Annotated in this window: 80 protein-coding genes and 1 pseudogene (1 of these 81 running past the window's edge); 42 read left to right on the plus strand and 39 right to left on the minus strand. The window is 48.4% G+C overall.

Annotated features, from left to right (window positions below; genetic code table 11):
- Together LJ740_RS14880 and LJ740_RS14885 are read right to left on the minus strand one after the other, a co-directional pair.
- Positions 1-2,061 carry the 5' portion of a methyl-accepting chemotaxis protein gene (locus LJ740_RS14880; protein WP_229529901.1) on the minus strand. It extends 66 nt beyond the left edge of the window, so the window shows 2,061 of its 2,127 coding nt (coding positions 1-2,061); the start codon lies at positions 2,059-2,061; its stop codon lies beyond the left edge, outside the window.
- A gap of 320 nt (positions 2,062-2,381) precedes the next feature.
- The gene (locus LJ740_RS14885) at positions 2,382-2,786 is read right to left on the minus strand and encodes a MerR family DNA-binding transcriptional regulator (protein ID WP_229529902.1); all 405 of its coding nucleotides are present in this window, start codon (positions 2,784-2,786) and stop codon (positions 2,382-2,384) included.
- A 93-nt stretch (positions 2,787-2,879) separates the two neighbouring features.
- Between LJ740_RS14885 and LJ740_RS14890 the strand changes: the two genes are divergently transcribed.
- The 3 genes from LJ740_RS14890 (at position 2,880) to LJ740_RS14900 (ending at position 6,044) form a co-directional block, all read left to right on the plus strand.
- The gene (locus tag LJ740_RS14890) at positions 2,880-4,127 is read left to right on the plus strand and encodes an NADH:flavin oxidoreductase/NADH oxidase family protein (RefSeq protein WP_229529903.1); all 1,248 of its coding nucleotides are present in this window, start codon (positions 2,880-2,882) and stop codon (positions 4,125-4,127) included.
- 74 nt (positions 4,128-4,201) lie between these two features.
- Positions 4,202-5,470 (plus strand): sensor histidine kinase, encoded by a 1,269-nt coding sequence (locus LJ740_RS14895; RefSeq protein WP_229529904.1) that lies wholly within the window; start codon positions 4,202-4,204, stop codon positions 5,468-5,470.
- Between the two features lie 31 nt (positions 5,471-5,501).
- Positions 5,502-6,044: a response regulator transcription factor gene (locus LJ740_RS14900; protein WP_229529905.1), complete on the plus strand. Its 543-nt coding sequence runs from the start codon at positions 5,502-5,504 to the stop codon at positions 6,042-6,044.
- Here the strand turns inward: LJ740_RS14900 and LJ740_RS14905 are convergent.
- Positions 6,041-7,111, minus strand: a complete 1,071-nt coding sequence (locus LJ740_RS14905) for a transporter (RefSeq protein ID WP_229529906.1) — start codon at positions 7,109-7,111, stop codon at positions 6,041-6,043. The two genes, LJ740_RS14900 and LJ740_RS14905, sit on opposite strands and share 4 nt — an antisense overlap.
- A 133-nt stretch (positions 7,112-7,244) precedes the next feature.
- On the opposite strand from LJ740_RS14905, the gene LJ740_RS14910 reads away from it, so the two are divergent.
- Positions 7,245-7,823 (plus strand): HAD family hydrolase, encoded by a 579-nt coding sequence (locus tag LJ740_RS14910; RefSeq protein WP_324255615.1) that lies wholly within the window; start codon positions 7,245-7,247, stop codon positions 7,821-7,823.
- Here the strand turns inward: LJ740_RS14910 and LJ740_RS14915 are convergent.
- Positions 7,815-10,166, minus strand: a complete 2,352-nt coding sequence (locus LJ740_RS14915) for a DNA polymerase II (RefSeq protein ID WP_229529908.1) — start codon at positions 10,164-10,166, stop codon at positions 7,815-7,817. The two genes, LJ740_RS14910 and LJ740_RS14915, sit on opposite strands and share 9 nt — an antisense overlap.
- A gap of 276 nt (positions 10,167-10,442) precedes the next feature.
- Between LJ740_RS14915 and LJ740_RS14920 the strand changes: the two genes are divergently transcribed.
- Positions 10,443-11,366 carry a hypothetical protein gene (locus LJ740_RS14920; protein ID WP_229529909.1) on the plus strand — a complete coding sequence of 308 codons (924 nt, stop codon included), beginning with the start codon at positions 10,443-10,445 and terminating at the stop codon, positions 11,364-11,366.
- Here the strand turns inward: LJ740_RS14920 and LJ740_RS14925 are convergent.
- On the minus strand, positions 11,335-13,140 hold the full coding sequence (locus LJ740_RS14925) for a S8 family serine peptidase (protein ID WP_229529910.1): 1,806 nt from the start codon (positions 13,138-13,140) through the stop codon (positions 11,335-11,337). The genes LJ740_RS14920 and LJ740_RS14925 overlap by 32 nt on opposite strands.
- A 169-nt stretch (positions 13,141-13,309) precedes the next feature.
- Here LJ740_RS14925 and LJ740_RS14930 point away from each other — a divergent pair, with 169 nt between their 5' ends.
- From LJ740_RS14930 to LJ740_RS14945, 4 genes are all read left to right on the plus strand, one after another.
- Positions 13,310-13,807 carry an RNA polymerase sigma factor gene (locus tag LJ740_RS14930; protein WP_229529911.1) on the plus strand — a complete coding sequence of 166 codons (498 nt, stop codon included), beginning with the start codon at positions 13,310-13,312 and terminating at the stop codon, positions 13,805-13,807.
- An 8-nt stretch (positions 13,808-13,815) separates the two neighbouring features.
- Entirely contained in the window at positions 13,816-14,490 is a 675-nt protein-coding gene (locus LJ740_RS14935) for an anti-sigma factor family protein (RefSeq protein ID WP_229529912.1), read from the plus strand.
- Positions 14,491-14,752: 262 nt separating this feature from the next.
- Entirely contained in the window at positions 14,753-16,375 is a 1,623-nt protein-coding gene (locus tag LJ740_RS14940; protein ID WP_229529913.1) for a response regulator, read from the plus strand.
- A gap of 32 nt (positions 16,376-16,407) precedes the next feature.
- On the plus strand, positions 16,408-16,872 hold the full coding sequence (locus tag LJ740_RS14945) for a hypothetical protein (RefSeq protein WP_229529914.1): 465 nt from the start codon (positions 16,408-16,410) through the stop codon (positions 16,870-16,872).
- Positions 16,873-16,927: 55 nt separating this feature from the next.
- Here LJ740_RS14945 and LJ740_RS14950 read toward each other — a convergent pair whose 3' ends face one another.
- A complete protein-coding gene (locus LJ740_RS14950; protein ID WP_229529915.1) occupies positions 16,928-17,347 on the minus strand; it encodes an SRPBCC family protein in 420 nt (139 codons plus the stop codon).
- 66 nt (positions 17,348-17,413) lie between these two features.
- On the opposite strand from LJ740_RS14950, the gene LJ740_RS14955 reads away from it, so the two are divergent.
- From LJ740_RS14955 to LJ740_RS14965, 3 genes are all read left to right on the plus strand, one after another.
- Complete coding sequence (locus tag LJ740_RS14955; RefSeq protein WP_229529916.1) at positions 17,414-18,355, plus strand: 2-hydroxyacid dehydrogenase; 942 nt, start codon at positions 17,414-17,416, stop codon at positions 18,353-18,355.
- 50 nt (positions 18,356-18,405) lie between these two features.
- Positions 18,406-19,164, plus strand: a complete 759-nt coding sequence (locus LJ740_RS14960; protein ID WP_229529917.1) for a type 1 glutamine amidotransferase — start codon at positions 18,406-18,408, stop codon at positions 19,162-19,164.
- A 133-nt stretch (positions 19,165-19,297) separates the two neighbouring features.
- A complete protein-coding gene (locus LJ740_RS14965) occupies positions 19,298-21,271 on the plus strand; it encodes a TonB-dependent receptor plug domain-containing protein (RefSeq protein WP_229529918.1) in 1,974 nt (657 codons plus the stop codon).
- 62 nt (positions 21,272-21,333) lie between these two features.
- Here LJ740_RS14965 and LJ740_RS14970 read toward each other — a convergent pair whose 3' ends face one another.
- Entirely contained in the window at positions 21,334-22,098 is a 765-nt protein-coding gene (locus LJ740_RS14970) for a class I SAM-dependent methyltransferase (protein WP_229529919.1), read from the minus strand.
- 242 nt (positions 22,099-22,340) lie between these two features.
- Between LJ740_RS14970 and sbcD the strand changes: the two genes are divergently transcribed.
- From sbcD to LJ740_RS23480, 3 genes and pseudogenes are all read left to right on the plus strand, one after another.
- A complete protein-coding gene (gene sbcD, locus LJ740_RS14975; RefSeq protein WP_229529920.1) occupies positions 22,341-23,585 on the plus strand; it encodes an exonuclease subunit SbcD in 1,245 nt (414 codons plus the stop codon).
- A pseudogene (locus LJ740_RS23475) lies at positions 23,582-24,160 on the plus strand (AAA family ATPase); the annotation flags it as partial. The gene sbcD and the pseudogene LJ740_RS23475, both read left to right, overlap by 4 nt.
- Before the next feature lie 2,301 nt (positions 24,161-26,461).
- Positions 26,462-27,292 (plus strand): SbcC/MukB-like Walker B domain-containing protein, encoded by an 831-nt coding sequence (locus LJ740_RS23480; RefSeq protein WP_377307085.1) that lies wholly within the window; start codon positions 26,462-26,464, stop codon positions 27,290-27,292.
- On the opposite strand, the gene LJ740_RS14985 is transcribed toward LJ740_RS23480, so the two are convergent.
- From LJ740_RS14985 to modA, 7 genes are all read right to left on the minus strand, one after another.
- Complete coding sequence (locus LJ740_RS14985) at positions 27,289-29,331, minus strand: TonB-dependent receptor (RefSeq protein WP_229529922.1); 2,043 nt, start codon at positions 29,329-29,331, stop codon at positions 27,289-27,291. The two genes, LJ740_RS23480 and LJ740_RS14985, sit on opposite strands and share 4 nt — an antisense overlap.
- A gap of 318 nt (positions 29,332-29,649) precedes the next feature.
- Positions 29,650-31,056, minus strand: coding sequence for an MATE family efflux transporter (locus tag LJ740_RS14990; RefSeq protein WP_229529923.1), 1,407 nt, complete (start codon positions 31,054-31,056; stop codon positions 29,650-29,652).
- A 386-nt stretch (positions 31,057-31,442) separates the two neighbouring features.
- The gene (locus LJ740_RS14995) at positions 31,443-35,084 is read right to left on the minus strand and encodes a M36 family metallopeptidase (RefSeq protein ID WP_229529924.1); all 3,642 of its coding nucleotides are present in this window, start codon (positions 35,082-35,084) and stop codon (positions 31,443-31,445) included.
- A 238-nt stretch (positions 35,085-35,322) separates the two neighbouring features.
- Complete coding sequence (locus LJ740_RS15000; protein ID WP_229529925.1) at positions 35,323-36,042, minus strand: 4'-phosphopantetheinyl transferase family protein; 720 nt, start codon at positions 36,040-36,042, stop codon at positions 35,323-35,325.
- Entirely contained in the window at positions 36,039-37,139 is a 1,101-nt protein-coding gene (modC, locus tag LJ740_RS15005) for a molybdenum ABC transporter ATP-binding protein (protein WP_229529926.1), read from the minus strand. The genes LJ740_RS15000 and modC overlap by 4 nt, the downstream gene beginning before the upstream one ends.
- Positions 37,129-37,821 carry a molybdate ABC transporter permease subunit gene (gene modB / locus LJ740_RS15010; protein WP_229529927.1) on the minus strand — a complete coding sequence of 231 codons (693 nt, stop codon included), beginning with the start codon at positions 37,819-37,821 and terminating at the stop codon, positions 37,129-37,131. The genes modC and modB overlap by 11 nt, the downstream gene beginning before the upstream one ends.
- 2 nt (positions 37,822-37,823) lie before the next feature.
- Complete coding sequence (gene modA, locus LJ740_RS15015; protein WP_229529928.1) at positions 37,824-38,528, minus strand: molybdate ABC transporter substrate-binding protein; 705 nt, start codon at positions 38,526-38,528, stop codon at positions 37,824-37,826.
- Positions 38,529-38,715: 187 nt separating this feature from the next.
- Between modA and LJ740_RS15020 the strand changes: the two genes are divergently transcribed.
- The gene (locus LJ740_RS15020) at positions 38,716-39,603 is read left to right on the plus strand and encodes an aspartoacylase (protein WP_229529929.1); all 888 of its coding nucleotides are present in this window, start codon (positions 38,716-38,718) and stop codon (positions 39,601-39,603) included.
- 37 nt (positions 39,604-39,640) lie between these two features.
- Here the strand turns inward: LJ740_RS15020 and LJ740_RS15025 are convergent, their stop codons facing one another.
- On the minus strand, positions 39,641-41,374 hold the full coding sequence (locus LJ740_RS15025; protein WP_229529930.1) for a cyanophycinase: 1,734 nt from the start codon (positions 41,372-41,374) through the stop codon (positions 39,641-39,643).
- A gap of 324 nt (positions 41,375-41,698) precedes the next feature.
- Here LJ740_RS15025 and LJ740_RS15030 point away from each other — a divergent pair, with 324 nt between their 5' ends.
- From LJ740_RS15030 to LJ740_RS15050, 5 genes are all read left to right on the plus strand, one after another.
- Positions 41,699-43,930, plus strand: coding sequence for a M3 family metallopeptidase (locus LJ740_RS15030; protein ID WP_229529931.1), 2,232 nt, complete (start codon positions 41,699-41,701; stop codon positions 43,928-43,930).
- Positions 43,931-44,001: 71 nt separating this feature from the next.
- Entirely contained in the window at positions 44,002-44,760 is a 759-nt protein-coding gene (locus LJ740_RS15035; RefSeq protein ID WP_229529932.1) for a HupE/UreJ family protein, read from the plus strand.
- Positions 44,761-44,855: 95 nt separating this feature from the next.
- Positions 44,856-45,383: an Mpo1 family 2-hydroxy fatty acid dioxygenase gene (locus tag LJ740_RS15040; protein WP_229530175.1), complete on the plus strand. Its 528-nt coding sequence runs from the start codon at positions 44,856-44,858 to the stop codon at positions 45,381-45,383.
- A gap of 101 nt (positions 45,384-45,484) precedes the next feature.
- Positions 45,485-45,838 (plus strand): carboxymuconolactone decarboxylase family protein, encoded by a 354-nt coding sequence (locus LJ740_RS15045; protein ID WP_229529933.1) that lies wholly within the window; start codon positions 45,485-45,487, stop codon positions 45,836-45,838.
- Between the two features lie 33 nt (positions 45,839-45,871).
- Positions 45,872-46,891: an AraC family transcriptional regulator gene (locus LJ740_RS15050; RefSeq protein ID WP_229529934.1), complete on the plus strand. Its 1,020-nt coding sequence runs from the start codon at positions 45,872-45,874 to the stop codon at positions 46,889-46,891.
- Here the strand turns inward: LJ740_RS15050 and LJ740_RS15055 are convergent.
- Both LJ740_RS15055 and LJ740_RS23330 read right to left on the minus strand, forming a co-directional pair.
- Positions 46,815-48,092 (minus strand): sterol desaturase family protein, encoded by a 1,278-nt coding sequence (locus LJ740_RS15055; protein WP_229529935.1) that lies wholly within the window; start codon positions 48,090-48,092, stop codon positions 46,815-46,817. The genes LJ740_RS15050 and LJ740_RS15055 overlap by 77 nt on opposite strands.
- 133 nt (positions 48,093-48,225) lie before the next feature.
- On the minus strand, positions 48,226-49,992 hold the full coding sequence (locus LJ740_RS23330) for a methyl-accepting chemotaxis protein (RefSeq protein WP_324255618.1): 1,767 nt from the start codon (positions 49,990-49,992) through the stop codon (positions 48,226-48,228).
- Positions 49,993-50,227: 235 nt separating this feature from the next.
- Between LJ740_RS23330 and LJ740_RS15070 the strand changes: the two genes are divergently transcribed.
- The gene (locus LJ740_RS15070) at positions 50,228-53,551 is read left to right on the plus strand and encodes a PAS domain S-box protein (protein ID WP_229529936.1); all 3,324 of its coding nucleotides are present in this window, start codon (positions 50,228-50,230) and stop codon (positions 53,549-53,551) included.
- Entirely contained in the window at positions 53,548-54,543 is a 996-nt protein-coding gene (locus LJ740_RS15075; RefSeq protein ID WP_229529937.1) for a response regulator, read from the plus strand. The genes LJ740_RS15070 and LJ740_RS15075 overlap by 4 nt, the downstream gene beginning before the upstream one ends.
- 2 nt (positions 54,544-54,545) lie before the next feature.
- On the opposite strand, the gene LJ740_RS15080 is transcribed toward LJ740_RS15075, so the two are convergent.
- The 7 genes from LJ740_RS15080 to LJ740_RS15110 form a co-directional block, all read right to left on the minus strand.
- Positions 54,546-57,494, minus strand: a complete 2,949-nt coding sequence (locus LJ740_RS15080) for a bifunctional diguanylate cyclase/phosphodiesterase (protein WP_229529938.1) — start codon at positions 57,492-57,494, stop codon at positions 54,546-54,548.
- 222 nt (positions 57,495-57,716) lie between these two features.
- Positions 57,717-57,980 carry an amphi-Trp domain-containing protein gene (locus LJ740_RS15085; protein ID WP_229529939.1) on the minus strand — a complete coding sequence of 88 codons (264 nt, stop codon included), beginning with the start codon at positions 57,978-57,980 and terminating at the stop codon, positions 57,717-57,719.
- A gap of 9 nt (positions 57,981-57,989) precedes the next feature.
- Positions 57,990-59,300 carry a metallophosphoesterase gene (locus LJ740_RS15090; RefSeq protein ID WP_229529940.1) on the minus strand — a complete coding sequence of 437 codons (1,311 nt, stop codon included), beginning with the start codon at positions 59,298-59,300 and terminating at the stop codon, positions 57,990-57,992.
- Positions 59,301-59,335: 35 nt separating this feature from the next.
- Positions 59,336-60,025, minus strand: a complete 690-nt coding sequence (locus tag LJ740_RS15095) for a histidine phosphatase family protein (RefSeq protein WP_229529941.1) — start codon at positions 60,023-60,025, stop codon at positions 59,336-59,338.
- 11 nt (positions 60,026-60,036) lie between these two features.
- A complete protein-coding gene (locus LJ740_RS15100; RefSeq protein WP_229529942.1) occupies positions 60,037-61,128 on the minus strand; it encodes an HprK-related kinase B in 1,092 nt (363 codons plus the stop codon).
- A 1-nt stretch (position 61,129) separates the two neighbouring features.
- Positions 61,130-62,014 carry a GAK system ATP-grasp enzyme gene (locus LJ740_RS15105; protein ID WP_229529943.1) on the minus strand — a complete coding sequence of 295 codons (885 nt, stop codon included), beginning with the start codon at positions 62,012-62,014 and terminating at the stop codon, positions 61,130-61,132.
- Positions 62,007-63,644, minus strand: coding sequence for a phosphotransferase (locus LJ740_RS15110; protein WP_229529944.1), 1,638 nt, complete (start codon positions 63,642-63,644; stop codon positions 62,007-62,009). The genes LJ740_RS15105 and LJ740_RS15110 overlap by 8 nt, the downstream gene beginning before the upstream one ends.
- A 155-nt stretch (positions 63,645-63,799) precedes the next feature.
- Here LJ740_RS15110 and LJ740_RS15115 point away from each other — a divergent pair, with 155 nt between their 5' ends.
- The 7 genes from LJ740_RS15115 (at position 63,800) to LJ740_RS15140 (ending at position 69,880) form a co-directional block, all read left to right on the plus strand.
- Complete coding sequence (locus LJ740_RS15115; protein ID WP_229529945.1) at positions 63,800-64,993, plus strand: GAK system CofD-like protein; 1,194 nt, start codon at positions 63,800-63,802, stop codon at positions 64,991-64,993.
- Positions 64,994-65,138: 145 nt separating this feature from the next.
- The gene (locus LJ740_RS15120; protein WP_229529946.1) at positions 65,139-65,681 is read left to right on the plus strand and encodes a sigma-70 family RNA polymerase sigma factor; all 543 of its coding nucleotides are present in this window, start codon (positions 65,139-65,141) and stop codon (positions 65,679-65,681) included.
- The gene (locus LJ740_RS23165; protein ID WP_267498303.1) at positions 65,678-65,812 is read left to right on the plus strand and encodes a hypothetical protein; all 135 of its coding nucleotides are present in this window, start codon (positions 65,678-65,680) and stop codon (positions 65,810-65,812) included. The genes LJ740_RS15120 and LJ740_RS23165 overlap by 4 nt, the downstream gene beginning before the upstream one ends.
- 18 nt (positions 65,813-65,830) lie before the next feature.
- Positions 65,831-66,364, plus strand: a complete 534-nt coding sequence (locus tag LJ740_RS15125) for an anti-sigma factor (RefSeq protein ID WP_229530176.1) — start codon at positions 65,831-65,833, stop codon at positions 66,362-66,364.
- A 387-nt stretch (positions 66,365-66,751) separates the two neighbouring features.
- Positions 66,752-68,332 (plus strand): DUF4331 domain-containing protein, encoded by a 1,581-nt coding sequence (locus LJ740_RS15130; protein WP_229529947.1) that lies wholly within the window; start codon positions 66,752-66,754, stop codon positions 68,330-68,332.
- Between the two features lie 9 nt (positions 68,333-68,341).
- Positions 68,342-68,839 (plus strand): Ig-like domain-containing protein, encoded by a 498-nt coding sequence (locus tag LJ740_RS15135; RefSeq protein ID WP_229529948.1) that lies wholly within the window; start codon positions 68,342-68,344, stop codon positions 68,837-68,839.
- A gap of 42 nt (positions 68,840-68,881) precedes the next feature.
- On the plus strand, positions 68,882-69,880 hold the full coding sequence (locus tag LJ740_RS15140; protein WP_229529949.1) for a tetratricopeptide repeat protein: 999 nt from the start codon (positions 68,882-68,884) through the stop codon (positions 69,878-69,880).
- A 71-nt stretch (positions 69,881-69,951) separates the two neighbouring features.
- Here LJ740_RS15140 and LJ740_RS15145 read toward each other — a convergent pair whose 3' ends face one another.
- The 9 genes from LJ740_RS15145 to LJ740_RS15185 all read right to left on the minus strand — a co-directional run bounded on the left by LJ740_RS15145 (position 69,952) and on the right by LJ740_RS15185 (position 84,822).
- A complete protein-coding gene (locus LJ740_RS15145) occupies positions 69,952-70,830 on the minus strand; it encodes a class I SAM-dependent methyltransferase (RefSeq protein WP_229529950.1) in 879 nt (292 codons plus the stop codon).
- A gap of 111 nt (positions 70,831-70,941) precedes the next feature.
- Positions 70,942-72,414 (minus strand): tryptophan halogenase family protein, encoded by a 1,473-nt coding sequence (locus tag LJ740_RS15150; RefSeq protein WP_324255619.1) that lies wholly within the window; start codon positions 72,412-72,414, stop codon positions 70,942-70,944.
- Positions 72,411-73,973, minus strand: a complete 1,563-nt coding sequence (locus tag LJ740_RS15155; protein ID WP_229529951.1) for a tryptophan halogenase family protein — start codon at positions 73,971-73,973, stop codon at positions 72,411-72,413. Before LJ740_RS15155 ends, LJ740_RS15150 begins: the two co-directional genes overlap by 4 nt.
- 105 nt (positions 73,974-74,078) lie before the next feature.
- Positions 74,079-77,015, minus strand: a complete 2,937-nt coding sequence (locus LJ740_RS15160; protein ID WP_377307086.1) for a TonB-dependent receptor — start codon at positions 77,013-77,015, stop codon at positions 74,079-74,081.
- 274 nt (positions 77,016-77,289) lie between these two features.
- Positions 77,290-78,060, minus strand: coding sequence for a CBM9 family sugar-binding protein (locus tag LJ740_RS15165; protein ID WP_229529953.1), 771 nt, complete (start codon positions 78,058-78,060; stop codon positions 77,290-77,292).
- Positions 78,050-78,556, minus strand: coding sequence for a gluconokinase (locus tag LJ740_RS15170; protein ID WP_229529954.1), 507 nt, complete (start codon positions 78,554-78,556; stop codon positions 78,050-78,052). The genes LJ740_RS15165 and LJ740_RS15170 overlap by 11 nt, the downstream gene beginning before the upstream one ends.
- Positions 78,553-80,940: a GH36-type glycosyl hydrolase domain-containing protein gene (locus LJ740_RS15175; protein WP_229529955.1), complete on the minus strand. Its 2,388-nt coding sequence runs from the start codon at positions 80,938-80,940 to the stop codon at positions 78,553-78,555. The genes LJ740_RS15170 and LJ740_RS15175 overlap by 4 nt, the downstream gene beginning before the upstream one ends.
- Positions 80,937-82,289: an MFS transporter gene (locus LJ740_RS15180; protein ID WP_229529956.1), complete on the minus strand. Its 1,353-nt coding sequence runs from the start codon at positions 82,287-82,289 to the stop codon at positions 80,937-80,939. The genes LJ740_RS15175 and LJ740_RS15180 overlap by 4 nt, the downstream gene beginning before the upstream one ends.
- Before the next feature lie 16 nt (positions 82,290-82,305).
- Positions 82,306-84,822, minus strand: coding sequence for a glycoside hydrolase family 3 protein (locus LJ740_RS15185; RefSeq protein ID WP_229529957.1), 2,517 nt, complete (start codon positions 84,820-84,822; stop codon positions 82,306-82,308).
- Positions 84,823-85,057: 235 nt separating this feature from the next.
- Between LJ740_RS15185 and LJ740_RS15190 the strand changes: the two genes are divergently transcribed.
- The 6 genes from LJ740_RS15190 (at position 85,058) to LJ740_RS15215 (ending at position 93,075) form a co-directional block, all read left to right on the plus strand.
- Complete coding sequence (locus tag LJ740_RS15190) at positions 85,058-86,407, plus strand: GH1 family beta-glucosidase (protein ID WP_229529958.1); 1,350 nt, start codon at positions 85,058-85,060, stop codon at positions 86,405-86,407.
- A 34-nt stretch (positions 86,408-86,441) separates the two neighbouring features.
- On the plus strand, positions 86,442-87,974 hold the full coding sequence (locus LJ740_RS15195; RefSeq protein ID WP_229529959.1) for an MFS transporter: 1,533 nt from the start codon (positions 86,442-86,444) through the stop codon (positions 87,972-87,974).
- Between the two features lie 22 nt (positions 87,975-87,996).
- Positions 87,997-88,998 carry a LacI family DNA-binding transcriptional regulator gene (locus tag LJ740_RS15200; RefSeq protein WP_229529960.1) on the plus strand — a complete coding sequence of 334 codons (1,002 nt, stop codon included), beginning with the start codon at positions 87,997-87,999 and terminating at the stop codon, positions 88,996-88,998.
- A gap of 163 nt (positions 88,999-89,161) precedes the next feature.
- On the plus strand, positions 89,162-90,832 hold the full coding sequence (locus LJ740_RS15205; RefSeq protein WP_229529961.1) for an alpha-amylase family glycosyl hydrolase: 1,671 nt from the start codon (positions 89,162-89,164) through the stop codon (positions 90,830-90,832).
- A gap of 4 nt (positions 90,833-90,836) precedes the next feature.
- Positions 90,837-91,619: a hypothetical protein gene (locus LJ740_RS15210; protein ID WP_229529962.1), complete on the plus strand. Its 783-nt coding sequence runs from the start codon at positions 90,837-90,839 to the stop codon at positions 91,617-91,619.
- A 46-nt stretch (positions 91,620-91,665) separates the two neighbouring features.
- Positions 91,666-93,075, plus strand: coding sequence for a winged helix-turn-helix domain-containing protein (locus tag LJ740_RS15215; RefSeq protein WP_229529963.1), 1,410 nt, complete (start codon positions 91,666-91,668; stop codon positions 93,073-93,075).
- A gap of 16 nt (positions 93,076-93,091) precedes the next feature.
- Here LJ740_RS15215 and LJ740_RS15220 read toward each other — a convergent pair whose 3' ends face one another.
- Positions 93,092-95,491 carry a YbcC family protein gene (locus LJ740_RS15220; RefSeq protein WP_229529964.1) on the minus strand — a complete coding sequence of 800 codons (2,400 nt, stop codon included), beginning with the start codon at positions 95,489-95,491 and terminating at the stop codon, positions 93,092-93,094.
- Positions 95,488-96,999, minus strand: coding sequence for an NADH-quinone oxidoreductase subunit L (locus tag LJ740_RS15225; protein ID WP_229529965.1), 1,512 nt, complete (start codon positions 96,997-96,999; stop codon positions 95,488-95,490). Before LJ740_RS15225 ends, LJ740_RS15220 begins: the two co-directional genes overlap by 4 nt.
- Before the next feature lie 114 nt (positions 97,000-97,113).
- On the opposite strand from LJ740_RS15225, the gene LJ740_RS15230 reads away from it, so the two are divergent.
- The gene (locus LJ740_RS15230) at positions 97,114-98,004 is read left to right on the plus strand and encodes a LysR family transcriptional regulator (protein ID WP_229529966.1); all 891 of its coding nucleotides are present in this window, start codon (positions 97,114-97,116) and stop codon (positions 98,002-98,004) included.
- Positions 98,005-98,064: 60 nt separating this feature from the next.
- Here the strand turns inward: LJ740_RS15230 and LJ740_RS15235 are convergent, their stop codons facing one another.
- The 3 genes from LJ740_RS15235 to LJ740_RS15245 are packed head-to-tail and all read right to left on the minus strand — an operon-like array spanning position 98,065 to position 103,548.
- A complete protein-coding gene (locus LJ740_RS15235) occupies positions 98,065-101,175 on the minus strand; it encodes an efflux RND transporter permease subunit (RefSeq protein ID WP_229529967.1) in 3,111 nt (1,036 codons plus the stop codon).
- 3 nt (positions 101,176-101,178) lie between these two features.
- Positions 101,179-102,303 (minus strand): efflux RND transporter periplasmic adaptor subunit, encoded by a 1,125-nt coding sequence (locus LJ740_RS15240; RefSeq protein WP_229529968.1) that lies wholly within the window; start codon positions 102,301-102,303, stop codon positions 101,179-101,181.
- A 54-nt stretch (positions 102,304-102,357) separates the two neighbouring features.
- Positions 102,358-103,548, minus strand: a complete 1,191-nt coding sequence (locus LJ740_RS15245; protein WP_229529969.1) for an alpha/beta hydrolase — start codon at positions 103,546-103,548, stop codon at positions 102,358-102,360.
- 138 nt (positions 103,549-103,686) lie between these two features.
- On the opposite strand from LJ740_RS15245, the gene LJ740_RS15250 reads away from it, so the two are divergent.
- The 5 genes from LJ740_RS15250 to LJ740_RS15270 all read left to right on the plus strand — a co-directional run bounded on the left by LJ740_RS15250 (position 103,687) and on the right by LJ740_RS15270 (position 114,868).
- Positions 103,687-104,304, plus strand: coding sequence for a TetR/AcrR family transcriptional regulator (locus LJ740_RS15250; RefSeq protein ID WP_229529970.1), 618 nt, complete (start codon positions 103,687-103,689; stop codon positions 104,302-104,304).
- A gap of 177 nt (positions 104,305-104,481) precedes the next feature.
- Positions 104,482-104,919: a hemerythrin domain-containing protein gene (locus tag LJ740_RS15255; RefSeq protein WP_229529971.1), complete on the plus strand. Its 438-nt coding sequence runs from the start codon at positions 104,482-104,484 to the stop codon at positions 104,917-104,919.
- Positions 104,920-104,991: 72 nt separating this feature from the next.
- Positions 104,992-105,498 (plus strand): RNA methyltransferase, encoded by a 507-nt coding sequence (locus LJ740_RS15260; protein WP_229529972.1) that lies wholly within the window; start codon positions 104,992-104,994, stop codon positions 105,496-105,498.
- Positions 105,499-105,673: 175 nt separating this feature from the next.
- Positions 105,674-114,148, plus strand: a complete 8,475-nt coding sequence (locus tag LJ740_RS15265; RefSeq protein ID WP_229529973.1) for an FG-GAP-like repeat-containing protein — start codon at positions 105,674-105,676, stop codon at positions 114,146-114,148.
- A gap of 222 nt (positions 114,149-114,370) precedes the next feature.
- Entirely contained in the window at positions 114,371-114,868 is a 498-nt protein-coding gene (locus tag LJ740_RS15270; RefSeq protein WP_229529974.1) for a hypothetical protein, read from the plus strand.
- Here the strand turns inward: LJ740_RS15270 and LJ740_RS15275 are convergent.
- The gene (locus tag LJ740_RS15275) at positions 114,865-115,293 is read right to left on the minus strand and encodes a nuclear transport factor 2 family protein (RefSeq protein WP_229529975.1); all 429 of its coding nucleotides are present in this window, start codon (positions 115,291-115,293) and stop codon (positions 114,865-114,867) included. The genes LJ740_RS15270 and LJ740_RS15275 overlap by 4 nt on opposite strands.
- Positions 115,294-115,343: the final 50 nt, after the last annotated feature.

The raw sequence follows: 115,343 nt of genomic DNA on the forward strand, positions 1-115,343 counted from the left end.
GTCTGCCAGATCGATGGCGCGTTGTGCCACACCGCTGACATCGCTGCCCACCTTGTTGATATCGTTCGACATATTATGCGCCAGCTGATTCTGTTCTTCAGCCGCGGCAGCAATTACCGAGGTCATACCGGTGATTTGCTCCATGGATTGGCGAATACCGTTTAAATGATTACCGGTTTCTTCCACCAGGGAGGTGGCTGCGGTGGTGATCTGATTGCCGTGCGCCATGGCATCCACCGCCTGGGTTGAGCCGGTTTGAATACTCTGAATGATATTTTGTGTTTCTTCTACTGCGCTTTGGGTACTGCTGGCCAGAGTGCGGACTTCATCTGCTACCACCGCAAAACCGCGACCTTGTTCACCGGCACGGGCGGCTTCAATAGCGGCATTCAGCGCCAATAAATTGGTTTGATTGGCGATGTTCTGAATGGTGGTCAAAATGTGGGTGATTTGTTCGATATCGTCGTTTAGCTGACCAATGACATTGGTGGCTTTATTCACTTCGTTATTGACCTGACCCATGGTGCTCACCAGATCATCCATGGCGGCACTGCTTTCTAGTACCTGCTGGTTAGTACCATCGGTGACTTCTGCTACGTGCTGAATGTTTTTAGTGACTTCCAGTGAGGCCAGTGACATTTGCTCCGCTTCAGATACGATGCGGTCCACCGAATCGCGGCTCTTTGCCAGCTCCTGGCCACATAAACTGGCAACCTGCTGACTTTCTTCACAGCCGGCGTTTACCGAACTGGCGTTGCTGTCGATGGTGCGTACTATGTTGGCCAGGTTATCGATAAATTTATTGATCCAGGTGGCCAGCTCGCCGGTTTCATCATTGACATACACCCGGATGTGGCGGGTCAGATCACCTTCACCTTCAGCGATATCTTTCATCAGGTCGCGGATTTTCTCGATGGGTTTAACTATCTGGTTGGATATCAAGGTGATGCCAAAGAAACCCACTGCCGCCAGGATAACCGCGGCGATAATCAATTGTGAAAGGGCCGCATCACTGCGGGCAGAGATTTCATCCCGCAGGCGATTTGAGGTGTCCAGCATGACATCCTCAGGCACACTCACCAGCAGATACCACTGTTTGTCTACCCCGCCAATTTCGGTGCGCGTAACCACGTTAATGCGCCCCTGATGATTACTGGAATAGACATTGCCGCTGGCCGAAACCGCAGCGTCCAGTTCCCGTTCAAAACTTCCCCCCAGTTCAGACACCGATTTACCGGAGGCACCGGCGTCTTCGCTGTAGCCGATAATATTGCCGGTTTCGCTCAGCAACATCACTTCGCCTTTGCCGTCAAACAGGGCAGCATCACTTTTGGTCATCAGGGCTTTTACGAAATTGGCATCAAAGTCGACACCAACAACACCGATAAATTCACCCCGCGAGAGGATGGGCACAGAAATAGTGGTCAGCAAATAGCTGACGCCACTTAAATCAAACACATCGGGATCAATCAGGCAGCGACTGCGACGGCTTCTGGGGCAGCTAAAATAGTTATTTTTGGTTTCGTCTTCGACAGAGCTTACCCAGTCAAGGCTGATGGCTCCGGCTTCTCGGTACCAATAGGGCGATACCCGGCCGTTGTCTAACATACCCAGCGCTTTATTCTGCTCGTTACTATTCTGAAAATCACTGTCGATACCAAACACATTCGGGTTAAGCGGTGACATAATCCCCATGTAACCGGTGTGCGCCTCCAGCAGATTGCGCAGTTTACTTAATACCATGGCCCGCGATTGCTCTGCGCTGAACCCCTGCTCTTGCCAGGTTCGGTGTAGCAGGCTGATTTCTGCGGCAAAGGTTTCGGCCACCAAAGCGGCATTTTCTACGTTCTTGGCGATTTTTGCGGCCTGAACCTGAGATTCTGCTTCAATTAAGGCCATACCACCGCGACGCAATGCTTCCCGTGTTACTTTTTCTACTTCTTCGTTGACGCTTGAGCTGTTGTAGGTAGATATACTGGCCAGAACCACGGTTAACAATATAATGATGGCCAGTACCGAGTAGGTAATCTTATTTTTTATGCTGTGGGTAATAAAGTTCATCGTTTGGCTGCTTTGCGTCCGCTTTGTGTACTATTTATTACAGTTGAGGTTGGCTTGTCCACCGTAAAATGTGGACGTTGGACCTCAGTGTGCCAGAATTCAGGGTAACTATGCGTTATTTGGCATAGTTATGCTTAGTGTCGTCTCTTAAGTGTATCTGCAAATCTGAGAATTTCTTGTGTTTTTCAGTGATTAAGCGCTTTTTTATCGTACGGCCGTGCATTGAACTCCATGACTGGTTTCCCGTCAGCAGGGTAAATCCCGGTGGGTTTTGACATTGACATATTTACCCATTCCCGGTTTTTTAATATTTTTTCGATCTATGTCCCGGCTTTTGCTAATAGCGCGGCGATTTCATGAGGAGGGACGCAGGCACCGCTGTCCCAGACGGATTGTAAATGCTGACGCAGGGCGGCTATCTGCTGTGTCTGAACAGTCAGCTGTTGCATCATTATCGTGATTTCCTGTTGCTTTTCGGTAAGTCGTCGCATGATCAATGCGTGATCCAGATTGTTGTCATGGCTGAGCAGTTTCGGCAACTCCTGCAAACTGAAACCCAATTTTTGGCCCAGACGAATACAATCCAGTCTGGCTTTTATAGTGTCATCGTACACCCGATAGCCGCCGTCATTGCGGGGAACTTTCGGCAGCAAGCCCTGTTTTTCGTAAAACCGAATGGTGGACGCTGCAATACCTGTCTGAGCTGCCAGTTCGCCAATTTTCATGATTTGTTACTTGACCTTAAACCTTGCTTTAAGGTTAGAGTCTGGATTTCCCAATTTCAATCTTGATTTACGCGAAATCGAACGAGGTATTGCATGACATCGCCAGTATCACCGGTATTTTCTGAGTTACAACTGCCCTGTGGCCTGAAATTAAAAAATCGAATTGCCAAGGCTGCCATGGAAGAAAATATGGCAGGTGCCGGGCAATTGCCGGGAGCGCCTTTACAGCGGCTGTATCGCGCCTGGGCGAATGGCGGAGCCGGACTCATCATCACCGGCAATGTGATGGTGGACCACCTGGCGATGACCGGACCCGGAGGCGTCGCACTGGAAGCTGATACCCCGCTTGAGCCTTTTGAACAACTGGCAGCTGCCAGCCAACAGGACGGTTGCAAAATCCTGATGCAGATCAATCATCCGGGGCGTCAGGTTTTTAAGAAGATGGGCGGCAAAGTGTTGTCGCCGTCGGATGTGGCGCTGGACATGGGCGCGCATTCCGGACTATTTACTCAACCTAAAGCCATGAGCGAAGCTGAAATTCAGGATCTGATTGCGCGTTTTGCTACTACTGCCAGCCGCGCTGAACAGGCCGGATTCGATGGGGTGCAAATTCATGCTGCTCATGGTTATCTCCTGGCGCAGTTTTTGTCGCCGCTCACCAACAAGCGCCAGGATCAGTGGGGGGGAACGCTTGAGAACAGGGCAAGGGCATTGTTGCAGGTCATCAAAGCCATCCGGGCTGTGGTGTCACCGTCTTTTGCGGTTAGTGTTAAGCTCAACTCGGCTGATTTTCAGCGGGGTGGTTTTGATATTGATGATGCCACCAATGTGGTGAACATGTTGTCTGAGTTGGCCGTGGATTTTATTGAGCTTTCCGGTGGCAGTTACGAAGCGCCGGCTATGCAGGGGCGCACTGCTGATGGCCGAACCCTGGCGCGGGAAGCCTACTTTTTGAGTTTCGCACAACAGATTGCTGCGGTGTCCAAAGTTCCTTTAATGACCACTGGCGGCATTCGTCGTTTAGCGGTAGCAGAAGAAGTAATAAATAGTGATGTAGCGCTGGTGGGTATGGCCAGTGCAATGGCTTACACGCCAGATTTACCCAACAGATGGCAGTCGGATAACACGTTTGAAGGCACTATTCCGCTGGTGTGCTGGAAAGATAAAACCCTGAGTGGCCTGGCCACTATGGCGATGGTGAAACGGCAATTACATCGACTGGGGGCGGGTAAATCGGTTAAAGCTTCATTGTCGCCCGTGTTTTCGTTGCTGAGCGACCAGTTGCGGGCGGCAAAGCTTACCCGTCGATATCGCAGGCAGTATCGAACCGAAGTAAAATAATCGGACTGGTATTTTCAGCAAAAACATGGAAATGTAGAGCAAATTCACTTCCCTGCGCGCAATTTATGAGCCTGATGTGGCAATCCATGTTTTCTGCTGTACAGACCTCCAGGATACAACTGGGCTTGTTGCGTTTGTTTATCCTGGCCCTCAATATTTATTGGTATAGTGCCAGTGAGTCTTCCATCTGGTTTGTGACAGTGATGGCGTTTTACGCCTTGATGGGGGCCTGGGCCTTTGTCAAAAATCAACCTGATGCCACACAGATTCTGCTTAGTCTGATGGTGGATGTATTAGCAATCAGCGTTTTCCTGTATTTTAATCAGGGCATTATGTCCGGCTGGGGGGCAATTTTAATGTTGCCACCATTGATAGCCAGTCTGCTGTTGAATCGGGCGCAGGCCTGGCTGTTAACCGTTTTGGTGCTGGTATGTCATAGCGTTTTATCGGGTTTATCCGTCGTCGAATTGGCGCAGATGGCCTCATCGGATAAGGCGCACGGGATGCACCATAGCGCAGCGCATGGGCCACAGGAAATGGCCAGCCACATCCAGAGTATGTGGTTGACCTTTGCCTTCTCTCTGGCGGTGTTAACCGGGTTCATCTCCCAGCAGCGACATCGCATTAATCAGTTTCAACAACAAAACCTGAGTTATCAGGAGCGCTTTCACAACAATCAACGATTGTTGGCGTTTGCTAATTTGACCGCCAACACCAGTCATCAACTGGGGACACCGATTTCATCTGCCAGAATGTTACTGGATGAAATTCAGGAGCAGTCGCTGCAAGCAGATGATATTCAACACAATGTCATTCAGGCACAGCAACAACTGGAACGCTGCACTGAAATACTCAAATCCATGGTGGCAAAGTCCCGCACCAGTGTGCAGTATCACATCGAGTCCGCTGAGGTTATGGTCTGGCTGAATAGCGTATTGGCAGAGTGGACCACTACGCATCCTGATATGCCGGTAGCATCGGATTTTTCAGATAGCTGTCAGCATATTCTGGTCAAGGTGAATGAAGGGTTGCGATTTGCGCTGAACAATGTTCTGGACAACTGTTATCAGGCCAATATTCAGGCGGGTGCTGAGTTGTTGAAGTTTACCGCAGCATGCCGTGACAAGCGGCTCACCATCAAAATTTATCACCGCGGTAAAAAACCCGGTAACGATGTCATCGAAATACTGGGCAAGGCTTTTGTTCCAGACTCTGAAGGGTTGGGGCTGGGAGCGCTTCTTGCCCAGTCAGCTGTTGAGCATCTATCCGGTAGTATGGTTTACAACTGGTCTTCATCGGATGCCGTGCCTCATGAAATCGTGATAACATTACCGGCAAATTGAGGGTTGCTCACGGAAACATGCACATCTGACCATGCCACAAGATACACAACATGACATTGCGCTACTGGATGACGATCAGGTGTTTGTGGCGACGCTACAGCGGCGGTTGCAACAGTATGGTTTTAAGGTGGCGGCATTTCACCAGGCGATGGATTTACTCAACAGCGATAAAACCTTCAGTCACCTGGTGTTGGATCTGAATTTGGGGACTGAGTCGGTGTTAACCTATTTGCAGGATTGCCGTGATCGCTGGCCGGAGGCTAAACTGGTTATCCTGACCGGCTACGGCAGTATCGCCACCACAGTGGCAGCGTTAAAGCGCGGTGCCGATGATTACCTGACCAAACCCCTGAACTTTAAGGAATTATTATCTGCTTTGGGAGCTGAATCCGGAGTCTCCACAGCTGAGGAAGTCCCTACTGCTGCCATGACCCCCGCCCAACTGGAGTGGGAGCACATTCAACAAACCCTGCTGCGCAATGATGGCAATATTTCCGCGACAGCCAGAGAGTTAAAACTGCACCGCCGCACACTGCAGCGCAAATTGCTGAAACGCCCGGTTTTTAATAGCTAAAACGCGTACTGATAGCCCAGGGTCAGCATATCGTCCATAGCCATTTGCACGCCATTTACTTTTTGATCCAGGGTGGTTTCATATTCCACTGCCAGTCGGTGACCGTCTGGCAGTAACACATTAGCACCAATGCCCAGGTTTAACATCGAACCGCCGGAGTTGCTCGGATCTGCAGTTTGCACCGGTAACATGACTTCGGCATCTATGCCGTCAATGCGTCCCTGATCCAGATAACTCAGTCGGGCTGACAGGCTGAGCTGTTCGTTAACGCGGTGACTGATCCAGCCACTGGCAAGTAATTTGTCACCCAGCGAATAATCGTTGTCATTGTCGTTCAGCCTGAAGGTGGCTTTCAGCTGACCGCCCCAGCCCCAGTTGTGTGCATGTCCGGTGAAGGTTAAGCCCGGTTCAATATCCCAGGTACCGGACCCCAGCTGCATCGGATAGGGCAGTTTGACTTCCGGGGTCATGTTCATTGGTGTCAGGATATGGTCACTTTCGTCTATGTCGCCGGTGGGGACACTGAGTCCCAGATTTAAGATAAACTGGTAATCAGCGGTTTTTTTGAGGTTCCACAGCATGGCCACTTTGGTATCCCCCAGACCACTGGTTTTAGTCTCAAAACTGCCCAGTTGATTGGTTCCCATTCCCCCCTGAAAGGTAATGTGCGACATGTCTTTAGATAAGTGATTCAGCATTAACATCAGGGTGATATCATCACTGGGCGCATACATGGCTCCGAGCATGTGCATGTCGGTGGTCATTTCCACCGGTACCACTCTGAGAGTAGGCGGTTGCATCATGTTTCCGGCAAAGCGGTTGGGAATACTTGTAACAATATCTTGTGCAGAAATATCGCGACTGCCTTGCAGGTTATCCGCCATGGCCATATGCATAAAGCGATAAGAAATCATCCATTCTCCGGCTTTATGAGTATGATCTCCCATCACACCTATGGGAGCGTGGCTATCCGGGGTACTGGTGTTGCCGGCAATTTTGCTGTCGGCGAGGCTGGCTGAGGAAACAAACAGTAAAGCAATCAAGGTGTTAATTTTTGTATAGGGCATGATGACAACAATAAAAGCAAAAATCTGATTTTAACCTGTCGTAAAATAATTACCCTGTGACAAAATGTCGCAGCGATAGATAACCAGCGGAGAATGTATTATTAATCCTTTGTTCAATACACCTGTGAATGGTGTGATATTTGATATGGACGGCACGTTGGTGACGTCGCAACTGGATTTTGTTGCAATGCGCAAGGCGGTAGGTTGTCCTGCTGAGCAGGATATCCTGACATATATCGATGATATTGCCGATGACCAACACCGCCATCAGGCGATCGCACAAATTGAATCGATGGAGCTGGAAGACGCTCATCAAAGTGAGATTATCGACGGTGTAGCTGAAGCGCTGGCCTGTTTGCAGCAACAGGATATTCGAACGGCGGTTGTAACCCGCAATTGTCGCGCTGCCACCGATATTAAATTGCAAAAAGCCGGCCTGCGCTTTGAACAGGTATTAACCCGGGAATGTGCTCCTGCAAAACCAGACCCAACCGCATTGTTGCAAATAGCCAAAAGCTGGTCACTGACACCGCAACAAACCATATACGTTGGGGATTATTTACATGATATTAATGCCGCCATAAATGCCGGAATGCGCAGCGTATTAATGACCCTGCAGGGACCACCTGACTGGGCGCATGATGCCACCTGGCAGTTTGCCAGCTATGCGGAGTTTCTGGCATTTTTTAATGATCGTAATTGTTCAGAATAAACCCATCTGGCGGGAACTGATGGTGTCAAAGTTCTGGCCAATAAACGGCAAAATACCTTCTGCAATAGGGCGTAGTTGCTTTTCAACATAGTGATGATAGTCAATAGTACTGGTGAGAAATTCCAGTGGCTCCGGGCCATTGATGGTTTGGACATATTTGATCCAGCCCTTGCGCTGGTATTTACGTGGCTTGCCCTGGGCCTGAAGCTGCTGATCTGCCAGTCGTGCGGCTTTTACATGGGGTGGGACGTTTTTGACATATTTGTCAGTGCCCTGACGTAATCGCTTCCTGTACACCAGTTTGGCGTCGAAATGCCCTTGTTCGGTGTGATTAACCATGTCGGTAATGTACTGGCTGACATCTTCGCCGGCAAACACCATGCTATACAGCCGGGTCTGGAATTCTTTGGCCAGTGCTGTCCAGTCAGAACGCACGGTTTCCAGTCCTTTAAATACCAGTTCTTCACCGGTATCGGTTTTTTTTAATCCGGCATAACGTTTTTTGCTACCTTGTTCTGAGCCGCGAATCGTGGGCATCAGAAATTGACTGAAATGAGTTTCAAATTCCAGTTCCAGGTAACAATCAAGATCAAACTCCTGGCGCAGTTTCTCCTGCCAGCGTTGATTGATCATGCAGGCCAGCTGGTTGCCGATCTCGCTAGCATGCTGGGCATCCTGGCACTGGCTTAACCAGACAAAGGTGGAGTCAGTGTCGCCGTAGATCACTTCGTGTCCTTGCTCTTCAATCCAGCGAGCGGTGGTTTGCATAATGTCATGACCCCGCATCGTGATAGAACTGGCCAGGCGGGTATCGTAAAAGCGGCAGCCCCCTGAACCCAGTACACCATAAAAGGAATTCATCAGGATTTTAATGGCCTGAGAGCGGGCACTGTCCCGCTCCCGTTTGGCCACATCCCGCTGTTGCCAGAGCTGGGTAATAATGTCCGGTAAAAAGTGCTTCTCTCTGGAAAAGCTGCCGCCTTTGAAGCCGGGAATGGCCTGTTCCGGGTGTTTTAATCCTTCCACTAAACCCAATGGATCGATTTTAAAGGTGCGAATAATTGAGGGATACAGGCTTTTAAAGTCCAGCACCAGAACGTCCTTGTAGAGTCCCGGTTTGGAATTCATCACATAACCGCCGGGGCTGGCCAGTCCGCCATCTTTTGGAAGATTGGGGGCGATATAGCCAGCCCGATGTAATTTAGGCAGATACAGGTTGGTAAAGGCCGCCACTGAACCGCCAGCTCTGTCCAGTTCCAGCCCGGTAATCTGGCTGCGTAATACCAGGTATTCCATCAGACGGGTGGTGTCGAATATCTCTAACACCAACAGACAGTCCTGAAGATTATACTCTGCCAGTTTCACCTTATTGTGCATAAAGTCATGATTAATGTGGGCCATGCGGTTGCCCACATCTTCCACTTTTTTACCCTTTCCCAATAACTCCTGTGACACTGATTCGAGACTGAAACTGTCGAACTGATAGGTAGCGGCCTTCAGTGCATCTATGCCATCCAGCACCAGGCGACCTGCCAGGTTTAAAAACCCCGGCTGACTGCCGGTTTTGGCATCACGCCAGGTCATTAGCGAGCCGTCTCTGCCCAGATTTAAAGGGATGTTGTGCCGCTGCGCCCGTTTGATCAGCAAACGAAAATCAAAACTGATAACACTCCAGCCCACAATAATATCCGGGTCGAATGCAATAAATTCATGCACAAAATGCTGGAGCAGGGCCTTTTCGTCTGGCACCCAGCGGATCCAGTCCGGCGCGTTTTGCTGTGCTTCACCTATCATCAATACACATTGTCGGCTTGCAGTGGCAAGTCCAATGGAATAAAGTTCACCTTTTTCGCTGCATTCAATATCCAGAGACAAAGGGGTAAAGTGAGGCGTGTACTGACTGGGCCTGAGTTTGGCGTTGAGCAGTCGGCCATGTTTATCCGTGTTGCCCAGCGCCTGGGTACTGCCGTAGACAAATCGTTCCATCAGGTAGCGATCAGCGAGTCGTATATCATCCTCATAACAGGTAATACCCTGGTGCTTGAGCCAGTCCCGCAGGGCGAAAAAATCCGCCTGACTATTGGCGTAAAGCGCGCTGCAGTGCTCACCACTAAACAAGGTTAAGGCTAATTCTGTGCGGCTGATGTTTGGGTGATGGTGTTGTAGTTCTGTGCTGCTGTTGCTTAGCTCTGCGGTACTGACAAATAACACAAACTGGGCGCCTGGCGTACGAATATTACGGGGGCCTTGATCCGTAGCCAACCAAAAGTCCAGATAGGTAATACCTGCTAACTCTGTTTGTTTTCGGGACAGGATAAAACCTTCGACTAATTCCTGATTCATTCTTTGGATAAATTGCGCTTAACTTTGACCAGCATGGCATACACTGGTAATAAATACAGTAAAGTCAGTTGGGTTTACAGGACTTTTTTGACTTTGTCAGGAATAAAGGAGGGGAGGCTGCCGTTGAACATTAAATCGCTGAATAGCCCGACCTGATCCTTGTCAGGCGATTCAGAACCTCTAGGTAAGTTTCCCAGGAGATTAAATCGCCTGGTTATACTAGAGACGGGCAGGCATTGATATTTATTCCAGTAATTTAAAAATTTGAGAAATTAAATGCATTACATCTTTAAATTGAGCTTGTGCTGGTGGGTTGTGTCGTTGCTGTTACTGCAATCGGCATCTGCCACTACCGAGGAAAAACACCGCTGGGAAGGTCGTCTCGAAGCCGGGATTGAAAACGATTCGACGGTGATTATTGATGAGTTAGACTCAGTGGTGGATGACAGCAGTTCCAGCAGGCTATTGCGGCTGCATGTGAATTATCGCTACACCCCGGACGACACCAACGAATGGCTTTTTTCCGCTAATGCAATTCGCAAAAACTTTAGAGAAAGCAATACTTTTGATTCATCGTTACAAATTTATTCGGCAGGATATAGCCGGGATTTCGAGAAATTGACCGCGGGCCTGCGCAGCCAGGCCATTACCTCGGATCTGGACGGTGAAGGTTTTTTGTCTATGCAGCAGTATTCACCCTACTTTTCTTTTTTTGTCGGCAAACAATGGTTTTTAAACCTGGCCTTAAACATTACAGATAAAACCATTAAAACAGACCGGGAGCGCTCCGCGGACGGCAGGGAGTTTACCCTGGACGGATATCACTTTTTACAGGGCATTAACCACTATTTGTTATTTTCTGTGCGCAGTGGCAAGGAAGAGGCTGAAAACTCACTATACAGCTTTACCTCTGGCCAGTTTCGCGTGGGCTGGGTTAAAAAATTAAAGTGGTTAGACAAAGCTCACAAGGTGAGAGTCAACTGGCGTTATTTGCGCCGTAATTACAATCAGCAGTTACATCCAAAGCTGGATGAATTCAGAGTGGATAATCGCAGACAGTGGGATATTGAGTGGGAAACAGAGTTAACGGATAACTTTATCCTGGCAGCCAGTTTCCGCCTTAACGAACAGGATTCCAGGTTATCGTCAGCCAGTTATGATCAGAAAATCAGTAGCGTTGTTTTGCAATATCACTTTTAGCGGTGTTGATGCCGGTTTGTGCCGTCAGCGGGTGTGATATTTGCGGTAATAATCCCCGGCCATACAGTGGATCAACACCTTCATCACCGAGATCAATACAGCGATTCAGGGCCACTTCGACCCAATTATTTGCATCGCTTTGTTGGGGTAGCTGGCTGGCAATCCAGGCGGTTACAAACGGTGCAGCGATAGACGTACCTGACTGAGCACTGGTGCTGTTATTATCACTGGCCGCCAGAATATCCACACCGTAAGCCGCGACGTCAATGTGGTTGCCGCGCACCGCTTTTTTGTAGAGTTTGTTTTTCATGTCGACTGCGGTAACCGCAACAGCACAGCTGTAGCCCGCCGGATACATGGGCTCCGAAAATGGACCTTCATTGCCGGCGGCGGCAACAATGACGATGCCTTGCTGGCATAGTTGCTCAATGCCTTTTTGCAATAATCTGTTGGGTGGTCCGGCAAGGCTCATGTTGATGACTTTAATATTTTGCTGCACCAGCCAGTTCAGCCCCCGCAACAAACTCAGGGCAGTAGTGATAGAGCCGGTGTCAGCTGATTCCACAAACACCGATGCGTTAAACAGGGCAATGTCATCAAAAATGCCCTGAAAGTGCGGACTTTTTCCGGAAAATACCGACGCAACTGCCGTACCGTGTGTAAATACCGGCTTTTGGTTATCCTGGGTAAAGTGCTGCTGTGAAATCTGCACACCCTGTAACAGACGGTGTTGCATATCAATCGCAGTATCCACCATTCCGATACGTATGCCTTGCTGGTTCAGTCGCATTAACTCGCCGGGAGAAATACCCTGTGTAACCTCAGGTGCAGAGTCAGTGGCATTGGTGTATATATTGGTATAGATATGATTAAAATCCAGAACCGCATCGTGTTTTTCCAGTCGCTCCATGACCTGCTGATAATCATCGTGTAAATCGTAAGACGCGGGGGCTTTTACACTCGCAATAATGCTGCCAAACGACTCCAACAATTCTTCATTGCTGAATTCGTAACCTTCCTGCTCAAGCGCTTGTTTTGCGTCCATATCGGCCATAATGACCCACTCCGTGGTCCATACCTGCTGTTCATCGATTTCTCGCAGTAAACTGGAATCACTGTGGATAGAGGTCAGTGCCTGTTCAAATTGCAAATCAGAAAATTCACTGTCGATACTGTTGTTCTGCAACGTGTCTTCAACCTGGTCTTCCACCACGTCTTCCACTTCTTCTATTTCATCGTTGCCCTTTTCACCAGGTTCGTCCTGCTCGTCAGGATCAAAACTACCCAGCCCATCATCAAGGGGATCGTCTGGAAACTCGGGTTCTTCGGGAAGATCCGGGCGAGTCGGAAGGTGAGGTTCCCGTTCGGCGGCTGCAAGGTAAGCCCGGGTAACATGTGGATTGGCGGCCATGCGGTCAAATTGCTTTTCTGCCATGCGCAACAACAGACGAGCTTCCAGTTGCCGCTCAACAGCCTGCTCAGTTGCTCTGACGCCGGAGTTGATGCTCTGCTCTTCGCTGCTGCGCTGAACCTGCATTTCTGCCAGCTGTTCTGCCCGGCGCAATGCTCTTTCAGCGTGCTGTTCAGCCATTCTTTCCAGTGCTATTTCGGCGCGTCTTTCGGCGTTTCTGTCGGTGGCCTGAGCCAGCGAGATACTGAACAGGGTGACGCAGAAAACCGCCAGTGCAAATAGCACCTGGTACACGCGCAAAACGATGTGTGTATGCTTACTGTTGAATAAGTTGTCCACGGTCACACCTTTCAAGAATTTCATGACTTACCCAATATTTTACACTAACTTAGTATGATATAACGGGTGAGATCTGTGATTTATTTCACTTTATAGCGCATTATTGCTTGATTAATACCGTATCTAAATCCCTAAATGAAAAAATTTTGGAATAAATTGTAATCGTGTCACGTTCTACACTCAGAAGGTAAGGATGAATCACTCTCAAGATGATTTAAAAAGGATATTAGTGGAGGAGTTGCCCAGAGTAAGGCGCTTTGCTTTTTCACTGACAGGCCAAAAGGCGGATGCCGATGACCTGGTGCAAAGCCTGGTGCTAAAACTGTTGCAAAAGGGGTTGCCGAAAGATGTTTCTGCAGTGCCCTGGATACTGCGGGTGTGTAAAAATATCTGGCTTGACGAGATCCGCTCTCGTGATGTCAGGGTTAAAGCGGTGATAGAAAATAAAATCCCCAACATGGATCAGGATACCGCAGAAGGTAATCAGGAAAGTGCCTACACACTGGAGCAGGTGCTGGTGGTCCTTGATCAAATGAATGATGAACAAAGAATGATCATCAGTTTGGTCATTATCGAGGGGTACAGTTACGCCGAAACGGCTGAGGTATTGGAGATACCGCAAGGAACAGTCATGAGCCGATTATCCAGAGCAAGGAAGAAAATGCTGGAGTTGATCGAAAGTAAACTGTGAGTAGAACGATGAAACAAGACGATTACGATTTATTATCTCAATTTATTGACGATGAGCTGGACTCCGAGAGAACCCTTATTGTCAAGCGTCGTTTGTTGGCAGAGCCTGAATTTAATCATTTGTATCAGCAACTAAAGGCGCTCAGTGACAATGTAAAAACGGCGATCCCGGATTTTAAAAACGAGCCGGTCAGCGCAGAACTCGAGGCTTTGCTGAAGACTGAATGCACAACAAGTACGCGTTCGGATTCGAACTGGCGTCGCATTTTGCCATTGGCCGCTTCGGTGGCGGTGGTTTGTGTGATGGGATATTTATTACTGGGTCAACCTTCGCCAACAGGGATCAATTTAAAAGGCAGCATGTTAAGCAAGCTGGCTGATGACGAAAACTGGTTGTCGGAAAATGGTACTGAAGTTGTTGTTGTGCAAAGTTTTCTCGATGAAAATCAATCTTTGTGCCGGGAGTACTATGCCCGTGAAGCTGAAAACGTCGAGCATGGATTAACCTGTTATCAACAGGGTCAATGGCAAAAACAAGTCTTTGCAATAAAAGGCAATGACAGCGACAAATATTATGTTACGGCCAGCAGTCACTATGACGGTGTTGAGCAATACATCGCGCAGGAAGGCTTAACGCCTTTGACAGAAAATGACGCGATGCACCTGTTGCAAAGCCTGAAATAACTGATTTTTTAGCACTCAGGGGCGAAAATCTGCCCCTAAAGTCAGCAATATCACTTTTCCTCTAAAATTTGCCCCAGGCATTTCTTTTCGTTATCGCATTTTGCTATATACTTGAAATTGAGCCTGTTGACCTTTGTTGTGTCCATCTTTGGCAAAGGTCAACACGTTCTGGTGAGGGTATTCCGGTTTTCAGGAAATTGCTCCAGGTAGTGGCTTTTAGGTAAGGATTTGGGAATTGATAGATATTCCACCGGCTCGCAGAGTGAGCGAATTGACAGCACTGATCATAGATGAAGATCCATTGGTACATGAGCTAATCAAAAGCGCGATGTTTGAGATTGGAATTACCAAACTGGCGACAGCGCAAAATGCGTATTATGCGGTGCGGCGATGTGAACAAACCCGATTTGATATCGTACTGATTTCATTTAATGTGCAAAGCGATAAAGACGGCTTTCACCTGCTGGAAGAACTCAAATTTAAAGGCCATGTTACCAAGGGTACCACGGTGATCTTCCTGAGCGCCGAGACCGCGCCTGAGCTGGTGCATTGCGTGGTGGAAATGCAACCCAATGATTTTTGGGTAAAACCACTGGACAGAAGTCGCGTGGAAAACCGGTTGCGGCATATTTTTGAAGTTCGCAATAAACTGCACCGGCTTTATTATTGTGTCGATACCGAAAATTACAGTTCTGCGATTTATCTGGCCGATGAGTTACTGAAGCGCAATGAGCTGGCCCACTATTTCCCCAACATCAAACGCATTAAAGGCGAATGCTTATTCAAACTGTTTGAGTATGAAGAAGCGCAAAACTACTACCAGGAATTACAGCACGAATACAAGTATGGATGGGTGAGTATTGGATTGCTGAGGGCCATGTTGGCGCAAAATAAGCTGGAAGAGGCGGAGCCTAAAATTACCGAGTTGAAAGAAAGAGAAGATACCCGGTTTCTGGTTTACGACGTGTTAGCTCAGTATTACATTGAGCACGAAGACTATAAAAACGCCTACGAAGAAATAAAAACCGCCACGCAACTGGCGCCCCGAAATATTGAACGCAATCGCAAGTCCTGTGATCTGGCTCGTCTGAATCACGATCGCATGGGGCAATATATGGCAGCGCAAAATGTTGCCAGGTATGCCAGAAACTCTATTCACGATAGCCCGGAACTGCGGCTCAACGTATTGCGTACGGCATTGGATCTGGCCACAACTTTATCCGATGTAGAAGCCAGGAGTTTGTTCGTTAAAATTGAGCGCATGATGCGTGAGCTGGAAATGGAATTTGGCCGACAATTAGCGGAGCCTTTGACGGTAATTAAAGTACGCTTGCTGTGCGTCAGGCAAAACAAGAAGGAAGCGGACAAGTTACTCAAGGAAAGTGTGTCGAAAGAGGCCACCGGGTCCATCGATGAAAACCTGGAAAAGGTCAAGGCCTTTCACGAGTTGGGCCACCGGGAAGAAAGCCTGAAATTACTGGAAGAGGTGAAAAAACAGATCGGCGGGGATACCTGGTCAGGACGAGTGGTTACAGAGTACGTCGAGCAGGAGCAGATCGAGCGCAAGGAGATTCACTTCACCGCAAAAGAGCTGGGTGAGATGGCCAAGGTTCACTTTAAAGAGAAGCGCTTTAAACCGGCCTACGCTAACTTGACTCAGGCATTTAAGTTATCGCCTAATAATCCGCAACTGGCCATGAGCTTGTTGCGCCTGCTGACTGCCATGGTAGAACGGGAAAAGGAAACACTGGATGAGCAGCAGGTTGCACTGGCGGCAGAATGCGTGGCTATTGTTGCAGCCAATGACCCTGAAGCCGACACCAAAAACAAGCTGTCGCATTTCTCTAAAGTGCTGAAAATTGACCAGGCGGAAGTTAACAGCTAATTTTTTAAAACACACACAATCAGGAACCCGCTATGAATTCCATTGCGAAACTCACCGCTATGACCTTGCTTTCTCTCAGTGCATTTGGAATACAGGCCGCCGGAGATGCAAAACACTATCCGGCCATTTTTATTGGTGCCACAAACTTTGAAAGTGAGACAGACACCACGATAGGATTTGGTTACGAATACAAATTGTCGTCGCAGTTTGGCGTAGGTGGCGTGTGGGAACGCACCCGGGAAGGCCATCACGGTGATGGTGTAAACGTATGGGTGGGTTCTTTCTTCTATCATCCCTCCGATCACTGGCGTCTCGGGCTGGGTTTCGGTGAGGAACGCATCGGGGGCAAGAAAACAAAGCACAAAGAACTAATGCGTTTGAGTGCTTCCTATGAATTTTTTGGCAGCGGCTACATCTTAGCGCCCGAAATGGCGGTGGATTTTATTGATGGCGAGAAGGCAACAGTTGCCGGCGTATCGATCATTTACCCATTTTAAGAGCCTTGCTCAAAGGCCAGGCTGCTCCCCCGTCATACTTCAGCTGTGAGAGGGATTATCTGCTGGCCAGTACCAGCCTGTCTAAGCAACCTACCCAGGCCTCGTGATGCAGCGTCTGATCTTCTTCGTCGTCAAAGCCGGAATGCGTCAGCTGGATATTGGTGGTCTTGTCATCTACGTCGTCAAATAATACTTCCACTTCGCTCAGGTGGGGTTCGCCCACCCACTGCCAGCTAAATTGCAGGCGCACATTGGGTTGAATATCTTTGTATTCTCCCATCAAAATATGTGATGCGCCGGTAACGTCGTATAAATGAAAGCGAAATTTTCCACCGACGCGAAAATCTGACATGATTTGACCAATAACCAGGTCATTCAAATTAAACCAATTGATCAGTTTGTCAGGTTCATGCCAGGCAGCAAAAATGTTACTGACGTTGTTATTGAAGGTACCTTCCAGCGCGAATTGCAGCATAGTGTAGTGCGTGAATGAGTTTATCGAATTATTCAACAGTTGCGCGCAATAAACAAGGTGATGAAAATGCTTATTCCGTTTGTTCCTAATAAAAAGTCCAGTGCCGCGAAAAAATGGTTACAGGCTTTCGAACTTCAGATGTCTGAACACCAGTTTAAGTTACTGGACGAACTGACAGATGCCGAAAAAAAAGCGGCGCAGGTGGCTATTGTAGCTAACGCTGATGCGATTGATTTTAACCAGATGCCCAATCTGAAGTGGATACAAAGTACCTGGGCGGGTGTGGAAAACCTGCTCACCAACCCGACGTTAGGCAATGTGCCGGTGGTCAGAATGCAGGACCCGGCACTAGCCACCACCATGGCACACAGTGTGTTGTGCTGGGTAATGAATTGCCAGCGACACAATCCCATCTATCGTCAGCAACAGGCACAATCGTTGTGGCAGCCTCACCCGGTAACGGCCAATGAAGATCTGAATGTTGTTCTGCTTGGGGCTGGTAACATGGCGCAACACAGTGCTCAATTGTTATCTTCCTTTGGCTATCAGGTGCACTGTTGGGCGCGTCGCTCTGGTCAGGTGGTCGGCGACATTTATGCCTCCTCCGGACGCACTTCGTTGCGGAATCTGTTGGGCATTGCGGATATTACTATTTTGTTGTTGCCGCTGACAGACGAAACCAAAGGGTTGCTCAATGAGGAAACATTGAGCTGGATGGCGCCTGACAGTTATCTCATCAATTTTTCGCGTGGTAAAATTATTCATGATGAAGCTTTGTTAAAACACTTATCCTGTGGGGCTATTCGTCACGCGATACTCGATGTATTTGCCACCGAACCTTTGCCGCCGGAGCATGCCTACTGGCATCACCCCAGAGTTACGGTTTTGCCTCATATCTCGGCACCCACCAACCCTTTTACTGCCAGTAAGGTCGTTGCCGAAAACATAACCGATTATGTTGAGAAAGGTGTGATTCCGGTTGCTGTCAACCGGAAGCTGGGGTATTAAAGTAGTTATGGAATGTGGTCTCAAATGGCAAAAATGTGGTGCAGGTATCTATGAAAACTCGTGCGCAGCTAAAATTACTTTTGGTGCAGATTCGCGATAAACCCCAGGTGCGGGAAGAGGAGTTTGACAGTTTTGTACGCTTTGCTGGTATCAATTCTGACCAACTGTCGGTACTCAATGTGTTTGATCAGCCGCGTTTTTCACCGCAACTGGTAGATAATTTTGATGCGGTGTTAGTCGGTGGTGCCAGCGAAGCCAGTGTTCTGGAGCCGGAAGTTTATCCTTTTGTGCCTGATTGTGTGCAACTGTTGCAATACTGCAAGGAAAACGCAAAACCGGTGTTTGCTTCCTGCTTTGGATTTCAGTTGGCTGTACTGGCGATGGGCGGTGAAATCGTGCGTGATACAGCCGATTTCGAAATCGGCACACTGCCTATCCAGATTACTGAAGCAGGTTATCAGGACCCGCTGTTCTCCGGCTTTCCCAATCCATTTTACGCCGTTAGTGTGCATCGCGAACGCGCCCCACAATTGCCATCTAACTGTGAATTACTGGCTTACACAGAACAATGTCCTCATGCGTTTAAAGTGCATCAACGGCCTTTCTGGGCGTTTCAATTTCACCCGGAAGTCGACAAGGACATTTTGATCGAAAGACTGTCGGTATTTCGGGCACAATACACTCAAAATGCAGAACACTTTAACCAGGTGATCAGTCATGCAAAGGATACCCCCTGGTCTAATTTGTTGGTAGAACGCTTTGTTGATACCTTAGTTTTACCCCCTGAGAATAATAAGACTAATTGGTAGTGGTAAATCTTTTTTTTTAAGCCACACTGTAAGTTAAGACCTATCAGAGTTCGGCCAAGATGTGCCGGATTGGTTAAAGCTGCTGTCTGACGCAGGTTGCTTACAGGCGGTTTAAAATTACAACAGGTAATGAATGCGCACCCGAAATTGGTCAACAAAAGTACATCTTTGTGCGTTTGCAGTATGGTTTTGCATGCCATTGCAGGCGCAATCGGATGAGACATCCGATGCTCAACAGTTGGGACTGCTTTCATTTGAGCAATTGCTGGAACTGGAAGTCAGTGTCGCCTCCACGCAATCCGAAAACATCCTCAAAGCACCGGCTGTCGTTTCGCGTATTGAGGTTTCGGTTTTTCAAAAAATGGGTATTCACACCTTGGCGGATCTGATTGCCATGTTACCTGGCGCAGATGTACACCATACGGCAATTGGTACGCAATCTGTGATGTTGCGAGGTTTTTTTGAAGCCTTCAATCAAAAAGTGCTGTTTCAGTTAGATGGTGTACCTTACTGGCAATCTTCTCACAGTGATATACCGGTAGCCGGTATACCGCTGGAAGCGATCAGCCACATAGAGGTAATTCGCGGTCCGGGCACGGTTTTCCACGGTACTAATGCCTCTGCCGGAGTCATTAATGTGGTCACTAAAAAAACATCCGGTGGCAGTGCCGTGGCCATGCTCAATGTCGAAGGTGGCAAATCTGCCGCACTAAATTATGGTACTGAATTTCAGGGCGGCACTTTTACCGTAGCGGGCCACTGGCACAAGAGTCATGATTATCAGGCTTTTTATAACAATCGTCCCATCCCAGCCTTTATTCCGGAACAGGTTCCCGATAGTGGTCTGGTGACCAAGCAACCTGACGACAAGTCCTTAATGTTAGGGTGGCATTCAGAGGATTTATCGCTACAGTATCAGGAGTTCAGCTCTGCGATTCAGGGCCTGGCCGCGGCAGCATCCATGTTAAACCTGGGCGAAATGCAACAACGGGGGCGCTTGCTGAAAGCGGATAAACACTGGCGAGGAGATACACAACAATTTCGACTGTTCGCAGATTACAACAACTTTTATTTACGGATCCCCACGGAACGCTTGTTTAACGGCACGGAGTTTGGCGTGCAAAACTTTGGTGATGGGGAAGATAACAACCGGTTTCGCCTGGGCGGCCAGTATATAGTGCAATGGGATGCAAAAACCGAGTTGGTTGCCGGACTGGAAGTCGAGCATCGGGAAACCGGTGATTACCTGAATACCGACAGCGATGGCGTGGTTCGGGTAAAGACCATGGATAAAAATGATACCACTGAGTGGGCCGTTTACGGCCAGTGGTTGCGGGATTTCGACGATTTGCGGGTTTCTTTGGGAATGCGCTTTGTAGACAATCAGATGTCTGGTTCGAATGTATTGCCCAGAATTAGTTTGATTCAGTCCTTAGACGACTATAGTTCGATTAAGGTGCTGTATTCTTCCGGCTTTAATGCGCCGAACTTTTTTCAAAAAGGCATTGATATTCCCCCCGGTGTGATTGTAGGAAATAGTGATCTCAAGGCTGAAACAGTGGATACCCTTGATATTGCGTATACCTACACCAAAGACAACACTTTGTTTATCGCCAATTTATACTGGACCCATGCAGATGATTTTATCCAACGGCGCAGTAATGAATTTGAGGTGCGGTTTGAAAACACAGATGACTTTGAGCGTTATGGTTTAGAGCTGGATTACCAGTTTGTCACTAAAAACATGAAATGGTTTTCGAATCTGAGTTATCAGCACGAAGGCAATAATCGTTCAGAAATGGACATTGGTCGTCAGTTTGTACCCCGCTGGATGGCAAAGCTCGGTGCTGTCTGGGGCTTTAATATCAGACACAGTCTGGGGTTCAGTCTGCGTTATTCCAGTGAAAGAGCCGCGGTCGATGAAAGCGCCTTGCTGAATCTGCAATATCAATATAATCAGGACGACTGGCAGGCCTATCTGGCAGTGGAAAATGTATTGTCTGATGATTATGCCGTACCGGACTGGCAGGACTTAAACGAGCTACGCACTGTCACCGCAGGAGACGAAGACCCTGTGGTTAAAGTGGGAGCCCGGGTCTTCTTTTAGCGGCAAAGCGTCGGCGCATTCACCTACTCTTTGCGATGCTGAAAAACCAGCGGCAATTTAGCCTATGGCTTGCGGAACTTAAAGGTCCAACGGTCTGTGTTGCCTGTGACTGTTTTGCGGCCCACTTCGTAAATCAGCTCATCATCTTTGCGGTAATGCAAATCTGAATAGTCTACAAATTCAAAGCCGGCTTCCAGAATTTCTTTGATCGCCAACACCGGGTCAACGCGACGTCGATTTTCACGATTTGGCTCTTCCATATGGCGCGCAGTGTGATCCACCACAGCATAGATGCCCCCTGATTTTAGGGCGTCAAATGCTGCTTCATTCATGGCGCGTCGTCCTTCTTCCGAGAAATTGTGATAGTTTCTGAAGGTCAGCACCATATCAACATCACTGACCCCGAGTCCTGTTTCGGGCAGCTCTAAGGTATAAAATTTGTCGCCTTCAGCGCGATAAATTTTGGCATCCTCAGCGACAATCGTCATTTTTTCAAAGCCGGGGGTGTTTACCCAGTCTTTAATTCGTCCGGTTCCCAGAGCGCCATAGTACTGTCCTTTTTCGGCCACGGTGGGTGCCAACAGACGGGTATACCAACCTCCGCCTGGGATCAGTTCTACTATCTTCATGTCATCCCGCAACCCAAAAAATGCCAGGGTTTCAATTGGCAAGCGATTCGCATCGCGCTCTTTATCAGCGTCACTGCGCAATTCCGACTGCAAAGCTTGCTGTAATTTCGATTTGGTGGCATCAAAATCGTCTGCCAGCGTGCTAAAGCTGGCGATGCTCAATACCAGCGCGGTGGTTTTCAATAGGCTTTTAATCATTAGGTTCCTCATTTTTATTGCGATTTTCCGGTTATTATTGGAGCCTGCATATTGTTGCTGCAGGAATGTAGCGCAAAGTTTGACAGGCCCAGACAGCATGGTCAAAGATAGACCTGCCAGAAAAAATTGTCACCGTATTCGCTACGAATAGTTTAAAAAAAGGGATTAATCCCAGGGCAACTTACGGTATATTTTAGTAGCCCGATAGCTTCTGATTTTCACCACAGATAATTCCACTGAATATGTTTAAAGTCATTCACACTTCTGACTGGCATTTAGGTCAGCATTTTTATACCCGTCATCGCAAAAACGAACATCAACAGTTTTTGGATTGGTTACTGCAAGTTATTGCGCGGGAACAGGTGAATGCTCTGGTGGTGGCCGGCGATATTTTTGATACCAGCACTCCGCCGAGTTATGCCCGGGAACTATACAACCAATTTATTATTGGGGCGCAAGATTTAAACTGTACCTTGATTTTTGTGGCCGGAAATCACGATTCTGTAGCGGTTCTGAATGAATCCAAAGATCTGCTCAAACACCTCAATACCCATGTCATTAGTCAGGTTAGCGAAAAAACCGAAGACGCACTGTTGCTGCTGCAAGACGACTCGGGCACGCCCGGTCTTGTCGTTACGCCGGTGCCCTTTATTCGTCCCCGGGATGTACTGCTCAGCAGTGCCGCACAATCTGGACTGGAGAAAAGACACCAACTGGGGGAGGCAATAAAGGCGCATTATCAACAGTTGATTGAGCAGGCCAGGCAATTGCAACAAGCACAGGGTTTAACTCTGCCGGTGCTGATGACCGGGCATCTTTCCGCGTTAGGGGTTTCACAAACTGAATCAGTACGCGACATTTATATCGGTAGTCTGGACGGATTTCCTGCCAGTGATTTTCCCAATGCTGATTACATTGCACTGGGGCATATTCACAAAGCGCAACAGGTGGCCGGCAATGCGCATATTTGTTATTCCGGTGCCCCCATTCCGCTGAGCTTCGACGAACTCAATCAGCCCAAAAGCATTAATCTGGTGTGTTTTGAAAAGGACAAGCTACATTCCGTTGAGCCTGTCGCTGTGCCCTGTTTTCAGGCCATGAAAAAGCTCAAAGGTAATCTCAATGAACTGGAAGCACAAATTTCCGGATTGGACAAAGAGACTTCCATCTGGCTGAGCCTGGAAGTGACAGAGCAAGACTTTCTGTCGGATCTTCAGCAGCGCTTTCAGCAAATGACAGAAAACACCGCAATCGAAATACTGCAGATCACCCGGGCCAGAAAACATCGCCGAGAGGTGCTAGCGGATGACTATGTAGAAACGCTGAATGAACTGACTCCAATGGACGTATTTGAGCGGCGTCTGGCTCTGGAAGCGTTTTCTGAGCAGGATGAAAAAGCACGGATTGCCCGATTAAAAACCTTGTTTAGCCAGATTGAAACGACGTTGGAGCAGGATAGTGAGCCAGACGGAGGAAGCGCACCATGAAAATTCTGTCACTGGCCTTTTCCAATTTAAATTCATTGCGTGGCAACTGGTTTATCGATTTTACTGCTTCTGAGTTTAGTGATAACAGCCTGTTTGCCATTACCGGCCCCACCGGAGCCGGTAAAACTACACTTCTGGACGCTATCTGTGTCGCGCTTTATCATCAAACACCGCGCCTTGGGGCATTGAGTCAGTCCAGCAACGAAATTATGACCCGCGGATGCGCCGAATCTCGTGCCGAGGTGGAATTTGATGTTAAGGGCAAAGCCTATCGCGCCAGTTGGTCGATGCGCCGTGCCCGGGGCAAAGCCGACGGTAAGTTGCAACCCGCAGATGTGGAACTGGCTGAAGTGCATTCTGGTCAGATCCTGGCGTCGCAAATCAAGCAAAAAGCGGAACTGATTGAACAGATCACCGGACTGGACTTTGCCCGGTTCACGCGTTCCATGATGTTGTCACAGGGGCAATTCGCCGCGTTTTTAAATGCCAGGGAAGAAGAGCGGGCTGCTTTGCTGGAAGAACTCACCGGTACTGAAATATATGGCAAAATCTCTGAACGTGCCGCTGAACAGCGTTCTGAGGCCCGGCGGCAACTGGAACACATGGAAACCCGGTTGGCCAGTGCAGAGCTGTTATCAACAGAAGCCCGTGAAGCATTAACCCAGGAGCTGGATAATACCGATAGCCATCACCAGGCGTTGAAATCACAACTACTCAGTACAGAAAGTCAGTTGCACTGGTGGCAACAACGACAGGATCTGGAACAGCAGTTTCAGCATAGCAAGCAACAACTCAATGAGGCTCAGGTTCAACTGGAAAATCAGGCTGACAGCTTCCTGCGTCTGGACAAAGCCGAAGCGGCATTAACGCTCAAACCGGACTGGCAGGTCATCGTTGACTGTAAATCACAATTGCAGCAAAAGCGTCTGGAAAGTACCAGTGCCGGGCAAGAAAAAGAGCAGTGTCAGTCCCTAAAAATCAACGCAGAGCAGACCCTGCAAGATAAACAAAGTGCCTTTACCGAGGCCAGCAAACGATTAGCCGAAACCGAAAAAATGGTCAGACAGGAACTGATCCCGCTGGAAAAAGATATCAGTGCCGTAGCGTTGCAAATTCAGGAAGGGCAGCGACAACAGCAACAAGGCGAGTCCGCACTTGAGGCATTGCAGACGCAAAAAGTACAACTGCAACAACAGCAAGCCCGACAAGAGGCTGCATTACAGGAGCTCAATGACTGGCTCTCGGACAAAGCCTGGTTAGGGCACATCGGTAATCTGCTTTCTGGCTGGCGGGAAAAGGCGGCACAGCTGCAAAAAACTGCACAGCAAAAACAGCATAAACAACAGCGGCAGCAGGCGGTAAAGCAACAAATAGCAACGCTGGGTGTGGCCATTCAACAGGCTGAAATGCACCTGCAGCAAATATCCGCCAGCCATACTGCCAGGCAGGAGCAATTGCTGCTATTGCAACAACAGCGTGACGACATCATGACAGCGGCGCGCCGAACAGAGCTGGTGGCAGAAAATCAACGTTTAGCCCGGCAATTGCCGATACTTATGCGCTTGCAGGAGCTGCAACGACAATGGCAGACTCAGCAACAGGAATACCGGCAACAGCGTGACTTAGCAGACACCCGAAAAACAGAATTAACTCAGTCAGAACAGCAGGTTGAGCAACTGCGACAAACCTACCAGCAACAAGATAAGTTGCTGAAAAGTCTTACCCGACAACTGGATTTAAGCGCTCAGATTGCTCAGTACCGGGACCTGCTCAGGGCTGGGGAGCCTTGTCCACTATGTGGCTCGGAAAAACATCATCTGGAACTGGCCGGTGTTGATGACACCACGATTTTTGCAGAAAAGCGCGACGCTGAGCGGGAGCTTGAAGAGACAAAAGCGCAGGGAACCGCCGCCCGGGAAGCATTGGAAGCGCTAAGTGAACAGTGTCGTCAGGCGGAGAAAGCCGCACAACAGGCTCAGCAGCAAAGCGAGCTTGTTACACAGCAATGGCAAGATTTGCTGGCAAAACAGGACTTTACCCTTGAGGTGGAGGTTTCAGACCAGCAGGCACTGAGTATCCTTTGCAGTCAAACTGAGGGCCGGTTGTCGACATTGCAAACCCAACTGGAGGGTTACAGCCGACTGCAGGATGCTGCGCTGGAAATGGAAAAACAACTGGCCAGTATCCAGGGGCAATTGTCAGAGGCCGATAATCAATTGCAGGCTAAACAACATCAATGGCAGGTGTATCAGGAACAAAATGAACAGTTATTGCAAGAGTTGGCGCAATCAAACACAGAGCAGCAACAGCAATCGCAGCAGTTGTTAGCGGAATTAGGGCAATTGCCATTACCTGTCCCCATCGAGCAAGTACCCGACCCTGAATGGTTTGAGGAGGTTGCCACACAACAGGCACGGTATCACAGCCGTCAATTGGAGCAGCAGCAATTATCCGGTCAGCTCGACAAGCTGGGGTCAGAGCTTAGCTATCATCAGAGTCAATGCGTTGCGCAACAGTCTCAAAATAAAACCTTGTCGCAAGATCTGCACGACCTGCGTGTGCAGGCGCAACAATTGCGCAGCAGGCAGGAGGTACTGGCGGGTTCACAATCCAGTGAGCAAATTGTGCAACAGGCGCAAACCAGGGTGACTCAATGTCGTGAAGACCTGGAACTACAACGCATTGCTTTGCGGGATGCTGAGCATCGCGATATCAGTATTACAAATCGCCTGGAAAACCTGTCGCAACAGATTCAGGAACTCAGTGAAAAACTCAGCAAGGCAGAGCAGCTTTTTCAGGAGGCATTGAGCCAGAGTCAGTTTGTTGATGAGCAGCAGTTTATGGATGCGCTGTGTTCAACGGAAGAGCTGCAAAAGATGCAGGCCGAAAAACAGCGATTACTGACGGCTGTCCAGAATGCTGCGACCTTGTATGATGCCGTCGAGCAGAAACTGGCGGCGCATCAGAAGCAGAGTGCAGATCCACAGAAACAGGATTTTACCGGGGCTGAACAGGCCGTCAGTTTTTACCTGGCGGAAAAACAGCGACTGGCCAGTGCGTTGCAACAGTGTGCTGAACAACTGGGGGAATTGCGCAATCAGTTGAGCAGAGATGATCAAACCCGGAGCAGCCAGTCGGCGCTGGCTCAGGAGATTGCCGAATTTCGCGTTAGTTATGACGATATTCAATATCTGTATGATCTTATCGGCCATGCAAAAGGTGAGAAATTCCGCAAGTTTGCACAGGGTTTAACCCTGGATAACCTGATCCATCTGGCGAATCGTCGTCTGCAGCAGTTGCACGGTCGCTATTTGTTAACCCGGGAACAGGTAGATGGTTTAGGCATAAAAGTCGTGGATACCTGGCAGGCAGACAGCCAGAGGGATACCAAGACATTGTCGGGGGGAGAGAGTTTCTTAGTCAGTCTGGCCCTGGCGCTGGGCTTATCAGATCTGGTGAGCCATAAAACCAGTATTGATTCTCTGTTTCTGGACGAAGGATTCGGCACCCTGGATGCTGAAACCTTAGATCTGGCGCTGGATACCCTGGACAACCTCAATGCATCAGGTAAAACCATAGGCGTAATAAGCCATATTGAGGCTATGAAAGACCGTATTCCGGTACAAATAAAAGTACTGAAGAAAAACGGCCTGGGGGTCAGCGAACTTGAAGCAAGGTTCCGGGCTGACAGGATTCCCGCCAGCTAAAGCGAATAATGGGCCTGTAAATACAAAGCGCGTGGTTCACCAACAAAATAACGATAATTACCGAACGCATAGTCGGCTCTTTCAGCATAATCCTGATTGAACAGGTTCTTGATGCGCAAGGATAATTTGAAATTGTCACTGACTGGCACGCTGGTACGCAGATTCACCAGTTGGTGGCCCTCATAGCGGGCGCTGTTTTCCGGGTCCAGATAATAGTCATCCAGATAAACCCACTCCAGCTCGGCATTGCCATAGTCTGCCTGCCATTGCAGACTGACACTGGCGTTTTTCTCCGGAGCCGTGTCGATGTGGTTGTGTCTGATGTCTACACCGCGGGCAATGGCGACATTATTTTCATAGCGATGTCGACTGGCATCCAGCGCTACATTAACCCTCCAGTGAGCGGAGAGTTGCCAGTTGACCGCAACTTCCAGACCCTGATGAGAGGTCTTGCCGGCACTGACATTCTGTCGCTCGGTGTCCTGAAATATGTGATCAGACTTACCCATAGCATAGGCACTGATATCATAAAATAAGGCTGCATTTTCCAGGAGGTGCCCACGAAACCCCAGTTCAATGCTCAACATTTTTTCCGCATCCAGCTGCGCATTGCGCTGGTTGTTTTGCAATCTGAATAACTCCGTGGCCTGAGGCGCTCTGAAGCCATGACTCAGTTGACTGTAGAGCATATGTGACCCGGAAATGGCGTAGTTGATACCCAGTCTCCCGGAAAAATTACTAAAATCACGTTGTTGATCGGCGGGGCGGATAAAGCGGCAATCTTCCACATCGGATGCACAGGCTATACCGTCCGCCAGCTTGTTCGTGTAGTCGTATCGCGTATGGTCATAGCGAATACCGGCATTGAGTGTCAGCGAATCGGTTAAATACCATCGGCTGTCAATATAGGGAGAAATTACCCGTGCATTGACGTCGTAATGGTAGTGTTCGCCCTGTGGAATGGAGGCACTGAATTCTTCACTCTGAAATTCACGAAGCCAGCCATGGGTGGCGTCCAGATCCAGACCAAAGGTCAACTGGTAAGTGGTCTTTTTAAGTGTTGCCGCGGTTAACAAACCAACACTGTTATGGCCATTCTCCTCGGTTGCCTGCCATGGCACAAAGTGTTGCAGAAACTGCATATCGTGGGCACGAAAATAGGGTTTTAACACCAGGTCGAATGCGTTAAAGGCAAACTCAATTTGACTGTACCCCTGCATCGAGCGACTGTTCCGGTAGGCTTCCGGGTTGGGGTTAAGGCGTTTTAATGCGTCATCTTTATACGCTTCAAAGCCCTGAATGAAACCGGCAGTTTGCTGGTTCAGATCACTATAAGAAAATACATTTTTGATGTTAAATTGTGAATGTTCTGTTTGATGCAGGACATTGAGTTTGTCCTGACGATAGCCACTGTCAACTTTATAGCCTCCGTCGTCGGTTACCGAACCGTACAGCGCAAACTGGTGCTGTTGAAATTGTTCAGCCATGCGCAGCGAAAGGCGACCAAATTCATTGGGACCAGCTTCCATATCGGCGGAAAAACGGGGCAATGAAGCAGGATCGGGAGAAACAACATTGATCACGCCGTGTACTGCATTACTGCCATAGATCACGCTTGCCGGTCCTCTGACAACATCAATAGCTTGCGCTTGGTTAGCATTGACATCAAATAACTGATTGGCGTTGCAAAACCCTGGCGCCCGGACACTGATGCCATCCTGTGCAACCAAAAATGCGCCACAGCTTCCGGCACCGGTTAACACCGGAGAGCGTATTGCGGTGAGGTGTTCCTGACCATTGCCACGGCTAATCCAGACACCCGCTACCTGATGCATAATTTCGCTGAAATGGGTGCTTTGGGTCTGGTTGATGTCCTGTTGTGAAACCCGGGTAATATTGCCTGACAACGCGCTTAATGTGGTGTTAGTGCGTGTGCCGGTAACAACGATGGATTCCAGACTTTCATCCGGTTGCTGAGCATGAATTAAAGGCGAAAACAGCATGGCAAACGCCAGACCGGTTAGCAGGTGTTGTGTCATAGAAAAATTTCATGGCGAAAGTAGGTCGGTATTTTTACTGAAATTGACGTCGAATGGAACCATGCCCGAACAATCTGTCCAAAGATGCTAAATGTGCTGAAAAGCGTTGAACGGTGGTAAATTAACTTGATTACACATTGGCACTGTTCGACTCCTGCGCCCTGAGTGCAGAATTCATTATTAATGAACCGCGTTCAATTAAATAACTGACTCAGGTTTGGTAAATGACAGAGCTATTTTTGAGAGGCAAAGTGATAATTTTTGCGACAGGAGCAATGACAGGCTGCGAGCTTCGCAACCTGTCATTTTCTGTAACTGCTATACCATGACTTCTTTCCATTTCCCGGTACGAAAAATGACAAAGCCTACGATGGCAATCATAGACTCAGCGACGAGAATGGCCATATAGACACCTTCTGCCTGAAAATGCCATTGCGTGGCCAATACCCAGGCAAGTGGGATCTGTGTTAGCCAGTAACAGAAGAAGTTAATTCTGGTAGGGGTCATTGTATCTCCCGCACCATTAAATGCCTGTACCAATATCATACCTATACTAAAGAAACCGTAGCCGTAGGCCACCATTCTCAAACAGGAAACACCGCTGGCGAGTACCGCCGGATCCTGGGTAAACAAGGCAATGATTGGTGACGCAAAAACAATAAAAACAACCGCGACAGTTAACATAAAAATCAGGTTAAATTTGGCGATTGTCCAGACTGATCTTTCAGCTCTTTCCGGCAAACCTGCTCCCAGGTTCTGACCCACTAACGTGGCGACGGCATTACTGAGACCCCAGGCGGGAAGTATGGTAAACATCACAACCCGGATGGCGATGGTATAACCTGCTACCGCTGCACTGCCGAAGTCAGAAACGATGCGGACTAACACCACCCAACTGGCAGTGGCAATCAAAAACTGCAAGATCCCGCCGGTTGATACCTTGATAAGGTCTATTAGTACGGCGGTTTTTAGTCTGAGATGTTGCCAGCCAATGTGTATTCGACTGCCGGCATTAAACAGATGCCACAATTGATATATTACGCCCACACCCCGGCCAATACAGGTTGCTACAGCCGCACCGGTTACCCCCATTTCCGGTGCAGGTCCCAAGCCAAATATCAGGATAGGGTCCAGCAGGATATTGATACCGTTTGCCAGCCATAACGACCGCATGGCAATCGATGCATCACCGGCCCCGCGAAATATAGCATTGATGATAAACAGGTACAGAATGGTAATCGCACTACATAACATAATGGTGGTGTAGTTCTCTCCCATGGCCACCACGGCGCTGTCTGCTCCCATCAGGCGTAAAATATCTGCAGCAAAGAAGGCGCCACTTAAGGCCACCAACAGGGCAACCAATAAGCCCAGCCATAGTGCCTGTCCGGCCAGTAGTGTGGCTTTTTCTGGTTGCTTTTCACCAATGCGTCTGGCGACCAATGCCGTTACCCCCATACTTAACCCGATGGCGATGGCATAAATCAGGGTTAAAACCGCTTCAGTGAGACCTACCACGGCGACCGCCTCATGGCCAAGAGAGGATACAAAAAAGATATCGACGACAGCGAAAATGGATTCCATCGCCATTTCCAGCACCATGGGAACCGCTAACAAAAAGGCAGCGACGCCGATAGAGCCTTGAGTAAAGTCGTATTGCACATTGCCTTTGACCGCTTGTTGAAACAGGTGCCAAAGTCCAGGTTTATTCGTTTGTTTTGTCATTGCTTAATCCACTAAGCGAATAGCATGCAGGCGTATTTCTGCAGCTGATTTAAAAAATAGTCAGTAATGCACAGTACCTTTTCGGGACTGATGGTTTGCTCTGAGGTTGGTGAATGTGTCTTTTATTGCGTCAGGTTAGCTGACTTTGGAAAGGACACTACAGACCGGTTGTGCGGGCACAATATCAGCGCAAATGAAGTGGATTACATTGTTCATTGGACTGCTCCGGTGAAAGTAGTAGGCAGAGCTTGACCTGATAATGCGATTAAGTCAACGGCTTTTTTGAAGGATTACAAATTGATACACAGACTATAATAACCGGTTGCGGCAAACAAAAAAGGCGCTCTTAGCAAAGAGCGCCTTGTATTTCGTATACTACTGACTAATTAGTCACAGGAAACTGCGTCACCTGCAACTACTTCAGAGAAGACCGAGGTTTCGATATTGGTGAATTCAACATTATCGATTACCCAGCCAAACTCATTGGCCGTAAAGTCAGAAGAAATTCTGAAGCGGAACTGTACTGTTTGTCCGTTCAGAGCATCGCCGAAGCTGATAGATTCCATGTTACCGTTGAAGGTCGCCAGGTCGCCATTGATGCCGGTGAATACCGGACGTCCTTGCAGAGCTTGCGAGGAGTTTTCGATCAGTTCGTCGTAGTTGTAACCTACTGCGAAGGTACCGCCAGCTTCCAGAACATCCATCCAGGCGCCGCCGTTGATGCTGATCTCAACAACACCACCATCCCATGCTTCTTCTAACCAGTAGAAGTGCCAGAAGTTGATGGAGAAGTCCTGACCATAGGCAACTTCAACCATGTCGGTTTCTACGGCAACGTCAGACTGGAAGGCGTTGTTATTCAGGTACATGGCTTGCGTACCTAAATCTACGTCAGGGTTAAACGCCTGGAAGAAACCGATGTTTACGGTGTCAAAGCCTTGCGTACCAATGGCAGCGTCACCACCATACATGACGTTTTCTTTGAAGTTATCCAGCGTCGCCAGGGTTTCCATATTGTCGACGGCTGAGCTTCCATCAAGCGCTAACTTGACGAAGTCATAGTTGACGGTTACAGAAGCGGATAAGTCCGCAGGTTCTACAATTTCATCACCTTCAACCAATTCAGGGAAGGTTACACCGAATTCAATAGTGTCACCTGTGCCGGCAGAATTAAGCGTAAAGGCGATATCACCGCTGCTAACTTCTTCAAATAAACCGACTTCACCAAATGTCACCATACCATCATTAGCGAGGGTAACATCATGGTCACTAAGAACCTGAACTTGTGCAGTGATGCCGCTCAGTACTTCACTACCATTATTCATGATAGAGAAAGATACATTGGCAGTTTCACCCGCATCCAGAACGTCATCGGCTGTACAAACAGCCAGTCCGTCCTGAGACAGGGCCAGGTCACTGGCGCTATATGAAGCAATTTGAGTTGCATAAGATTCAGTGACACCTGAGTTATCATCGCTGAAACGCTCCGGAGATACTGCGCCAAAGCCCATGCCACGGCGTGCAAATGCTGTCACTGCTGCGTTGAAATCATCGGCACTATTAGCCAGCATAACCGATAAGATTGCATCACGTGCTTCTGTATAGGTAGGTGCAATCGGCGTGGCTTTATAGCCGGCTACCAGGTAATCAGCCATGCGCGATTGTGCTTCATCAAACTCATACATGTTCAGTAAGCTTGCGTATACGTCCCATAATACAGCGGCCCACATTTCACCGGCACCGTGCGGTGAATCGCCATTAGTTGGCGACAATCCGGGCACTTCTGCACCTGCAGTAATGTGCTCAAAGGTCAGTGGGTTGATGTCCATATTCGTTGAATATGGTGCACGGCGGATACCCGTGTAGAAATCTTCTACATAAGTACCGGTAGCAAATGGCAGTTGCCATTCTTCGTTGCCTTCGATATTGCCATCTTCAGCTTTAACAATCAGCATCAGGCTGTGGAAATCACCCCAACCTTCACCCATTGAGCGGCCCTGGAAGTTAATTAAACCACTGGCGTTACCCACCAAACGATTTGAAATATAATGACCCCATTCGTGAGCAATAATACCGTTGTCAAAGGAAGAATCTTTCAACGGGAATTTGCTGAAGATTTCAGCGGTTACCTGCTGGCCTGCTGCCATACGGGCGTACAGGGCCTGACCTTCTTCATAATTCAAACCTAAATTAGGAATGGTAACTGATGTATCAGTACCACCCATTGGCGCTGGCGTACCATCGTCAACGTTGTTTACAACGATTGCGCCAATGGCACCTGCCGCCTGAGCGTTGAGCACTTTCTGGGTAAATGCACAACTACCACGGTCAATAATGGCGATGCGGCCTTCCAGCGCATAACCATTGACCGCTGCTTCACAGCCATCAAATTCTGAACCGCTGTCTACTGCGTTGTCATCGTGCAAACGTCTCAGGTTAGCACTAACGCCGGTGTATTGTTGCGGACCAAAAGAAGATAATTGCGTTGATTGCATCACACCTAGAGAGCCTGGGTGAGAAACGATATTAATGCCCTGATCAACACCATTTACTGCATCTTTCGAGGTATACAGATATTGCTGCATGCGCGGGCTGCCACCGTCGGCTGGTGTAGACATGTTAGCATTATTCAGGCCAGAATAATCCTGTGCCTGCACTTCCAGTGGGTCACCTTCAACACCACCGCGACCGTAGTTGTCTAACTGAGCGTTACCTGCAGCTTCATCGAAGCCATGGTCGTACCACCAGTCATGCATGAAGTTGTTCACTACGAACATGTTAACAACCGCAGACTGACGATTAACAAAGCTGTTAGCACGCTGTGTTTCATCAAATGGGTAGTCAAAAGTCATATCCGAAGTGGTTGACACTATGATATCACCTGCGTTGTAACCTTGTGGTGCCACTACGTCAGCGTAAGCCAGCACGTTGTTACCATAGGTATACATATCATCGGCAGTCAACCAGGGATCGTCAGTACTGATTTTGCTGTAGTTACCCACTGTCACCAGCGGCTGCTCTGCATATTCAGTGGTATCGTTACCCTGCACTAACGCTGGAATAACATCGCCATGTGGGCCTTCATAAGGGAAGCCATCAGCTTCTGCCCAGACGCGATAAGTGAATTCCGCGTTATTGCTTTCACTGGCGTGAGAAATCAGGTTGTTGCGGAACAGAACTTTGCCGGTATTACCAACAACAAAGCCATAATCAACACTGTCCAGTGGGTTTTCGATATGGGCTAATTTCACTTCGACGTAGTGAGCTGCCACCAGTTCACCGTTGATATCATAAAACACCTGCTTGGCACGCGGTTGACCTACCACCTGCTGGCCTGCGGTCGTTGTAGCGTCAAACAGGATATAGTCGCCTTTTTTCTCAGCGATGTTTAAGGTCGCCTGAGTTTTACCGCCACTCAGATCCGCGATCGCTTTCAGAACCGCTGCTTCAGGGGTGCTGAAACTACCGAAAAGTTGCAGTGCCTGGGCCGCTGTTACTTTATTGCCCAGGTAGCCAGAACCGGCAACCAGGTTGTGTTCACGGTCCATAACGATGTTGTATTCTTTATTGAAAACCGCAACGCCATTTAGTTGCTGACGATATTTCGCAACTAACGGACCCTTGTTAGTATCGTGAATGTAAGCAAGCTGTGCGCGGTTTACGGCATTTTCTTCAGAGCTAAACCCTGTTAGGGAGTTCAGGTAATAGGAGGCCGCATAGGCATTTTTATGCTCTGGCGCAATCATGCTTAAGTTGGGTTTGCTTTGGCCTTTTGGTGCCCAAAGGAAAGTGGCTTTACCCATTTTGGCATCAAAGTGACTTTTTAATCCGGTAGTGGTGGCACGCTCGGCCAATGCCTGTTCACGTGCTGCTACTGATAAACTGTTCGCCTTGAATTGGCTTGCCGCAGCGTGGTCAAAATTAGAAAGCGTATGAGAATGAGCGTGGTTTAAACTGGCACTTGCCGCAGTCGAAGAGAGTGCTGCGGATACCAGCAACGCCACAGTTGAGGGACGAAGCTTGTTCATTGTTATTCCTTCATGTTTGGATATGTTTTTGGATTTGCTCCCGATTAATAACGTCCACTCTCCAAAGGCTTTTTCCGCCAATTTTGTTCTGTCGCAAGAGTGAAAATCTCGATGAGCGGTTAGCACTTTACCCCGCAGTTGCACAAAAATGCAATACTGATTTACGCAATTAGTTCACGCTTGTTCACAATAATTTACAAATTGATTCAGTTTCATTAACTGAACCCAGGTTGTCAGCTCAGACAGGTGGATTGGAGATCAGTAACGTTAGCCTGAAATCCCTGAAGTGTCGGTGTTTTATGCTGAAACTCGCGGGGTGCGGCACAAACTGCGCAATATCCGGGCGCAGCTCCAGGGTCAAAGTATCGTCAGTAAAGCCTGTTAATTTGCTGGTGCTGAAACCCAGATAACGTTTTACAAAGGGGTAGATAGCCTTGTACAGGGTTTCTTTGGCGGAAAATACCAGGGTAAAACCGGCTACAAAGTCTATGTCTGCAGCCTCTAAAACGGCCATTTCCTGTTGGTCGATAATTTTTGACTTGATGCGTGCTATTCGGGAAGCAGAAAGTTCGACTTCCAAATCAACCCCTACGAATTGCGCGTTATTACTGGCAACGGCCACAGCAAGGTGGTTTTTATGGGAAATTGCGCCACGAACCCCCCCTGGCCAGATGGGAGAGCGGTCGGTATTGCTGCCCACAACATGATGCTCGATACCCTGCACGGCTAAAGCCGCAGCGCTGCACAATCGGCCAGTGATAAATTCTGCCTGTCGGGAGGCGTTTGCCGAAACCAGGGGCGATGGTAACCAGGCTTTATACTGTTGTATATAATCAGTTCGGGTGTCCTCTGCGGAGGGAATTTCCGCAAAGAACAACGGCACCGGCTGCCCGGCTATTTGCCAGTCAAGGCGCGTAACAGGGGGCAACCCGGGTAAGTTGTTCGCGGTTATTGTCATTGCACAATCCCCACCGATTTTACCTGTGCCCATACTTTTTGACCTGTTGCCAGTCCCAGTGTATCCAGAGATTTTCGGGTGATTTTGGCAAACAATCTTTGCTCACCACAGGCCAGGGTAAGCAGGCAGGTTCCGGGTTCATCTCCCGTCTGAATCTGGCTAATCTCGGATGCTATTTTGTTTAATATACTGGATTGTGTTTCCTGAATCCGGCTGATGCTGACATCCCTGGCACACACACAAAGCCGCACTGTAGCACCGGGTGACAGGTTGTGACTGGCCACCCAGATGTCGCTGGAATCCACTTTGACCTTCGCTAAGTGGTAGTCTTGCTCAACAGATTCCACCTGACCCTGCAGTAACGCAGTGCAATCACCGGACAAGTCAGATAGCGGTTGCCTAAAGATTGTATTCACCGCGCCAACGGTTTTAACGTGTCCTTTATCCATAATGATCACCTGCTCAGCAAGGCGCGCCACTTCCAGTTCTGCGTGGCTGACATAGAGCATCGGGATGGCGAGAAACTGTTGTAAAGACTCGATATAACTAAGGATTTCCCGCTTTCTGTCTGTGTCCAGTGCGGATAAAGGCTCATCGAGCAACAATATGTCCGGATTACTTAGCACCGCACGGGCAATGGCGAAACGTTGCTTCTCTCCCCCTGACAGCTGATCAGGGCGATGGGATAGCAAGGGGCTGATGGCTAACACCTCCAGCAACTCCTGCAGCTGTTTCTCTGCCAGCGGTGTTCGGGTTCTGCGCTGCGCATATTGCAGGTTTTGCTCCGCCGACAAGTGAGGAAACAGGCTGGGTTCCTGAAACACGTAACCAATTTTGCGCTGATGGGCAGGTACAAAAATATGGCTGTCCTGATAGGTGTCTGCGGCGATGCGAACTCTGCCCTGAGCCTGCGTCTCCAGCCCGGCTATACAACGCAATAGCGTGGTTTTCCCGGAACCGGATGCGCCATAAATGGCGGTAATGCCGGTGCCGGGAATGTGCAAATCCACATCGAGCTCAAAGTGTTGTGCTGCCCCTGAGTTGCGGGACAGTTTCAAACTGATTTCCATGTCTGTCTCGACCGGGTTAATTACCATAATTCATGCCCGTCAGTCGCCATTTTTTCTGAAAGCTGTAGAGAAACAACAGCACCGTGAAGGAAAAAATTAACATTAACTGCGAAAGGTTGTGGGCACTGGCGTAATCCAGTGCTTCGACGTGATCGTATATTTGTACCGACACGACCTTGGTTTCGCCTGGAATATTGCCACCAATCATTAAAATAACGCCAAATTCACCGACGGTATGGGCAAAACCCAGAATCGCAGCACTGATAAATCCCGGCCGCGCCATCGGCAGGGCAATACTCAAAAACCGATCAACGGGTGTTGCTCCCAGGGTCGCTGCCACTTCGAAGTGACGTTCGTCTATGGCAGCAAACGCATTTTGAATCGGCTGAACCACAAAGGGCAGTGAATAAAACAATGAGGCCACCACCAACCCCCAAAAAGTAAAGGGTAACGTCCCCAGCCCCAGGGCTGTGGTAAATTGTCCAAATGCGCCGTTAGGGCCCATAAATAATAACAGGTAAAAGCCCAGCACCGTGGGCGGTAAGATCAGGGGCAGTGCCACAATCGCCCCAATGATGCCTTTAGCAGGGGAGTGCGTCCGTGCCAGCCACCAGGCAACGGGCGTACCTATGAGCAACAACAGCACAGTAACGACACTGGCAAGTTTTAAGGTGAGCCATAGGGTGGTGATATCTGCTTCAGAGAGCAACGTTAATTCCCCTCAGGTGTATCGTAGCCGAATGCCCGGATCATGGCGGCCACTTCGGCAGATTGCAAGTACTGGTAAAACTGCAGCGCCGCAGCATTGTGCTGCGCCTCTGTTAACAACACCGCATCTTGCAGAATAGGGGCGTAATAGGTTTCGGGAATAATCCACCAGGAGCCTTTGTTTTGTTCCGCCAGAGTTAAAACTTGCGACAGGGCAACAAAACCCAGTTGCGCATTTCCGGAACGCACGTAAGCAAAGGCCTGTGCAATGTTTTCGCCAGTCACCCGTTGCCTGGAGGTCAGTATTTCCGGGTATTGCTGTTGTAAATAGTGCTGAGCCGCCAGTCCGTATGGTGCGGTTCTGGGATTGGCAATCGCAATCTTATCAAATTGCAGCTGTTGCCAGTCGGGAGGCGTTGTTTGCAATAACCGCGGATTGCCAGACCAGAGTACCAGTTTTCCGATCCCGTAGGTAAAGCGGCTGGATTCTATTGCAAACCCTTCAGCGACCAGCTTTTCGGGTTTATCTGTGTCTGCCGACAGGAAAATATCAAAAGGAGCGCCTTGCCTGATTTGTGCATAGAATTTGCCGGAAGACCCCAGCGACACCCTTATGTTGTCAGTGGTGTGCGGATAACTGGCAACAATCGCTTTTACCGGCGCGGCAAAGTTCGATGCGACAGCCAGCTTTATAGTTGTTTCTGCCACACTTGCGGATGCGGGCAACAGCAGCAATAGGCAACATAATAAACGTACAATAAGCAGAGTGATTCCTCAGGATTAAAAACGGCATATTTTAGGTTATTTTGGTGCAGCAAAATAGCCCTGACAAGTATTGCGATAACGGCGTTAACTTTTGTATGCTGTGCTACTTTTCGCATATATGGGGATAAGGATGGCGAACATCAATAAAGTGGCGATTGTTGGCGGTACTCACGGCAATGAATACTCCGGTATTTATTTATTACGGCAATGGCAAAAGCACGCTGAATCGGTAAACAGGCCGAGCTTTGATACAACCTTGTTGATGGCAAACCCTCATGCCTATGAGAACAACACCCGTTATGTCGATAGTGATTTGAACAGACAGTTTTTATTACATTTGTTGCAGGATGAAGGGCTTAACAACACTGAGCAGCGCCTGGCGAAGCAGATCAATCAACAACTGGGGCCACGAGGACAGGCCAGCACCGATCTGATAATTGATTTACACAATACCACCTCCAACATGGGGCCTTCATTGATCCTGTTGCAATCAGACGAGTTTAATTTACGGATGGCCGGCTATCTGAAGATGCAGATGCCTGAAGCCGTGATTGTGATGGAGGTTGATGTACCGCTGGAGAAACAACCCTATTTGTGTGCCATCGCGCAGCAGGGAGTTATTGTCGAGATTGGACCTCAACCACAATCGGTGTTGCGCCATGATGTACTGGACTGGATGCAGACCATGACGATGCACCTGCTGGACTATGTAGAGCTTTATAACACCCACTCGCTGCCTGACCTGCCCGATGTTATTGAAGCCTTTACCTATACTGAAACCCTGAAGTTACCAGAAGATGAGCATGGTGAACGGTTAGGTATGGTACATCGGAATGTCCAGGACCGGGACTTTCAACCGGTGCAACCCGGAGAGCCCATAATTGCTCTGTTTGATGGTGGCGAAATTTGCTGGCATGGGGATTATGAGGCCTACCCACACTTTATCAATGAAGCCGCCTATTACGACAATAATTTAGCCATGTCGATGGCTAAAAAGATTAGCTTACCCATTCCCTGAGGTGCATCTCTGAGTCCGGTTTCCCGGACTCCATCCGTTATTCTTTAGCCTGGCTGACCCTGGCTTCTACGTGTGCGTTGATGTAGCCACTGATATTATCCATAGAGAGTGAGGTTGCGATAGCGGATTGTTCTGTGAAAGACAAGGCAATGGCAAACTGACGCTGATTATTGCTGAAAACCGACAGGCTGCGCTGAGCTGCCACTGCAATTTGCGCCTCCACTAAATCACGGTATTCGGTTTTTTGAGTGAGATCGCTGTCGCTGACAATTTCATCCAGTTCCGGTTTAAATGGCTGAAAGGCGCCCTGAGGAAATTGCAGTTTGCCCTGTTTTAACTCAAACTTTTGACCCGACACCAGGTAATGGCTGGTGTAACTGATTTTATCTGCACTATTTTCACTTTGCGCAGTTTGCTCAACAATATAAACCCCATTTTGACCCACCACTTCAAACAGCGCATTGTTATCATCAATGGGGGTTGCTACCAGTGCGGTGGTTTCATCTACGCCAAAACCAAACCTGGCATCCGACGCTAATACCAGTTTTGCCAGGCGTAGTTGACGCCCACGCTCCGAAAAATGTGTGTCTAACACGCCATAAGGAAAGAACTTTAAGCCACCTTTACTGTGGTAGCTAACGGGCCGCACAGTGGCATGAGGATCAACCCGTTCAATCCAGGGCGCTTTTTCTTCTGTACCAGCCAGCAACGCACCGTCACTGGTACCGCCGGTGATCATGCCTGCCTCGCCCGTGCCGGGTTTACCACTTTGCACTGCCGTGCCTGCTGAAGTGCCGGAGATCACCAGTTGTCCGGCGTTAAATTTGTCGCGCAATGCTGCCAACCATGGGCGGTCTTTGTCTTGCGCCGTTACAAAGGACTGCCAGGTCAGGCTTTGATCGCCACCATTAAAGAACACCCCGTTTGCCTGTTGTGCCAAACTCACCAGCTGCTCCGGAGCATCACAAAACTGTTGCTGATATTCTGCCAGATAGGGATACACAGCTTGCCGGTTATAGACGCCCACATAATCCGCCCTGGCCTGTGCTAAATCCGCACATTTTCCCTCATCCAGCAATTTTGCCAGGGTGGCCTCAACGGGTAACCAGATGGCTTTCGCTCCCAATTGCGTGAAGATATTAAGATAATAATCCGTGGCCGCAAAGACGTCATATCCGGATGCAGTTGATATCAGAACAACCGGCTGTTGTCCTTCTGGTGTTACTTTTTTCAGTGCTGCCATAAAACCCGCGTAAATTAACTTACTGCTTTCATGGCGGGTATGCTCTATGGATGCCTGTTCACGGATAAAGTTGCCGCTGGCATCAACAGACGGCGCCTCTAACAGATCATTGATGGGGTAATACAGGTGATCTGGCAAGGTTTTCAGTAACTTACTGGCGTTAGTGGACTGATCTCCGACATTGATTGCAAAGCCTTTTAACTTGTCGTGAAATTGCTCTTTCGCAAATATTTGATTGGGATAATGTTTGGCAAAGTTTTGTAAGACGTTCAGCAGTGCGGCTTTGAGCACAGTATCACTGTCTTTCCACAAGCTCAGAGACTGTAATTGTTGCAGCGCTGCAGCCGACACCCGGTAGCTATTTTGTTGCTTGGCGCTGTCTGGCCAGTTGGTTTCGTCTGTACAGGCACTGGTGCCGTAGGAACCACAGGTTTTCCAGCTTCCGCCCACTAAAAATAGCTGACTTTGGGCCCACGTCGCACTGGAAAACAATAAAAACAGAAGTGCTGTACCGGTTTTGACAAACATTCTTACAAACCTTTGATATTGAGGAACAGGCTAAGAATAGCCACTTAACCGCCAGGCGTCTAATGGAATTTAGTTGTGATTAAAACCATTAATATCAAGTAATTCAATAACTTGAATAAATATTTAAGAAATAAGAATAGACTTCTGAGTTTATCCGGATTGGGTGCAATGCTATGCAGGAGCATCGCGTCGTGTTTTTTTGTTCAGGGTGTCTTCATTTTGCGTAGAAAAATGTCGCGGCTCGTGATTGAATAGTGCAGTGATATGAAAGGCATATCATCCTCATACCCTAAAAAATAATCATAAACAAACAAGGATATGAATATGCATACTTCCAGATTGGCGAAATCTGCGCTGGCACTCGCTATCGCATTGGCTTTAGGGGCTTGCTCGCAGCAGGCCAGCGACGAACAGGTAAATAATGTTGCTGCCGCAGATAGCACAGCGCAGGTGCAAAGCAGCGAAACGGCAATAGACCAAAACAACCCGTTTTTCAGTACCTATCAGACACAGTTTCAAATCCCGCCTTTCCAGGACATTAAAAATGAGCACTTTATGCCTGCATTTGAGCAGGGGATGGAAGTGCATCTGGCAGAAATCGACGCTATCGTAAATAACCCTGAAGCGGCTACCTTTGAGAACACCATCGAAGAGCTGGAGCGCACCGGAAAACTGCTGAGTAAAGTACAGCGAGTATTTTATAATCTGGCGGGTTCCAACACCAATCCGGAGCTGCAGAAGTTGCAGCGAGAGCTGAGTCCATTGGTGTCTGCCCATTACGACAAAATCAGTCTGAACGAAGGCCTGTTTAAACGCGTTGATGCGGTGTGGCAGGCCCGGGACAGCATCGAACTGACAGCGGAAAAACGCAAATTTCTGGAAGATACGCATCGTAGTTTTGTGCGCAGTGGCGCGCTGTTAGATGCGCAACAAAAAGCCAAACTGACCGAAATAAACGGTAAAATTTCAGAGTTAACCACCGAATACGGGCAAAACCTGTTGGCGGAAACGAATGGTTTTGAATTGATTCTGGCGAAATCCGATCTGGATGGTCTGTCTGATGGAGTAGTTCAGGCGGCGTATGAAACCGCACAGCAAAAAATGGCTGCCGCGGAAACTGAAGAAGACAAAGCGAAATATCAGGACAAGTACGTATTTACCCCACATCGCAGCAGTATGTATCCTTTCCTGACGGAATCCACCCGCCGGGATTTGCGGGAACAACTGTACAATTCCTATATTTATCGCGGTGACAATGACAACGAGACGGATAACAAAGGGGTTGCTGCACAATTGGCCAAACTGCGGGCTGAGTGGGCGCAGATTATGGGCTACGAAAATTATGCCGCTTATGTGCTGGAAGAGCGCATGGTGAACACGCCACAAGGCGTATACGATCTGTTGATGCAGTTGTGGCGTCCGGCGCTGGCCCGGGCAAAAGCCGAAGTAGCCGATATGCAGGCCATGATTGAGGCCGAAGGTCACGACTTCAAATTTGCTGCCTGGGACTGGTGGCAATATGCAGAAAAAGTGCGCAAAGCCAAATACGACCTGGACGAGGCCAGCCTGAAACCTTATCTGACTTTGGATAACGTGTTAAAAGGCGCATTTGATACCGCCAACAAACTGTGGGGACTGACCTTTACCGAATTACACGATATCGATGTCTATCATCCGGATGTTCGGGTCTGGGAAGTGAAGGACAAAGACGGCAGTCATTTGGGGATCTTCATGGGTGACTATTACACCCGTTCCAACAAACGCGGTGGCGCCTGGATGAGCAGCTTTAAAGGCCAGTCGAATCTGGATTTACGAGAGCGTCCGGTGGTGGTCAATGTCTGTAACTTCTCGCCGCCTGTGGGAGATGCCCCGGCGTTGCTCAGTTTTGACAATGTAACCACTTTGTTCCATGAGTTTGGACACGCTCTGCATGGGTTAGTGACAAATACCACCTATGGCAGCATGTCAGGCACTTCCGGTCCCCGTGATTTCACTGAATTTCCGGCGCAAATCATGGAGCACTGGGCCAGTGAGCCGCAGGTGTTAAAAACCTATGCCACTCACTATCAGACGGGTGAGCCTATGCCGGACGAACTGATTGATAAACTGCTCAAGTCTGCGAAATTTAATCAGGGTTTCGCCAACACCGAATATCTGGCAGCATCGTTGCTGGACATGGACTGGCATACGCTGTCTGCTGAAGATGACATGCAGGACGCCGACGAGTTTGAAAAATCCTCGATGCAACGCATTGGTCTGATTGACGAAATTGCACCGCGTTATCGCTCTACCTATTTTTCCCATATCTTTGCCGGAGGTTATGCCGCCGGATACTACAGCTATGTGCATTCAGCGGTACTGGATTCGGATGGCTTTGCGGCCTTCAAGGAAACCGGCGATATCTTTAATCAGGATTTAGCGCAAAAATTCCGTACCCATGTACTGGAAAAAGGTTCAACCGAAGAAGCCATGACACTCTATAAAAAGTTCCGTGGCCGGGAGCCGGAAATTGACGCACTGTTAAAAGTACGTGGTTTAGACGGCTCAACCGATTAAACCCTGCTCAGTTTGATATTGACTCATCATGGCCCGGTTTACCGGGCCAGTTTTTTTGTGGCTTGTAACTCATGAAAATTTATCATTGCCTGTTAACACTGATTCTCGTGTTTGTTGGTATTCACGCGACACCGGTGGCGGCACATCCTCAGGACGAGGACATTATTTTGGATATTGAACAGGGACAGTTATTGATTGACGGTGAAACCCTGGATGAAGAATATCTGGCGGCCTTAAAACGCCAAAGAATGCGCAAATTGGCCGCCATGAGCTGGTCAGAAAAGTTCTGGTTGTATACAAAGGCTGGATTTGAACACATTATTCCCAAGGGACTGGATCATATTTTGTTTGTCCTGGGGCTGTTCTTTTCCAGTCTGATGCTGGGCGCGTTGCTTTGGCAGGTAACGGCCTTCACCCTGGCTCATTCTGTTACGCTTGGCCTGGCTGCGTTGGGCATTGTCCTGGTGCCGGGCAGTATTGTTGAGCCGTTGATAGCCTTGTCGATTGTGTGGGTTGCCGTTGAAAATTGTGTGTTTAAACAGGCGTCAAAGTGGCGTCCAGCCATCGTTTTTGGGTTTGGCTTGTTACACGGTTTAGGCTTTGCCTCGGTGTTAAGTGATTACGGACTGCCTAAAAACGATCTGGTCCCGTCCCTATTGGCCTTTAACCTGGGGGTAGAGCTGGGGCAAATTGCCGTACTGTTGTTGGCATTTGTGGGCACCTATCTGTTCAGAAATCGCCATTGGTATCGCAGTCGGGTACAGATCCCCTTGTCGCTATTGATTGCCACTGTGGGGGCTTACTGGTTTATTGAACGGGTGTTTCTGTAACCAGGCTAAAAATGTCCGGAATTGTCACCGGGATGACATTTGCCGAAAAAGTAACCGGATACAATCAGCTTGTTTTGGTTATTTCGGAATTGATCATGAAGAGTTTTGTTGAACAACTGGCCACTTACGCGGAGTACCATCGGGACTCCCGTAATATATTAACCCATTTAGTGGGTGTGCCTGTCATTGTGTTTGCCGTAATAGTGTTGTTGTCCCGACCTGTATTTGACCTTGCTGGCTATGCGGTCACTCCGGCGATGGCCTGCTGTTTAGCGGCATCCTTGTACTACCTCAGACTAAATCTGGTGTTTGCAACGTTGATGGCTGTGCTTATGGCTACCGGCATTTACTATGCGATGGACATCGCCGCCGCATCAACCCTGCTGTGGTTGAGTACCGGGGTAGGTTTATTTGTACTGGGCTGGATTGTGCAATTCATCGGTCATTATTTTGAGGGTAAAAAGCCCGCCTTTGTGGATGACTTAATGGGCTTGCTGATTGGTCCTTTGTTTGTGTTGGCAGAATTACTGTTTTTACTGGGCCTGTATCCATCCCTCAAACAGGACATTGAACGCCGCGCCGGCGCCGTGAGAACAGGCTCGCCTTCTGCGAACACACTTTAGTATTGCAGGCGCCATCTTTTCGTTTTCGCGATTTGAAGCTGGCGTTCTGTCGACCAAAAAGCCACAATAGTGTTTAACATTTTCTCAACGCGTTAAACACTATGAAAAAATCCTATCTCGATATTACCGCTGATTTAAATGAGTACTTGCCTCAGGTGCGAAAAGGGGTGCCGGATGTCATGAAAGGCTTTTCGGAAATGGCCAAAGCTGCAACGGCAGACGGTGTACTGAATAAAAAGACCAAAGAGTTGATTGCCTTAGCTATCGGGGTAGCAGTGCGATGTGATGGCTGTATCGGATTTCATGCCAAGGCCTTAGTTAAGCTGGGGGCAACTCGAGAAGAGATCGAAGAGGTGTGCGGTATGTCTGTTTACATGGGCGGTGGACCGTCACTGATGTACGCGGCGGACGCGTTAAAAGCCTTTGATGAATTCAGTCAGACAGACAAGTCCTAAGCCTGCTGATGGATGTGAATAGATAATATGGCGATGCCAGACGCAACACTGCCTGCTTATACGGTGCGTTCATTGCTCAATTATCTGGATGCTCAGGGGCTGCCCAGAGCGCAGTTGTTAAGCCAGTTAAACTGCAATGATGCGCAACTCAATGATCCGGAAGCCTGCTTTGCGGTGCAACACTACGAGACCATGCTGCATAATGCGGCTGATACGCTTGATAGTGCCAATATAGGCTTTCGTTTTGGCCGGGCGTTTGAGCTGAGTATCTGGGGACTGTTGGGCTTTATTGTGGCGGCCGCACCGGATTTGCGACAGGCTTTGGCCTTGCAAAAGCGTTATCAATGTTTACTGGGCAATTCCGGACTGGCCTATCATGAGACTCAGGAAGAAGTCACCATTATGCGTTGGTTGTCTGAGTGCTGTCACAGTGCCCATAGCACCGAGCAGGTGATTACCGCCTGGCTGGCGTTTGCGTTTCAGTATACGCAATCTGACGCCACGCCCCTGAGTGTCCATTTTACCCATGAAGCACTGGTGGACCCGGCGGAGTATCAGGCATTTTTTCGTTGCCCGGTGTACTTTAATGCTGAGTTTAACGGTATCAAAGTGCACACCGAACTGCTGGCCCTGCCGCTTCGCACTTCGAACTCAGAAGTTCTCAATGTACTCTGTGCCCATGCTGAGCAGCGCTTGCTGGTAAAACGCAAAAACGCCTCATTAGATATCGTACGTCAGTACATCATTGAAGTGCTGCCGGATCATGTACCAGACTTACCCGAAATTGCGGGATTTCTGGAATTAAGCCCGCGACAAGTTCAACGTCAGTTCCAACGGGCTGGCACCAGTTTAACGCAGTTTGTGGAGAGTATCCGGCTCAGTCTGGCGGTATCCTACCTGACTCAAACCGACCACAAACTGTTATACATTGCACAGATTTTAGGATATTCCGAGCAAAGTGCTTTTCAACGCGCATTTAAACGTCACTTTGGTGTGACGCCTGGGGATTATCGTATACAGCCGCTGGCTTTGCCTGTTTCAGTAGCCAGGTAAAGCTGAACAATGAGGCGATTATCCAGGCGAGGATAAGTACAAAAACAGGATGTTGAACTTGTGGCTGCAACAGTGCATAAGCGATAAAACCGGTGCCGAGTAAGCGCAGTGGTTCTGCCAGGCTTTGCCAGGTTTTATGTTCCTGCAAAACACTGATAACCCAACAGTGGTAAATGCCAAAAAGTCCCAGCCCCACACTTATTAACGGCGCAAAATAGGGGAGTTGCAGTAAGAACCAAAATACCATGGGTATCAGCAACAGAAACTGAGTGAGTACATAAATTTTTTGGTTTTTACATTGGGCTACTGCGTATTTCTGCAGTGATTTACTGTTGGCATATTTTCTTGGCAGGCCTTGTTTGGCATCGGCCGCACGCCAGCCCGGAGGCATCAAAAAGGTTTTGATTTTGTCGCGCCAGTGGCGGGTATATAACGCATCCTGTAGCAGGTTGCGATACACCTGGAAATTGGCCCACAGGGGATTCCAGCTATTGAGTTGGTGACTGACGCCGTAGACAATTTCTACGTTATTTTTTTCCGCCTGAAAGGAGTTAAATAGTTTGTCCCACAGGATAAACACGCCGGCATAATTTTTATCGATATAGTCTTTGTTCAATGCGTGATGCACCCGATGGTGACTGGGCGTGACAAAAACGGCTTCGAACCAGGGAGGCATTTTATCAATATGCTGAGTATGTACCCAGAACTGGTAGATTAAATTGAGCGACCCACAAGCCAACAGCATTTCCGGGGGGACTCCCAGCAAGGCCATGGGCAGAAAAACAATCCAGGCGAACAAGGCAGGCGTACCGGTTTGGCGCAAGGCCGTGGTCAGGTTGTACTCTTCGCTGGAGTGATGCACCACATGAGATCCCCACATGACGTGGATGCGGTGACTAAGCCTGTGTACCCAATAGTAGCCCAGGTCATAAACCACAAAGGCCACCGTCCACCACAGCACGGAATCCAGCGCAATGCTGAGCAACGCCGTCTGCTGATATAACCAGACATAAGCAGAGAAAGGTAAAATTAACTTAAAGACACCTACCAGGCGGCTCATCACCCCAAGATTCAGTGAGCTGATGGTATCATCCCATTGATAAAATCCGGTTTTTCTTTTTCGGTCCACATAAATTTCTGTGGCAATCAGTAAAAAGAAAAAAGGTATCGCAATCAGTATCAATTCCACAATCAGGCCCACATTGACTCTACAGGTATTGAGTATGGCACTGATGACTGACTAAGTATTGACCGAAAGTGCCATATGTTGACAGCAGGCACCATGCAAAGGTGCCTGTATCAGGGTACTGACAAGGGTATTTTAAGCAATAAAATTAACTTTCTGCCATGTAGTTGGAGAGCTTATCTACATGCTCCTTGGTTTCACTGATCAATGAGGTAATTTCCAGCGCTGATTCTGTGGTACTTTGCGCCAGATTGCGAACTTCGTCAGCAACCACAGCAAAACCACGACCGGCTTCACCTGCCCGGGCCGATTCGATAGCGGCATTCAGGGCCAACAGATTGGTCTGGTTCGATATCCCGTTAATTGTTTGTATGATACTACTGATACGGTCTAATACCTGCGACATGGCGTCATGCGTTTCAGCAATTACCTGATTTCTCTCCGAGACGTCTGTGCCGTACAGAATGATCTTGCTGATGTTACCCTCAACGGTTCTGACCAGCGAAATAGTCGACGCAATAATGGCGGGAGATTGTTCCTTTATGGTTGGAATTGTCACATCGCAGGAAACCGAGTCCTGCTTGAACAGGCGTTGCCAATTTTCTTCAGACAGGCAGCTTTTCAGGTTTTTAAGTTTATCTGCCAGTTCCTTAACGCTGCTGGCGCACAGGGCTTGTAAACCGAGATGGTTCGCTTCCAACAAGGCTCCCTGAGCCGAAAATTCCAGAACAATATTGCTGCTGGCAATGGCGTTAAGACGGATTCCGTTTTCCAGGCCCTGTCTTTTGGTTGCATCGATATTACTCTGTATAGAGACAAACTTTTCAACCTCTCCCTGCTCATTAAATATCGGATTAATGGCAAGGTTTATCCAGTAGGAATCACCTTGTTTGTTGTAGTTCAGTATTTCTTCGTGAAACGATTTTTTCGCAGCGATATTGGCCCGTACCCGTTTGACGGTTTCAGGATTGGTGTGCTCGCCCTGTAACAATGCTCCGGGTTTTTTCCCCAGCGCTTCTTCTATGCTATAGCCGGATAATTTGGAAAATCCGGGGTTTACGTATTCAATCAGACCCTGAGCATTAGTAATGATCACTGAGTTATCGGTTTCATTGGCCACCAGTGAGAGCATCGCAAATTGTTTTTCTTGTTTAACGCGTTTGGTGATATCAGTGGCAAATTTTACTATTTTGATGACATCACCATTGGGATCCACAATCGGATTGTAAGTGGCAGCAATCCAGACTTCCCGGCCGCCTTTGCCCAGGCGTTTGTAGCGCGCAGACTGAAATTCTCCGTGGCGCAATTTGTCCCAGAACCGTTTGTAGTCACTCCCGGCAGATTCCCCGCGGTCTACAAACATAGAATGATGCTTGCCAAGGATTTCTTCTTTGCGATAGCCCATCGCCGCAAGAAAATTGTCATTGGCGTCGAGAATATTGCCCTGTGGGTCAAATTCTATCATGGCCTGCGATTTACTGATGGCCGCCAGTTTACCCTCGTAATCTATGTTTTTGAGCTTCTGCACAGTGATATCAGAGGCAAACTTTACCACTTTTTCTACGACGCCTTGTTTGTTCATAATCGGATTATAAGTAGCCTGCAACCAGATAATCTCGCCACCTTTCCTGATGCGTTTAAATTCAGATTGTTTGAACTTTCCTCGTGATAATTCATCCCAGAATGCTTTATAACTCGCCGACTGACGTTCGGCGTCATCCACAAACATGCGGTGATGCTTTCCCTGGATTTCACTGAGTTGATACCCCATTGCCTGTAAAAAATTTTGGTTGGCACTTACTATCGTGCCTTGCGGTGTAAACTCGATAACTGCCTGAGAACGGTTCAGGGCTTCAGAAATGGCTTCAGCGGTTTTACGCTCAAAGATACCCGATGACTTAGATTTAAAAAGCATAGCGGTCACGTTATTATTAGGTGGATACAAAAGCATTTGAGTTGATGCGCTAAAATTCACTAAAGTAGATTGAATGCGAATCGTTCAAAAACATGTTAAGTGCAGAATACGTATTAATTATTTAGAAATCAAAGTATATTAAAGACGAATCGTTTCGTATTGATTACAGGCTTGTGCATTGCGGCCAACAATGTAATAGTCATCACATGCATCCCAATAACACCGCTGTTTCTGCATGCAAAATCTCTTAGAACAGTTTTTTTATTTTCCCAATGAAAGTCTGCTGACCTACGGTTCTCATGACCCCGGGTTAGTGGTTGTATCCGTGCTTATTGCCATTTTTGCCGCCTTTATGGGGTTTGAGGTTGCTACTCAGGCCGCGGAAAGTCGCGCCAGCAGGCGTCAGGTATTGCTCGGCACCGGTAGTGTTGCGCTGGGGGGCGGGGTGTGGCCAATGCACTTTATTGGCATGTTAGCCTTTGAACTTTGCACATCGGTAGATTACGGCTGGCAGCTCACCTTACTGTCCGTTATTCCCAGCATTGCTGCCTCGCTGGTGGCGCTAAATCTGATTATTCAAAAAAGCATTACAATAAAGCAGATTTTTCTCGGTGGTGTATTGGTGGGTGCCGGCATCGGCGCTATGCATTATGTCGGTATGGCTTCAATGCAAATGGCAACGTTGTTGCGCTATGACCTGGTAATGTTTTTGGTATCCATCCTGGTGGCTGTGGCGCTGGCCATGCTGTCTTTGTGGGTGCGTTTTGGTATCGCATATTTTGGGCAAACCCGACTTTCTGCACGAAAGGCCAATCTGCTTGCGGCCATTGTGATGGGGGCGGCAATTTCTGGTATACATTATACCGGGATGGCAGCTGCCCGTTTTGTTTTACCGCCAGGTTTGGAGTTATCCGCGCAACCTGAGGGGATCTCCTTGTTTCTGGCGGCGGGCGTTACCGCGTTTACTATTTTAATTATCAGCATGGTTCTGGGCACCAGTCTGGTGTTTCGCTATAAAGACGCCGGAGAAGCGGCCAGCCTGAGTGCCAGTCGTATGCGCGCCATGATGGATACCGCGGTAGATGGCATTATCACTATCAGTAGCAACGGAACCGTGGTGAGCGTTAACAAAGCTGTTAGTCAGATTTTAGGCTGGTCAGCTGATGAATTGTTGGGAGAAAATGTCAGCAAAATCATGCCTCAACCATTCAGTGGTGAACACGATGGCTACCTGGAAAATTATCTGAAAACGGGCAAAGCCAATATTATTGGTGTTGGCCGTGAGGTGGACGCAGTGCACAAAAATGGCGAACTGGTTGCCGTGCGTTTGGGGATAGGCCATGTGGTGCAAAAAAGCGAAGATTATTTCGTAGCGTTTTTATCAGATATTCGTCACCGCATCGAAATGGAGCGAGCGCTAAAAGAAAACGAAGCCAAGTTTCGTTCACTCATCTCCAACATTCCCGGGATTGCGTACCGCTGCCTACTGGAAAAAGACTGGCCCATGGTGTTCATCAGCGAAGCTGTGGAAAACATCACGGGCTACAATGCCAGTGAGTTTACTCTGCCCAATCCAAAGCGCAGTTTTGCCGACCTCTATCATCCGGACGACAGAGAACGCATTTATGCTGAAGTAGCAGAGCAAAGCTCATTTGCGCTGGAATACCGGATTATTCGCAAGGACGGACAAATTCGTTGGTTATTTGAACATGGCAATATGGTGCAGGTAGAAGATCGCGAAGAGCCCTGGCTGGACGGTTTCATCATGGACATTACCGATCGCAAAACCATGGAACAGGACATGCTGCTGGCAAAAGAAAAAGCGGAACAAGCCGCCGCCGCCAGAGCGGCATTTTTGGCCAACATGAGTCACGAGATTCGCACCCCGATGAATGCCATCATTGGTTTTAGCGATATTCTGATGGACGCCCGTCTTACCACAGAGCAATACAAACATCTGACCACCATAAATCGCTCTGCAAAGTCACTGTTACATTTGCTCAATGACATTCTGGACAGCGCCAAGTTAGATAAAGGTAAATTAGAACTGGAGCAAAGGCCATTTTGCCTGACGGATGAAATCGATGCTGTGGTATCAACATTGTGGTTACAGGCGGATGCAAAGGGGCTGAAATTGCATGTTTCAGTTGATGAGAATATTGCCACCGGTTACCTGGGCTCTCCCGAGCGAATTCGTCAGGTATTAACGAATCTGGTGGGCAACGCTATTAAATTTACAGACACCGGTGAAGTGAAAATTTCTGTGACGATAAAATCCGGAAACAAACTTCGGTTTCAGGTAGAAGATACCGGGATTGGTATGTCTGAGGAACAACTGGAAAGGGTTTTTGATGCCTTTGCCCAGGCTGATGCATCAATGAGCCGCAAATTTGGTGGCACCGGATTAGGTACCACGATCAGTAAACAACTGATTGAGTTGATGGGAGGAACCATCAGTGTCCAAAGTGAGCCAGATAAGGGGACCTGTTTTACTTTTGATTTGCCCTTACAGGTTGCTGAGGTCAGTGAAAGTACAAGTTCCGGCGTGAAGCTACAATTGCCACCATTAACTATTTTGGTGGTGGATGATATTCAGCAAAACATAGATTTATTACTGGTTTTGCTAACCCGTGAAGGCCATCAGGTGATCACTGCGCGCGATGGTCAACAAGCATTGGTGCGTATGGCAGGCTCACAACCGGATTTGGTGCTGATGGATTTACAGATGCCGGTTATGGATGGGCTGAGCGCCGCCAGAGAACGAAGGCAGCAGGAAAAACAGCAGGGGCTGCCCCCCATTCCTATTATTGCCTTGACCGCCAGTGTGCTGGAACAGGACAAATCTGCGGCAGAAGAAGCCGGAATGGAGGGGTTTGCCAATAAGCCTGTTGACCTGATACAACTGAATAATGAAATTGCCCGGGTATTGGGCATAGAAGCAACAGATAACACTTTGCCAGAATCTCAGGAAGGTACGCAACTGATTGATTACCAGCAAGGTGAGGCCTTGTGGGGTAATAAACAAAAGCACGAGAAAGAGTTGCAGACCTTCCTGAAAAATTGTGTTGTTTATGAACAGGAGTTGCGTGATGCATTTAAGTTAGCCGATTGGCAACAACTCTCACTGGTGTGTCATAAAATGAAAGGTGTTGCCGGTAACGTGGCACTGAAAACCACAGTACAGCAACTCAATGAGTTGGAAAAGCAGGTGCAGGAACAAGACAGCGAAAGCACCGGAGAGTTATTAGCACAGTTACAGCAAACATTGTTGCAGGTGCGCGAACTACTCGGCGAAGCCTGTATCAATGATGCGCCTGAGTCACCGGCAGAGGTGGATATGGCGCAAATGGTTTTACACAGCGAACGTTTATTGGCAGATTGTGCTGAAAACACCTTCGATGAAAACGATGTACAGGCGCTAATGGTGTTAAAAGCAACACTGTTCCAGGAAACGGTGGAGCAGATCGAAGCAGCGCTTGACGATTTTGATTTTGAAAAAGCCGCGAATCTATGCGCGTTATTGCTGAAAGAACTCAAATCAGCGCAGGAGAAATCATGATTGAAAAAGAAGTTAATCGTCCCAGAATACTCCTGGTAGATGACGAGCCCGTTAATCTGCGAGTACTCAAAAATATTCTGGCTGAGCACTATGATTTGGCTTTTGCCAAAAGTGGTCAGGAAGCCATCAATGTGGCATTAAAGGAGCCACCGGCACTGATCCTGATGGATGTGATGATGCCGGAGATGACCGGTCTGGAAGCCTGCAAAGCATTAAAACAGGCGCCTTCAACCAAACATGTTCCGGTGCTTTTTGTCACTGCGCTGGCTGATGAAAGTGATGAAGCGGCGGGGTTTGAAGCTGGTGGCGTGGATTATATTACTAAGCCGGTGTCACCGGCTATCGTTAAAGCCAGGGTGAAAACTCATTTGTCTTTAGTGCAGGCAGATGAACTGCGGCTTACCCGATTGCAGGTGATTCAACGTCTGGGTCGGGCGGCGGAATATAAGGATAATGAAACCGGCACCCACGTACTGCGTATGAGTCATTACTCGCGTATTTTGGCAAAAGCTTATGGCTTATCTGACAAAGCCGCGGATGATATTCTGCACGCGGCGCCAATGCACGATATCGGGAAAATCGGTATTGCAGACAGTATCTTACTCAAACCCGGTCGACTGACTGAAGAAGAGTTCGACGTAATGCGCACACACCCCCTGATAGGTGCTGATATCATTGGTGAGGCAGACTCTGAGTTACTGCGACTGGCAAAGTCGGTGGCCTTAACTCACCACGAAAAGTGGGATGGCACAGGCTATCCCAATGGCCTGAAAGGTGAAGATATTCCTCTGGAAGGGCGTATCGTTGCCATTGCTGATGTCTTTGATGCGCTGACCAGTAAACGTCCCTATAAAGAAGCCTGGACAGTGGAGAGAACGCTGGATCTTATTCATTCTGAAAGTGGCAAACACTTTGATCCCAGGTTAGTGGAACTACTGGATCAATGTTTAGCTGAGTTTCTGGATATCAAAGCCCGCTGGCAGGATGAATAAACTCAGCCTGAACAAGTTTCCTGAGCCGGCACCCGGTTGTCGGCCAGCAGCGCGTTAAACTGGGCCAAAGGTACGGGTTTGCTGAAATAAAAACCCTGTGCAATGTCGCAGTGGATACTGTTCAGCAGCTCCAGTTGTTCACGGGTTTCTACGCCTTCTGCCACCACTTTCAGGTTAAAGTTCTTGGCCATATCTATGATGGTTTCAGTGATCATTTTATCGGCGGGATCAACGTCAATATCCTTGATAAAACTGCGGTCAATCTTTAACTTATCCACCGGAAAATGCTTCAGATAGGCAATTGAGGAGTGTCCTGTCCCAAAGTCATCAACAGCCAGAGATACCCCCAGCTTTTTCAGATCGTGTAGCAGTTCCATCACGTTGCCGGAGGTTTCCATCAGGCTGTTTTCGGTGAGTTCCAGTTCCAATCGCTGAGGGCGTACTCCGGATTGTTTAATGTGTTTACCCACTTCATCAATAAAATTATCGTAGCGAAAATCCCGGGGCGATATATTCAGCGCCAGGGTGATATCGTGAGTATCTTCCTGCCACTGTTTTAACTGTTTGCAACCTTGCGCAATGACCCACTTGGATATTTCGTGGATTAACCCGGTCTCTTCCGCGATTTCAATGAATGCCCAGGGAGTTAATAATCCCTCCTCAGGGTGATTCCAACGGATCAGGGCTTCTGCTCCGGTGATGTCGCCGGAGCGCATGTCTATCTGCGGTTGGTAAAACAGCTCCAGCTCCTGACGGTCAATGGCTTTACTCAATTGATTGTTGAGTTTGAACCGTTTATCCACTTCAGCTGTGATGGATTCAGTGTAAAAGGCGTAGGTATTCCTGCCGTTTTGCTTTGCCTTATACATTGCTGAGTCGGCATAAGTGAGTAATTTTTCCAGATCCTCTGCATCATTGGGATAAACGGATATACCAATACTGGTGCCAATTGTGGTTTCCTGATTTGCATCCAGCAAATAGGGGGTTTTTACTTCCTCGATGATATTCTGCGCTATGCTATTTAATGTACTGATCTGAGTGATCCCCTCCAGCAGGATTACGAATTCGTCCCCGCCTAAACGGGCAATGGTATCTTCTTCCCGCAGGGAGCATTTTAAACGCCTGGCTACCTGCCTCAGCAGTTCATCACCCATCATATGGCCCAGACTATCGTTGACCACTTTAAAATGGTCCAAATCCAAAAACAGAATGGCTACCTTATCTTCCGGGTGGCGTTTTGCTCTCTCCAGTGCATGTTCAATGCGTGATTTAAGCAGCAATCTGTTGGGTAACCCCGTCAGGGCATCATAGTGGGCCAACTGCTCCATGCGAGCTTCTGATTGTTTCAGGCGGGTAATGTCTGAAAATACTGCTACGTGATGCGTGACCTGTGCTGCATCATTTTCCACTTTGCTGATAGAGAGCAATTGCGGGTAGATGGTACCGTCTTTTTTGCGATTCCATATTTCGCCTTTCCAATAACCCTGGCGGTCGATTTCTTCATACATATCCACATAAAACTGTGCATCATGACGGCCAGACTTCAATATTGAGGGAAACCGCCCGGTGACGTCGTCCTGTGAATAACCAGTGATATCGGTAAATGCCCGGTTAACGGTGATGATTTTGTTTTGAGCGTCTGTTACCAGTACGCCTTCCTGTGAGTGCTCAAACACTTTTGCATTGAGCTTTAATTTTTGTTCATTCTCGACGCGTTCAGTTATGTCGTGAATGATGGAAAACAACATGGTTTTGTTGGCATCTTCTATCGGGGTGGAATGCACTTCAACATTGCGGATTTCTCCACTGGCCAACTGATGTTGGAAGGTGAAATAGTTCTGGTTGTGAAGTGCGGCATTAGTCATTTCCTGCTCCACTTCTTCAGCCGACATAATATTGATGTCCTGAATGCGCTTGCTGATCAGTTCCCGGTGACTAAAGCCGTAAAATGCCAGTGCTGCGGCGTTAGCGTCTACTATCTGTCCGGTGGACTTCTCAATAAGCAACATCACGGCATTGTGATTGTGGAATATATTCCGAAACTTGCGTTCCGAGCGAAAGACATTGTGAATTGAGTCAAGGTACAGCATTTCAGTGCTGTATCTGTGCTTTAAAACCAGCAACCACAAGCAAAAAAGCAGCAGGGCTCCAATCCATACCGGAATATTTATGCGTAGATCCTGCCAACCCATTTTGGGGGTCGCTAACAATTGCCAATTCCCCTGAGGTAAACTGATCAGGAGCCCTATTGGCTCCTGCGCTAAAATCTGGCTGTTCCCGTAAAAAAAGTCACCGGCAGACCCGCTGGCGTCTTTACCCCGAATGGCGAGGTCCAGTTTTGTCTGCAAGGAAACACCGCTGGCCTGTAAAATTTCCTCGTAGCGCAAGACAACAGACAGTAACCCCCAAACATCCCCTGAACGGGCGTTAATTATCGGCGTTCTGGCTATCAGCGCTGTATCTCCCTGGATCAAATTTAACGGACCAGCCAGAATTGTTCGATTCAGCTCAATAGCTCGTATTGCTGCTTCGTATTGGTCAGGAATCTTCCGGTAATCGGCACCAAGCGCTTGTTCGTTGCCTTCCATTGGGTAGACATGGCTAATTACCAGATCTTTTGCGGCACCAATGTGCCGTATTTGATTGGCAGAGGAGAGCAGTTGTTGAGTAAACCTGGAAAACTCTGATTGGTCCATTTCCGGATTCAGGGAGATGTAGGTTGCAAGACCGTGGGTTAAACTGAGGTTGCGATTGATGGTGTATTCAAGTGAGGCTCTAATCTCGGTGAGCTCGGAGGTGACTTCGTTACTCTGCGTTTGGCGATGGCGCTCATTACTGATTAATTCAAACAGACCTAAAGCCAAAAGCAGCAAAAGCGCAGACACTGCGGCAGCGGCCAGAAACTTTAATTTGATTCGAAGTTTAGTTTGGTGATTGGATGTTTCAGGCATCTGCTGATCTCTGAAGAGATACTCCTGTTTAGCGCTGGGATTAATTCTTTCGCCTAAATACTAGCAATGCTTTGCCTGTATCCCAAATAGAATGTGCGGTTTATAGACTAATTGATGAGATCTGGTTATAAAAGCAACAACAACTTCTGATCTGACATGGCCAGGGATTGGGATACCTTTATTGATAGCAACACCTGACTATCGTGCTGAGATTTAAGGCGATTATTTTACTTTCAGAATTGACTCTGACAGATGTTGATTTTGCTTGTTCCAGCTGACCCGGATATCGAGCTTGTGGCGGGATTCGTCTTCTTTAACCGTGATTTTAAGGTCTAACAGTCCCTTGGGGGTAAGTGCTAACTTGCCATCTTCGTCACTGAATTCCAGTTTTCCTTTGCCCAGCCCTTTAGAAATAGCTTCCAGCAGTTTTTGAATGGACTTACCGTCCTGTAAAGACTCGTGCCTGAATTCACTTTTGTGTTCCATTGCGCTACCTCATTGTTGAACTGGCCAGATGTTGTGCCAGCGGGGTGTTAATACCTTGGCCACCGGGTGATCAGAACTGATGCCTATTATCATTTTCTTAGGGTGGATTAGGGTGGCCCCAAAGCCGATTCCGGATAAACCTTCCTTACGACGAGAGTTGCGATCTAAGGTGATGTCGCCTTCTACATGCAACAGTCCCTTTTGCAATGATATCTGTTGCCCGTCGCCATGGTTTACATGGCCATGTACTACGCAGTGAATATCGCGCTGTTTAACTGCCTCTGCACCTTTCGCTGAAAAGATGGGATCGGAATCGCGATATTTAGTGCGAAACGGCGTTGCCAGAGAGCTGAAATAAAAGGCAAACAGATCGTCGCGCAACGTTGTTTTAAACTGTCGGTTGAGTTTTTTGATGCCATGTCGTTTGATCAGCTGACTAACGTTGTCGTCCAATCCGGCGTGTACAAACAAGAAGCTGCCTTTTTTATAGGCCAGCTGCATATTTTTAAAGAACCAGCGGAATTTACCTTTTTTACTGAAAAACAGCTGCTGGCAGTGCTGCGCGGCAGCGTACACCATGCGAATATCCATCCCCTGAGCCTGGCAATCCTGTTCGAACCTGCCCGCCTTTTTACGCAATCGTTTCACTTCCTTTTCAATGGCTTTGGCACTCAACGATTCTTTCGCAAACACCGGAAAAGCGTCAAACCAACTGTCTCTGGGGTAAAGATATTGTTTGCAGGTTTGCGCATCAGGTGTTTTCTGTTGCCAGTCGCTGTTAGCCAGATAGCGCTCAAAGACCTCTTTAAACAGCGGGATAACTTTGGTCCCCATGCGCACAAACATGTGCTCATAGCTGACGTGTTTTTCCCGGCTGATGGCTGAAAGTCCGGTTAACAGACGTAAATCATGGTTTCCGGCCAGCAATTTTACTTTGGCTTTAGTGGCAATAAATTGTTTCAGGCTTTTTAATAAATCCAGATTACTTGGCCCTTTGTCCAGGCAATCACCGCCTATCACAAAGGTGGATTTTTTACCTAATGCGGTTAACTTTAAGTTACCCTTGCTGTTGCGGGTTACGCCACCGGAAGCCAGCAATGAAGCAATAAACGCTTCCGCATCAGCATGGGGATCTGAGATAAAAATAACCGCTTTGTCTGGCCAACGCCAGTGTTCGGTTGACAAGGATTCCGGTGAAGGCTGTTCTCTTGCAGGCAGTTGCTCATCATTTGCTACATGTCGAAACTGAGACCAGTGTTGGCCAATGGTGGTGTATCCGGCGAGATCGATAGGAAAAGTTTGCAGTGAATTATAGGACATGGTTTGACTCAATGGCTGTCGGCTTGTCGCGCTGATTAATCTTTTGCCTCACTTCCCGCTTTACGAATCTTCCACTGGCCTGCAATGTGTTGCCACTCTGTATCTGTTTTTTCCAAAACGACAGGATGAGCGTGATGCATACTTAATTTTTTAATATCGCAAAACTGCATGACATTTAGATGACATGCAGCATGACGCATGGCTGCGCCATGGCCGACAATTAATTGCACGGTGTTTGATGTCGTCTCAGCGCATTGTGACTCGATATGCCGGGCTACGCGTGCACCGGCCGCCATCAGAGATTCTGCCCCCAGAAAGGGCAGACAATACTCACTGTCGGACTTCCACCCGGACGGCGCGGGATCATAACGCGGATCCTCAACCAACAACTGCTCTATTTCCCGCGTAGTCAGGTTCGCTACGTTTCCCACCGAGCGTTCAACTAACGCTGGAAATTGCAGATGCACTGGTGGCTCAATAAAAAAGTCGTTGAGTTCCTGTATGTAAATCTGCGCAGTTTGCCAGGCGCGCAATAGGGGAGAGGAGTGCACGTGTGACGCCAGACGCCAGCCTTTGTCTGTCAGCAATCTGGAAAATTGTTGTGCTTGTTGTCGTATTTCGCTTATGCCTTGGACTGTTAAAGGAAAAGGTTGCAGCGCGCTGGGGGTATCGACTTTCTGGTGGTAGGCGCCATGTCGAATCAATGCAATCCGCGTCTGTGCCATTTTCGCAACTCCTATGATGACATCGTTTGTAGTGATATTTTTTGGCTGAGTAGGTCAGTAAGCTGATCAAAATCTGCACCACCAGTGACCTCCCACACCTGGACTGAGCGTAGCCTGTCCTGATAGACCTGATTTGGCGGAATAATCGCTGCATTTAAAAAGGCTCCCCTGGCATCCTGATAAAAAGAGCCTGGAGATTTAGCGATAGCTTTGATTAAATCCGGACGCGAATCCAGGCTCACTGACTGCATGCTAACGGGGGCGTTGTGACCTGGCTGCCAGTTGAGTAATACAACCTGTTGTAACGGGCAACTGTGCCCCAGGCTGGCCTTACCATATACCTGCTCTACCATGACGTCGTACTTTTCCTCTAACTGCCAGAGTGCGTTACCGGGCATGCTGGCCAGCTCTTGTTGTCGCTTCACTGAAAGGATATCGACTAATTTGGGGTTGTTGAGTAAAGTACCGGGATTAACTCTGGGCTGTTTAGCCACGCCACGGGCCACAATGCCTGAACTTTCAGCAAATAAAAACAGACGGTCATTGGAAATAAACTGGCTATCTGGCAAGTCCATCAGTTTTAGCATCGTAGTGGATTTACCACCGCCCGATAATGCGGCAATCGCGATACCCTGCTGCTGTACCTGCAAACAGGCGGCGTGACAAATCAAGCCGCCTTGTTGTTGCAAATAATTGATGTGCTGATTAATGATGAAATTTACCGTCTGGCTGAGAAATTGTTCGCAGGGGCCAATCGCCAAAGGTGCACTAAGGTGCTGGAATAATACCATGCCGGTTTTTAGTTTATGTATCCAGCGACCGTCTTCAACATCGCAATACTGTTCTTTTTGACGAGTTTTCCCGGCTTCGGCAGTCCACTTTTGCCACTGGATAGCGGGTTGCTGTACTTCGTCATCATACAGATAAATACTCACAGCGCTGCTTGTCACCCTGGTCTCATAACCGGAAAAATACTGACCTAATGCCTGTAATAACTCGGGAGAATTACTCTTTACCTGGTAATTCTGGCGGTCAAAAGTCAGTTGTAGTGAACAGTAAAAGTCCTGAGTTGTCAGTGAAAGTGTGTTGAATCCGGTGTGCATTTTAGTCTTCTGTTAAGGTGCGAATGATATGTTGGCAATAGGCCTGAGCTGCATCTGTCTGGCAACCTTCTGCTGCGCCTTTAAAGCCGCCAAATGCCGATACTTCAAAGATAATTGGTCCCTGGTCAGTGAGCGCAATATCGACGGTGGTAAAATCCAGACCAAAAGGCGCCTGTGCCTGCCGGCCTAATTCCACCAGAGCACTGTCAGGATGATAGGCCTGGTATTTACCGCCACTGTGGATGGTGGTATTCCAGGAATCATTCTGCGCAACCCTGGCATAGGTACACAAATAGTTGCCTCCAACAAATACCATGCCCAAATCCCAGCCCTGCAGGGTGGCTTTCTTTTGGATATAAAGCATAGGGTTGTGTTGCTGAAAAGTGCCTAACCTTTGGGTTAAATCCGATTGTGCTGCACTGACCAGCGTCATGCCTCTGGCTTTGGTGGAAAACATGGGTTTCAGCACGGCGGTACCGAAACGCTGAACCGCCATCTCCGCGTCCTGTAAATTTTCAGTCACGCAGGTTTCCGGCAAAGGTAAGTGTTGGGCAGCCAGAGTGACACTGCATCCGAGACGATTGACCAATTGCAGCATGGCCTGACAGGAACTGAACACTCTGACTCCGGCCATTTCCGCAAAACGCAGTAGTTCGATGCGATCCCACATATGCCGATCATAATCCTGAGTGATCTTTTTCACGACGATGGCGTCTAACTGACACAGGTTCACATCCTGAAACCACAGCGCGTTGCTGGCAGTATCCAGCCGGACATCCTGCATACTGATAACCAGTCTGAACCCGGTTTGTTGTTCAATCCGGTCTGCCAGAACTTCTGTGGACCATTTTCCCGGTATGCCCACAACGGCAATGCGTTTATTCAAAGAAAAGCTCCTCCAGTGGCAGGCGATATCTCGCCAGTTTATCAGCTTTACAGGTGGTGATCTGGTTCAGTAAATACATGGCCCGCAAAAACATACGTCGGGACAAGGTAGGGTCCAGGATAAAGCGGGTAGAGGTGATATAGGAACGGATCAGTCCCAGTGTCAGTCTGAGTTCAAAACTGTTGTCCTGTTCTTTTTTGGCGAAACGTCTGACCGGGGCGAGAAACTGCTTAGCGATCGTCAGTAATCTGCTGCGTTGCTGGGTCTCCAGAATGCCGAGACGGTAAATGGACACCATAAAAACCGCGACATCCTGCACATAGTCCATGTATCTGGAGCGATGTAAATCAATAAAATTGATCCGCTTATCAATCGGATCATAAATAATGTTGTCAAGATTAAAGTCACCGTGTATGTACACGGAAAATGGTGCGTGCAGCTTCTTTTCCAGCTCTGCTGCGCGCTTCATCAGAGTTTGCAGCGAGGCGGTGGTCTCACCACAGAGCATTTGCTTCTGAGTGGCGAATTCAGGGTGAACCTGAAAGACTGCGGGCAGGCGCTTTTCCAACTGCAGCATATGTTGGGCCTGCGCAGGTCGGGGTGTGCGGGTTTCCTGCCAGATATTTTGCAGCGTCTTTAACAGGCTTTTTAACGCTGGCTGAACCAACTCTGTGTGTTCTGTGACAATACGCTCCAGGGTAAAACCCGGCAGGTGTTCAATCAGTATCGAAGCGGTATCACCGCGTTTGTGATAGGACAGAATTTTTGGGGCCAGTCCCGGGTAGATATCATGCCAGCTTTTTACACTGGCTCGCTCCTCTTTTACTTTTCCTTTGTCACCTTCTTTGAAAATGGCCAGCGGGTCGTCATTGCTGTTGTCTTTTCTGGATACTGCAGAAATCGCGCTGCCGGAACGGGTTTCTGCAATGGTATTCAGGGTCAGGTTTTCCGGTTCTGTTGCCACGTCTTCGGCAATATCCGTCAGGGAGGTATAACGACTGAGATTCATTTGCTGGCCCAAATTAGCCGACAGTACCGATTCGGCAATGGCGCCCATTAAGGCGATCATTTGGCGCAGAGCATAGATGGGAAACATCATTTCAGCGGCTTCCTGCAAGCGCTGTTCCTCGCCTAGCTCTAAAACCGCTTTGTTCATGATTTTAGACAATCTACGGGTTAATTTGCGCCGTTCATTATCGATATCTATAGCCACCCTGGAGTTAGTATCGACGAGGGCGCTTTCCACCTGCCCCAGCGCCAGACGCATACGTTTGACCAGTTTGGCGCATTCTTTATGAGGCAGCTCGCTAAGGCGTCGGGGCTTGAGTCGCAAGCTATCGCTGATGGCCTGACGTCCGAAATGACTAAACTGGAATAATTCGGCCACCAGATTTTCTGCGGCCTGTAGTCTAAACTGTAAGGGTGATCTTGGGTGACGCTGTAATTGACTCAGCAAACTGCGCCTGGCGCGGGTACGCAGGTTTTCAGCATAGCCGGCGCGACCCAAAATGCGATTGGCGACGCTGGCTTCCGGGGCAACAAAAAAGGCTTCCGTTTGCAGCAATTGTTGCTCAATCTCTAACAACAAGAAATGCAGATGCTCGATAGTGCTGTTGTTAAGTTTGCTCAAGCGCCCTCTGCTGTAAAATAACTGTTATGCTGTTAGTCTATACTGACATCGGAATATGTCACCCGTATGAAACCACGGGTGGCTGGCGAAAGCGGAATAGATCTGCAACAACAAACGTTGAAAAAATGAAAATAACAACAAGGCTTAGATAACCGATGACTCGTTTTTTGGTTACCAGGGGAGGCACAATCCCTGATCCTATGCGCAGTAGTCGCTATAAAAAAATTCCGGAACTCGGCCCGCGTATTTTGTTTTTCAGTGGTGGCAGTGCCCTGAATGGCGTAGCGCGCAAACTGAAAGAATTCACCCATAATTCAATTCACCTGGTTACCCCATTTGACTCCGGTGGCAGCTCAGCGGTGATCCGGGAGTTTTTTGATATGCCTGCGGTGGGTGATCTGCGCAGCCGTATGATGGCGCTGGCCGATGAATCGGTATTGGGGAACCCTGAAATACTCCGCCTGTTTAACTACCGCTTTGACAAAACCACAGACAATGACACATTAAGAGCGCGTCTGGAGTCGATGGTGGCAGGGGAAGATGACCTGACCCGCGATATCCTCAACCCCATGCGGAGCCTGATTTGCAACCATTTAGGCTACTTTTTAAAGGTGATGCCCGCCGCATTTAACCTGCGCGGTGCCAGTATCGGCAATTTGATTTTAGTGGGCGGTTATATCAATCAGCATCGTCAACTGGACCCTATTATCTTTTTGTTTTCTGAATTGGTTAAAGTAAAAGGGGTGGTGCGCTCAATAACCGAAGACAATTATCACCTGGCGGCAGAACTGGCGGATGGTTCTCAGGTGATCGGTCAACACTGCCTGACCGGAAAAGAACAACCACCGATCAACTGTGCCATAAAAAAGCTACGCCTGAGCAAGGATCTGAACAGTTTGCGCCGGGTCACTACCAAGTTGAAAAAGCGCAACCGCAACCTGATCCAAAGTGCAGAGTTAATTTGCTACCCACCCGGCAGTTTTTATTCCAGCCTGGTGGCCAATTTATTGCCTTACGGGGTTGCTGAGTGCATTGCCAATAACCCTTGTCCTAAGATCTACATTCCTAATCGTGGTAAGGACCCTGAGCAATTGGGGATGACTATCAATGACCAGGTGGATACCATTTTAGAGCGTTTACAAGGACAACTGGAGCAAACCGTACCAGTAACCAGTCTGCTTAATTTTATCCTATACGACAGTCGCAATTTACCGTCTGAGCAGCATGTCGATGTGGCTCGGTTTTCTGCTATGGGAATTCAGATAATTGATATACCCATGGTGTGTAAAGATACAGCGGAGTACTACAATGATGAGCAACTGGTAAAGGCGATCATTTCGCTTATTTAATAATTGAGTAGTATGGTTGTATTGATCCATCGCTGGGCATTCGCGTTTAACTCTGTGTAACTTCAACAATTTTTGTATGGCGGTGCATCCGTTATTGAATCTCAGTCGTTGATGTTATTAAACGAACGCGACGAATGGAGCAGTAATGGAACACGAACAAATGTTACGGTTGTTGGGGGCTGTGTCACAAGGTGACCGAAAATCCTTTGAACAACTATATAATGCCACGAGTGGTCAGCTTTACGCTGTATGTTTAAAAATACTTGTACGCAAAGAATTGGCCGAAGAAGCCATGCAAGAAGCTTATGTGCGAATATGGCACAATGCGGGAGACTATCAGGTTGGAAAAGGTACAGTGCTGACCTGGATGGTATCTATTGCGCGCTATCGGGCCCTTGACCTGATCCGTTATCACAAAATCCGAAAAGAAGAACTATTAGACAAAAGTGATTTATACAACGGATTTGACAATGAAACAGATAACCTTGCTCTAAAAAGCGAACAAAAGCTCAATCTCGAGCGTTGTTTGGAGGACCTGGATGCGCAGCAAAAACAGGCTATTCATCTGGCTTACTTTAACGGGTTTTCTCATCATGAAGTTACTCACTACCTCGAAAAACCCTTGGGTACTATCAAAAGTTGGATACGTCGTGGTTTGTTGAGTTTACAAAGGTGTCTGGCGTTATGAAGTTAAATCAAGATACAAAAAATGCCCTGTCTGCAGAATATGTGTTGGGTACCTTACGGGGCAAAGCCAGACAGCGTTTTCAGACTTTGGTGATGCAGTCACAAGCCTTACGGGAACAAACCTGGTTATAGGAGCAACATTTGAATGAGATGGCGGAACAACTAGCGCCGGTGGCCCCTCCGAAACATGTATGGCGGCGTATCCAAAGCCAACTGGGATTGACTGATGAAGTAACAGAAGTCGTGCCACTGAAACCAAATCCTGGTTCGAAGATTTGGCCCATGTTGGCATCCGCCGCGTTATTGTTGTTGGCGGTATTGGCTGTGCGTTACGATCCAGAAGTGCCACAACCGCAATATCAGCAAATTGCCATTTTTAATAACGCTGAAGCTGAACCTGTGTGGTTGCTGGAAATTTCTGAAACAGAAATTATTGTGCGTGCCACGGCTTCATTGCAACAGCGTGCAGAAAATGATTATCAACTGTGGATAGTGGTGCAAGACGGTCGCGCCCCTATTTCGCTGGGACTGTTGCCGCAAGGTGGTCGTATTAGCCTGGACAAACTGCCTATATATGACCAGATTAGTATTGCCGCACTGGCAGTGAGTCTGGAGCCTTTAGGTGGCTCACCGAATGGCTTGCCAACAGAAGTGTTGTACACAACGCAACCGGTTACCCTATGATCGTATAGGTATTTTTAAAAGGGTCTTTTGGACCCTTTTAAATCTCATTCCACAATCAGCGACTGTCGAAGGTGATCGTTGTACAGAATAGAGCTCTGGTCGAAGTACAGTAGTTCAGTGATCTCTAATGTTGTCCGTCCCTGATACCTCTCATGGTTGTTTCTACTGAATAAGCAGCTTACTGCGTGTAAAGGGATCCCCACATAGAACGTCAGACTTAACATTCCATTGATTTTCAATAGCTTTTTTTCAAAGCGCGAATATAAAGCTAACTTCTTCGTAAAATGGATTGTTTACAGCATCCAAAAATATTTTCTAATTTTTTTGCATCCAATAGTCAATCTGGGGCGTTTGGCTTGGTGAATTCATTACAAAATGGAACAACCCATGCAAACAAAACAACTTTTACTTATTGCAGGTGCTGCTTTTTGCAGTCTTGCTAACGCATCAAGTCACCGAGAAGCCCCAAACATTGCTGGATTCCCGGCGCTGGATTCTACCGATTTTTATGTGTTTAACAGTTATGAGGAAGGGCGCGAAGATTACGTCACAATAGTGGCCAACTACTTGCCATTGCAGGATGCTTACGGCGGTCCCAACTATTTTGCTTTAAACCCGGACGCCGTCTACAGCATTCATATCGACAATGATGGCGATGCTATGGAAGATATGACCTTCCAGTTTCGCTTCAGCAATCAGTTAGGCAACAATAATATGGGCATTGCCTTGCCAATAGGTCCGGAAGGAGACCAGAAAATGGTAACGGTGCCGCTGAAGAATATCGGTGGTGTCAGTGCCATGGATCAATCTGCACTGAACTTTTTTGAATCTTATCAATTAAGTTTAGTTACAGGGGCGATGAATAGCGGCATGGAAACGGTATTGAGTAATACCAGCACAGGCACTGATAGTTTCGCCAAACCTATTGATTATATTGGCAATAAAACCTTTTCCAATATGAATGGTTACAGCGAATATGCTGCCCAGTTCAACTATAATTTTGCCTTACCTGGCTGCGAACATGACGGTCGCGTTTTTGTGGGCCAGCGCAAAGATCCTTTTACTGTTAATCTGGGACAAATTTTCGATTTAGTTAATTTTGTACCGGTTGAAGGTGATAGTGCGCCCGGCGCGGGTGATGGTGACGGCTTTCCGGGAGGGATAACTCAGGATACAGCTAATGACGACCTGGCTATGAAAAATGTAACGGCGTTGAGTATTGAAGTGCCTAAAGCCTGCGTCGTGGGTGAAGGTAATGGCACCATAGGTGCGTGGACAACTGCCAGTTTACCGCAGGCCACGATTTTAAATCCGAATGCGACCTTTGCTAAGCCGTCGGTGTCTGGTGGTGCCTTAACTCAGGTATCACGACTTGGTAGTCCACTGGTGAATGAAGTAGTTATTGGATTGAATGACAAAGACCGATTTTCTTCTTCTCACCCCAGCGACGATGGTCAATTTTTAGATTATGTTACTCATCCGAGCCTGCCTGAACTTCTTAATATTCTGTTTAGAGATGCGGTAAACAGTACCTTGGGTACTGATATTGAGACTCTGGCACCTACCAATTTTCCTCGCAATGACCTGGTTACTGCGTTTTTAACCGGTTTTCCGGGGGTTAATCAGATGGCTACGGTTACGCCGTCAGAAATGTTGCGTCTGAATACCGCAATAGCGGCAACGCCTTTGCATGAACAATCTGCCTTTGGTGTCGCTGGGGATGATCTGGCAGGATTTCCTAACGGTCGCAGACCTGGTGATGATGTAGTGGATATCGCATTGCGCGTAGTAATGGGGGCATTGTGTCATCCTATACCAGTCAACGGTGAAGCCACTAATCTGGGACTTTGCGCGCCGGAGGATGCGTCAGTGGGCAATGTACCTTTTACCGATGGTGCGCCTTCCAGTGCCAGTATGATGCTGGATCATTTCCCTTACCTGGCCAATCCCCTACCTGGCTCAGAATAGGAGCAAGTTATGAGATACAAACATATTACATTGATTCCGGCATTGCTGGTCTTTGTCCTTACGGCTTGTGGTTCAGATGATGACATGGTTACACCAGCGCCTGTGAATACAGCGCCAACTACAGCGGATGTTGAGCTGGTGACTCAGACCGACCAAAACCTGTCTGGCACGCTGAGTGCCTCCGATGCAGATGGCGACACACTAACATTTAGCATCGATATGTTGCCAAGGTTGGGTTCCATTGAGCTAATGGCGAATGGTGAATTTGTCTATACGCCGCCGTTTGAAGTCACAGGTACAGATAGTTTTACCTTCACCGTCAATGATGGCAATAACGGTGAGGCCAGTGGCACTGTCATCATCCAAATAGAGACACTTGAAGTGGACAGCGCGCAGTATAGCCGTCAGGCGTTTCAGCAGTCTGAATCAGATACGCCGCTATCGGTCAATGGCCGGTTGTTACTTGATAATCAAGACGATGACTTTGCTGATTTGTTAGTGGACTAAAGGTGTTTGCAGCCAGGGATGGCGCTTTTAATGGAGAAAGTTATGATGAAGAAGACTTTACTTGTGATGTCATTGTTGATGTTGGGGCTATCTGCACAACCTACATTCAGCCATGGAAATCATTCTCACCCAGAACCAGAAACCAGTGTACCAGATAAGATTGCAACGCTCCTGAAAACCAGTGAGACCGCTGGGCATAGTCACGACAGTTATGATCAAGCAACAACGCTTATCAGACAAGAATTAAAAGCGCAGCCAAGAAATGGCTTGTTGTGGTATCAATGGGCACGAGTGTTACAGCACGATCATCAATTTGAGTTGGCCTTAGAGGCCACAGATGAAGCCATAAAACTAAATGCTGAGTTTCCTTCGGCATGGTTGTTAAAATCGGCTTTGCATTTAACTTTGGCGCAATATGATCAGGCACAAAGAGCTTGTGCTTCGTTATTAGGTAAAACGATGGCGCTAATTGTAGCTACCTGCAGGCTTGAAGTGGAAAGTTATACCAATGGCACTGATTTAGCTTATCAAAAGCTTGAAATTGCACTGCAAAAGTTTCCTATGCCAGATGGCGTAACCGGCCATTGGATGAGCCAGGTAGCGGCAGAAATGGCATATCGTAAAGGTGCTTATGAAGAAGCTGCAAAATGGTTATCTGGTGTTGAGTTAAACACGGTGCCAGTTAGTTATTTGGTGTTGTGGTCTGATGTGCAGTTGGCACTTGGAAACTATGCCACTTTGCTATCACGGTTGTCAGCTATTGTTGCAGAGTATGAGCATATTGCCGATGCGTTGATATTACGTCTGGCTCTTGCTGAACGGGAGGTTCAGGATGGGCCATGGAGGCAAAAACTTGATGCTGTAATGCAGCACCGCCTGGCGAGTCATGATACCCATCATGCTGGTGAGGTTGCCCGCTATTTGCTGCATTTTAATCATCAACCTGAAAGAGCGCTGCATTGGGCAAAAATTAATTGGCAGCAAAGTAAATTGCCTCAGGACAAAGCACTGCTTGACCAGGCGCAGCAGCAGAAACTGTAAGTTAATTAATATTGGAAAAACGTAAAGAAAGGGCGAACACTTATGTTCGCCCTTATCAGCCTGTTAAAAACTTATTTGGCTTTGCGGAATAACAGGGTCATGCGATTGGATTCTCCAATTTTATCCAACGCCTGTTTACGGGCTTCGTCGTCCTGCGCACCGTAATAGGTGGGGGGCAAGCGCCACACCATGTCACTTTCAGACGGCTTGTCATTGGGGTTTTTATTGATGTCTGAGCGACTAACCAGTTCAAAACCGGCGGCTTCAAAACTGGCGATGACCTGCGACGCTTTCAGATAACCCCGGCTACCATCGGTATCGGCATCTGACTCGGCAATTTCGTGTTGTACCACGCCTACCATGCCATCGGGTTTCAGCAACTGGTGTGCAGCTGTTAAGGCCTGGGTTAGGGTGCCAGCCTCTTTTTCAAAGCGGTTCAGGTTGTGCAGCGCCCGAATAAATAATACCCGATCTACCGTGCCATGAATTGCGGTTGGGATAGTTTCAAAGGTAAAGCCGTCAGCACTGATATCATTGTCGCTTAACTCAGCCACCATGCCTGGAAAGGCAGCGGTGGAGGCAATCATATCCTTGATGCGTTCTTCACTGAAAAAACCAAATCTGGGCCACATGCTGTCCACATAATTGATGCCATAAAGCGCGCCGTCTTTACCCAGGTAATTGGCAATGATACCGGAATACCAGCCACCGCCGGGTAACGCTTCGGCAACAGTCATACCAGGTTTTAACTGGAAAAAGCTGAGGGTCTCTACCGGGTGACGTTGCTGATCGCGGGCCCGGGCTTCTTCGGAGCGCTCTGCCACAACCGCTTTCAGGGTTTTATGGCTTTCCACTTTTGCCAGGGCATTGTGGCTCAATGCCAGAAGCAACGCTGCCCCTAATATCGAGGTGACGGGTTTTTTGTTTTTAAAGTTCAGTGGCTGTTTCATGCAAAGTTCCGGTAAATTTATTGTGATTGCAGTAAAAGTTAGAAGGCTTTTGCACATGACGCAACCACAAACTGATGTCTTACATAAATATTTACCAAAAGGGACCTGCACTCAGCCCAGGTATTGTTTAATAAAGGCGCCGTGTTCAGGCAGAGCATTACACTGCTGCTTTACCTGCATTTGCAAGCCGTGCATGAAGCGCTGGAATTCAGGCTGGCTCATTTCATTAACGATGGGGTGATATTGTTGCGGCTTCAGACGCTGTCCCAGCATCACCTGTGTCCAGGAATCTACCCTGAATATATCACCGTCATCTAAAAATACCCGACCTGTCTCTTTAAACAATGCGATTTTGTGTTGCAGCGACGGGGGGAGTTCCATGCTGGCACAATGACGCCAGAATTCGCTGTCGCGGCGTTCTGTTGCGGCATAGTGCATGACAATAAAGTCCAGAATACACTGCATTTCACTGTCGAATTTGTTGTTGTATTCATTGATGGCGGCATCGGTGATGCCATTGAACGGGAACAGGCGCATCAGCCTGACCAGGCCGGTCATGATCAGATGTATGCTGGTGGATTCCAGAGGCTCGATAAAGCCTGATGCTAACCCCAATGCGACACAGTTTTTGTGCCAACCCTTGCGACGTTTGCCGGGGGTAAAGCGGATCACTCTGGGGTCAGTTAACGGCTCTCCCGGGATGTTTTGCATCAGCAGGGTTTGCGCGTCGCTGTCATCCTGGTACTGACTGCTATAAACCAGACCATTCCCTACCCGGGTTTGCAATGGAATTTGCCATTGCCAGCCAGCCTGATGAGCAATGGAACGGGTATAAGGTTTGGGAGCATCAGGGTTGCTACACTGCACTGCCAGGGCACTATCGCAGGGTAAATAGTGGCTCCAGTTATCGTATCCGGTATGCAGCGTTTGTTCGATCAACAGGCCCCGAAAACCGGTGCAGTCGATAAACAAATCGCCACGGACGGTGTCACCATTTTGCAATTGCAAGGCACTGATATAGCCTGAGTCGGGACATTGCATGACCTTTGCGATTTTTCCTTCGGTACGGGTAACACCCTGCCGTTGGGCCATTTCCCGTAAAAACTGCCCGTAGCGGGTGGCATCCAGATGATAGGCAAAATTCAGTGGTACTTGCTGGTGCAATGCAAATTTGTTTTCCAGTGCCGCTTCATGCTCCAGACAAAAGGCCCCAAACGGGGTGGTCATGCCTTCCTGTTGCGCCCTGAGCCAAAAGTGATGAAATTCGCCAGCCCAGCATTCGCGACCTGTGATCCCGAAAGAGTGAATATAGCTATCGCCCTGTTGTCCCCAGTTTTCAAACTGAATACCCAGTTTAAAGGTGGCCTGGGTGGCTTTCATAAACGCACGTTCGTCTATGTCTAACAATTTGTGCAGAGTTCTGATGGGCGGAATGGTGGCTTCGCCGACCCCCACTGTGCCGATTTCATCTGATTCTACCAGGGTGATATTCAAACTTTTTCCCAGCAGTTTTGACAGGGACGCGGCCGCCATCCACCCGGCTGTTCCGCCACCGGCAATAACCACATCAGAAATGCTGTTCACGATACTACCTCCGTTGTCATTTTTTGTCGGATAGCGCTCAGCAGGCTGCGGTTTTCCGGTAGTCCCTGCAAAAGTTGTTGTTTCATGTTTTGCGTTTGTTGCATCAGTGTGTTTGCCCGAGGTTGGCTTTGATAAAAATTGTTGTCTTTGATTTGCTGACTGTGTGCGCCCATGCCATATAGTACATATTGATAACTGGCTGAGGTGAATACTTCCTCGTTTTCGATGAAATCCAGACGGGAAGGCGTCTGAAATTGCCACAGTGCTAACAGGGTTTGCAGTGAGTCAGGTATTGATTCGGGTTGGCGCTGCCAGCTCCAGAATTCGGAGTCTTGTCGTTTATTCAATACATAGTGCAATTTGACAAAGTCAATCACCCGCTGCCAGCGATAATCAAAGCGTTTGTTAAAACGCTGCGACAGTATGTCCATGTGACGTCTGGTTTGTGGGAATTCCTCGCACAACATGTTAATGCTCAGTTCCACCATGGCGATGGCTGAGGCTTCCAGGGGTTCAATAAATCCGGCTGACATACCGATGGCAAGGCAGTTGTTTTGCCAGCATTTTTTGCGATAGCCGGGGGTGAATTTCAGGTGTCTGGGAGTCAGTGTGGCTACCTGCTCCTCGCTGAGTTGTTGGCGAAGATGGTCGAGCAAAGTGTGCTCCGCTTGTGCTTTGTCACAAAATCCAGAGGCGTAGGCAAAGCCTACCCCCCGGCGGTGATAAAGGCCGATGTCCCAAATCCAGCCGTTTGGTTTAGCGCTGGCATTGGTGGTGGACTGAATGGGGCTATCGTTCTGCGCATAGGGAACCTGCACCGCGATTGCCGAGTCGCTGGGTAGTACCTGGGTTACCGCCTGCCATGGGATGGCGTAATGCTGGCCGATCAGACGGGAAGCCATACCACTGCAATCGATAAAAAAGTCTGCTGTTATTGGCCCATTTTGTTGCCCAATCAGTGCCCTGATATCGCCATTAGGATGGCACTCTACTTGCTCTATGTGGTCGCGAATATGGTTGACCCCCAATTGTTGGGTGCAGTGCTCGGTTAGCAGTTCTGCCAGTTTATCGGCATCAAAGTGGTATCCATAGTTAACGACCTGGGCGTATTCGGGCGTGGCCAGTTGCTTAGGGGCACGGCCTGCCTCGCACACTGCCGGTTGTGGACAAAACACATCGGCAAAGGGCATTGCTTGGGCGCTGCTTTGCCAATGTTGATAGCCGTTAATTTCGGTATAGCCTACCGGGTTTGTGAAGGGGTGGTAATAGTGCCCGGTAGCAGTTTCATTGCGCCAGCCAATAAATTTTGAACCTTGTTTAAACGAAGCCTGACAGCGCACTAAAAAAGTCAGTTCAGAAATGCCGATTTGGCGAAGCGTGTGGCGCAGGGAAGGCCAGCTACCTTCACCAACACCTATGGTACTTAAGGTGGGAGACTCAATCAGACTGATCTGCAGTTGCTGTTCCCGCTGCTGCATTTGTGCGGCGAGTCGACCAGCGGTCAACCAACCGGCTGAGCCGCCACCTAAAATGACAATATGTTTTAATGGGTTATCCATGTTGTACCTTTATGCAAACCTGCTGTAAGCATAATTTATTCAACTTAAAATGCGAAAAAACCAGTGCCCCGAAGGACACTGGAAAACGGTACCACATGGACACACTTAAAACTTGTATCGCGCACCTAACGCATATCTGGCGCCAAGGTCTTCCATGCGCCACAATTGCGCACTGGTTCTGCCATGAGTGCGGCTGTCTTCTTCCGTAATATTGATACCTTCCAGGAATACCGTCAGATCCTCAGTGACGTCATAAGACACGTTGAAGTCAATCTGAGATAATGATTCGGTAAAGCTGGGCTCATTCACGTAAAAGGCGGCATTGTTCAGGAACTTGTCCCGCCAGTTATAGGCAATACGCGCCTGCAGGCCGTCTTTCTCATACATCAGAATCAGGTTAGCGGTGTCACTGAGTCCCACCAGTGCAAATTGCGTCTCTGAAGGATCGGCATTGATATCGAAGGCGATATCACCGTTAACTGTGGTGTAGTTGGCCGCTACACCAAATCCGGTATCGCCAAAGAAGTGTTGTGCTGCAATCTCAAAACCATAGATATTTGCGCTTTTGTTATTAACCGGCTTACTGTTGATAAAGGTTAACAAGGGATCATCGCCATTGGGCAGAATATCATAGGTTGCTTCAAACTCTTCATCGGTCATGGAGAAGAAGTCAACGCCATTTTCCATGGCCGCCACCATACTGAATAAGGTGCTGTCACTGAGTGGTACACCTAAGCGCTCAAGCTCGGCGATAGCCGCTTGTGCTCTGGGACCGGCCGTGGCATCTCTCAGGTCATAAATGGTTTCTTCTACCTGTTCATTACCGATAAAGTTGCGTACCCGTTTGTCATAGAAGCCGACTGACACATAGCTGGTCTCGTCGAAATAGTATTCTACCGAGATATCCACGTTATCCGACTCCAGCGGCTTCAGATAAGGGTTGCCGGACTCCGCTGACGCAGTGGGTCTGTCCGAAAACGGGGTGGCACTGCTGGGCTGATTAAGATCCGATGCAGCGCTCAAATGGTTATAGGTAGGACGGGCAATAGTCTTGCTGTAAGAGAATCGGGTAATGACGTTTTCTGCCACTTCAATATCAAAGTCCAGAGCCGGTAACAGATGGTCATAGTCTGATTTATACGCGACATCTTCCATAGCGCTACCGAAACGGATATTGAAGTCATTGTTGTTTTCCCAGGCAACAGCGCTGGGCAAACTAATATTGGCGATGGACGTAGTCTCAGTATCTTCATAGCGCAGACCCATCAGCAAATTGTAAGGCATTCCGCCCAGTTCGCCGGATAAATCGTATTCAAAATACAGTGCGACAATGTCTTCTTCAATGGTGCGGTTAGTGGCGTATGGGTTGTCGGCCAGTAAATTAAATCCATAGGTGCTTGCAGCAAATGCACCTATCTCAGCCACACTACCGGTAAAGCCTTGAGAAAAAATACCATTGGTATTGAAATCAGTGAATTCTTCCGCCAGGTTAAGAGGTGTTAATACGCCTGCCGGTAACTCACCTGGGTTTTCAATACCCCAGTTACCCATGGTATGTCGCGTTAAGGATTGCAGCGAAGTACTTTCCATAGCACGAGATTCAATACCAAACTTGATACTGCCTTCGTCAAAGTGATACTGACCATCTAAACGTGCCTGGGTGACTTCAGTGTCCTGAGAGCTGAAATTCATATCCAGAATGGAGGTACCTACGTCGTCCTGATCCAGGACACCGTTGCCATTCAGGTTGCTGCGACTGAGATCGTCAAAATCCACCGTCATGATCGGGAAGTCTACAGAGAAATCCGCGCCCTGACCGCGTACCACATTCGCGCCAAGACCAAGGTTGGTCCAGGTGCCATAGGGTGCATCAGGTCTGCCTTCAGCCGAAGAGTGATGGGCATCGAATACCAGTGAAAAGTCTTCGTTGACCATGTACTCAAGATTGATACCCAGAGACTTGTTTTCATTGACCTGATTAAGCTCCTGTAATGCCAAACCCAAATCCCGAGGCAACAGATCACGACGCTCCTGAGTGATGTGAATGGGGGTAGCAACTACTTCATCATCAAAGGTCAGCTCGGCAAAATAGCGATCGTCCATCCAGATTGACTGTTCAGCGCGGGCTTCGTACAGATCCTGTTTGGAATAAGTGTAATCCAGAGTAGCAGTTAGCTTATCTGATGGGGCGAATTGTACGGTTAACTGGGCATTGGTACGCTTGCGCTCACGGTCTGACACGTAGTAACGCAAATCGGCCGGGATGGCAAACAACTGGCCAATATCCGGTGCGTTATTTAGTACCACGGCCGGGCCGCTGGCCGGGTTGGTTGCCGGATCTGGTGATTGCGGCACCGTGCCATTAAAAGGGTTAACACGCCATTCGTTAACGAAAGCACCTACCGCAGCACTGTCTCTTTCCTGAATGGAACCGGTGAGGGTAACACCAAAGGTTTTGTCTTCGTTGACGTAATTCGCAAACCCGGAGATTTCGGGGGTAACATCGTCATTAACCCGATTGGTGGTATCGTGCAGTGCCTTAGCACCGACATTGGCGCTGAATCCTGTTTCGTAGGCATCAAACGGGCGTGCTGTTCTGATGTTGATAGTGGCACCAATACCGCCGGTCGCGATGCTGGCCCTTCCGGTTTTATACACCTCAACCGCACGCACACTTTCTGATGCCAGGTCTGAAAAGTCATAAGCGCGGGAGTTGGGCGTGCCGCCATTTGCAGGTAATGCTGAGCCAGGCATAGTACGGCCATTTAAGGTCACCATGTTGTAATCCGGACCAAAGCCACGTGCAGTAACCTGGTTACCTTCACCGTTGTTCCGATTGATGGAAATACCGGTGATGCGCTGTAACGATTCTGCCAGGTTGGTATCCGGAAACTTACCGATATCTTCAGCAGAAATTGCATCGACGACGCCTGATGATTCCCGCTTTACACCCATGGATTCCTGCATACTGCCGCGAATACCGCTGACCTGAATAACTTCAACGTCATTCAGCTCGCTGCTTTCTTGCGCCAGTGCTGGCATTGTCATACCGCCAGCGAGTATCAGGGATACGCTGGTGGCTAATTTAGTTTTGCTTAGTTTTGCGTTTTTCACTGTGTTGCTCTCTTTAAGTTTTAGTCACTTTTATCTCAATCTGAGAAAGGGCTTTCTCGAGGCGCCGATATGCTTCCATGCTTCCGAGAAAGCGCTTTCTCAATTTAGTTCAAGTGATTCCGTCAGTCAATAATAAATTAACAATCAATTAACAAAAATTATGTAAGTTACTGAAATTAGGTAAGTAAAAAATTTCTATTTGTTATTTTTGTGTAGTTGTTGTGGGCTGCAATTGATATTGTCCAAACACGTCAGCGTTGATATAACCCAGGTTTTTATCACCATCCACAGGTTGGATAGCCGTGGAACCATAAAAATGCTCACGATAACCCTGCCCGTCAGCGTCACAATAGGCCAGCATAAAGCCGATGTCCTGGTGACTTTTAAGGGCTAACGGGGGTAGCGGGTGAGCATCGCTGTAGGCATCAGGATAGAGGTTCATTGCAACTTCCCAGATTACCGGATAGGGTTCGCTGTCAGTGCGTTGCCAGCGGCTTTTCAGGTGATGGTTCAGTAACACCACCGAGTTTTCTCCCGCGCCCCGGTTCTCGCCAATATCGGCTACCTGGTTGTCCAGAGCAATATGATAGGCGAAAGCGTTGTGGGTATAGAGGTGGTTACCACCGGATGCGTCTGAGTCGATAAAGATCTCCAGACAGTCGTCATCCCAATATTGGGTTTTCGGATTGGGGTAGTGATCCGCTAACACGTCATCCTGGATTTCTGCTAACAGGTAGAGTTTGCCTTCATCCCAAAGCAGTTTAAAGCGACCGGAAAAGTCAGCTTTGTCCGGAATGTCACCGAGAATGTGATTATCCAGAGGCCACCAGGGGGCCTGTTGCCAAAGTTCATCCACTTGCCCATCAATGACCGGGGCTTGGGCAGTGTGCCTGATCCCAATCCGTTCTGCGGCAGATGTTGTGCCAATCAGGTTGATCATTAGCAGAGAAAAGATAGTGCGTTTAATGGTCATGGATATTTTCCAGTTGTGACAGAACCTGGTTAAATAGTATCCCTGAATTTAGACTTCCATCAAAGTGTAAAACGTCAGGTTCATTCTCCGGTGGCTCCAGTGTCGCCAGTTGGCTTTGCAACAGGGTCGTGCCGGCAAAGTGCTGCTGACGCCCGGCAAGGCGTTGTAGCAGGGTGTCTTGATCTACCTTCAACCACAAAAAGATGACCTGCCTGGCCATCTTTCTGATGCGCTGTCGATATGCCGCTTTTAACGCAGAGCAGGCCAGTACGCCGGTGGTTTCGCGCTGGCCTTGAATGGCCTGTCCGATACGGTCAAACCAGGGCGCGCGCTGGGCATCCGTCAGGCCAATTCCGGTCTGCATTTGCGCGACAGCTTGCGGGCTATGATAGTCATCGGCATCGAGAAATCTAACATTCAGGTGCTGCGCTATTTGCTGCGCCAGGGTGGATTTACCGCAACCGCTGACCCCCATTACCACATACAGCCGATTCACTGGTCAGTTTCCGTCGGTAGCAATACCAGCAAATCGTTGTCGGCTGTTAACTGCTCTGTAGCGATGATGTTGCCCTGTACCGGTGTGTCATTTAACACCAGCGTTTGCTGGCTAAGGTCCGGATTACGACGATATCGCACCTGGAGTTTGTGACCGCGAAACGTGCGCAATACCCGAGCCTCCGGCCATTCCGGAGGCAGTTGCGGTTGCACCAGTAAACCGTTTTCTGTGCCTTTCAGGCCAAAGATTTGCTCCGTAATAGTACGCATAATCCAGGCGATAGTACCGGTATTGAACAACCTGCTGGACAGTCCACAGTATTCCGGGTGTTGCGGGCTGGCGCCCCGATAATAATTCGGCACAAAATTAGGGAGTTGTTGCTTTTGCAACGCCTGATCGGAACGACACAATATTTGCTGCAAAGTGGCATAGCCGGTCTTGCTGTGGCCTTGCTGATACAAAGCATAAACAAAAAAAGCCGCGGCGTGGTTGTATAGCGAGCCATTTTCGGCCACCCCGGGGAATTTTTGAGTTAAGCGTCCGATATCTTCTACCATCGCGGTATAGGCCGGCGCTAACATAGCCACGCCAAAAGGGGTGCTGAGGTGGGATTGTACCGCGGCCAACATCTGCTGCTCCTGCTCTGGCGAGGCACATTGACACAACATCGCCCAACTCTGCGGGTTCAGGTAGATTTTACCCTGCTGATCGTTTTCAGTGCCAAACAAGCGGCCTGCATCGGTAATGCCCCGACCATACCACTGCTGGTGCCAAAAGTGCTGATTCACATTGTTGTTGATAGTAAGCGCTTGCTCTTGCCAGTAGTTGCTGGTTTCAGTCTGATTGACCCGCATTAACAGGTTTGCCCAAATCTGGAAGGCCCAACTGCTGGCCATGGATAACCAGCTGGAAACCCCTTTGCCCTGATGACCAACCATATTCATGGGATCGCACCAGTCGCCTTGTTCAATAAGACTCAGGCCGCGCTCATCTAACTGTGCCTGCAGCCATTTCATCGCCAAATCGATATGCTGCAAAACCGTTGCTTTTTGTTCAGTATCCGCAAAAGGCACAGTATCATTCAGCACAGCAAAATCATCGGTTTCATCCAGATAAGCCTGCAAGGTGATTGGCAGCCAGACACAGGGATCGGCATGGGGCACCTGATTGATGTATTTTAAGCTGGCTTTGTCATGCAACAGAATACCATCCGGCATCGCTCCGGAACTGGCCTGCTGAGCCAGTGATCTGAGCAATGCCTGTTTGTAATAGTCTGGTGCCAGATAGCACATCCCCATGGCGTCCTGCAGATAGTTTCGGGTTTGTGGATCTGTGGTCAGTCGGTTGACATCACCGTGATAATAAACCTGCCGTGGCAACCAGTGGTTGATAATCTGGTTAAGTTCCGCATCCGGAGTATGTGCCTGGATACAGGCTGAATGTGCGTTCAGGTATTGCCGGTACTGAAAACGGGTGTCGTCCTGTTGTTGCGCCGTTAAATAGCGTGCCCGCAAACGCTGAATTTGCGCTTCATCTCGTGCGGCACCAAATATAAAACCAAGTTGCTGGCTGTCCTGTGCCTTGATGTGCTTATCAAAGTGCATCACAGCGACAGGTGTTTCGTAAACCGCCTGGGTGTCGCCCAGAGAACGATTGTTCAGCGCTGCGGGGTGGCTCCAGCCATCACTGCCGAGAAATTGCGCCAGATTAGCGGCGTAACTGTCGGGCTGCTGATCGGCACTAAAAAAACTCAGTTCCAGATAATCTTTTTGGCGGTAGTAATCTGGTAGTTTTTGGTAGGGCGTGATTTTGGTACCAATAATACTGTTACTGACGGGAGAATAATTCGCGCCCTGATTCATCCAGGACTGATAGCCAATATTAAAACAAGGATAGATGCTCAGGCTGCGAGACGTGTCGCTGCGATTGCTGATCTTAAGTTGCCAAATCTCGACGACGTCATCACAGGACAGACTAACCCGGATATCGAAACACCAGTCCAGATGGCGAATATGCCAACAGATTGCGTCGTTTTCCAGCGTGAATCGAAACTGCTGTAGTGGTTTGCTCATGGGTTCAAACGGCAGGGAAAACAGTTCCTGTGTTTGATGATCCCTGACATAAAAAAATCGTCCCGGGTGGCCCTGATAATAATAATGCTCTGGCTGAAGAAAGGTCTTCGCCTCCAGTGCCGGACCGCAGGAGTAGGTAGCGGGCTCAGGCTGCATAAAGTGACAACTGGCGAAGCCGCGACAGGTCATGTTGAGCAACATTTTTTTGTTCCACAGATAGCCACTGGCATTGGGAATGTCATCGGGATTATAAAGGTGGATGGCACCTGTGTGCTGATCAAACTCAAATGGCGCTGATTTACTGTGGTTCATGACAATGTTTCCCTTCTTTGCTGCAAGTCCTGCTGAATGTGTTCCAGTCGTTGTTCACTGAGTGAGTAAAAGTGAATGATCACCACTGAAATCAGGGCAAACAGTCCCGGAAGCAAGCTCATTAGCAGTAAAATGCCCTGTTCCGAGGCATCGTTTTGTACCTGATTGGGGGTGTAACCCAGCGAGGCCAGACCCCAGCCAATAGTGGCTCCGGCCAATGCACCGCCAAGTTTTTGGGAAAAGGCTGCCGCTGAAAATACCATAGCGGTTGCGCGTCTGCCGTTTTTCCATTCGCCGAAATCGGCGGTATCGGCATACATTGAAAATACCAGTGGCGATTTTGGTCCCAGACACAAGCCAATCAGGCACTGCAAAGAAAATATTAACAGCAGGTTGTCTTTGGGGATGAAGTAAAACAACACCGAAAATAAAGTAACCGCTGACATCAGCACCATCAGTAAGCGACGCTTATCAATGAAGCGGCACAACAACGGCGTAATTGCCGCTCCTGTGGCCAGTGACAGCATATATACCATGCCAAACAGGCCAATCAGATCTTCGCGACCGACATAATATTTCAGGTAAAAGGTGCCTGAACTGCCGCGCAAGCTGATAGTGAGCATGATAATCAGGGCCAGAGAAAATAAGATTAACCAGGGTTTGTTGTGCAACAGATCCTGAATATCAGTCCAGGTACTGCTATGTTGCTGACTGGGTACCTGAATACGCTCCCTGGCACTGAAAAAGGTGGTAATGAAAAGCAGGCTGGTTATCACGCCGTAGACCATCATGGTGAGCTGCCAGCCCCGGGTATCATTGCCCTGGCCCAGTAATGCTACCAGCTCCGGGGTACACCAGGCCACCAAAGTGCCACCACTGAATGCACCAATAAACCGGAAAGAGGTCAGCTGCGTGCGTTGCTGCGTATCAGATGTCATGATGCCCATCAACGCGCCATAAGGAACATTAATAAAGGTGTAAGCCAGCATCAGAAAGATATAGGTACCATAAGCCCAGACAAGTTTACCGTTCTGATCCAGGTCCGGTACGGTAAAGGTTAAAACCCCTGCTGCGGCCAGTGGAATCGCCCCCCAAAGCAGATAAGGGCGAAATTGTCCCCATCGGGTGCGGGTGCGGTCAGCCAGGGCGCCCATGATAGGGTCGGAAAAGGCATCAATCAGGCGGGTTACCAGCATCATGGTGCCGACGGCGGCCGCTGATATACCAAATACATCGGTATAAAAAATCAATAGAAATAGATCCAGCACCCGCCAGTAAAAATTGGATGCTACATCACCCATGGCATATCCCACCTTTTCTCTGATGGGCAGCATCATATTGTTGTTCATGTTCTGTCGGGTCCTGTTATTGAGCGAAGTCGGCACAATCCACACTGGATTCTTGCTGTGGTGCCACTATTTGCACTTCTGCCACTTCAAGGGTAATGGCCTGATTACTGCTGATTTCAAAGGGCACTACACTGTTTTGGAATTCCATTCCCAGCGCTTGCAGACAGGTCAGCGGAACTGTCAGGGTTTGCCAACGGTTGTCTGTGGTCAGATAAGGACGCAGATCCAATTGAGCCCCGCAATGTTGTTTGTCGGGATTGTCGCAACCCTGCTGTAACCAGATCGGTGCGTCAGATTTGTCTGCACTGCGAAGAGCAAAGCTTAAGGCCGCTTTTGCCAGCAGGTCAGCACGCAAATCTTCTCGGAAATGACTTTTACTGGCAAAGTAAAGGCTGCTGTCTCCCTGCGCTGAAAACGTCACCTGCAGCGCGTCTTCCTGAATGGCCTTATCGATGGTGCGAAAGCTGAGCTGTTGCATTTGGTGGGTATTGCTATTCACCTGCAAGCGCTGCTCACCTTCCCGCAACCACAAGATCCAGGGTTTTTGGGTTTGACCATTGAAAATCACTCTTGGCAAGGTGCTCTGTGTACTGCTGCTGACCTGCTCGTCTAACGTCACATTATCCAGTGGCCCGGATTCGCCATACTGCAAGCCAAAACCATAGGGCAGCAAGGGATGGTAGTCTGGGTCAAAACGATTGACTTTCTGGTGGGCTGTTTTGGGCCAGGAAAAGCTGAGTTTGCCGCTGACCGGATACGCAATCTTGTCATTTTTGTCACGCAGGATGACATCGGCAATTCCCTGACCTTCGCTGCCGGGCAACCATGCTGCTACAAAAGCGTCGGATGCATTCAGCTCGGCATTTACCCACATGGGTCGGCCACTGAGAAAAATGGCCACCACCGGAATCCCTTTGGCTTTAAGCTTTTGCAATAGCGCCAGATCCTGCTTATCGCCGGCCTGAAAATGCAGATCGTTGCGATCCCCATGACCTTCTGCATAGGGTGATTCTCCAAACACTACGATGGCTACATCGGGCACCTGCTCAAACTCACCGGTGACACTGAGTTCCGTGCTGCCTCCGGCATTGCGCACCTGTTCTGCTATCCCCTGGTAGATGGAAGTGGCACCGGGAAAATCACTGTTTTGATTACCGGTGCCCTGCCAGGTAATAGTCCAGCCGCCGGATTGTTTACCGATATTGTCAGCCCCATCTCCTGCCACCAGAATGTGTTGTTTGGGCGACAATGGCAAAAGCCCGCCTTTGTTTTTTAGCAACACCAACGATTCACGTACGGCTTTACGGGCTATTTCCCGGTGTGCCGGGGCGCCAATAAGCGCTTCTTTGTTAGCATATAACCTTTCAGCAGGGGCCGGGCGTTCAAATACACCAGCCAGGAGTTTTACGCGTAATATACGGCGTACTGCGTCATCTACCCGCGTCATTGGGATAATGCCATCACGGACCTGTTGTACGGTATTGTGATACAGAGGACGCCAGGCAGCGGTAGGTGCCATAAATATATCCAGCCCGGCGTTAATGGCCTGGGGGCAACTTTCATTACTACACCCTGCCACCTGACCATGACCGGCCCAGTCGCCTACCACCAGGCCCTGAAAACCCATGCGGGTTTTTAACACATCAGTGAGTAAATACTTGCTGCCGTGGATCTTCTTGCCATGCCAGCTATTGAATGATGCCATGACGGTCAGGGCTCCGGCCTGAATACCACTGACATACCCCTGTGCATGAATTTTTACCAGCTGGGATTCGGTATCGATATTGTCACCCTGATCATCGCCACCTATAGTGCCACCATCACCTAAAAAGTGCTTGATGGTACTGATAACCCGATCTGGCTGCATAAAATCCGCATCGCTGCCCTGTAATCCTTGCACAATTGCCGCTGAATAGGCTTTCACAATTTCCGGATCTTCCGAATAGCCTTCATAGGTGCGACCCCAGCGGTCATCCCGGACAGTGGCAACGGTTGGCGCAAAGATCCATTCGATTCCCGTAGCCTGTACTTCCAGGGCTGTGGCCCGCGCAATATCGGCAATCAATTGTGGGTTGTTTGCTGCGCCTAAACCAATGTTGTGAGGGAAAAGAGTAGCGCCGATAACATTGTTGTGACCGTGAACCGCGTCCGTACCCCACATGGTCGGGATAGTTGAACCATCTTCACTGGCATCAATACTGGCCCGATACAAATCATCGGCCAATTGCACCCAGTCAGAAATGGTTGCCTGCTTATTGCCGTAGGGAAACGAGCCACCGCCATTCAGATAAGAGCCAAATCCGAATTTGCGCATATCTGCCACGCTAATATCACGGATCTCGGGCTGAATCATTTGGGCGACTTTCTGTTCCAGCGTCATGTCTTCAAGCATGGTGGTTATGCGCTGTTCCATTTCGGCGGATTCCGGCATTCCGGAGATCTGTGCCGGCCAAAGTGAAACCTGTGCTGATATTTGCGCACTGCTCAGTATCAAACCCAGTGGAATTAAAAGTCTGTTTATTGCTCGTTTCATCATGGTTCTCTAATCAGTTACCTGACAATGCCACAGGAGCGGAATGTCAGATATTCAAATTGTTTTTATGGAAAGCGCTTTCTAAATCTGATAAAAATATTAAGAAAGCGCTTTCTCAAAATTAGAATTGCATGTTATAAACATAAATACAACAGCAAATTAACAATAAGTTTACGGTGGCAGCAGTGTGCTGCTGTGACAATTTCAGTTTACAAATTAACAATGACTCAGTGATATGAAAAACCTTCAGTTAAGCCCTTCTTCCCCCTTAATGCAGCGAGATTTTATCTTCGGTGTGGCCACTTCCTCCTTTCAGATTGAGGGCGATATTGACGGCCGTTTGCCCTGCATTTGGGATACATTTTGCCAGCGTCCCGGGGCAATCGAAGATGCCAGCAATGGCGAAGTTGCCTGTGAGCACGTCGCCAGATGGGAGCAGGATGTTGAGTTATTACAACAGTTGAATGTCAGCGCCTATCGCCTGTCCATTTCCTGGCCCAGGGTGATGACCCAGGAAGGGGAGATCAACGAGTCCGGTTTGCACTTTTATCAGCAATTAATTGCACAATTAAACCGTCTGAATATTCAGGTATTTGTCACCTTGTATCATTGGGATCTGCCACAATACCTGGAAGAGCAGGGTGGTTGGTTGAATCGCGATACTGCCTATGCCTTTGCAAACTATGCGGCTAAAGTGACCGAGCGGCTGGGCGATAAAGTCGCGGCTTATGCGACGTTTAACGAACCCTTTTGCTCTGCCTACCTGGGGTATGAAATTGGTGTACATGCGCCGGGTAAAACCGGTCGGGCATCAGGACGCCAGGCAGCACATCATATCTTGTTGGCCCATGGTTTGGCGATGCCCATTATTCGCAAAAACTGTCCGAATGTGCAAGCCGGAATTGTATTGAATTTTACGCCCTGTTATCCGAAATCCGATAATCCTGAAGATGTGCAGGCGACTACTCTGGCCGATGAGTACATTAACCTATGGTATTTACAGCCTTTGCTGGAAGGCACTTATCCTGATGTGTTTGAACGTCTCCCGGAATCCGACAAGCCGGTTATCTATGAAGGTGATATGGCGATAATCCAACAACCGCTGGATTATCTGGGCGTAAACTTCTATACCCGTCTACACTATTCAGCAGCAACCGACAGCAATAGCTTGTATACCGAGCACGAGCACCAGGGACCTAAAACCGCCATCGGCTGGGAAATTTACCCGGACGCGTTGCGGGAATTGTTTATCAGATTAGCGCAACGTTTTGATCTGCCACCTATTTACATCACTGAAAATGGTGCGGCGATGGCGGATCAACTCGAAGGTGGGCAGGTGATGGATACCGATCGGGTAGCGTATTTTCAGTCTCATCTTGAGGCGTTGGAAGCGGCGATGCTGGCAGGTGTCGAAGTTAAGGGGTATTTTGCCTGGAGCCTGATGGATAATTTTGAGTGGGCCGAGGGTTATACTCAGCGCTTTGGTTTGGTTTACGTGGATTTTCAGAGCCAGCAGCGCACATTAAAACAAAGTGCGCTTGCCTGGCAGGCGTTATTGCAACAAAAACGAGAACTAAATCAGTGAACAGTGGTTTTGAGGGGAAGGAGAGCGGCGAATTATGGCGCAATTAAGTCTGGCGGAAAAGCTCAGTTATGGTGCCGGTGACGCCGCCGCAAACCTGGTTTGGCGTGGTGCCTTGGCCTATATGGCGGTTTTTTACACGGATACCTTTGGCATTTCGGCGGCCGCTGCGGCGATGTTATTTTTGGTCGTGCGCTTATCTGATGGCATTACCGATATTTTAATGGGGATGATCGCCGACCGAACCCAAAGCAAAATGGGTAAGTTCCGCCCCTGGATTCTCTGGTCTGCCCCCATACTTGGGGTGTTTATGGTGCTGTGTTTCAGTACCCCAAATCTCAGCGATTCCGGCAAGTTAGTTTATGCTTACATTACCTATATCGGCCTGACGCTGGCCTATACCATGAGCAACGTGCCTTATTCGGCGTTAATGGGGGTGATGACCCATGACCACAATGAACGCACCAGTTTATCGGGATTTCGTTTTGCCGGTGCCTTTATCGGCGGTATGTTTGTGATGGGCTTTTTACCCATGATGGTTGAAGCGTTGGGCGATGGAAGCAGCGCACAGGGTTATCAGTATGCCATGTATTTTTATGCCGTTTTATTGGTTTTATTAATGCTTGTTACCGTCGGATTTACCCGTGAAAGGGTGGTTACCAGCCAGCAGTTTACCGGCTCGCTGGGCAGGGAATTGCTGGATCTGAGTAAACAACTTCCCTGGTTGATTGTGCCGCTTCTGGCCATGACCTTATTCTTTTATTTCCGCAACTGGTCTACCGGGTTGTTTTTTGTGCTTGTGCTGGTGGGTATAGGATGGGCAGTGCGCCGGTTAAAGTCTTCGGCGAACGACAATATCAGCCGAACTCAGCGGGATTTGCTGGATCTACTCGACAACAAACCCTGGTTGATTCTGCTGGGGATTGGTTTTCTCACCATGATGTTCAATGGCGTAAAATATGCCGCGATAGCTTATTACTTCAAGTATTATGTCGGTCTGGAACTGTATGCGGGTCAGTATTTTATTGCGCTGTTGGTCGTGTCGGTGCTGGGCGCTTTACTGACGCCAAAATTGTCTGCCTGGTTGGGACGCAAATGGCTGTTTATCTGGGTACTGCTGCTCAGCAGCCTGTTTACCGGGTTGATGTTTTGGCTACCTTCTGAGCAACTGACCTGGATATTTATCCTGGGTTGTGTTGCAGAGTTTTTTGCCGCTATGATGCCTACGCTATTTTTTGCCATGTTAGGCGATGCGGCCGATTATTCGGAATGGCGCACAGGAAGAAGGGCTACAGGACTGGTTTATTCTGCCGGTACCTTCGTGCAAAAAACCGGAGGCGGGTTTGCCGGCGCATTAGTACTCTTAGTGTTGGCCTGGTACGGTTACGATGGCCTCGATAAATCAACCGCACAACAGGCATTACCCGGTATTTTATTGTTGATGAGTTGGATCCCTGCGGGATTTGCCGTTGCGGGCGCGCTGTTAATGTGGTTTTATCCTCTGGATGACAACAAGCAGTCTGAAATTACCCTGGCACTGTCAATGAAACGGCAAACCCAGACTGCTTAAAAACCCTTTCTCTGGAGGATGAGTGGCGACAATTTATCAGGTGGCAGAACGAGCCGGTGTATCTTTATCGACGGTGTCGCGAGTGTTGAATGGCCGTAAAACGGTGAATCCACTGCTCCGTGAAAAAGTAGAAAAGGCAGTTCAGGAACTGAATTATCGTCCCAGCTCAGTGGCCCGCTCACTGGCGAACAGTCGTACTGACAGCATCGGGGTGCTGGTGGCCGAGTTACATACTCCCTTTTTCGGGGAAATGATGCAGGCCATCGAAATGACACTCAGAGCACAGGACAAACATGTCATCATCAGTGTTGGTCACAATGATTTAGCCAAAGAGCTGGATGCCGTTGAATTTTTGATCAGCCGCAATTGTGACGCGCTTATTCTGCATTCTGAGGCCATGTCTGATCAGGATCTGGTGGCGCTGCAATCGCGCTTGCCGGTGTCCATTATCAACCGTCACGTCAAAGAACTGGATGAAGCTTGTTTCTGTCTGGACAACGAATCCGGTGGCTACAGCGCCACGCGGCATCTGATAGAGCAGGGTCACAAGGACATAGCTTATATCTCCGGTCCTGGCAACAAGGCTGATGCCATGTTGCGTCTGGCCGGACATAAGCGGGCGCTTCAGGAAGCCGGCATACCTTTCTCTCCGGAAAGCCTGTATGAAGGTCGCTTTAAAGAAGAAGACGGCATTAATGGATTAAAGGCACTGTTGGCCAAAGACATCAAGTTTAGTGCCTTGGTGTGCGCCAACGACTGGATGGCCTCCGGCGCCATGAGTTGCGCCCGCGACATGGGGCTACAACTGCCGGAAGATTTATCCATTGTCGGATTCGATGACGTGGTAATTGCCCATCACGTCTATCCGAAACTGACCACCGTCAGTAACCCGATTTATGAAATGGGTGAGATGGCGGCAAAACATATTCTGAATAAGGTGTATGGTCAAAAGCACCAACTGCAACACTTGTATGATGCAGAAATGGTATTGCGGGACTCTGTGTTGTCCGCTTCACCAGACTGAAGAGCTAACTGAATGGCATTTATTTAATTTTAAATGTAAGTACTCACATACCATAATGGCTCATGTTAAAAAGCATTTAAGTGTTTTTAAGAAGGTTTCAGTGTCATAAACCGCTAAATTGTCGAAGACTTCAAACGAATCTTAATTGTTTGGAGTCTGAACCATGAATTCCACACCAACCCAATCAAGCCCGGTAGCCACCTGTTTGTTACTCAGCAGTATTATCTTGCTGCTGGCGACCATCAATAAAAGCTGGGCAGAGACCCCTGACTTTTGGCGCAATGCCACCGTGTATTTTTTGTTAACCGACCGCTTTAGTAACGGGGACCCGGGGAATGATGCCAGTTATCAACGTCATCAGCAGGCTGCACTCTTAAGAGGCTTTGAAGGCGGGGACATCAAAGGGATTACGCAACAAATCGAAGCCGGTTATTTTAACCGTCTTGGTGTAGATGCTATCTGGACTACGCCGGTGATTGAACAGATACACGGGTTTGATGTGTCCGACCGCCTGACTTACGCCTACCATGGCTACTGGCCCAAAGACTGGACGGCTGTGGATGCCAATTTTGGTAGCGAAGCGGATTTAGCCGCTATGATCAAGGCCGCCCACAAACAGGGGATTCGGGTACTGGTGGATGTCATCATTAACCATACCGGCCCCAAAACCGAGCAGGATCAACTCTGGCCAGCGAACTGGGTCAGAACAGAGCCTTTGTGCAACTGGACCAGCTATCAACAAAATGTCAGTTGCGCGTTAGCCACATCCCTGACCGACATTAAAACCGAATCTGAACAGGAGGTTGAACTGCCAGAGTTTCTGCTGGAAAAGTGGCGTCAGGAAGGTCGCCTGGATACTGAACTGGCGGAACTCAGCGACTTTTTTCAGCGCACCGGTTATCCCAAAGCGCCCAAATATTACCTGGTCAAGTGGCTAACCGATTGGGTACGGGAATACGGTATTGATGGCTTTCGGGTGGATACCGCGAAACACGTAGAGCCGGAAATATGGGCGATTTTGAAAAAAGAAAGTGAGTTAGCGCTTGCTCAATGGCGAACTGAGCACCCAGATGACGCATTGGGAGATTTGCCGTTTTACATGGTGGGTGAAGTGTTTAACTGGGGCGTCGCTGGTTTTAAAAGCGCTAACCCTGAAAACAATCAATACAATTATGGCGATAAACAGGTCCAGTTTTTTGATTTTGGTTTTGATGCCTTGATCAATATGGGTTTTGTTAGCCACATCAGCCAGGACACTGAGTCTTTGTTTAGTCAATACTCTGCCTGGTTGCAGGCGCCCGCTTTTAAGGGGAAAGGGATACTGAACTACATCGGCTCCCATGATGATCAGGACTCCTGGGATAGATCCCGCGCACAGATCTGGGACAGTGCGTTTAAATTAATGATGGCACCCGGTGGTGTACAAATTTATTACGGGGATGAGTTAGCGCGACCTATGCTTGTCGAAGATGCCTTTGGAGACGCCGGTTTGCGCGCGAATATGAACTGGCAGGATCTTACACAGCCTGATACCCAGGCGTTGTTGCGCCATTGGCAAAGGCTGGGACAGTTTCGTCAGCGTTTTCCTGCGGTGGGTGCGGGACAACATCAAATTATTACAGCTCAACCTTATGTGTTTAGCCGAACCCTGGCAAATCACAAAGCCGTTGTGGTCGGGGCGGATTTGAAGCCAGGCAACAAGGCGCTTCCGGTTGCAGATGTCTTTACCGAAGGAACCCTGTTGCAGGACCATTACTCTGGGCAGCAAGTCAGGGTAAAGGAAGGTCAGGTATTCATAGATAGCCCCTGGTCCTGGGTGTTGTTAGGGGAGTAAAAACATGGTGCAGCAAACACCGGGAGCTACCATTGAATTACTCATTGGGCGACTGACAGACATTGCGGAAACACTGAAGCATCACCGTCATGGATTAGGGCTGTTAGCTCTGGGCTCTGCCGGTGATCAGGGCAGAATGGATTGCTTCTCTGACCTCGACTTTTTTGCCATTGTGGCACCTGGCTGTAAGTGGCAGTTTATCGAGAATTTAAACTGGTTATCGGAGATTTGCGACATTGCCTATGCTTTTCGCAATAGCCGCGATGGCTACAAATTGCTGTTTACTGACGGTGTGTTTTGTGAGTTTGCGGTGTTTGAGCCGCAAGAGCTGGGGCATATTCCTTACGAAACTGGGCAGTTTATCTGGCGAGATGACAGTCTGCCCGAATCTCTGGCGGCACCCGCTCAGGCGTTGCCAACGGCCAGCATAGACGAAGACTTTTTATTAGGTGAACTGCTCACCAATCTGTATGTGGGCCTTTGCCGTTATCGCCGCGGTGAGTGGTGTTCAGCGATGCGTTTTGTTCAGGTTTACGCGCTGGACCGACTCATTTCACTGCTGGATTTATCTCTGTCTGAGGAACGCTTAACCACCCGGGACGGGTTTTGTGTAGACCGGCGGGTGGAATTGCGTCACCCGGCCTATTTGTCGGATTTTAAGGTTATGCTCTCAGGCATAGAAGATTTGCCACTTTGCGCACAACACATGCTGGACTTTGTGCGCAAACACTACGAAATCAACCCCGCAATGGCGGCCAGGATTATGGACCTGGTAGCCACTCCCTAAACTTCCCGTTAGTATAGCGGACAAGCTCCGCTACTTACTTCGATGAATGAAAATTAAGATCCGCCACTATGTGCTCAATACCCACACCCGTGAACTGGTGTACGGTGATAAGGTACAGGTGGTGCGGCCAAAAACTCTGGCTCTGTTGCGTTACCTGATTACCCACCCGGAACAGATCATCAGCAAATCACAACTGCTGGATGAAGTCTGGGATGATGTGCAGGTGAATGAAGGGGTTATTTTTCAATCAGTCCGTGAGATCAGACAACTGTTTTCTGACATTACGGTTATTCAGAATCATCCCCGTAAAGGTTATGAATGGTTAATTACGACAACGCCAATACCTGAATTACATGATGAAAGTGAGTATTCACCTACTCCAAATTCTTTTAAAGTAAAGAATATCCTGTTGTTCAGAGCGATGATAGCTATCAGCTTTATACTGCTGTCTGGCGCAGCGTCATATTTCTGGTTTAACAATGAAAACCAAAAACTGTTGCTGATAGAGTCGGTTCAGAGCCGCATTGATCGCAATGACCATCAGTGGTTAGCAGATTCCGGTGCAGCAATGCTCAGGGAAATACTGAGTAAAAAGCAAAGTACACGGAAAATACGGTTGTTCAGTGAGGCAGAACTTGCTGCCGGGTCTGATAGCTGGTCACTGGCGGTAAAGACATATGGCGATGTGTATGACTATAAGTTGATTTACAGCCTGTCCAATCAACAACAGGCTCAGCAATTTGTGCTGTTCAGCCATGATATTGAACTGGCATTTTCCACCCTGGCGGAAAACGTAGACGGGATGCTTGGTCGCAATGAAATCGACAGCGAGCCAGAACAAACACGTTTGGCGCAAATGGTTCAGGCCTATGAAACCGACTGGGCACTGGCGATTCCGGTGTTGCAGCGTCTGATTGTGGACCCTCAGTCAGATACTGAGGGGGTGATTATGCTGGCCAGACTATTGATCTGGAAATCCCGTGAGCCTGAAGCGAAAGCGATAGTTAACGAAGCATTGCAGGCGACGCAAATCAGTGAACATCAACGGGCTCGCCTGTTGTATTTAAAAGCTTTATCGCAATGGCAAAGTGCACCTGAACAGGCTTTATCAATTATCGCCAGTGGATTACAGCTGACTCACGCTGAAACCAACTGGCTGACTCGCGCTAAACTGGAAGAGTTACAGGGCGATGTTTATCGCGCCCAGGCTAAGCCCGTAGAAGCCATGCGCAGCTACCTGAAAGCCCAGTCGTTTTATGATGAGATCAATGCTCCTGTCAATGCGGCGGGGCTGAAACTCCGATTGAGCTTGTTGCATCTGGAAACCGGACAAACCGATTTGGCCAGACGGGTGTTTGAACAGGCCAGATCCTTGATTCAGTCCAAAGAAATGTCTTTTTTATACGGTGAGTTGCAGGAGTTCTCTCAGTATTTCCCCGAAGCGACAACAAAGTAACTTCGGGGCGAAGATATTACCAACGCTGCCAGTTTCCCTGATACAGGCGAGAGATATTGTTCCGCTGCTGGCAGCAGAACAAATACAACCACTGGTTGTCCACCAGATGTTGGATGTGCTCATGCTTTTGCACTATATCCGCGATGGCCTGTTGTGGCGCATCAACATAGACACTGAGCCTTTGCGGGGTATGCATCCATCGCTTTCCGTTGTGTACTGCCTGCATTGACAGACCAATCCGCAAATCACCGCCATTGCCTTCAAATACCCCAATATTTCCTGCTACGGCGTTGTGCAGTACCTTGTTGCCACAACCAAAATTTTGATTGTCAGTCACAGACGCGTTGTATTGCATATTTATCCAGTGGGTGACTATCATGGGCGCAGTAAGCAATAATTCCAGTACAGCAAATGCGTTATCCTGTTGCCAGTCATAATCGTGTAAAAATACCTTGCCAGCCAGATTCAAAGATCGGGTTAATGACCGTGGGGCAATAATAAAACTGTGATTGCCCGCTAAACCCCATTCCGGTCGTACCTGTGACCAGTCTTTGCTGCGCTTTTGATAGGCCTTATTGCGCTGCTTTTGCGATAAGAATGACAATTCTGAATCCACACTAGTGGCGCGTTCAGACTGAGCTAACGCAGTTGCCTCATGCAACCAACGCTGTTGCTGTTCATTGAGCTGTTCAGCAAAACACTGGATGTCATCTGTGGTGGTATTATGCAGCGCCGCAATAAAGCGGGTGGTTTGCGGAATGGTAATGCCTTGCGTTTGCAGACCCTCTCTGACTGCTTTGTCGTTGAGCAATTGTGCCAACACCCGCACATTGACTTCACCTGATTGCCCGCCACAAGCGCCACAATCCAACGCGGCCGCGTGCAGGTTGTTGCTGCACTGGCTACCGTGTCCTACCAATAAAACCTCTGGAGCAAAGGATTTGAGTCCCATTGCAGTGAGGACCCCTTTGGCTAATTCCACACATTCATCGCCAGACAGAGGCTGTCCGTTTTTTGATAGCTGCCATTTAGCGTCATGGCTCAGACTACTGACCGGATTTTCCTGTTTTTCCGGAAACCACATGTTTTTCAGCAGCTTAAAGCCATACCACCAACCGGAGGACTCCACCATGGAAAATGATCCGGTGGGACTGTGACTCCAGCGTTGCCAGTTGGCCTTGTTTTTAATGGGGCGTAGTCGGGTGATTTTGTCGGACTGCAACGAGGCTGAAATTTGCGGTGATAATAACCCGGGCAACTGTGGGCGATGCAACGTGGTGCCCTTAGGTGAGAACGCGATGGGCATACCGAAGAATCCAGCAAAGCCATAGGTTGCAATGCCCGCGTCCTGTTGTTCAAGTGCCCGGCGAATAATCTCTGAGCGGACATCAATGCAAAATATCGCCTGCATTTTTACCGCAGATGCTGTAACAACGGGAGCTGTTGCCAGTTGTTGTTGCAATTTTTGCTGTTGAGTTAATTCATAGGCAGTTTGCCAAATCCAGGATTTGAGTTGCTGTTGCTCTTGTCGCTGGATCTTGTCAGCAATACGGGTCTGTTCTTCTTGCCAACGAGCCTGAATGTTGGCGTGTAAATCGGGATGTGACTGGGCCACATGACGCCAGATAATCAGCTCCCATGCCAGACGGGCGGCCAGTAGCTGTGACATATTGTCATCCAGCCCCTGCCAGCGGCGGTACGCGATATAGGCCGCCCAGCCATTAACGTCCAAAAGTAAGGCATGCAGATAATGTTCAGTCGCTGTTTCAGATAGCGCTAATTCTGCGCTGGCCAGTTCAAATACTGTCTCGGGATCATGAGGTAAAGACCGAATATCCTGCGCCAGTCTGGGTTCACCCATCAATATCGCAATGCCACTGTCTTTGGTGATGTTTTTGCGCCAACTGGCATAAAAGCAGGGGCTGTTTTGCGGGCTGTTCACCTGCTCCAGGACAGGACTGCTTTGAAAAAACGCGGCACAAAACTGACTGAGCTGATGAATAATTTCATCATGCCAGGACACCTGATGCCTGGAGCGATAGTTATCAACCAGCATCGACAGATTGTGCCATCGCAGTTTGGCTGCATTTTGGGGGGCTTCCCGTGTGGCTAGTGCCGATAAGCCTTTGTCGTAATTAAACTGGCGACAGGCTTGTTGCAGAGCGGAATCACTGATTTGCCGCTGGTTGTACAGATCCTGCCAGAAAGTCAGGGGCATCTGACTTTGCATGTTACCCAGGGCTGACAATTTAGCCGCCACTTTTGTAAAAGGCTGATGTTTTAACTCCCAGTATGGGTTTACGGCGATGGCTTTGTCTAAAGGCCAGTTGGGTGCGATACGCTGACAAACCTGCAGCACTGTCTCATGAAGCATTAAATTGCGCTGAGGGTTGCCTGATAACATTAGCTGATTCATGGTATTTCCTTAACTGCGTTGGCGTGGGTTCTGACCGGCCAGAATTTAAGTGTGATGCGGGTAAACCATTCATCCAGGTACAGGCCAGCAAACAAGGCCGCTGATAGGCGCTGTACCCAGGGCTTTTGATTGTTAAAGCGCAAATGCATACCGAAAATAAACATGTTGATGATCAGTATTGTGATAAACCAGTCTTCAGCGCTGAAAGGCACCACTGCATTGCCTGGAAACACGTGTCCTAATCCGAATTTCAGCGCGAGATAAATGGCTATCAGACTGATGGCCATTAAACTTGCATAAAGTTTTTGACTGCTGGTGGCTAACAGTATGGTAAATCCCATCCACAGTAATACCCAGGGGGCAATCGGACCAGAAAGCAAAACCACTGCCGGGGATACCAGTAATAAACTAAATAGGGAAGATGCCAACCAGTGGCCAGTGGGGGCGTGAATTTTGCCGGTCAACTCTTGCTGCAATTGCTCATAAACCGCATTACCGCTATTGAGGAAAGAGAATGCTTTGTACAGTGAGTGGGCAATCAGGTGCAAAATTGCCAGTTCGTACAAACCCAAAGCAATTTCAATCAGCATCAGGCCCATTTGCGCCGACGTTGACCAGGCCAAACGCACTTTAACACTGACCCTGGTGAGTAAAATCAAAGACGCCAGTAAGGTACTGATACCGGCCACCAGCAGTACCGTCCAGCGCCCCCAGTCTGAAATTTGCAATAAGGGCGCAAAGGTCAGCAGTAAGAATCCTCCCAGGTTGATAATACCGGCGTGCAGCAGAGCGCTGACAGGAGTGGGTGCTTCTACCACTTTAATCAGCCAACCGTGTACCGGCAATTGCGCACACTTAATCAGTGCCGCCAGTGCAATTAATAGCGCAGCTACCTGCTCTGCTGTGCTGGCAATGGCGCCGATAGTCAGTAGTAATTGATCGATGTACAGGGTTTGATGTTGCAGGTACAAGAGGCTAAACGCCACCAGCAAACAGAGTTCCGCACTGCGTGCCAGTATAAACTTTTTGTGGGCAGCCAGAATGGCTCTTGGTCGTTCAGGGTAAAGGGTCAGTAATTTATGCAATGTCAGACTGATAGTAAACCAGCCCAGCCAGAAGATGACCAGATGATTGCTCAGTAAGGTAACCAGTACCGCTGTGATGGTTAACGTCATCCAGCGGAAATAACGCGGATAACACGCTTCGCCGGCCATGTAATTGTGGGAAAAGCGAATAATGATGGTGGCAATAAACAGCACCAGTGGCAGTACGATGCTATTGATCTGATTAAAACCAAACAGTTGACCGCTGGCGGTTGACGATGTCTGGCTGTAAAACTGATATACGCCCACACCAGACATTAGTACTGAACCCATTGCCAGCCACAAGGTGGCGCGATATATCCGCTCTGCCGATTTGTCTGTTCGGGTTCTGCCGCCCATCCAGCCCATCAGAGCCAATAAACCCGGAATCATTAACAACGTACTTGCCACTACCCAACTTTGCACAACGTTCCCACCTATCGCCTGTTTTAGTGAGACGCAAGTTTGCCAAACTAATAAAGTTAATTAAAATAGATATAAATTGATTAAACGTTCTGTTTTAAAGAACAAACTTTGTGAGTGAGTTTTGAATCAATGGCGAAACGACTGAATTATCATCATTTGTATTATTTCTGGCAGGTGGCTAAAAATGGCAAACTCACCGATGTGGCGAAGGAGTTGCACGTGTCTCAGTCGGCGCTTTCAGCGCAGATCAAACAACTGGAACACCAGATCGATGAACAGCTGTTTCTGCGCGATGGCCGCAGGTTAGTACTGACCGATCCGGGTAAGCGAGTCTTTACTTATGCTCAGGATATCTTTGCCAAAGGGCAAGAACTGGAATTATTGTTGAGCAAGGGCATTCATTCTGAACAACATTTATCAATTGGCGTATTAACCAACCTGTCGCGCAATTTTGTGGTGGAATATATCAAACCCTTGTTGCTGGAAAAGAAAATCAGCTTTTCATTGCACACCCGCATCCTGTCTAATTTAGTGGCGGGCCTGAATCGTCGCGATTTCGATATTGTTCTGACGAACTGTTCAATTACCGAGCAGCAGCAGGAAAGCAGCTTGCAACAGCATCTGGTGGCACAACAGCCGGTGGCCATTATCGGCCACCCCCCTCAAAAACCAGCGACCACTTTTCCTCTGGGCTATGAGCAAGTCAACTGGTTGTTGCCCGCCAAAGGCACCGCTATCCGTTCGGCATTTGAAGCTTTTTGTTTGCGAAACAATTACAAACCCAACATTATGGCCGAGGTGGATGACATGGCTATGTTGCGTTTGTTAACCCGGGATACCGACGCCTGTGCGGTATTACCCCCGGTGGTAGTTAAAGATGAAATAGCCAATGGACAATTAGTGGTATTTGAAGAAATTCCGGAAGCCTATGAACAATTTTATGCCACCACCATTGATCAGGGGATTTTCCCGAAATTATTTGGTGGGCCGGTGTCGTTGGGGTAGAGAAGAGGATAACAAAAAGGCAACCGCAGTTGCCTTTATCTGAACATTAAAGCAGTCAGCCTATTTTGTGTCTCTGAACATCAGGGTCATTTTACGGCAAACAAAATAAAATACCGGGGTGAACAGCAGGCCAAACAGCGTGACACCCAGCATACCGCTAAACATGGTCAGACCAATGGCCTGACGCATTTCAGAGCCCGGACCGGTTGCTACTAACAACGGAATGACACCGAAAATGAAGGAAAATGCCGTCATCAAAATAGGCCGCAGTCGCAGGCGACCCGCTTCAGCCGCTGCCTCGATAATGGAGCTGCCTTGCTCTTCATTTTGTTTGGCAAATTCTACGATCAAAATGGCATTTTTGGCTGCCAGTCCGACCAACACCACCAGACCTATTTGCGTCAGGACGTTGTTATCCATGTGCATGATCATCAGACCAACAGAGGCGGACAACAAACACATAGGTACAATGAGTATGATGGACAGAGGCAATGTCCAGCTCTCATATTGTGCCGTCAGTAGCAGGAATACAAACAGCACCGCCAGTGCAAAGGCAATAATGGCGGTATTACCGGTATTCTTTTCCTGATAGGCCAGTTCAGTCCATTCATAGCTGAAACCCGCTGGTAATACCTGCTCCGCGATTTGCTCCATTTTTGCCAGTGCTTCTCCGGAGCTAAATCCGGGGGCAGCATTACCGGTTACCGCAGCGGCGTTAAACAGGTTGTATCTGGGCAAGCGCGAAGGGCCGGATGTATTCTCCACTGTGGCAATCGAGCCAATGGGTACCAGAGCGCCGGTGGCACTTCTGACTCTCAGGTCCAGTAAGTCCTGGGTGTCGACGCGATAAGGTGAGTCCGCCTGCAACACCACTCTGAAAGTGCGACCCTGATAGTTAAAGTCATTGATATAACTGGAGCCAATAAAGCTTTCCAGCGCGGTAAAGACATTTTCCAGCGGAACATCCATCTGACGCACTTTGTCGCGGTCGATATTCAGGTATACGCGAGGCGTACTGGTTTCAAAAAAGGTGAATACGGCCGTTGTTTCAGCGGCCTGGTTGGCAGCCATCGCCACTGTCCAGGCGGCGCCTTCCAGTGCCTGTGGGCCATGACCGGCTACATCTTGAATCATCATTTTAAAGCCACCGGCATTACCGATGCCACTGACTGGTGGGGGGGTTACTGCCACTACGTAAGCTTCTTCATTAAAGCCCACTTTTTGGCGAATCTCCTGAACTATGGCCTCGGCGCTGCGTCGCGTTTCGTAATCTTCCAGTACCACAAATATCGCCCCTGCATTACTGGCATTGGTGAAGGTGGCCCCGGAAAAACCGGCAAAGGCAACGGTATTTTCAACCCCATCAATTGCCAGTAATTTGCGCACCACTTCCTGAATGACGGCATCGGTGCGGTCCAGAGCGGCGCCAGAGGGCAACTGAATTGCCACTATGGCATAACCCTGATCCTGTTCGGGAATAAACCCGGTAGGGATCTTATTGAGCTGCCAGCCGGTAAAGCTGATCAGGCCCGCATACACCACCAAAACCAGGGCGGTGATGCGTAATAAGCGACGGATCAGACTGGCATATTTTCCGGAAACCTTGTCGATAGCCGCATTAAATCTGGCACCGGCCCGAAACCGTTTGGAGTGAGGTTTTGGATCCGATTTACGCATAAAAATCGCGGCCATGGCCGGACTTAAGGTTAGGGATACAACCGTTGAAAGCATGGTCGCGGACGCAATTGTTACGCCAAATTGTTGGTAAAAAGCGCCGCTGATCCCTTCCATCAACATGGTGGGTAAAAACACCGCCACCAAAACCAGGCTGGTGGCAATCAATGCCCCGCCAACTTCAGTCATGGTTTCTTTGGCGGCCTCGACACGGGATAGTCCTTCACGCAATTTGCGTTCGACATTTTCCACTACCACAATGGCATCATCCACAACGATACCGATAGCTAATACCAGGCCGAACAGTGAGATCATATTTAAAGAGAAGCCAAATACCGACATCAGGGCAAATGTACCAATCAGTGATACCGGTATGGCAATTACCGGGATCATGGCCGTGCGCCAGCTTTGCAGGAACACCACGATAACAAACACCACCAGGGCAATGGTCTCCGCCAGGGTGATATACACTTCCTGCATGGATTGTTCGATGTATTCAGTAGGGTTGTAAATAATGGTGCTCTGCATACCACTGGGGTAGTTAAGCTGCATCTCAGCGATTAAGGTTTTTATACCTTCCGCTGTTGCCAACGCATTGGCACCGGGACGCATTGTTATGGGAATGGCAACCGAAGGGTTGTTACCCAGATACCCTCGCGTGGCATAGTGCTGTGCGCCAATTTCCACCCGGGCAACGTCTTTGAGTAACAGCAGACCGGTTTGACCGCCCCGGCGAATGATAATGTTTTCAAATTCTTCGACTGTTTTTAGCCTGCCCTGGGTTTGCACGCTGATCTCAAAGGCGTTCTGTTCCGGCATGGGAGACTGATTCAGTATGCCGCTGGATACCTGTTGGTTTTCGGCACGCACAACGCTCATGACATCTTCTGCAGTAATACCAAATTCGGCCATCCGACCTGGATCTAACCAGATCCGCATAGCGTATTCACTGGCACCAAATACCTGCACATTACCCACACCATCCAGGCGGGACAACCGGTCGACGATATTCAGTACCGCATAATTGCCAATTTCAGTTTGGTTAAAACTGTTGTCCGGCGAAAACAGGTTGATCACCATCAGCATATCCGGGGAGTTTTTCACTGTAGTGACACCCAACCGACGCACCGGCTCAGGCAGACGTGGTAATGCCGCTGATACCCGGTTTTGTACCAGTACTTGTGCTGTATCCAGGTCGGTTCCGGGGGCGAAGGTGATACTGATGGTTAAGCGGCCATCATTGGTAGATTGTGAAGACACATATAACATGCGTTCGACACCGTTTATTTCCTGCTCAAGCGGGGCGGCCACGGTGGATGCAATAATTTCCGAACTGGCACCCGGATAGGAGGCATTTACCTGAATCTGCGGCGGCGCGATTTCCGGATATTGAGCCACCGGCAAAGAGGCCAGCCCTAAAAATCCAAAAATCACAATCATCAATGAAACCACAGTGGCCAGGCGCGGCCGGTCGACAAAATAATGGGTTAACTGCATAACTTAGGCTCCGGTTTTGGCCGGCACAGGTTGCAATAATGCACCCGGCTGAATCATTTGCAGGTTGCCAATGACCAACTGTTCGCCTGAGGTTAAGCCTTGTTTGATAATGCGCAGTCCGGCTTCCGTTGTACCACCCAGGATGACATAGCGTTTTTCCGCTTTGTTTTCACCGTTAACGATGTACACATACTTTTTGTTTTGCTCCGACATTACCCACTTGTCTTCGATTGTGATGGCGTCATAAGGCGGCAGGGGGGATAGCCTTAAGCGGCCAAACATGCCAGGTTGCAGCAGATTATCGGGGTTATCAAACACGGCTCGCACCTCGATAGTTCCGGTAGCAAAATCCAGTGAATTTGAGGTGAAATCCATAGTGCCATCGTGAGCAAAACGGTCTTCGTCTTGTAATTTCACGAATACCGGCCAGGCGTCTTCACGCTTGATGGCATCGGGCTGAGCAATCTGACGACGTATATAGTTGAGCACGGTGGTTTCACTAGCTGAGAAATAAAAGTGAATGGGGTTAGTGGTCACAATCGTGGTTAATGGCTCGCCGCTGGCATTACCACCCACCACCAGATTGCCTTCGTTAACATAGGTGCGATCAATACGCCCGGTGATTGGCGCTGTGACAGAGGCAAATTCTAAATTCAGGCGAGCCTGGTCATAGTTTGCCTGTGCCACCTGTAATTGTTGCAGCCGTTCATCCAACTGTTCCTGCGAGATAGAATTGTTTTTTACCAGGTTTTGCCCGCGATCCAACTCTTTGCGGGCCAGTTTCAACTGAGCCTCGGCGCTGTCCAGTGCTATCTGAAAAGGGCGTTTATCCAGTTCGTAAAGCACCTGGCCTTTGGTAATCAACTGGCCATCATTAAAGGTTACCGATTCGATAAAACCACTGACCCGGGCCTTTACATCAACGCGTTTTGCTGCCTGAAAGCGGCCTGTGAATTCATCCCACTCGGTTACGTTTTCGGTGGCCAGATTCAGTACTTTAACTGGCATCGCTTGTGGTGCCTGCTGTTGCTGGGCTGTTTCCTGTTGTTGACAGGCTGACAGTCCGATTGTCATTAATAACAGTAACGCCGATGCGGCGAAACGTTGGGTGTTGCTTGCGATAGCCATAATATTATCCTCTGGGTAATGGCGTGGTGGTTACGGTATTATTGCCTGGCGACTTTACTCTTTTGATACAAGTTGCTGATTTGTGAGTTGTGTCCAATTCTGAACGGTCTGAATACGTTCCATCATGGTGCCGAAATAGGGGTTCCAGGTGAGGCGGGCATGAATTCTGTCTTCATGTTCGTGGCCCCAGGCAGCAAACCAGACATCATTGTCCGATTCACAAATCGCTTTCTCTTTGCTGTTTAAGCCGTTGTTGCACATGCGTTTACTGCCAGACAATCCGTAATAGTGATTGCAGGGAGCAAACAGTAAACTCATGTGTGAGCCGGAACTGATATTAAACAGCGGTAACTGCATAGACTTGCTCCGGATGTTGTTTTCGGCAAACTGTTGCTCTCCAAACCATAGCAGCTCGCTGGCAGAATGGGTAAAACTGCGGCTAAAAAGATCTTTAATCGCCTGGGCGTTAATAACACTGTCAGCTTCACTAATGGTGACAAACGTGGGAATGTTTACTGGTTTTTGTTGCAGCAGGTTGCGTACTATCTCTGCACTTTTCGCATAAGCGGCGGCACCGTGCAATGGACCACCAGAATAGCGGGCCAGATTGATATCATCGGATTGCCAGGTTACTGGTAATACGCTGGCCAGCAAGGGTGTCAGCGGCTCCAGGCGTACCGCTTTGGATTCAAAACCCGGTGAAAACAGTAGCAGGCCGGCGATGTCAGGTTGCTGTAAAGCATGAATAGTGACTAAGTTTCCACCGGTAGAGTATCCGCCTAACCACACTTCCTGGTAGTCTTGCTTCAACAGTGCGGCATAGTGATCCACGATCTTTTGCCAGTCTTCATAGCGGGCTAATTTCATATCCGCTGGCCTGGTGCCATGGCCAGGTAACAACAGCGTTTGTACATAAAACCCCTGTTTTTCTAAGGAGCGACTAATATCTACAAAGGAGAATGGAGAATCACTGAGTCCATGAACCAATAAAATAGCCTTCTCTGCAGGCTGTTCGGGTGTGCGCTCAAAAGGCATATTCATGCTAAGTTCCAGGACGTGGTCATCAGTCAGAAAATCCCGCGCTCCGGTCAGGTAAGTCTCGGTTGCTTGTAAATAGGACGCAAAATCCGGCTGCAGATAATTGTAGTATTGCCCGGACAGGTGTAATGGAGCGCGATGATGCGTTGTGCTGCAGCCCAGAGTCAGCAACAAAATACTGAGAAATAATATGACTTTTAAGCGCATGAGTGAGCACCGGAATAGGTAGTGGAACAAAGTAAACGACACAGTGTAGTTTACTTAAAGATTGGAAAAAGTAAACTGATTAGTGTAAATTTTGCAAAGTATCAGATTTGGCATTACACAACAGGTGGCAACAATTCTATGGTTGAAGTAAAAAAAACGCGCTCAGAATTAAAACGCGAGGCCATCGTCAGTGCCGCAAAAAGGGCTTTTCAGCGTGATGGTGTGCAAGGTACCAGTATGGATAAAATTGCAGAAGAAGCGCAGGTATCCAAACGCACGGTCTACAATCATTTTAAAGCTAAAGAAAATCTGGTGATCCACATTTTGTCTTCAATATGGAAGAGTTCTATGGTGGACAGTGATGACAATTATCAATCCGGTCAACCCCTCAAACCGCAATTAGTGGCGCTGATCAAGTCTGAAATTGATGTCATCTCGTCTGCAGAGTATCTCAATCTGACGCGAGTTGCCTTTGGACATTTTATGTATTCTCCGGAGGATCTGAAACAGGAGTCGGCGGTTTTCAGGGATTATGAAACCGTGTTGCAGCGCTGGCTAAAACGCGCCCTGCAGGATAAGCGCTTAAAGCCACTGGATATTGAAAAGGCAAATAAGCAAATCCACAGCCTGGTTAAAGGCAGTTGTTTTTGGCCGCAACTCATGTGTGCCGAGGCTGCGCCCACTGAAGCAGAAAAACTGGAAATTGCTGAATCCACTGCCGCGATGTTTCTGGCCTACTATCAGTCCGGTCTCTGACAGGTCAGCGCACCGGTACTGATAAATCTTACCTGTTCCGCTGTGAAATTTTTACAGAGTGCCCATCGGCTTGTTTTTGACTGTCATATAAAAACAAATAAAAACAACTGCTTAAGAATCTTTCGAGATTGGCACAATCCTCGCTCCAGATATGCTGAACAACAAAAGGAGTGAACGATGGAAATTTTTGAAACGATTCGACGCGATCATGAAAAGCAGCGCCTGTTAATGAAAATCCTGATCAGTACGTCGGGAGATTCTGAGTCGCGTCGTCAATATTTTGCGGAGCTGAAAGAAGAGCTGCAAGCTCACGCGGCAGCAGAAGAGCGTCATTTTTACAAAACCTTGATGCGTTCTGACAGAACGTTAGAACAGTCACGTCATGGTATTCATGAACATCATGAAATCGACGAACTCATTGCGGTATTGGACGAAACCGAAATGAGTTCTCCGGCCTGGTTGCACTATATGAAACAGTTGCGCGAAAAAGTACTGCATCACCTGGAAGAAGAGGAAAAGGAAGTGTTCCAACAGGCTGGCCATGTACTTAGCGGGGTGGAAAAGCGCGATCTCGCTGATGACTTTGAGGAAGAGAAGCAGGAACACCTGAGTTAAAGCGCAGATTCGCAGTTGTTCGCTTGCCTGACGGTGTAATACAATTTGCCACTGTCAGGCAAGAGAAAATCCATGCACACTCAGTTAATCTCCATTGGTTTACAAAATCCCAAGTCAGCCAGCAATGTTGCTTCTATTTTGAGGGCAGCGGGTTGTTATGGGGCCAGTTCGGTATTTTATACCGGCAATCGCTATCGCTATGCCAAAGAATTCAATGCAGATACCAAAAACATGCATCTGAAAATTCCCACTATTGGCGTTGAGGATTTGTTTGCAATGACACCAAAAGGCGCAAAACGCGTGGTGGTAGAATTGGTGGAAGGGGCCATTCCATTGCCGGATTTTCAGCACCCGGACAATGCCTATTATGTATTTGGTCCGGAAGATGGTTCGGTAGATCCACAGTTGCTGGCCCAGTCTGATGAGGTGATATACATACCCACACATGGCAGCATGAACTTGGCTGCAACGGTCAATGTGGTGCTGTACGATCGTTTAGCAAAATCACAATTTGATCGCAGTCTGGATTTTTTAAAACGCAGCAGGGATAACAATAATCGACTAAAAGTTTTTTCCTAAGCTGACTGCCAAATGATCTCCACATACCCGGAATCCGGCGCTTGTTTAGTTCCTTGTTTTTGGACGAAGCGCTTCTTTTTAGCACACCGATACTGCTCCTTTGAGGATTGCAAAACACACCCGGTTACTTTATATTCAGGCTTGGAATAAATATCACGTTCAGAAGGGACTCAGAGTGTACAAAAAACTCGCTATTGCAGGCGCATGTCTTTCATTTTTCACTTCAATACAGGCGTCAAATTTCAGTTTTGACAATGATACGCTGGCCGATATTGCGGTCAGTCGTCTGTCAAACGGGGCGTTTTATATTCGCAACTCCTCAGGGCAAGACTTCAATTCTACGCGCGGTGATGGCATACAAAGGCACTTTTTCGAACGCACGGACTATGACGTTCCGATAACAGGTGATTTTGATGGCGACGGCATTCGTGATTTTGGATTGCGACGTTTATCGACCGCCGAATGGATTATCCAGCATAGTTCAACCGGAGAAGTTGTCACCCGTGAATTTGGACGTCGTGTTACGGATGTGCCTGTGCCCGCAGACTATGACGGTGACGGTATCACGGATATCGCTGTTTATCGCAGTGAAAACCTAACCTGGTATATTCTCAATTCTTCCGGAGTGGACCGTCAAACTAACAACAAAGACGGTATTTCCAGAATTCCGTTTGGCGAGCAGGCTTCTGATTTTCCTGTTCCGGCCGATTACGATGGTGACGGAAAGGCGGATATCGCTATTCGTCAGGCAGATACTCAATACTGGTTAATTAGAAACTCATCAGGCGTTGATCCTGTAACCGGCAATTCTGATGGGATAACACGACATCAGTTTGGCAAGCGCGCTGAAGATCTTCCTGTGCCTGCAGACTATGATGGTGACGGTAAAGCGGATTTGGCGGTGAGACGCCCTTCCACGCAAACCTGGTATATTCTCAATTCTTCGGGAACTGACTCCAATACCGGATATGCAGACGGTATCACCCGTCGTCAGTTTGGCATGCGTAGTAGTGATATTCCCGTGGTGGCTGACTATGACGGCGATGGCCGCAGCGATATCGCGGTAAGACGCCCCGGAACCCAGCTTTGGTATGTCCTTAACTCCAGTGGCTCCGATCTGTTGAGTGGGCACAATGATGGGGTTAGTCGCCTCAGATTTGGGTTGAGAGCGACAGACATTCCTTTGGTTCAGCCTGCTTATAGCATTTTTTACCAATTAGATCTTGATGGTGACGGTCTCAACAATGGCGAGGAAGTCGCCAGGGGGTCGAGCCCCATCGCTGCAGATACTGACGGAGACAATGTCGCTGATAGCCAGGATGCTTTTCCATTAGATCCGAACGAATCGTCGGACGCGGATAACGATGGTGTTGGCGATAATTCTGACCTTTATCCCAATGACCCTGCCGAATCTGCTGATAGCGATAATGACGGGGTAGGCGGCAATGCCGATGCGTTTCCTCTCGACCCCAATGAAACCACCGATACCGACGCCGACGGTGTCGGGGATAATTCGGATGCTTATCCGGATGATAATTTATGCTCTGCGCTGTCAGATGGAGATGGTGAAAGTTGCTACCTGAGATTGTTAAATGGTGATAAAAATAATTTGCTCACAACGTCTTCAGCTCAGTACTTACTGATCTATTCACCTGCAGCAGACAAGATTTACCCTTTTGATCTGGCGACCCGACAATTTCTTGCATTGATTGAAATGCCGGATACCAGAACGGCTATTGCTATTCACCACGCTCCACAGAGCAACCGAATTTACGTTGTGTTAGACGATGGTGAAGTTGGTTATTTTGAAGACAACCAGGAGTATCACAGCTTTGTCGACACCATTAGCAATGCTTCATTTGTACAGTCACTGGACAATTATGTGCTAATTGGTAACAACGGCAATCTTTATGTGTACGATGAAAGTGGTGTTCTAACGAGTTCCGTTAACATTGGTTCTGACCCCAGGAGTATCTACTGGGATTCGGAGGCAGGCCAGCTCTTTACCGCAGTAGGGAGCAGTTACTATTTTTACCTGAGTCAATTTTTATTTAACGTCGAAACGGGTGAGCTGTCACTGGAAAAACAGGAGTATTTTTATTCCGGAGATAGCTACCAGGGCCCTATGTTCCAGGTGGAAAATGAACCCGATGTAATTATGATTGGCTCGTCAGTGTTCTCGCGCGATTCCTTGTCTTACCTTGGCGAATGGAATGCGCTGTCGGTATCTGACTTTGAGTCCGTCTCCGGAAGCAATGAAATTCTGACCCTGGCCTACCAGGCAGGCAAGTCCATTTTAAATCGGTACGACGGTGCTTTAAGTCTGTTGGAAGCGCCGCAATTTGATGGTTTCCCGACTGAAATGGCACAATATGCCGACGCTGTAGTGGTTCTGACCAAAGAACTTCACAGTCTCAGATTGCATGTGCATGAATTATTGGATGATATTGATGGCGATGGTATCCAAAACGACATTGATGATTTCCCGGCAGATATCGCCGCCTCGGTGGATTCGGATCAAGATGGTTATCCGGATAGTTGGAATATCGGCCTAAACGAGCTGGATTCATCCACCGGTTTAACCCTGGATGTATTTCCTGAAGATGCAGTATGTTGGGATGTCAGCCATGATGATGGTTTCGGAGACTGTAATTACGGCGCCACCATGCCTGATTTTATTCCTGAACAAATTATCGCCGATGACAATGGCACCCTGTACCTGTTTAATGCATCGAGTGATTTAATTTATCGTTGGTCATCGCAGACACAGCGTTATTTGTCGCCACTGAGTGTGGGTGAAAGCAACCTCTTTAGCAGCAATACCCCCATTTCTGTCGCCTATTCTGAAGCGCACAACCGACTTTATTTAGGGTATTTATCTGGACAAATTACTTTTATTACTCCCGATAGCAATGAAACCGAAATACCTTTCTATCAGACAACCGGTCCGGTGAGGTATTTAATCTCAACGGGTAACTTTCTGGTGGCAACAAGTGGCAGCAGTTACGATTCACGGCTCCATTCCCTGGATGTAAATGGGATTCTGATTGATACCGCTTCGAGCAGCTATTTTAGTGGTGTCAATGCCTGGGATGAAAGTCATAACCGGTTGTTTTATTTCCGATACTCAGAGCTTTACTACATTGAACTGGCCCAGACCACGGGTGAGTTTGGCAGCACGAGCTATGCGGCAGGTAACTCGCTCAGCGGTCCGCTGCACTTATCCGCAGATAGCAGCAAAATACTGATGGGCTCGGGGCACATTTTTAACACTGATGATCTTACTTCTGCTGGCTTTTTGGGAGGGTTTGATGACGGCATGTGGTTGCAAAATGATGAATTGTTATTGCTATCGCAACTGTCCAACACTATTGCATTGCAACGCAAAAATACCCAGGGGCTCACGTTAGAGACTTTTAATTTGAGCGGTGACCTGGTTGGACTGGCCAGGGCTGGCGAGAGCGACATCATTGTGACGCTGACGGATAGCGGATTGAGCTTTATACCCTATGTCGCTAACAATGATACAGATGGCGATGGTGTTTCAAATACGGCGGATGCCTTCCCCAATGATATTGCCGCAGCTCTGGACACTGACAACGATGGATATCCGGATAGTTGGAATACCGGCTATGATGCACAAGACTCCACAACAGGTCTGGTGATTGATGAGTTTCCGCAAGATTCAGCCTGTTGGTTGGCGGAGCATAGCGACGGTCAGGGGAATTGTGATTACAGTGCCACTGTCCCGGAATTTGTGCCAAATGAAATACAGGCCAATGCCTCGGGAGATGTTTATCTTCTGAGTGAAGCTCATGGAAAGGTATTCAGTTGGTCAACTACTACAGAGCAATACCAAAACCCCTTCAGTGTGGGAAGCAGTAGTGGGTTGACCAATGAATCTCCCGTCAGAATGACCTTTTCGGCAGCACAAGAGCGGCTCTATCTGGGATACGCTTCCGGACTGGTGACGTTTATTGATATCAATAATAGTCCAAAAGAGCAGTTTTTTAATCATTTTCCTCAGGAAGTGCAAAGCCTGGTCGCGGCAGGTAATTTCCTTGTAGTATATGGTTCCAATTCGACGTTACGTTCGTTCGATGTAAATGGCCTGCAAACCGATGTAATAAGTAGCAGCAATTTCAGCCGATACAACGCGTGGAATGAGTTTACCGACGCTATTTATTACTACCGGAGTTACTATCTTTACAAGCGTGAAGTTAATCAGGATACCGGTGAAATTGGCGAGCGTAATCGCTCGTATAACAACGATTACTATGGTGGCGCTACCGGAATTCACATTGCTAAAGACGGCAGTAAAGTACTGCTATCCTCTGGTGATGTTTATAACGCAGAGGATCTGAGTCATCTGAGCCAGGTTCCATACCCAGACAACGCGTTGTGGTTGGACAATGATGAACTGCTTTTGTTGGAGCAAAGTGGTGCAGAAGTAGTATTGCAACGCAAAAACGGTCAAAATCGTACCGTGGAAACCGTTAGTCTGAGCGGCCAGCTAATTGACGCATTGCCTGTCGGAGAACAAAACCTGATCGTCACTCAGTCGGGCTCAGAGCTTGCATTTACACTATATCAACCCAACAACGATATTGATGGTGACGGTGTTGATAATGTCCTGGACGCCTTTCCTACGGATGTTGCTGCCTCTGTAGACAGTGATAACGATGGCTATCCCGATAGTTGGAATGACGGGTACAGTGAAGATAGTTCCACCACAGGGTTAACACTTGATGTCTTTCCCGGTGATGCGGCCTGTTGGCTAGATGACCATGACAATGGCAATGGCGGATGTGATTACAGTGCTACAATACCTCAATTTGTTCCTGATGAAGTTGTGGCGGATGGGCAAGGCAATGTTTATTTGTTTAGCCAGCAATATGGCAAAGTATTCACCTGGTCTGCGACAACTCAGCAGTATCAGAACCCGTTTGCTGTGGGTGATAGATTTAACTCTGGTGGGGAAGCGCCACAACGAGTAGTGTATTTAGAAGATCACCACAGACTCTACTTTGGTTATGCCTCCGGACTACTGACTTATATTGATCTGAATAGTGGTCCGCAAGAGCAGTACTTCTATCAGTTACCACATTCTGTGAGCAGTATTATTGCGGCCGATAACTTTCTTGTCGCATATAGCTCCGGTGTCCTGTATTCGTTCGCTGCTGATGGTGAGCTTGTGGATAGCCTTAGTAGCTCATATTTTTCCCAGGCTACGGCTTGGAATGGGGTTTACAATCGCATATATCATTTGCGAGATGGTATAAGTCCAAGGGATATTTATTACCGGGAATTTAATCCAATCACTGGAGAGTTTGGTGCTGGCGATGACTCGCCATACCATGGTGACTATAGTGTCTATGGACCGATCCGCATTTCTCAAGATGGCAGTAAAGTATTATTAGGTTCCGGTGATATATATGCGCAAGATGATCTGACATGGTTAGGCAATGTCGGTAGTTTGGACAATGCACTGTGGTTGGAAAATAGTGAGTTGTTGCAACTGACGCAGCTGGATTCGGAAATAGCATTGCGCCGCAAAAACGATCAATACAGCACCATTGAGGTATCAACTCTCAGCGGCCAATTGATCAGCCTGGTAAGGGCCGGGGAACACAATGTCATTGTTAGTCAGCTAAATAACGAGTTAGTGTTTGAGTTGTTTGTTGCTAACAATGACAGTGACGGTGATGGAGTAGACAATACGGAAGATGCCTTTCCGCAGGATATAGCCGCATCCATTGACAGTGATAATGATGGTTACCCGGATAGCTGGAATGAAGGTTACACTGAAGCCGACTCTACAACTGGTCTTGTACTGGATGTTTTTCCGGAGGATGCAGCGTGTTGGACTGCTGAGCATGACGATGGTTCGGGGACGTGTGATTACATGGCAACGATTCCAAATTTCATCCCTGATAAAGTGGTGGCGGATAATGATGGGAACCTGTTCCTGTTAAGTACTGAAAATAGCAAGGTTTATACCTGGTCAGCTGCCCTGCAACAATACCAAAATCCCTATATTGTTGGTACGACCAGTTTGACTAATGGGTCGCCGGATTTGATGAGTTATTCTGAAGCACATAACCGGTTGTATTTTGGTTACGATTCAGGACTCATCACCTTTATTGAACTTAGTGGTGAACGCCAGGAACAGTTCTACTTTCAACTCTCTTTATCTGTTAACGGGTTAGCGTCTGTGGGCGACTTTATGTTGGCTCAGGACGAAAGTGGAGCTTGGGCAACTCACTACATTATAAATGCAGATGGCACATTAACAGATAGTCGTGACTGGAATTATTACTCGAACGAGTATGCGTGGAACCCGGCATATAACAGAGTCTATTATTTCGGCTCCAATGAGCTGCAATATGAGGAAATTGATCCAGTAACGGGTGATATTCTTTCCAGTGGTGATTTTAATAACTCCAGTACCTATGGTCCTATTCGAGTGTCACCGGATGGCAGCAAAATACTGTTGGGCAATGGTGAAATTTATTCCGCGGCAGATCGCAGTTGGCAAAATAGCTTAGGAAGCCTGGACGATGCCCTATGGCTGGACAATGACGAACTATTGCTGCTGAGCCAACAAGATTCAGGGATAACGGTGCAACGTCTGAATTCTCAGTATCAAACTAGTGAGACTCTGTCGCTAAATGGAGCGTTATTAAGAGCCGTCCATGCCGGTGACTATAAAGTTATTGTCGCACTGGTGGATAATGCCCTTTCGTTTACCCTGTACGAACCTAATAATGATTCAGATGGGGACGGTGTAGAAAACTTGCTTGATGCGTTCCCAATGGATATAGCCGCATCCGTTGACAGTGATAATGACGGCTATCCGGATAGCTGGAATGAAGGTTATAGCGAATCGGACTCTACTACTGGCCTGATTCTGGATGTATTCCCGGAAGATGCTGCGTGTTGGTCAGAGAATCATGATGATGGCTCGGGAAGTTGTGATTTTGCGGCTACCGTCCCGGATTTTGTGCCCGATGATATTATTACAGATGCTGATGGCAATATATATATGCTCAGTCAGTCTAACAGTAAAGTATTTGTTTGGTCGGTCCAGGCTCAGCAATATCGAAATCCGATTTTTGTCGGTGAGTCCACCGAATTTAGCTCAGCAGCACCGACAGCGATGGTTTATTCAGAAAGTCATAACCGGCTTTATTTTGGCTATGAGTCAGGCAATCTCACTTATGTCGCGCTGGACGGTAGTAATCAGGAGCAGTATTTTAATCGGTTAAGCGCCTTTGGTAGCATGGTTGCCGCGGGCAATTATCTGATGGTGCAAGAGCGGACTACAGGTAGAAACCGACGCAATGTATTCAGCGCTGATGGTACCCTGGTGGCCAGTAGTTCCAGTACATACTCATCCGATCAATATGCCTGGAGCAGCGCTACCAGCAAGTTTTACTACTTGCGCAGAGGCTATAGTCCAGTTGATTTGCATTATCAAAGTATTGATCAGACTACCGGGGCGCTTAATGGTTCTGGTGATTCGCCCTATCATTCATCGACTAATATGACGGGACCGGTTCGGGTTATCAATCAAGATTCACAAGTGATTTTAGGCAGTGGCGCAATTTACAACGCCGACAATCTGGAAATAATGCATAATTTGGAAACTACCCTTGTAGATGCATTAGATTACGCGGGCATGCTTTTGACCGCCAGAGAATCTGATGGCGCCTGGTTTGTGGATATCCTGTCTTATGACGACTACGCCGTTTTGACCAGTTTCCAACTGGAATATTCAATACTGTCATTAGCGCTACACGAAGATGACCTGACTGTCGTGCAACACAACGGAGTTGAATTGGTTTATTCCCACATTCCATTGGGAGACAATGACGGCGATATGCTTCCGGCCTGGTGGGAAATTAGCTACGGCTTATCGGACTCTGACGCAGAAGACGCTGACTTAGATCTTGATTCGGATGGCCTGAGTAATCTACAGGAATATTTGCTTGGAACCTATCCAGACAACACTGACAGTGATGCTGATGATTTGAGCGATTTTGATGAAGTGAACACCCACAATACTTCGCCGCTCGCTGAGGATACAGATGCTGACGGTATCAATGATGGCGCTGAAATTAATCAGCACGGTACAAATCCATTAAGTCACGATACTGACGAAGACGGATTCAGTGATTCGGATGAAATCTTCATTTATGAAACGGACCCCAATGATGCAGAATCGCTACCTGACGCCATTTCATCTCTGACTGAATCTTTTGAAGATGGCGTAACACCTTTCTGGCGAACGGTTACTGACAGTAATGCTGGCTGGGCTGTTACTTCTGCGCACGCTGCTGATGGCAGTATGAGTCTGAAGTCGGGGAATATTTCACATAGTCAGTATAGTGCGGTACAGATTGAAGGCTTGTTTACTGACGGCACGCTGACGTTTAGTGCACGTGTTTCAGCTGAATCTTGTTGTGATAAGTTATATATCTATCTCAATGATGTACAGCAAATAGTCATTTCCAATTCAGGTTGGGAAACTTACGAGATTTCATTGAGTAATGGGGAAAATGTTATTGAGTGGCGTTACCGCAAAGATGGCAGTGTAGACACCTATGATGACGCTGCCTATATCGATAATGTGCGTTTTGCGCAGTAGCCGTATAAATCAACAGACTTAGGCGTAAGCTCCCAAAAAGGCCTGTTCCCTGCAGCAACGTAAATACTGCGTGGCTCAGGCCTTTTTAGTGCCGACTTTAGAACACAAATTACGCAGTGTTCAACACCTGATTGCTTCAGTTTCCTCGGCGGGTTTTTGACATTTCCCAGGATCGCAGGCATAACTTGTTTGAGATAAAAATAACCAATCCGGGAAAACATCATGTTAGGGCTTGTCTGGCATACCACCTATATGTGTGCTTTTGTTTTTGCTTTGGGCTTTGTACTGCATTATTACGCCTTTAAGCGCGGCATTGCTGATCAGTTTGATAAAGTAAAAACGGAAGCGTTAAAAAAGGGGGCTGACGGCAAAAAAAGGGATTACAAAACCGGCAATGGGTTGTTGGATAAGTGGCTGGATTTTGGGGGTGGCTACTACGGTATTATTGCCTTTATTCAATTGATTTTTATCGAAATTGAAGAAATACAGGCATTTATCCTTGGCTGGACGGGACTTGATGATTTTTTACAGGGATTAGGTATCAGTACACTGATTAGCCTGTTTATTGAACAAATCATGAACTTTGTTCAGGCTATCAGCTGGCCGGCTCACTATCTTGGTCGTTACAGTATCCTGCAGATTGCCATCTTCATTGCGCTCACCTACCTGGTTTACACACTATCCAGAAAACTGGCCAGAGCCAGATTAAACCGGCTTTAGTTCCGGTCAATATACTGTGCAACTTTGTCGGTAATATGCCAGCTTTTACCGTCATAGATCAGATTGAGGTAGTCAATATAGCCTTTTTTCTGTTCTTCGCCCCAACTAAACGCCACTGTAGCATTGGCCGCATACCCGGTGGTTTTCAGGTCTGTGATGTGAATGTTGGCGTCCCACTGGTTGCCTGTATTCACTAACGCTGCGAAAGCATCGCGGGTGTAGCTTTGGTAAACCCCTTTATCATTGTAATACTGAATAGAAGCGGTTTCTGAAAACGCCATTTCCACATGTTTGCCGGAACCGGTTTTTACCGCTTTGATGTAGCTATTTACCGCCTCTTCCGGGGTTTTAAATCCATGCGCCAGTGCCGGACAGGCAGTGAAGAACAAGATTGTTAGCCCGGCAACAAGTGAGTATCGTGACATGATGAGCGTTTCCTTAGATGAGCAATGAGCTAAAGACTAATTCTTTTACC

The sequence above is a fragment of the Planctobacterium marinum genome (assembly GCF_020687805.1).
Classification (GTDB): domain Bacteria; phylum Pseudomonadota; class Gammaproteobacteria; order Enterobacterales; family Alteromonadaceae; genus Planctobacterium; species Planctobacterium marinum.

Coding starts and splice junctions, on each gene's coding strand:
- LJ740_RS15080 (WP_229529938.1), bottom strand. CDS start 57,494: ATGCCTGAAACATCCAATCACCAAACTAAACTTCGAATCAAATTAAAG.
- LJ740_RS23165 (WP_267498303.1), top strand. CDS start 65,678: ATGAAGTTAAATCAAGATACAAAAAATGCCCTGTCTGCAGAATATGTG.
- LJ740_RS14885 (WP_229529902.1), bottom strand. CDS start 2,786: ATGAAAATTGGCGAACTGGCAGCTCAGACAGGTATTGCAGCGTCCACC.
- LJ740_RS15130 (WP_229529947.1), top strand. CDS start 66,752: ATGCAAACAAAACAACTTTTACTTATTGCAGGTGCTGCTTTTTGCAGT.
- LJ740_RS15115 (WP_229529945.1), top strand. CDS start 63,800: ATGACTCGTTTTTTGGTTACCAGGGGAGGCACAATCCCTGATCCTATG.
- LJ740_RS15135 (WP_229529948.1), top strand. CDS start 68,342: ATGAGATACAAACATATTACATTGATTCCGGCATTGCTGGTCTTTGTC.
- LJ740_RS14930 (WP_229529911.1), top strand. CDS start 13,310: ATGAATCACTCTCAAGATGATTTAAAAAGGATATTAGTGGAGGAGTTG.
- LJ740_RS14920 (WP_229529909.1), top strand. CDS start 10,443: ATGCATTACATCTTTAAATTGAGCTTGTGCTGGTGGGTTGTGTCGTTG.
- LJ740_RS14935 (WP_229529912.1), top strand. CDS start 13,816: ATGAAACAAGACGATTACGATTTATTATCTCAATTTATTGACGATGAG.
- LJ740_RS14970 (WP_229529919.1), bottom strand. CDS start 22,098: ATGATTAAAAGCCTATTGAAAACCACCGCGCTGGTATTGAGCATCGCC.
- sbcD (WP_229529920.1), top strand. CDS start 22,341: ATGTTTAAAGTCATTCACACTTCTGACTGGCATTTAGGTCAGCATTTT.
- LJ740_RS15030 (WP_229529931.1), top strand. CDS start 41,699: ATGCATACTTCCAGATTGGCGAAATCTGCGCTGGCACTCGCTATCGCA.
- LJ740_RS15050 (WP_229529934.1), top strand. CDS start 45,872: ATGCCAGACGCAACACTGCCTGCTTATACGGTGCGTTCATTGCTCAAT.
- LJ740_RS15145 (WP_229529950.1), bottom strand. CDS start 70,830: ATGAAACAGCCACTGAACTTTAAAAACAAAAAACCCGTCACCTCGATA.
- LJ740_RS14960 (WP_229529917.1), top strand. CDS start 18,406: ATGAAAACTCGTGCGCAGCTAAAATTACTTTTGGTGCAGATTCGCGAT.
- LJ740_RS15270 (WP_229529974.1), top strand. CDS start 114,371: ATGTTAGGGCTTGTCTGGCATACCACCTATATGTGTGCTTTTGTTTTT.
- LJ740_RS15070 (WP_229529936.1), top strand. CDS start 50,228: ATGCAAAATCTCTTAGAACAGTTTTTTTATTTTCCCAATGAAAGTCTG.
- LJ740_RS15185 (WP_229529957.1), bottom strand. CDS start 84,822: ATGAAACGAGCAATAAACAGACTTTTAATTCCACTGGGTTTGATACTG.
- LJ740_RS15235 (WP_229529967.1), bottom strand. CDS start 101,175: ATGCAGTTAACCCATTATTTTGTCGACCGGCCGCGCCTGGCCACTGTG.
- LJ740_RS15100 (WP_229529942.1), bottom strand. CDS start 61,128: ATGCACACCGGATTCAACACACTTTCACTGACAACTCAGGACTTTTAC.
- LJ740_RS15250 (WP_229529970.1), top strand. CDS start 103,687: ATGGTTGAAGTAAAAAAAACGCGCTCAGAATTAAAACGCGAGGCCATC.
- LJ740_RS15040 (WP_229530175.1), top strand. CDS start 44,856: ATGAAGAGTTTTGTTGAACAACTGGCCACTTACGCGGAGTACCATCGG.
- LJ740_RS15020 (WP_229529929.1), top strand. CDS start 38,716: ATGGCGAACATCAATAAAGTGGCGATTGTTGGCGGTACTCACGGCAAT.
- LJ740_RS15175 (WP_229529955.1), bottom strand. CDS start 80,940: ATGAACCACAGTAAATCAGCGCCATTTGAGTTTGATCAGCACACAGGT.
- LJ740_RS15260 (WP_229529972.1), top strand. CDS start 104,992: ATGCACACTCAGTTAATCTCCATTGGTTTACAAAATCCCAAGTCAGCC.
- LJ740_RS14950 (WP_229529915.1), bottom strand. CDS start 17,347: ATGCTGCAATTCGCGCTGGAAGGTACCTTCAATAACAACGTCAGTAAC.
- LJ740_RS14915 (WP_229529908.1), bottom strand. CDS start 10,166: ATGAATCAGGAATTAGTCGAAGGTTTTATCCTGTCCCGAAAACAAACA.
- modC (WP_229529926.1), bottom strand. CDS start 37,139: ATGGTAATTAACCCGGTCGAGACAGACATGGAAATCAGTTTGAAACTG.
- LJ740_RS15120 (WP_229529946.1), top strand. CDS start 65,139: ATGGAACACGAACAAATGTTACGGTTGTTGGGGGCTGTGTCACAAGGT.
- LJ740_RS14895 (WP_229529904.1), top strand. CDS start 4,202: ATGTGGCAATCCATGTTTTCTGCTGTACAGACCTCCAGGATACAACTG.
- LJ740_RS15245 (WP_229529969.1), bottom strand. CDS start 103,548: ATGCGCTTAAAAGTCATATTATTTCTCAGTATTTTGTTGCTGACTCTG.
- LJ740_RS15125 (WP_229530176.1), top strand. CDS start 65,831: ATGGCGGAACAACTAGCGCCGGTGGCCCCTCCGAAACATGTATGGCGG.
- LJ740_RS15035 (WP_229529932.1), top strand. CDS start 44,002: ATGAAAATTTATCATTGCCTGTTAACACTGATTCTCGTGTTTGTTGGT.
- LJ740_RS15195 (WP_229529959.1), top strand. CDS start 86,442: ATGGCGCAATTAAGTCTGGCGGAAAAGCTCAGTTATGGTGCCGGTGAC.
- LJ740_RS15085 (WP_229529939.1), bottom strand. CDS start 57,980: ATGGAACACAAAAGTGAATTCAGGCACGAGTCTTTACAGGACGGTAAG.
- LJ740_RS15155 (WP_229529951.1), bottom strand. CDS start 73,973: ATGGATAACCCATTAAAACATATTGTCATTTTAGGTGGCGGCTCAGCC.
- LJ740_RS14985 (WP_229529922.1), bottom strand. CDS start 29,331: ATGACACAACACCTGCTAACCGGTCTGGCGTTTGCCATGCTGTTTTCG.
- LJ740_RS15090 (WP_229529940.1), bottom strand. CDS start 59,300: ATGTCCTATAATTCACTGCAAACTTTTCCTATCGATCTCGCCGGATAC.
- LJ740_RS15165 (WP_229529953.1), bottom strand. CDS start 78,060: ATGACCATTAAACGCACTATCTTTTCTCTGCTAATGATCAACCTGATT.
- LJ740_RS15140 (WP_229529949.1), top strand. CDS start 68,882: ATGATGAAGAAGACTTTACTTGTGATGTCATTGTTGATGTTGGGGCTA.
- LJ740_RS14905 (WP_229529906.1), bottom strand. CDS start 7,111: ATGCCCTATACAAAAATTAACACCTTGATTGCTTTACTGTTTGTTTCC.
- LJ740_RS14965 (WP_229529918.1), top strand. CDS start 19,298: ATGCGCACCCGAAATTGGTCAACAAAAGTACATCTTTGTGCGTTTGCA.
- LJ740_RS15075 (WP_229529937.1), top strand. CDS start 53,548: ATGATTGAAAAAGAAGTTAATCGTCCCAGAATACTCCTGGTAGATGAC.
- LJ740_RS15000 (WP_229529925.1), bottom strand. CDS start 36,042: ATGACAATAACCGCGAACAACTTACCCGGGTTGCCCCCTGTTACGCGC.
- LJ740_RS15180 (WP_229529956.1), bottom strand. CDS start 82,289: ATGAACAACAATATGATGCTGCCCATCAGAGAAAAGGTGGGATATGCC.
- LJ740_RS14945 (WP_229529914.1), top strand. CDS start 16,408: ATGAATTCCATTGCGAAACTCACCGCTATGACCTTGCTTTCTCTCAGT.
- LJ740_RS15025 (WP_229529930.1), bottom strand. CDS start 41,374: ATGTTTGTCAAAACCGGTACAGCACTTCTGTTTTTATTGTTTTCCAGT.
- LJ740_RS23330 (WP_324255618.1), bottom strand. CDS start 49,992: ATGCTTTTTAAATCTAAGTCATCGGGTATCTTTGAGCGTAAAACCGCT.
- LJ740_RS15190 (WP_229529958.1), top strand. CDS start 85,058: ATGAAAAACCTTCAGTTAAGCCCTTCTTCCCCCTTAATGCAGCGAGAT.
- LJ740_RS14995 (WP_229529924.1), bottom strand. CDS start 35,084: ATGAACAAGCTTCGTCCCTCAACTGTGGCGTTGCTGGTATCCGCAGCA.
- LJ740_RS15275 (WP_229529975.1), bottom strand. CDS start 115,293: ATGTCACGATACTCACTTGTTGCCGGGCTAACAATCTTGTTCTTCACT.
- LJ740_RS15160 (WP_377307086.1), bottom strand. CDS start 77,015: ATGCCAGCACTGGCGCAAGAAAGCAGCGAGCTGAATGACGTTGAAGTT.
- LJ740_RS15240 (WP_229529968.1), bottom strand. CDS start 102,303: ATGGCTATCGCAAGCAACACCCAACGTTTCGCCGCATCGGCGTTACTG.
- LJ740_RS15255 (WP_229529971.1), top strand. CDS start 104,482: ATGGAAATTTTTGAAACGATTCGACGCGATCATGAAAAGCAGCGCCTG.
- LJ740_RS14990 (WP_229529923.1), bottom strand. CDS start 31,056: ATGACAAAACAAACGAATAAACCTGGACTTTGGCACCTGTTTCAACAA.
- LJ740_RS14955 (WP_229529916.1), top strand. CDS start 17,414: ATGCTTATTCCGTTTGTTCCTAATAAAAAGTCCAGTGCCGCGAAAAAA.
- LJ740_RS14900 (WP_229529905.1), top strand. CDS start 5,502: ATGCCACAAGATACACAACATGACATTGCGCTACTGGATGACGATCAG.
- LJ740_RS14925 (WP_229529910.1), bottom strand. CDS start 13,140: ATGAAATTCTTGAAAGGTGTGACCGTGGACAACTTATTCAACAGTAAG.
- LJ740_RS15215 (WP_229529963.1), top strand. CDS start 91,666: ATGAAAATTAAGATCCGCCACTATGTGCTCAATACCCACACCCGTGAA.
- LJ740_RS15045 (WP_229529933.1), top strand. CDS start 45,485: ATGAAAAAATCCTATCTCGATATTACCGCTGATTTAAATGAGTACTTG.
- LJ740_RS23480 (WP_377307085.1), top strand. CDS start 26,462: ATGCAGGCCGAAAAACAGCGATTACTGACGGCTGTCCAGAATGCTGCG.
- LJ740_RS15095 (WP_229529941.1), bottom strand. CDS start 60,025: ATGGCACAGACGCGGATTGCATTGATTCGACATGGCGCCTACCACCAG.
- LJ740_RS15220 (WP_229529964.1), bottom strand. CDS start 95,491: ATGAATCAGCTAATGTTATCAGGCAACCCTCAGCGCAATTTAATGCTT.
- LJ740_RS15205 (WP_229529961.1), top strand. CDS start 89,162: ATGAATTCCACACCAACCCAATCAAGCCCGGTAGCCACCTGTTTGTTA.
- LJ740_RS14890 (WP_229529903.1), top strand. CDS start 2,880: ATGACATCGCCAGTATCACCGGTATTTTCTGAGTTACAACTGCCCTGT.
- LJ740_RS15210 (WP_229529962.1), top strand. CDS start 90,837: ATGGTGCAGCAAACACCGGGAGCTACCATTGAATTACTCATTGGGCGA.